At 74.0% G+C, this 113,814-nt stretch carries 105 protein-coding genes and 1 riboswitch (2 of these 106 only partly in view); of the genes, 84 read left to right on the forward strand and 21 right to left on the reverse strand.

The window, feature by feature from the left end:
* Both hisS and MicB006_RS26810 read left to right on the forward strand, forming a co-directional pair.
* Nucleotides 1–990 carry the 3' portion of a histidine--tRNA ligase gene (hisS, locus tag MicB006_RS26805; protein WP_116509863.1) on the forward strand. It extends 351 nt beyond the left edge of the window, so 990 of the gene's 1,341 nt are visible here — the last part of the coding sequence; its start codon lies off the left edge, out of view; the stop codon is at nucleotides 988–990.
* Nucleotides 991–1,041: 51 nt separating this feature from the next.
* A complete protein-coding gene (locus tag MicB006_RS26810) occupies nucleotides 1,042–1,986 on the forward strand; it encodes an acyl-ACP desaturase (protein ID WP_116509865.1) in 945 nt (314 codons plus the stop codon).
* A gap of 113 nt (nucleotides 1,987–2,099) precedes the next feature.
* Here the strand turns inward: MicB006_RS26810 and MicB006_RS26815 are convergent, their stop codons facing one another.
* Nucleotides 2,100–2,600, reverse strand: a complete 501-nt coding sequence (locus tag MicB006_RS26815) for a PaaI family thioesterase (RefSeq protein ID WP_116509866.1) — start codon at nucleotides 2,598–2,600, stop codon at nucleotides 2,100–2,102.
* 55 nt (nucleotides 2,601–2,655) lie between these two features.
* On the opposite strand from MicB006_RS26815, the gene MicB006_RS26820 reads away from it, so the two are divergent.
* Complete coding sequence (locus MicB006_RS26820) at nucleotides 2,656–3,129, forward strand: helix-turn-helix domain-containing protein (protein ID WP_116509867.1); 474 nt, start codon at nucleotides 2,656–2,658, stop codon at nucleotides 3,127–3,129.
* Between the two features lie 230 nt (nucleotides 3,130–3,359).
* Nucleotides 3,360–4,409 (forward strand): S1 family peptidase, encoded by a 1,050-nt coding sequence (locus tag MicB006_RS26825; protein WP_116509869.1) that lies wholly within the window; start codon nucleotides 3,360–3,362, stop codon nucleotides 4,407–4,409.
* A 58-nt stretch (nucleotides 4,410–4,467) separates the two neighbouring features.
* On the opposite strand, the gene MicB006_RS26830 is transcribed toward MicB006_RS26825, so the two are convergent.
* The gene (locus tag MicB006_RS26830; RefSeq protein WP_116509870.1) at nucleotides 4,468–5,157 is read right to left on the reverse strand and encodes a DUF998 domain-containing protein; all 690 of its coding nucleotides are present in this window, start codon (nucleotides 5,155–5,157) and stop codon (nucleotides 4,468–4,470) included.
* A gap of 150 nt (nucleotides 5,158–5,307) precedes the next feature.
* Here MicB006_RS26830 and aspS point away from each other — a divergent pair, with 150 nt between their 5' ends.
* From aspS to MicB006_RS26850, 4 genes are all read left to right on the forward strand, one after another.
* Entirely contained in the window at nucleotides 5,308–7,131 is a 1,824-nt protein-coding gene (aspS, locus tag MicB006_RS26835) for an aspartate--tRNA ligase (RefSeq protein WP_116509872.1), read from the forward strand.
* A gap of 63 nt (nucleotides 7,132–7,194) precedes the next feature.
* A complete protein-coding gene (locus tag MicB006_RS26840; protein ID WP_116509873.1) occupies nucleotides 7,195–8,004 on the forward strand; it encodes a sugar nucleotide-binding protein in 810 nt (269 codons plus the stop codon).
* Between the two features lie 61 nt (nucleotides 8,005–8,065).
* Nucleotides 8,066–8,680, forward strand: a complete 615-nt coding sequence (locus MicB006_RS26845) for a helix-turn-helix domain-containing protein (RefSeq protein ID WP_116509875.1) — start codon at nucleotides 8,066–8,068, stop codon at nucleotides 8,678–8,680.
* Nucleotides 8,677–10,089 (forward strand): MFS transporter, encoded by a 1,413-nt coding sequence (locus MicB006_RS26850; protein WP_225980518.1) that lies wholly within the window; start codon nucleotides 8,677–8,679, stop codon nucleotides 10,087–10,089. The genes MicB006_RS26845 and MicB006_RS26850 overlap by 4 nt, the downstream gene beginning before the upstream one ends.
* 595 nt (nucleotides 10,090–10,684) lie before the next feature.
* On the opposite strand, the gene MicB006_RS26855 is transcribed toward MicB006_RS26850, so the two are convergent.
* Nucleotides 10,685–11,425, reverse strand: a complete 741-nt coding sequence (locus tag MicB006_RS26855; RefSeq protein ID WP_116509877.1) for a GNAT family N-acetyltransferase — start codon at nucleotides 11,423–11,425, stop codon at nucleotides 10,685–10,687.
* 144 nt (nucleotides 11,426–11,569) lie between these two features.
* Between MicB006_RS26855 and MicB006_RS26860 the strand changes: the two genes are divergently transcribed.
* From MicB006_RS26860 to MicB006_RS26910, 11 genes are all read left to right on the forward strand, one after another.
* Complete coding sequence (locus MicB006_RS26860) at nucleotides 11,570–11,782, forward strand: hypothetical protein (protein WP_013285485.1); 213 nt, start codon at nucleotides 11,570–11,572, stop codon at nucleotides 11,780–11,782.
* A gap of 74 nt (nucleotides 11,783–11,856) precedes the next feature.
* Nucleotides 11,857–13,344: a replication-associated recombination protein A gene (locus MicB006_RS26865; RefSeq protein ID WP_073827669.1), complete on the forward strand. Its 1,488-nt coding sequence runs from the start codon at nucleotides 11,857–11,859 to the stop codon at nucleotides 13,342–13,344.
* 2,759 nt (nucleotides 13,345–16,103) lie between these two features.
* Nucleotides 16,104–16,721 (forward strand): hypothetical protein, encoded by a 618-nt coding sequence (locus MicB006_RS26870; RefSeq protein ID WP_116511854.1) that lies wholly within the window; start codon nucleotides 16,104–16,106, stop codon nucleotides 16,719–16,721.
* Nucleotides 16,722–16,867: 146 nt separating this feature from the next.
* Nucleotides 16,868–17,329: a DUF948 domain-containing protein gene (locus MicB006_RS26875; RefSeq protein WP_104115776.1), complete on the forward strand. Its 462-nt coding sequence runs from the start codon at nucleotides 16,868–16,870 to the stop codon at nucleotides 17,327–17,329.
* 31 nt (nucleotides 17,330–17,360) lie between these two features.
* Nucleotides 17,361–17,666 carry a hypothetical protein gene (locus MicB006_RS26880; protein WP_073827670.1) on the forward strand — a complete coding sequence of 102 codons (306 nt, stop codon included), beginning with the start codon at nucleotides 17,361–17,363 and terminating at the stop codon, nucleotides 17,664–17,666.
* Entirely contained in the window at nucleotides 17,663–20,344 is a 2,682-nt protein-coding gene (gene alaS / locus MicB006_RS26885) for an alanine--tRNA ligase (protein ID WP_116509879.1), read from the forward strand. Before MicB006_RS26880 ends, alaS begins: the two co-directional genes overlap by 4 nt.
* Before the next feature lie 127 nt (nucleotides 20,345–20,471).
* Nucleotides 20,472–20,933 carry a Holliday junction resolvase RuvX gene (gene ruvX, locus MicB006_RS26890; protein WP_073827672.1) on the forward strand — a complete coding sequence of 154 codons (462 nt, stop codon included), beginning with the start codon at nucleotides 20,472–20,474 and terminating at the stop codon, nucleotides 20,931–20,933.
* Nucleotides 20,930–22,129 (forward strand): endolytic transglycosylase MltG, encoded by a 1,200-nt coding sequence (gene mltG / locus MicB006_RS26895; protein ID WP_116509881.1) that lies wholly within the window; start codon nucleotides 20,930–20,932, stop codon nucleotides 22,127–22,129. The genes ruvX and mltG overlap by 4 nt, the downstream gene beginning before the upstream one ends.
* A complete protein-coding gene (locus MicB006_RS26900; protein WP_116509883.1) occupies nucleotides 22,129–22,941 on the forward strand; it encodes a shikimate dehydrogenase in 813 nt (270 codons plus the stop codon). Before mltG ends, MicB006_RS26900 begins: the two co-directional genes overlap by 1 nt.
* 157 nt (nucleotides 22,942–23,098) lie before the next feature.
* Entirely contained in the window at nucleotides 23,099–24,277 is a 1,179-nt protein-coding gene (aroC, locus tag MicB006_RS26905) for a chorismate synthase (protein ID WP_116511856.1), read from the forward strand.
* Nucleotides 24,274–24,783, forward strand: a complete 510-nt coding sequence (locus MicB006_RS26910; protein ID WP_116509885.1) for a shikimate kinase — start codon at nucleotides 24,274–24,276, stop codon at nucleotides 24,781–24,783. Before aroC ends, MicB006_RS26910 begins: the two co-directional genes overlap by 4 nt.
* Nucleotides 24,784–25,011: 228 nt before the next feature.
* Here MicB006_RS26910 and MicB006_RS26915 read toward each other — a convergent pair whose 3' ends face one another.
* Nucleotides 25,012–25,800, reverse strand: a complete 789-nt coding sequence (locus tag MicB006_RS26915; protein WP_116509887.1) for a cytochrome c oxidase assembly protein — start codon at nucleotides 25,798–25,800, stop codon at nucleotides 25,012–25,014.
* Nucleotides 25,797–26,339, reverse strand: a complete 543-nt coding sequence (locus MicB006_RS26920) for a DUF2243 domain-containing protein (RefSeq protein WP_116509889.1) — start codon at nucleotides 26,337–26,339, stop codon at nucleotides 25,797–25,799. Before MicB006_RS26920 ends, MicB006_RS26915 begins: the two co-directional genes overlap by 4 nt.
* Nucleotides 26,340–26,431: 92 nt before the next feature.
* On the opposite strand from MicB006_RS26920, the gene aroB reads away from it, so the two are divergent.
* From aroB to nusB, 4 genes are all read left to right on the forward strand, one after another.
* Nucleotides 26,432–27,508, forward strand: coding sequence for a 3-dehydroquinate synthase (gene aroB, locus MicB006_RS26925; RefSeq protein ID WP_116509891.1), 1,077 nt, complete (start codon nucleotides 26,432–26,434; stop codon nucleotides 27,506–27,508).
* Nucleotides 27,505–27,945 (forward strand): type II 3-dehydroquinate dehydratase, encoded by a 441-nt coding sequence (gene aroQ, locus MicB006_RS26930; RefSeq protein ID WP_030502505.1) that lies wholly within the window; start codon nucleotides 27,505–27,507, stop codon nucleotides 27,943–27,945. The genes aroB and aroQ overlap by 4 nt, the downstream gene beginning before the upstream one ends.
* Nucleotides 27,946–28,031: 86 nt before the next feature.
* Nucleotides 28,032–28,589: an elongation factor P gene (gene efp, locus MicB006_RS26935; protein ID WP_073827682.1), complete on the forward strand. Its 558-nt coding sequence runs from the start codon at nucleotides 28,032–28,034 to the stop codon at nucleotides 28,587–28,589.
* A gap of 23 nt (nucleotides 28,590–28,612) precedes the next feature.
* Nucleotides 28,613–29,023, forward strand: coding sequence for a transcription antitermination factor NusB (gene nusB, locus MicB006_RS26940; protein WP_174534511.1), 411 nt, complete (start codon nucleotides 28,613–28,615; stop codon nucleotides 29,021–29,023).
* A 70-nt stretch (nucleotides 29,024–29,093) separates the two neighbouring features.
* Here the strand turns inward: nusB and MicB006_RS26945 are convergent, their stop codons facing one another.
* Nucleotides 29,094–29,582: a transcriptional regulator gene (locus MicB006_RS26945; RefSeq protein WP_013285505.1), complete on the reverse strand. Its 489-nt coding sequence runs from the start codon at nucleotides 29,580–29,582 to the stop codon at nucleotides 29,094–29,096.
* Between the two features lie 287 nt (nucleotides 29,583–29,869).
* Here MicB006_RS26945 and pyrR point away from each other — a divergent pair, with 287 nt between their 5' ends.
* From pyrR to MicB006_RS27045, 20 genes are all read left to right on the forward strand, one after another.
* On the forward strand, nucleotides 29,870–30,454 hold the full coding sequence (gene pyrR, locus MicB006_RS26950; RefSeq protein ID WP_116509893.1) for a bifunctional pyr operon transcriptional regulator/uracil phosphoribosyltransferase PyrR: 585 nt from the start codon (nucleotides 29,870–29,872) through the stop codon (nucleotides 30,452–30,454).
* Nucleotides 30,451–31,377, forward strand: coding sequence for an aspartate carbamoyltransferase catalytic subunit (locus tag MicB006_RS26955; protein ID WP_073827684.1), 927 nt, complete (start codon nucleotides 30,451–30,453; stop codon nucleotides 31,375–31,377). Before pyrR ends, MicB006_RS26955 begins: the two co-directional genes overlap by 4 nt.
* On the forward strand, nucleotides 31,374–32,651 hold the full coding sequence (locus MicB006_RS26960; protein WP_116509895.1) for a dihydroorotase: 1,278 nt from the start codon (nucleotides 31,374–31,376) through the stop codon (nucleotides 32,649–32,651). Before MicB006_RS26955 ends, MicB006_RS26960 begins: the two co-directional genes overlap by 4 nt.
* Nucleotides 32,648–33,820 (forward strand): glutamine-hydrolyzing carbamoyl-phosphate synthase small subunit, encoded by a 1,173-nt coding sequence (gene carA, locus MicB006_RS26965; RefSeq protein ID WP_116509897.1) that lies wholly within the window; start codon nucleotides 32,648–32,650, stop codon nucleotides 33,818–33,820. The genes MicB006_RS26960 and carA overlap by 4 nt, the downstream gene beginning before the upstream one ends.
* Nucleotides 33,813–37,160 carry a carbamoyl-phosphate synthase large subunit gene (gene carB / locus MicB006_RS26970; protein ID WP_073827687.1) on the forward strand — a complete coding sequence of 1,116 codons (3,348 nt, stop codon included), beginning with the start codon at nucleotides 33,813–33,815 and terminating at the stop codon, nucleotides 37,158–37,160. Before carA ends, carB begins: the two co-directional genes overlap by 8 nt.
* 94 nt (nucleotides 37,161–37,254) lie before the next feature.
* On the forward strand, nucleotides 37,255–38,268 hold the full coding sequence (locus MicB006_RS26975) for a quinone-dependent dihydroorotate dehydrogenase (RefSeq protein ID WP_116509899.1): 1,014 nt from the start codon (nucleotides 37,255–37,257) through the stop codon (nucleotides 38,266–38,268).
* Between the two features lie 149 nt (nucleotides 38,269–38,417).
* The gene (locus MicB006_RS26980) at nucleotides 38,418–39,692 is read left to right on the forward strand and encodes an adenosylmethionine--8-amino-7-oxononanoate transaminase (protein ID WP_116509901.1); all 1,275 of its coding nucleotides are present in this window, start codon (nucleotides 38,418–38,420) and stop codon (nucleotides 39,690–39,692) included.
* Between the two features lie 87 nt (nucleotides 39,693–39,779).
* Nucleotides 39,780–40,619, forward strand: a complete 840-nt coding sequence (gene pyrF, locus MicB006_RS26985) for an orotidine-5'-phosphate decarboxylase (RefSeq protein ID WP_116509903.1) — start codon at nucleotides 39,780–39,782, stop codon at nucleotides 40,617–40,619.
* Nucleotides 40,620–40,794: 175 nt separating this feature from the next.
* The gene (gene mihF / locus MicB006_RS26990) at nucleotides 40,795–41,112 is read left to right on the forward strand and encodes an integration host factor, actinobacterial type (protein ID WP_013285515.1); all 318 of its coding nucleotides are present in this window, start codon (nucleotides 40,795–40,797) and stop codon (nucleotides 41,110–41,112) included.
* Nucleotides 41,113–41,137: 25 nt separating this feature from the next.
* Nucleotides 41,138–41,689: a guanylate kinase gene (locus MicB006_RS26995; RefSeq protein WP_116509904.1), complete on the forward strand. Its 552-nt coding sequence runs from the start codon at nucleotides 41,138–41,140 to the stop codon at nucleotides 41,687–41,689.
* A gap of 3 nt (nucleotides 41,690–41,692) precedes the next feature.
* Nucleotides 41,693–41,959 (forward strand): DNA-directed RNA polymerase subunit omega, encoded by a 267-nt coding sequence (rpoZ, locus tag MicB006_RS27000; RefSeq protein WP_025617742.1) that lies wholly within the window; start codon nucleotides 41,693–41,695, stop codon nucleotides 41,957–41,959.
* A 14-nt stretch (nucleotides 41,960–41,973) separates the two neighbouring features.
* Nucleotides 41,974–43,182 carry a bifunctional phosphopantothenoylcysteine decarboxylase/phosphopantothenate--cysteine ligase CoaBC gene (gene coaBC / locus MicB006_RS27005; protein WP_116509906.1) on the forward strand — a complete coding sequence of 403 codons (1,209 nt, stop codon included), beginning with the start codon at nucleotides 41,974–41,976 and terminating at the stop codon, nucleotides 43,180–43,182.
* Between the two features lie 82 nt (nucleotides 43,183–43,264).
* Nucleotides 43,265–44,470, forward strand: a complete 1,206-nt coding sequence (gene metK, locus MicB006_RS27010; RefSeq protein WP_116509908.1) for a methionine adenosyltransferase — start codon at nucleotides 43,265–43,267, stop codon at nucleotides 44,468–44,470.
* A 59-nt stretch (nucleotides 44,471–44,529) separates the two neighbouring features.
* Complete coding sequence (locus MicB006_RS27015; RefSeq protein ID WP_116509910.1) at nucleotides 44,530–46,518, forward strand: primosomal protein N'; 1,989 nt, start codon at nucleotides 44,530–44,532, stop codon at nucleotides 46,516–46,518.
* Between the two features lie 229 nt (nucleotides 46,519–46,747).
* Nucleotides 46,748–47,728 carry an AAA family ATPase gene (locus MicB006_RS27020; protein ID WP_116509911.1) on the forward strand — a complete coding sequence of 327 codons (981 nt, stop codon included), beginning with the start codon at nucleotides 46,748–46,750 and terminating at the stop codon, nucleotides 47,726–47,728.
* Between the two features lie 124 nt (nucleotides 47,729–47,852).
* Nucleotides 47,853–49,085 (forward strand): cytochrome P450, encoded by a 1,233-nt coding sequence (locus MicB006_RS27025; protein WP_370013510.1) that lies wholly within the window; start codon nucleotides 47,853–47,855, stop codon nucleotides 49,083–49,085.
* Between the two features lie 42 nt (nucleotides 49,086–49,127).
* Entirely contained in the window at nucleotides 49,128–49,688 is a 561-nt protein-coding gene (def, locus tag MicB006_RS27030; RefSeq protein ID WP_043324943.1) for a peptide deformylase, read from the forward strand.
* Nucleotides 49,689–49,693: 5 nt separating this feature from the next.
* On the forward strand, nucleotides 49,694–50,620 hold the full coding sequence (fmt, locus tag MicB006_RS27035) for a methionyl-tRNA formyltransferase (RefSeq protein WP_116511858.1): 927 nt from the start codon (nucleotides 49,694–49,696) through the stop codon (nucleotides 50,618–50,620).
* Nucleotides 50,617–52,152 carry an RsmB/NOP family class I SAM-dependent RNA methyltransferase gene (locus MicB006_RS27040; RefSeq protein WP_116509915.1) on the forward strand — a complete coding sequence of 512 codons (1,536 nt, stop codon included), beginning with the start codon at nucleotides 50,617–50,619 and terminating at the stop codon, nucleotides 52,150–52,152. The genes fmt and MicB006_RS27040 overlap by 4 nt, the downstream gene beginning before the upstream one ends.
* A 157-nt stretch (nucleotides 52,153–52,309) precedes the next feature.
* On the forward strand, nucleotides 52,310–54,058 hold the full coding sequence (locus MicB006_RS27045) for a M28 family metallopeptidase (protein WP_116509917.1): 1,749 nt from the start codon (nucleotides 52,310–52,312) through the stop codon (nucleotides 54,056–54,058).
* 42 nt (nucleotides 54,059–54,100) lie between these two features.
* Here MicB006_RS27045 and MicB006_RS27050 read toward each other — a convergent pair whose 3' ends face one another.
* Both MicB006_RS27050 and MicB006_RS27055 read right to left on the reverse strand, forming a co-directional pair.
* The gene (locus MicB006_RS27050) at nucleotides 54,101–54,991 is read right to left on the reverse strand and encodes a septum formation family protein (protein WP_116509919.1); all 891 of its coding nucleotides are present in this window, start codon (nucleotides 54,989–54,991) and stop codon (nucleotides 54,101–54,103) included.
* 69 nt (nucleotides 54,992–55,060) lie between these two features.
* The gene (locus MicB006_RS27055) at nucleotides 55,061–55,948 is read right to left on the reverse strand and encodes a septum formation family protein (protein ID WP_073827701.1); all 888 of its coding nucleotides are present in this window, start codon (nucleotides 55,946–55,948) and stop codon (nucleotides 55,061–55,063) included.
* A gap of 261 nt (nucleotides 55,949–56,209) precedes the next feature.
* On the opposite strand from MicB006_RS27055, the gene rpe reads away from it, so the two are divergent.
* The 17 genes from rpe (at nucleotide 56,210) to pheT (ending at nucleotide 71,353) form a co-directional block, all read left to right on the forward strand.
* Nucleotides 56,210–56,890, forward strand: a complete 681-nt coding sequence (gene rpe, locus MicB006_RS27060; RefSeq protein WP_116509921.1) for a ribulose-phosphate 3-epimerase — start codon at nucleotides 56,210–56,212, stop codon at nucleotides 56,888–56,890.
* Nucleotide 56,891: 1 nt separating this feature from the next.
* A complete protein-coding gene (locus tag MicB006_RS27065) occupies nucleotides 56,892–57,848 on the forward strand; it encodes a response regulator (RefSeq protein WP_073827702.1) in 957 nt (318 codons plus the stop codon).
* Nucleotides 57,849–57,921: 73 nt separating this feature from the next.
* A riboswitch (FMN riboswitch) is annotated at nucleotides 57,922–58,094 on the forward strand.
* Nucleotides 58,095–58,263: 169 nt separating this feature from the next.
* Nucleotides 58,264–59,325: a bifunctional diaminohydroxyphosphoribosylaminopyrimidine deaminase/5-amino-6-(5-phosphoribosylamino)uracil reductase RibD gene (ribD, locus tag MicB006_RS27070; RefSeq protein WP_116509923.1), complete on the forward strand. Its 1,062-nt coding sequence runs from the start codon at nucleotides 58,264–58,266 to the stop codon at nucleotides 59,323–59,325.
* A gap of 1 nt (nucleotide 59,326) precedes the next feature.
* Nucleotides 59,327–59,938, forward strand: a complete 612-nt coding sequence (locus MicB006_RS27075) for a riboflavin synthase (RefSeq protein WP_073827704.1) — start codon at nucleotides 59,327–59,329, stop codon at nucleotides 59,936–59,938.
* The gene (pnuC, locus tag MicB006_RS27080; RefSeq protein WP_073827705.1) at nucleotides 59,938–60,633 is read left to right on the forward strand and encodes a nicotinamide riboside transporter PnuC; all 696 of its coding nucleotides are present in this window, start codon (nucleotides 59,938–59,940) and stop codon (nucleotides 60,631–60,633) included. Before MicB006_RS27075 ends, pnuC begins: the two co-directional genes overlap by 1 nt.
* Nucleotides 60,630–61,895, forward strand: coding sequence for a bifunctional 3,4-dihydroxy-2-butanone-4-phosphate synthase/GTP cyclohydrolase II (locus MicB006_RS27085; RefSeq protein ID WP_073827706.1), 1,266 nt, complete (start codon nucleotides 60,630–60,632; stop codon nucleotides 61,893–61,895). Before pnuC ends, MicB006_RS27085 begins: the two co-directional genes overlap by 4 nt.
* A 4-nt stretch (nucleotides 61,896–61,899) precedes the next feature.
* A complete protein-coding gene (gene ribH, locus MicB006_RS27090) occupies nucleotides 61,900–62,397 on the forward strand; it encodes a 6,7-dimethyl-8-ribityllumazine synthase (protein WP_116509925.1) in 498 nt (165 codons plus the stop codon).
* Nucleotides 62,398–62,423: 26 nt separating this feature from the next.
* Entirely contained in the window at nucleotides 62,424–62,705 is a 282-nt protein-coding gene (locus MicB006_RS27095; RefSeq protein ID WP_198039659.1) for a phosphoribosyl-ATP diphosphatase, read from the forward strand.
* A 43-nt stretch (nucleotides 62,706–62,748) separates the two neighbouring features.
* Entirely contained in the window at nucleotides 62,749–63,594 is an 846-nt protein-coding gene (gene hisG, locus MicB006_RS27100; protein ID WP_073827708.1) for an ATP phosphoribosyltransferase, read from the forward strand.
* A complete protein-coding gene (locus MicB006_RS27105; RefSeq protein WP_116509926.1) occupies nucleotides 63,591–64,553 on the forward strand; it encodes a DMT family transporter in 963 nt (320 codons plus the stop codon). Before hisG ends, MicB006_RS27105 begins: the two co-directional genes overlap by 4 nt.
* Entirely contained in the window at nucleotides 64,550–65,023 is a 474-nt protein-coding gene (locus MicB006_RS27110; protein ID WP_192900142.1) for a PH domain-containing protein, read from the forward strand. Before MicB006_RS27105 ends, MicB006_RS27110 begins: the two co-directional genes overlap by 4 nt.
* A gap of 324 nt (nucleotides 65,024–65,347) precedes the next feature.
* Entirely contained in the window at nucleotides 65,348–65,995 is a 648-nt protein-coding gene (gene infC / locus MicB006_RS27115; RefSeq protein WP_073827710.1) for a translation initiation factor IF-3, read from the forward strand.
* A gap of 19 nt (nucleotides 65,996–66,014) precedes the next feature.
* Complete coding sequence (gene rpmI, locus MicB006_RS27120) at nucleotides 66,015–66,209, forward strand: 50S ribosomal protein L35 (protein ID WP_026267805.1); 195 nt, start codon at nucleotides 66,015–66,017, stop codon at nucleotides 66,207–66,209.
* Between the two features lie 32 nt (nucleotides 66,210–66,241).
* Nucleotides 66,242–66,634 (forward strand): 50S ribosomal protein L20, encoded by a 393-nt coding sequence (rplT, locus tag MicB006_RS27125; RefSeq protein WP_043324928.1) that lies wholly within the window; start codon nucleotides 66,242–66,244, stop codon nucleotides 66,632–66,634.
* Nucleotides 66,635–66,666: 32 nt separating this feature from the next.
* Entirely contained in the window at nucleotides 66,667–67,551 is an 885-nt protein-coding gene (locus MicB006_RS27130; RefSeq protein ID WP_116509927.1) for an RNA methyltransferase, read from the forward strand.
* Between the two features lie 167 nt (nucleotides 67,552–67,718).
* Entirely contained in the window at nucleotides 67,719–68,780 is a 1,062-nt protein-coding gene (gene pheS, locus MicB006_RS27135; protein WP_013474913.1) for a phenylalanine--tRNA ligase subunit alpha, read from the forward strand.
* 26 nt (nucleotides 68,781–68,806) lie between these two features.
* Nucleotides 68,807–71,353 (forward strand): phenylalanine--tRNA ligase subunit beta, encoded by a 2,547-nt coding sequence (gene pheT / locus MicB006_RS27140; RefSeq protein ID WP_116509929.1) that lies wholly within the window; start codon nucleotides 68,807–68,809, stop codon nucleotides 71,351–71,353.
* Between the two features lie 63 nt (nucleotides 71,354–71,416).
* Here the strand turns inward: pheT and MicB006_RS27145 are convergent, their stop codons facing one another.
* Nucleotides 71,417–72,334, reverse strand: coding sequence for a helix-turn-helix transcriptional regulator (locus MicB006_RS27145; RefSeq protein WP_116511862.1), 918 nt, complete (start codon nucleotides 72,332–72,334; stop codon nucleotides 71,417–71,419).
* 397 nt (nucleotides 72,335–72,731) lie between these two features.
* On the opposite strand from MicB006_RS27145, the gene MicB006_RS27150 reads away from it, so the two are divergent.
* Genes MicB006_RS27150 through MicB006_RS27200 form a run of 11 tightly spaced genes read left to right on the forward strand, consistent with a single transcriptional unit; the run spans nucleotide 72,732 to nucleotide 88,977 of the window.
* Nucleotides 72,732–72,992 carry a hypothetical protein gene (locus MicB006_RS27150; protein ID WP_073827715.1) on the forward strand — a complete coding sequence of 87 codons (261 nt, stop codon included), beginning with the start codon at nucleotides 72,732–72,734 and terminating at the stop codon, nucleotides 72,990–72,992.
* A 49-nt stretch (nucleotides 72,993–73,041) separates the two neighbouring features.
* The gene (locus MicB006_RS27155; protein ID WP_116509930.1) at nucleotides 73,042–74,793 is read left to right on the forward strand and encodes a BTAD domain-containing putative transcriptional regulator; all 1,752 of its coding nucleotides are present in this window, start codon (nucleotides 73,042–73,044) and stop codon (nucleotides 74,791–74,793) included.
* Nucleotides 74,790–76,949 (forward strand): TOMM precursor leader peptide-binding protein, encoded by a 2,160-nt coding sequence (locus MicB006_RS27160; RefSeq protein ID WP_116509931.1) that lies wholly within the window; start codon nucleotides 74,790–74,792, stop codon nucleotides 76,947–76,949. Before MicB006_RS27155 ends, MicB006_RS27160 begins: the two co-directional genes overlap by 4 nt.
* Nucleotides 76,946–78,820, forward strand: coding sequence for a TOMM precursor leader peptide-binding protein (locus MicB006_RS27165; protein WP_116509933.1), 1,875 nt, complete (start codon nucleotides 76,946–76,948; stop codon nucleotides 78,818–78,820). The genes MicB006_RS27160 and MicB006_RS27165 overlap by 4 nt, the downstream gene beginning before the upstream one ends.
* Nucleotides 78,821–78,828: 8 nt before the next feature.
* Nucleotides 78,829–80,424: a nitroreductase family protein gene (locus tag MicB006_RS27170; protein WP_116509934.1), complete on the forward strand. Its 1,596-nt coding sequence runs from the start codon at nucleotides 78,829–78,831 to the stop codon at nucleotides 80,422–80,424.
* The gene (locus MicB006_RS27175; protein ID WP_116509935.1) at nucleotides 80,421–83,153 is read left to right on the forward strand and encodes a lantibiotic dehydratase; all 2,733 of its coding nucleotides are present in this window, start codon (nucleotides 80,421–80,423) and stop codon (nucleotides 83,151–83,153) included. The genes MicB006_RS27170 and MicB006_RS27175 overlap by 4 nt, the downstream gene beginning before the upstream one ends.
* Nucleotides 83,150–84,202 carry a lantibiotic dehydratase C-terminal domain-containing protein gene (locus MicB006_RS27180; RefSeq protein WP_116509937.1) on the forward strand — a complete coding sequence of 351 codons (1,053 nt, stop codon included), beginning with the start codon at nucleotides 83,150–83,152 and terminating at the stop codon, nucleotides 84,200–84,202. The genes MicB006_RS27175 and MicB006_RS27180 overlap by 4 nt, the downstream gene beginning before the upstream one ends.
* Nucleotides 84,199–85,383, forward strand: a complete 1,185-nt coding sequence (locus MicB006_RS27185) for a peptidase M50 (RefSeq protein ID WP_116509939.1) — start codon at nucleotides 84,199–84,201, stop codon at nucleotides 85,381–85,383. Before MicB006_RS27180 ends, MicB006_RS27185 begins: the two co-directional genes overlap by 4 nt.
* Nucleotides 85,384–85,385: 2 nt before the next feature.
* Nucleotides 85,386–86,297: an ABC transporter ATP-binding protein gene (locus tag MicB006_RS27190; RefSeq protein WP_116509940.1), complete on the forward strand. Its 912-nt coding sequence runs from the start codon at nucleotides 85,386–85,388 to the stop codon at nucleotides 86,295–86,297.
* Nucleotides 86,294–87,049, forward strand: coding sequence for an ABC transporter permease (locus MicB006_RS27195; protein WP_116509942.1), 756 nt, complete (start codon nucleotides 86,294–86,296; stop codon nucleotides 87,047–87,049). The genes MicB006_RS27190 and MicB006_RS27195 overlap by 4 nt, the downstream gene beginning before the upstream one ends.
* Complete coding sequence (locus MicB006_RS27200) at nucleotides 87,046–88,977, forward strand: TOMM precursor leader peptide-binding protein (protein ID WP_116509944.1); 1,932 nt, start codon at nucleotides 87,046–87,048, stop codon at nucleotides 88,975–88,977. Before MicB006_RS27195 ends, MicB006_RS27200 begins: the two co-directional genes overlap by 4 nt.
* Before the next feature lie 83 nt (nucleotides 88,978–89,060).
* Here the strand turns inward: MicB006_RS27200 and MicB006_RS27205 are convergent, their stop codons facing one another.
* Nucleotides 89,061–89,237, reverse strand: coding sequence for a thiazolylpeptide-type bacteriocin (locus tag MicB006_RS27205; RefSeq protein WP_073827725.1), 177 nt, complete (start codon nucleotides 89,235–89,237; stop codon nucleotides 89,061–89,063).
* Nucleotides 89,238–89,385: 148 nt separating this feature from the next.
* On the opposite strand from MicB006_RS27205, the gene MicB006_RS27210 reads away from it, so the two are divergent.
* From MicB006_RS27210 to argH, 9 genes are all read left to right on the forward strand, one after another.
* Nucleotides 89,386–90,666: an amidohydrolase gene (locus MicB006_RS27210; protein ID WP_116509946.1), complete on the forward strand. Its 1,281-nt coding sequence runs from the start codon at nucleotides 89,386–89,388 to the stop codon at nucleotides 90,664–90,666.
* A 90-nt stretch (nucleotides 90,667–90,756) separates the two neighbouring features.
* Nucleotides 90,757–91,758 (forward strand): N-acetyl-gamma-glutamyl-phosphate reductase, encoded by a 1,002-nt coding sequence (gene argC / locus MicB006_RS27215; protein ID WP_116509948.1) that lies wholly within the window; start codon nucleotides 90,757–90,759, stop codon nucleotides 91,756–91,758.
* A complete protein-coding gene (gene argJ, locus MicB006_RS27220; protein ID WP_116509949.1) occupies nucleotides 91,755–92,927 on the forward strand; it encodes a bifunctional glutamate N-acetyltransferase/amino-acid acetyltransferase ArgJ in 1,173 nt (390 codons plus the stop codon). Before argC ends, argJ begins: the two co-directional genes overlap by 4 nt.
* 57 nt (nucleotides 92,928–92,984) lie before the next feature.
* Nucleotides 92,985–93,872 carry an acetylglutamate kinase gene (argB, locus tag MicB006_RS27225; protein ID WP_116509951.1) on the forward strand — a complete coding sequence of 296 codons (888 nt, stop codon included), beginning with the start codon at nucleotides 92,985–92,987 and terminating at the stop codon, nucleotides 93,870–93,872.
* On the forward strand, nucleotides 93,869–95,098 hold the full coding sequence (locus MicB006_RS27230; RefSeq protein ID WP_116509952.1) for an acetylornithine transaminase: 1,230 nt from the start codon (nucleotides 93,869–93,871) through the stop codon (nucleotides 95,096–95,098). Before argB ends, MicB006_RS27230 begins: the two co-directional genes overlap by 4 nt.
* Entirely contained in the window at nucleotides 95,095–96,021 is a 927-nt protein-coding gene (gene argF / locus MicB006_RS27235) for an ornithine carbamoyltransferase (protein WP_116509954.1), read from the forward strand. The genes MicB006_RS27230 and argF overlap by 4 nt, the downstream gene beginning before the upstream one ends.
* Nucleotides 96,018–96,530 carry an arginine repressor gene (locus MicB006_RS27240; protein ID WP_073827732.1) on the forward strand — a complete coding sequence of 171 codons (513 nt, stop codon included), beginning with the start codon at nucleotides 96,018–96,020 and terminating at the stop codon, nucleotides 96,528–96,530. Before argF ends, MicB006_RS27240 begins: the two co-directional genes overlap by 4 nt.
* Nucleotides 96,527–97,732 (forward strand): argininosuccinate synthase, encoded by a 1,206-nt coding sequence (locus MicB006_RS27245; protein ID WP_116509955.1) that lies wholly within the window; start codon nucleotides 96,527–96,529, stop codon nucleotides 97,730–97,732. Before MicB006_RS27240 ends, MicB006_RS27245 begins: the two co-directional genes overlap by 4 nt.
* Nucleotides 97,733–97,746: 14 nt before the next feature.
* Nucleotides 97,747–99,210, forward strand: a complete 1,464-nt coding sequence (gene argH, locus MicB006_RS27250; protein ID WP_073827734.1) for an argininosuccinate lyase — start codon at nucleotides 97,747–97,749, stop codon at nucleotides 99,208–99,210.
* 192 nt (nucleotides 99,211–99,402) lie between these two features.
* On the opposite strand, the gene MicB006_RS27255 is transcribed toward argH, so the two are convergent.
* The 3 genes from MicB006_RS27255 to MicB006_RS27265 form a co-directional block, all read right to left on the reverse strand.
* Nucleotides 99,403–99,756 (reverse strand): MmcQ/YjbR family DNA-binding protein, encoded by a 354-nt coding sequence (locus tag MicB006_RS27255; RefSeq protein WP_073827735.1) that lies wholly within the window; start codon nucleotides 99,754–99,756, stop codon nucleotides 99,403–99,405.
* A gap of 78 nt (nucleotides 99,757–99,834) precedes the next feature.
* Nucleotides 99,835–100,269: a DNA-binding protein gene (locus MicB006_RS27260; RefSeq protein ID WP_225980520.1), complete on the reverse strand. Its 435-nt coding sequence runs from the start codon at nucleotides 100,267–100,269 to the stop codon at nucleotides 99,835–99,837.
* A 147-nt stretch (nucleotides 100,270–100,416) separates the two neighbouring features.
* Nucleotides 100,417–101,055, reverse strand: a complete 639-nt coding sequence (locus MicB006_RS27265) for a DNA-3-methyladenine glycosylase (RefSeq protein ID WP_116509957.1) — start codon at nucleotides 101,053–101,055, stop codon at nucleotides 100,417–100,419.
* A gap of 139 nt (nucleotides 101,056–101,194) precedes the next feature.
* Between MicB006_RS27265 and MicB006_RS27270 the strand changes: the two genes are divergently transcribed.
* On the forward strand, nucleotides 101,195–102,295 hold the full coding sequence (locus MicB006_RS27270) for an LLM class flavin-dependent oxidoreductase (protein ID WP_116509958.1): 1,101 nt from the start codon (nucleotides 101,195–101,197) through the stop codon (nucleotides 102,293–102,295).
* Entirely contained in the window at nucleotides 102,292–102,918 is a 627-nt protein-coding gene (locus MicB006_RS27275) for a CE1759 family FMN reductase (protein WP_116509959.1), read from the forward strand. The genes MicB006_RS27270 and MicB006_RS27275 overlap by 4 nt, the downstream gene beginning before the upstream one ends.
* Nucleotides 102,919–102,993: 75 nt before the next feature.
* On the opposite strand, the gene MicB006_RS27280 is transcribed toward MicB006_RS27275, so the two are convergent.
* The gene (locus MicB006_RS27280) at nucleotides 102,994–103,878 is read right to left on the reverse strand and encodes a universal stress protein (protein ID WP_116509961.1); all 885 of its coding nucleotides are present in this window, start codon (nucleotides 103,876–103,878) and stop codon (nucleotides 102,994–102,996) included.
* A 70-nt stretch (nucleotides 103,879–103,948) separates the two neighbouring features.
* Nucleotides 103,949–104,857 (reverse strand): universal stress protein, encoded by a 909-nt coding sequence (locus MicB006_RS27285; protein WP_116509962.1) that lies wholly within the window; start codon nucleotides 104,855–104,857, stop codon nucleotides 103,949–103,951.
* Nucleotides 104,858–105,013: 156 nt separating this feature from the next.
* Between MicB006_RS27285 and MicB006_RS27290 the strand changes: the two genes are divergently transcribed.
* Nucleotides 105,014–105,484 carry a cyclic nucleotide-binding domain-containing protein gene (locus MicB006_RS27290; protein ID WP_116509964.1) on the forward strand — a complete coding sequence of 157 codons (471 nt, stop codon included), beginning with the start codon at nucleotides 105,014–105,016 and terminating at the stop codon, nucleotides 105,482–105,484.
* A gap of 3 nt (nucleotides 105,485–105,487) precedes the next feature.
* Here the strand turns inward: MicB006_RS27290 and MicB006_RS27295 are convergent, their stop codons facing one another.
* From MicB006_RS27295 to ppdK, 6 genes are all read right to left on the reverse strand, one after another.
* A complete protein-coding gene (locus MicB006_RS27295) occupies nucleotides 105,488–105,772 on the reverse strand; it encodes a hypothetical protein (protein ID WP_116509966.1) in 285 nt (94 codons plus the stop codon).
* A gap of 33 nt (nucleotides 105,773–105,805) precedes the next feature.
* A complete protein-coding gene (gene pflA, locus MicB006_RS27300; RefSeq protein WP_116509968.1) occupies nucleotides 105,806–106,588 on the reverse strand; it encodes a pyruvate formate-lyase-activating protein in 783 nt (260 codons plus the stop codon).
* The gene (gene pflB, locus MicB006_RS27305; RefSeq protein ID WP_116509970.1) at nucleotides 106,585–108,828 is read right to left on the reverse strand and encodes a formate C-acetyltransferase; all 2,244 of its coding nucleotides are present in this window, start codon (nucleotides 108,826–108,828) and stop codon (nucleotides 106,585–106,587) included. Before pflB ends, pflA begins: the two co-directional genes overlap by 4 nt.
* 63 nt (nucleotides 108,829–108,891) lie before the next feature.
* Nucleotides 108,892–109,902, reverse strand: a complete 1,011-nt coding sequence (gene adhP / locus MicB006_RS27310; RefSeq protein WP_116509972.1) for an alcohol dehydrogenase AdhP — start codon at nucleotides 109,900–109,902, stop codon at nucleotides 108,892–108,894.
* A gap of 171 nt (nucleotides 109,903–110,073) precedes the next feature.
* Entirely contained in the window at nucleotides 110,074–110,532 is a 459-nt protein-coding gene (locus MicB006_RS27315; RefSeq protein ID WP_116509974.1) for a hypothetical protein, read from the reverse strand.
* Between the two features lie 12 nt (nucleotides 110,533–110,544).
* On the reverse strand, nucleotides 110,545–113,205 hold the full coding sequence (ppdK, locus tag MicB006_RS27320) for a pyruvate, phosphate dikinase (RefSeq protein ID WP_116509976.1): 2,661 nt from the start codon (nucleotides 113,203–113,205) through the stop codon (nucleotides 110,545–110,547).
* A 121-nt stretch (nucleotides 113,206–113,326) separates the two neighbouring features.
* On the opposite strand from ppdK, the gene MicB006_RS27325 reads away from it, so the two are divergent.
* Nucleotides 113,327–113,814 carry the 5' portion of a GNAT family N-acetyltransferase gene (locus MicB006_RS27325; RefSeq protein ID WP_370013375.1) on the forward strand. The gene runs 28 nt beyond the window's last position, so the window shows 488 of its 516 coding nt (coding positions 1–488); the start codon lies at nucleotides 113,327–113,329; its stop codon lies beyond the right edge, outside the window.

Here is a 113,814-nt window from a genome sequence, read left to right on the forward strand (position 1 = left end):
CGCCCGCAGGAGGGCCGGTACCGGGAGTTCCTCCAGGCCGACATCGACATCGTCGACCGGGACACGCTGCCGGCGCACTACGAGGCGGAGATGCCGCTGGTCATCGGCGACGCGCTGCGGTCGCTGGCGATCCCGCCGGTGCGCATCCAGGTCAACAACCGCAAGATCTGCGAGGGCTTCTACCGGGGCATCGGGCTGACCGACACGGAGGCGGCGCTGCGCGCCGTCGACAAGCTCGACAAGATCGGCCCGGCGAAGGTGACGGAGCTGCTGGCCGAGACCGCCGGGGCGAGCGAGGCGCAGGCCAAGGCCGTGCTGTCGCTGGCCGAGATCTCCGCGCCGGACGCCTCCTTCGCCGACGCGGTGCGCGCGCTCGGGGTGAGCGACCCGCTGCTGGACGAGGGCGTCGCGGAGCTGACCGCCGTGGTGGAGACCGCGGCCGCGCACGCGCCCGGCCTCTGCGTGGCCGACCTGCGCATCGCGCGGGGCCTGGACTACTACACCGGTACGGTCTACGAGACGCAGATGATCGGCTACGAGCGGTTCGGCTCGATCTGCTCCGGCGGCCGGTACGACAACCTGGCCAGCTCCGGCAACGTCCGGTTCCCCGGGGTGGGCATCTCGATCGGGGTGACCCGGCTGCTCGGCCTGCTGTTCGGCGCCGAGGCGCTGTCGGTGTCCCGTTCGGTGCCGACCTGTGTGCTGGTGGCGGTCACCGCCGAGGAGGACCGGGCGGCCAGCGACGCGGTCGCGGCGGCGCTGCGCTCGCGGGGTGTGCCCACCGAGGTGTCCCCGTCGGCGGCCAAGTTCGGCAAGCAGATCCGGTACGCCGAGCGGCGCGGTATCCCGTACGTCTGGTTCCCCGGCGCGGACGGCGACGAGGTCAAGGACATCCGTTCCGGCGAGCAGGTGGCCGCCTCGGCGGGGGAGTGGAGGCCGCCCCGGGCGGACCTGAAGCCGCTGGTCGGCCCGGCCGGCACTGGCGCCTGAAGGCGTTTCGACCTACGGTGGCGTAAGTTACGCCACCGTAGGGAGAACGTCGTGACCGTGCTCAGCCAGACCGCTCTGCTCACCGAACTCGAGCCGGTGGTCGAGAAGAACCTCGACCGCCATCTGTCGCTGGCCAAGGAGTGGTTCCCGCACGAGTACGTGCCGTGGAGCGAGGGCCGCACCTTCGACGGCCCGCTGGGCGGCGAGGCCTGGTCGCCGGAGGACTCGACGCTGCCCGAGGTGGCCCGGACGGCGCTGATCGTCAACCTGCTCACCGAGGACAACCTGCCCTCGTACCACCACGAGATCGCCACCCTGTTCGGGCGCGACGGCGCGTGGGGCACCTGGGTGCATCGGTGGACCGCCGAGGAGGGGCGGCACGGCACGGCGATTCGCGACTACCTCACCGTGACCCGGGCGGTGGACCCGGTGGCGCTGGAGCGGGCCCGCATGGTGCACATGTCGGCGGGCTACCAGAACGTGCACGACCAGGAGATGCTGCACTCGCTGGCGTACGTGTCGTTCCAGGAGCTGGCCACCCGCATCTCGCACCGCAACACCGGCCGGGCCACCGGCGACCCGACGTGCGAGGCGCTGCTGGCCCGGGTCGCCGCGGACGAGAACCTGCACATGGTCTTCTACCGCAACCTGCTCGGCGCGGCGTTCGAGCTGGCGCCGTCGCAGGCCATGCGCGCGGTCGCCGACGTGCTGACCAACTTCCAAATGCCGGGCGTGGGCATCGACGGCTTCGCCCGCAAGTCGGTGGCGATCGCGCTTGCCGGCATCTACGACCTGCGCCAGCACCGCGACGACGTGGTGATGCCGGTGCTGCGCCAGTGGAACCTGTTCGAGGTGACCGGTCTGAACGCCGACGGCGAGGCCGCCCGCGACCAGATCGCCGCCCACATCGACACCCTGGAGACCCAGGCGTCCCGCTTCGAGGAGCGCCGAGCCGCCCGCGCCGCCCGAGTAGCCGCCACCACCCCCCAGCCCTGACCCCGCCCCTCTCCCGCGCGATCTTGCACTTACGGCCCCCACGGCGCCCGTTTCACGGCGTTTGCGGGGGCCGTAACTGCAAGATCGCCGAGGAGAGGGTGGGCAGGGGCGGGTCAGGGGAGGGGGAAGATCAGGCAAGTTGAGGTGGCGTGGGCTACCAGGCGGTTCGCCGGGTCGGTCAGGCGGGCCTCGGCCAGGGCGGTACGGCGGCCCCGCTGGAGCACGGTGCCCTCGCAGCGCAGCGTGCCGGTGTCGACGGTGACCGGGCGCAGGAGCTTCACGTTGAGGTCCAGCGACGTGTAGCCGACGCCGGCCGGCAGCGTGGTGTGCACGGCGCACGCCGCGGCGGTGTCCAGCAGCGTGGAGAGGACGCCGCCGTGCACGGTGCCGAGCGGGTTGTAGTGGAACTCCTGCGGCAGCAGTTCGACCGCGACGCGCCCCTCCTCGGCCTCCATCCGGGACATGTCGATGAGGTGCATGATCGGCGGCGCGGCCAGCTCGCCGGCGATCATCGCCCGCATCAGCTCCAGGCCGCTTCGCCGGCCCAGGTGAGCGGCCCCAGCGGCCGGGTCGGACCAGGTGAACGTGCGGGAGCGTTCCTGCGTCTGCGTCATGGACTCAGCCTCGCAGCGCGTTGCTGAGTCTGTCAATGAGACCTAGCCTGGTCGGATGAGACCCGCGGCACTGGACTGGTCGGTGGAGAACTGCACCATCGCGCGCGCCATGGAGATCCTCGGCGAGCGGTGGACCCTGGTCGTGCTGCGCGAGGTCTTCAACGGCGTACGCCGGTTCGACGACATGCGGGTGCGCACCGGCATCCCGCGCCAGGTGCTGACCAACCGGCTCGCCATGCTCGTCGAGCGGGGCGTGCTGCGCCGCGAGCCGTACCGGGAGCCGGGCAGCCGGCCGCGCCACGAGTACCGGCTCACCGAGATGGGCCTGGACCTGTGGCCGGTGCTCGTCGCCGTGCTCGGGTGGGGCGACCGCTACCTGGCCGATCCGCAGGGCTCGCCGCTGAGCGTGGCGCACCGCGACTGTGGCGCCGAGGTCCGGGTCGAGTTGCGCTGCGCCGAGGGGCACGAGATCACCGAGGCGCGCGACGTGCTGGCCCGTCCCGGCCCCGGCGCCCGCCGTCGCTTCTGACCGTTCGGCACGTCGACGCGGGTCGATCGCAGGCTCTGACACCTTGAGTCGATGTTGTTGCTCAGGCGTTACATCGGGCGCGGGTGCGAATTAGGGCAAAGCCATGTCTTGCTTACGATCTTAAATGTGTGAATACTTTGGGCACTCGGGCGGTTTCCCCAGGTCGCCCGGGTTGCCCTCGGGCGCGCCCCCATGACAGCGCCCGTTCACCCCCATTCGGAGGTTGTTACATGCGACCCACGAGGTCCACGCTCCGCCGCGCCGCCGCAGTCGCCGTCGCCGGCACCCTGGTCACCGGCTCGCTGCTCAGCGCCCCCGCGCAGGCCGCCCCCGCGGCCCTCTCGCCGGACGCCGCCGCCACCCTCGTCGAGAAGCTCGGCGCCCGCGCCGCCGGCACGTACGCCGACGCCAGCGGGAAGATGATCGTCACGGTGACCGACACCGCGACCGCCCGCCAGGTGCGCGCCGCCGGCGCCATCGCAAAGATCGTGACGCGCGGCGCGGACAAGCTCAACGCCGCCACCGGCGAGCTGGAGCGCTCCGCCAAGATCCCCGGCACCGCCTGGTGGACCGACCCGGCCACGAACCAGGTCGTCGTCTCCGTCGACAGCACCGTCACCGGCGCGAAGCTGGAGCGGGTCAAGGCCGCCGCCGCCCGTCACAACGGCGCGATCCGCATCGAGGCCGAGGCCGGCGTGCTGAGCACCCGGATCTCCGGCGGTCAGGCGATCTACGCCGGCGGCGGTGGCCGCTGCTCGCTCGGGTTCAACGTCCGCAGCGGCTCGACCTACTACTTCCTCACCGCGGGCCACTGCACCAACATCTCGTCGAGCTGGTACAGCAACTCCGGGCAGACCAGCCTGCTCGGCACCCGGACCGGCACCAGCTTCCCGGGCAACGACTACGGCATCGTCCGGCACAACAACTCGGCCAACGCGGCCGGCAACGTGTCGCTGTACAACGGCAGCTTCCAGGACATCACCTCGGCCGGCAACGCGTACGTCGGCCAGTCCGTCCGCCGTTCCGGCAGCACCACCGGCCTGCGCAGCGGCAGCGTCAGCGCGCTGAACGCGACCGTGAACTACGCCGAGGGCAGCGTCTCCGGCCTCATCCGCACCAACGTCTGCGCCGAGCCGGGCGACAGCGGCGGCTCGCTGTTCGCCGGCACCACCGCGCTGGGCCTCACCTCCGGTGGTAGCGGCAACTGCCGCACCGGTGGCACCACCTACTTCCAGCCGGTCACCGAGGCCCTCAGCCGCTACGGCGTGAGCGTCTTCTGATCCGCGCAACGCAGTGAACGGGCCGCCGGGTGACCGGTGGCCCGTTCCGCGTACCCGGTCAGGCGCCCGCCTCCCGGCGGCCCGGGCTGACCGGCGGCCCGTCCGGGCGCGGCGGCCGGGCCGTCCAGTGCCGGTGGGCCCGCCGCGCGGACAGCACCGCCGCCAGCGGCCAGAGCGTCACCGCGAGCGCTGCCACCCGCTCGGCCAGCCCGGTCCGGGAGCCGCCCGTCACCTCCACCACCGACCAGCCGAACAGCGCCAGCAGCACCGCTGTCGCGGCCAGCGCCACCGGCCGGCGGAACGCCCACGGCGGCCGGCCCGCCGGGGAAGCGGCCACCGCACGCGGCACTCTCCGGGGCAGGCGCAGCGCCGACCCGGCCGGCCAGAGCGACAACGCGAGCACCGCCACTGTGGCGGTCACGCCGTGCGCCGGGGAGCCACCCACCTGCGGGCGGGGGAACGCGATGAGCGCGACGGTGGCCAGCCCGCCGAGCGCGAGCAGGAAACGGCTCGACAGCCCGGCGGCGTGCAGCGCGGCGGCGGTGGCGGCGTAGCAGCAGCCGAGCAGCACCAGCGCGACGCCCATCAACCACGGATCGGTGGCGCCCTCGCCGGCCAGCTCGCTGATCGTGTCCCGCACCGGGTCGTACTCCGGCCCCTGGCGGGCGCCCGCGACCGTCCAGCCCGCCACCAGCAGCGCGGGCGCGGCGGCCGCGGTGGCCACGGCCCAGCTGGGTACGGCACGCACCCGGCCACGGTAAACCGCCGGACCGGGCCCTCGACCCGCTTTCGCCGCGTCCCCGGGACGGGCCGGGCTCGACGGGTGCCCGGGAGCGGGCCCGCCCGCCCTGACAGAATGCGGGAAGCAGTCGTGGACCAGATTGAGGAGACGCCAGCCGTGATCCGTACCCACAATGCCGGAAGCCTGCGCGCCGCGGACGCCGGCTCGACGGTGACGCTCGCCGGGTGGGTGGCCCGCCGGCGCGACCACGGCGGTGTCATCTTCGTCGACCTGCGCGACGCCTCCGGCGTCGTGCAGGTGGTCTTCCGCGAGGAGGACGCGCACGCGTTGCGCAACGAGTTCTGCGTCAAGGTCACCGGCGAGGTGACCCGCCGCCCCGAGGGCAACGAGAACCCGGACCTGCCGACCGGCGAGATCGAGGTGACCGCGTCCGCGCTGGAGGTGCTCTCCGAGGCCGCGCCGCTGCCGCTGCCGGTGGACGACCAGATCGAGGCCGGTGACGACATCCGGCTCAAGTACCGCTACCTGGACCTGCGCCGGGGCGGCCCGGCCAAGGCCATGCGGCTGCGCTCGCGGGCCAACCAGATCGCCCGCGGCGTGCTGCACGAGCGGGACTTCCTGGAGATCGAGACGCCGACGCTGACCCGCTCCACCCCGGAGGGCGCCCGCGACTTCCTGGTGCCGGTGCGCCTGCAGCCGGGCAGCTGGTACGCGCTGCCGCAGTCGCCGCAGCTGTTCAAGCAGCTGCTGATGGTCGGCGGCATGGAGCGGTACTACCAGATCGCCCGCTGCTACCGCGACGAGGACTTCCGCGCCGACCGGCAGCCGGAGTTCACCCAGCTCGACATCGAGATGTCGTTCGTCACCGAGGACGACGTGATCGACCTCGGCGAGGCGATCGTCTCGGCGCTGTGGAAGGACCTCGCCGGCTACGAGATCACCCGGCCGATCCCGCGCATCACCTGGCACGACGCGATGTCCCGGTACGGCTCGGACAAGCCGGACCTGCGCTACGGCGTGGAGCTGACCGAGCTGACCGACTACCTGCGCGGCACCGAGTTCCGGGTGTTCGCCGGCGCGATCGACGCGGGCGGCTACGTCGGCGCCGTGGTCATGCCCGGTGGCGCGGCGCAGACCCGCAAGGAACTGGACGGCTGGCAGGACTGGGCCAAGGCGCGCGGCGCGCGCGGCCTGGCGTACGTGGTGCTGGACGCCGAGACCGGCGAGCCGCGCGGCCCGGTGGCGAAGAACCTGTCCGAGGCGCACCTGTCCGGCCTGGCCGACGCGGTCGGCGCGAAGCCCGGCGACGCGATCTTCTTCGCCGCCAGCACCAACACCCGCGAGGCGCAGGAGCTGCTCGGCGCGGCCCGCATCGAGATCGCCAAGCGGTCGAACCTGGTCGACGAGAGCGCCTGGGCGTTCTGCTGGGTCGTGGACGCGCCGATGTTCGAGCCGACCTCCGACCAGGAGAACGGCGGAGCGGGCGGCTGGACCGCCGTGCACCACCCGTTCACCTCGCCGAACGCCGAGTGGGTGGACCGGTTCGAGTCCGCTCCGGACCGGGCGCTGGCGTACGCGTACGACATCGTCTGCAACGGCAACGAGATCGGCGGCGGCTCGATCCGTATCCACCGCGGCGACGTGCAGCAGCGGGTGTTCGACCTGCTCGGCATCACCGCCGACGAGGCGCAGGACAAGTTCGGCTTCCTGCTGGAGGCGTTCAAGTACGGCGCCCCGCCGCACGGCGGCATCGCGTTCGGCTGGGACCGGGTCTGCATGCTGCTGGCCGGCGCGGACTCGATCCGCGAGGTGATCGCGTTCCCGAAGACCCGGGGCGGCTTCGACCCGCTGACCGGCGCGCCCACCCCGATCACCGGGCAGCAGCGCGCCGAGGCCGGCATCGACGCCAAGCCGAAGGCCCCGGCCGGTCCGCACGCCGGCACCGCGGGCCCGGCCGCCCCGGTGGCCGACCCCACCTGATCCAGCCCTGTCGAAAGGCCCGCGTCATGATGACGCGGGCCTTTTCGATCTCCAGGGGGACAGATGCACCTGCTCGTGGTGGGAGCCAGCGGCTTCCTCGGCGCCGAGGTGTGCCGGCAGGCGGTCGCCGCCGGGCACCGGGTCGCCGGCACGTACCACTGCGCCGCCGTCACGGTGCCGGGCGTCGCGCCGCACCGGCTCGACGTGACCGACCGCGCCGCCGTGCGTGAGCTGCTGACCCGGGTACGCCCCGACGCGGTCGTCGCCACCCCCTACCGGTACGACGACTGGGCGGTCACGGCGGACGGGGCGGCCCACATCGCGGTAGCCGCCGCCGAGGTGGGCGCCCGGCTGGTGCACCTGTCCAGCGACGCGCTGCACGCCGGGCGGCCGAAGGCGTACGCGGACGAGGACGTGCCCACGCCGCTGCACCCGTACGGGGCGGCGAAGGCGGCGGCGGAGACTGCCGTGCGGGCGGTCGATCCGGGCGCGGCGCTGGTGCGCACGTCGCTGATCGTGGGGGAGGGCAGCAAGCAGATCCAGCTCTGCCGGGACGCGCTGGCCGGGCGGGCCGTGTTGTTCACCGACGAGCTGCGCTGCCCGGTGCACGTGGCCGACCTCGCCGCCGCGGCGCTGGAGCTGGTGCCGGGCGACTACGCCGGGCTGCTCAACGTGGCCGGGCCGGACGCGGTGAGCCGGGCCGAGCTGGGGCTGCTGGTGGCCCGGCACGACGGCGTGGACGCGGGCGGGCTGCGGACGACCACGATCGCCGCCGCCGGGCTGCACCGCCCGGGTGAGGTGGTGCTGGACTCCGCCCGCGCCGCCGGGCTGCTGCGGACCTGCCTGCGGGGGATCACCGAGCTGTACGGCTAGTTGCACAGATTCTTTGCAAGTAGCTTGTGCACAGGAAGTGTGCACAGATATTGTGCATCACATGGAAGGGAAGACGGAGCGCACCGTACACATCGACCACCGCCAGGTTCGCGCGCTGGCCCAGCCGCTGCGCATGCGGCTGGTCGGGGCGCTGCGCGTGGGCGGCCCGGCCACCGCCACCGCCCTCGCCGAGGCGCTCGGCACCAACAGCGGCGCGACCAGTTACCACCTGCGCCAACTCGCCGAGGTGGGCCTCGTGGTGGAGGACCCGAGCCTCGGCACCGGCCGCCAGCGCTACTGGCGGGCCGCGCACGACGTCACCAACTGGGAATCCAGCGACTTCGACGACGACCCCGACGCGCGGGCGGCCATCGAGTGGATCGAGGCGGACTACGTCCGCTTCTTCGCCCAGCACGCCGAACGCTGGTTCGCCCAGAGGCACCGGTGGTCGCCGGCCTGGCGCGACGCGTTCGGCATGGGCGACTTCTTCATGCGGATTCCGGTCGACCGCCTCAAGGCGATCCAGGAGGAGGTCTTCGCGGTCTTCGAGCGGCACCGTGACGCCACCGACCCCGACGACCCCGACGCCGAGACCGTCCAGCTCTACCTCGCCGCCCTCCCGATGGACGCGGCCTACCCGCGGTCCACCCCGCCACCCGCCGAGGAGAAGCCGTGACCGCGCTGTCCGTACGCCAGATCCGGATCCGCTACCTCACGCTGTACGGCCTGCGCTGGCTACCAAGCGGCCTGCTCATGCCGGTGATGATCCTGCTGATGCAGGAGCGCGGCCTCACGCTGTCCCAGATCGGCCTGGTCGCCACCGCGCAGGGCCTCGTCGTGCTGGCGCTGGAACTGCCCACCGGCGGCTTCGCCGACGCGCTCGGCCGCAAGCCGGTGCTTGTCGCCGCCTGGGCCATCGGCCTCGGCTCGCTGGCGCTCATGGCGGTGGCCGACTCGTTCTGGATGTTCTTCCTGGTCTGGGCGTTGCAGGGCATCTACCGGGCGCTCGACAGCGGCCCGATGGAATCCTGGTACGTCGACGCCACGCTCGCCGCCGACCCGAAGGCCGAGTACGAGCGCGGCCTCGGCTGGGCCGGCACCGTGATCGGCGTCGCCATCGGCGCCGGCGCCCTGCTCAGCGGCGGCCTCGTCGCGCTCGGCCCGGTCGGCCCGGTCAGCGCGCTGGCCCTGCCGGTGATCGTCGCCGCCGTGCTCCAGGCCGTCTCCATCGTGGCGCTGCTGGCGCTGATGGCCGAGCGGCGGCCCGCGTCCGGCCCGGCCGCGCTGCGCGCCTCGGTGGTCGACGCGCCCCGCATGGTCGGGCAGGCCGTCGGGCTGCTGCGCCGCAACCGGGTACTGCTGGCCCTGGTCGCCGTCGAACTGTTCTGGGGCTTCGGCATGGTCACCTTCGAGTCGTTGCTCCCGGTACGCCTCGCCGAGGTGCTCGACAACCCGGACCGCGCGGCGGCGCTGCTCGGCCCCGCCGGCACGGCGGCCTGGCTCGCCAACGCCGCCGGCGCCGCGCTCACCCCGTTCCTGCTGCGCCGCCTCGGCGCCGCCCCGGCCGCCGCGCTGATGCGGATCCTCCAGGGCGTGACGGTGGTCGGCATGGGCCTGCTGGCCGGTCCGGTCGGCATCCTCATCGCGTACCTGGCCTGCTACACCGTGCACGGCGCGTCGAACCCGCTGCACATGGGACTGCTGCACCGGCAGGTCGACGGCCCGTACCGCACCAGCGTGCTCTCGCTGAACTCGATGGCCGCCCAGCCGGCCGGCGCGCTCGGCGCGGTCACCCTCACCGCGCTGGCCGACGCCACGAGCGTCGGTGTCGCCATGATCGTCGGCGGAGTGGTGCTCGCCGTGGCCGCGCCGCTCTACCTGCCGGCCTGGCGCGCGGCCCGCCGTACCTCTGCCGAGGCCGAGGTGGCACCGGAGGTGACGGGCGGCGGACCCGGCCAGGCCGGCCTGGCGTCCGAGCCGCCCTTCGACCCGGCCGACCGTGGCGCCGTCGTCGGCGCGGACGGGGCTGCCGTCACGGGCGGGCCCGGGCCGGTGGTCGTGCCGGCGTCGCCTGGCCGCGACTGAGTTCTGCGGGCGTTGTCCGGCGGCGGTTGGGGCGTCCCGGCGTCCCCGGCGGCTGGCGGCGTCCGGCGGCGGCCGCGTGGTGCCGGCGTTGTCCGGCGGCTGGCGTCCGTCCGGCGGCGGCCGCGTGGTGCTGACGTTGTCCGGCGGCGGCGGCGGTGCTGGCGTCGCCCAGCCAACTGAGTGGTGCTCGCTCGCACCCTGCGGCGCGGTGCCGGGTGCGAGCCGCAGCTGCTTCGGCAGCAACTTCCCGGCATCGCCGTGCGGGTCACCGCCCGCCGTGGGCGGAACGTCATGGGTGTCTCGGCTCCCGTTTGACACCCATGACGTTCCACTCACCGGTTCGACGCGCCCGCTACGGCGGGCGCGTTCGTTTCTGGGAGGCGGCGTCCGCGACGTGGGACGCGGGGAGATCTTGGTGAGCGGGCGCCCCGGCAGAGGCCGTTTCGTACCAAGATCTCGTGCGGCGTGCGGCGTGCGGCGTGCGGCGTGCGGCGTGCGGCGGGCGTCGCGCGACAGGACGGCAGTCCGATACCCGGTCGGCAGCGTGGGCGAGTTCGGGCGGCGGCCGGTCGAGCCATGGCGGGTGCCGGCAGCGTCAGGCCAGCTTGATCGAGGTGCGGCGTTCGGTGGCGGTGAAGCCGAGCCGCCGGTAGAGCCGCAGCGCGCCCACGTTGTCCGGGTAGACGCCCAGCGCCACCGTGTCGTACCGGGCGAACAGGGCGCCCGTCATTCCGGCGGTCAGCACCGCGCCCAGCCCTCGGCCGCGAAGCCCAGGCGCGACTGTCAGCCCGGCCAGGAAGCCGATGTCGCCGCGGCTGCGATCCGCGCCGCAGGCGAGCAGACGGTCACCGTCGCGGATGCCGTACCAGTCGACGATGCCCGGCTCGCCCGGCCGGGAGGTGGTGCTCGGGAACGCCTCCTCGATCAGCGCGGCCAGCGCGGGATGGTCGGCCTCGGTGAGCCGCTCCACCCGCTCCTGTTCCGGCCGGCGCGGTACCGGGCCGGTGGTCCAGAGGAAGTCCCACTCGACCAGCCGGGCCACCGGCAGCCGCGCGGTCACCTCGGCCGGCTCGGCGCGGGACACGTTGATCGACTGGCCGGCCTGTAGCGTGCCGTCCGCCCGCTGGGCGGCGAAGACGTCGAGCGCCGGGCCGGGTACGCCGACCGCGCCGCCGGCCGACCACTCGCCCGGCGGGAGCAGCCACCCGACCGTGCCGTCGTGCCGCCATCCCCGTACGGCCTCGTCGCGCCGGAGCGCGTGCCGGGCGAACGGGTGGTGGCCGGCCGCGGCGAGCAGCGCCTCGCGCCCGGTCAGCGCCTCGTCGACAGTGATCACGCCGCCAGCCTACGAGCGCCGGCGCGCCCGATCCGCCCCGGTGTGGCCCGACTGCCGGCACGTGTTCCACGGTGGAGATTGACGAACAGACCGATTGGGTACATCCGTCGCCGACCTGCTGGGAACCCCCACCGGAGGAACGACATGCTCGCCATTCTCGCGGCCATCGTGTTCGGTTTCGCGCTGCTGCTCGACTTCATGAACACCGACCTCGGCGCGCCCGATCTGTTCAGCACCACGACGCTCATGCTCATCGGATTCCTGCTGCTCTCGCTCTACCTGGCCGGCGTCGGATCCGGCCCGCGCGGCGGCGGTGGCGGCCGGTGGTACCGGGGCCGGCGGCCGGGTCGCGGCTGACCGGAAAAGACCACCCGGGTCGGGTCGGCGGCGCGATTCCGGCGCCGTCGGCCCGGCCCGGTACTGTTCTCGTGATGGAATCGGACGCCCTCTTCACCCTCGGCGAGCCCGCCGGCGCACCCGCGGGCGCGGGCGGCGCCGACGGCTTCACCGACGCCCGGGCGGACTCGCCCCTGCCGGTGCGGATGCGGCCGGCCGGCATCGACGAGCTGGTCGGGCAGGAGCACCTGCTCGCGCCGGGCGCGCCGCTGCGTCAGCTGGTCGAGGGCGCGGCGCCGATGTCGGTGATCCTCTGGGGGCCGCCGGGCAGCGGCAAGACCACCATCGCCCACCTCGTGGCCCGGGCCACCGACCGGCGCTTCGTGGCGATGTCCGCGCTGACCGCCGGTGTGAAGGACGTGCGCGCGGTGATCGAGACCGCGCGGCGGCAGCGGCGTTCCGGCGGCCCGCCGACGGTGCTGTTCATCGACGAGGTGCACCGGTTCAGCAAGACCCAGCAGGACTCGCTTCTCGCCGCCGTCGAGGACCGTACTGTCACGCTGCTGGCGGCGACCACCGAGAACCCGTACTTCTCGGTCATCTCGCCCTTGCTGTCGCGCTGCGTGCTGCTCACCCTGCAGGCCCTCGACGACGACGACGTACGCGGGCTGCTGCGCCGCGCGGTCGCCGACGAGCGCGGCCTCGGCGGCGCGCTGGTGCTGGCGCAGGAGGCGGAGGACCACCTGGTCCGGCTCGCCGGGGGCGACGTGCGCAAGGCGCTCACCGCGCTGGAGGCGGCGGCGGCCACCGCGACCGCGATCGGCGCCGAACGGATCGACCTGGCCGTGGCCGAGCAGGCGGTCGACGTGGCGGCGGTGCGCTACGACCGCGACGGCGACGCCCACTACGACGTGACCAGCGCTTTCATCAAGAGCATGCGCGGCTCCGACGTGGACGCGGCACTGCACTGGCTGGCCCGGATGCTGGTGGCCGGGGAGGACGCCCGGTTCATCGCCCGCCGGCTGGTCATCTTCGCCAGCGAGGACGTCGGCATGGCCGATCCCACCGCGCTGACGGTGGCCACCGCCGCCGCCCACGCGGTGGAGTACGTGGGCCTGCCGGAGGCGCAGCTCAACCTGGCCCAGGCGGTCATCCACCTGGCCACCGCGCCGAAGTCGAACTCGGCCACCGCCGCCATCGGCGCCGCTGTCGCCGACGTACGCGCCGGTCGCGGTGGCCCGGTGCCGCGCGGACTGCGCGACGCCCACTACTCCGGCGCGCGCGGGCTCGGCCACGGGGCCGGCTACCGCTACCCGCACGACGACCACCGGGGGGTGGTCACCCAGCAGTACGCTCCGGACGACCTCGTCGGAACCGACTACTACCAGCCCAGCGGGCACGGCGCGGAGCGGGCGGTGGCCACCCGGCTGCCGCTGCTGCGCCGGATCGTCCGTGGGCTGCCGGCACCCACGACCCGGGAGGCCGGCGCCCCGGCCGCCGTGAACGGGGCCCGGGTGGGGGGCGGCGAGCAGGCCAGCGGGGCGAGTGAGGGCGGCAGCGACGCCGCCGAGGGGGGTCAGTAGTGATGGCGCGTGGTCCGGAGCGACCGGCGGACGGCCCCGACGAGCGGCGCGATCCGCGGGCAAAGGGCCGCCGGTGGGGACGCGGCCGGCCCGAGCCCGAGCTGGACCCGACGGTCGTCGGCGAGGAACTCGGCTGGATCGACGACCTGCGCACCGCCAAGCAGCAGGGCGGCGAACTCGGACCGGAGGGGGAGTCCGCCGCGCCCGCGCCGGGCCGGCCGGGCGCCGCAACCGGCCCGGCCCCCGGGCCGGGGGCGCCTTCTTCCGCCGCGCCGGGGATGCCGCCACCCGCCGCGCGGCCCGCCCCGCGTTCCCCGGCGCGGGGCCCGCAGCCACCCGTGTCCGGTCACCCGGGCCCGCAACCACCCACCTCCGGTCACCCGGGTCCGCAGCCACCTGTTTCGGGTCGTCCCAGCCCGGCGGCGCCGCCGTCGGCGGGCAGGCCCGGTGCGCCGTCTCCCGCTGCCGCGCCCCCGTCCCCCGGCCGGTCCCAACCCACCGGGCCCGCGCCGGACGGCCGCACCGACCCGACGCTCCCGCCCGTTTCCGGTCGTCCCGGCCCGGCGTCGCCTCCGGGCGTGGGCCGCGGGGGACCGGCCGCGCCCGGTCGCGGCCGGCCCGGCGTGGACGTACCCCCGGTCGCCGGACGTCCCGGTGGGGACGCGGGCGCCGCCCGGCGCGGCCCGGAGATGCCGCCCGGCGGCTCGGCTGACGCGCCGCACCCGATGCCCGGTGGCCGGCCCGGTCCGCGTCCTCCGGTGACCCGGCGCGGTCCCGACCAGCCCGGCCCGGCCGCGCCGCCGGTGCGCCCCGGCCCCGAGGCCGGCGCACCGCGGCCGCCTGCCGACGGCCCCTGGCCCGGCGTGCCCGAGGCCCGTCGTCCGGCGGGACCACCCGTCCGCCGGAGCCCGGACGGCCCCACGGGCCAGCAGCCGCCGGTCACCGGCGTCACGCCGCCGCCCGGTCCGCCCGCCGGGCCGCCTGCGCACGGCCGGGTACCTGCCGATCCGGGCCGGCCGCCCGTCGACGGCGAGCACCGGCCGCCGACACCTCGCGGCCGGCACGGCGTCGGCGCGCCTGAGGGTGCGCACCAGGCCGCCGTCGCCCCGCCTGTCACTCCGTCGCCCGGCGGTCGCCGGGCCCGGCCCGACGACACCGCCGGCGTCCAGCCGGTTTCCGGCGGGCCCCGCCGTGCGCGGCCGGACGACGTTCCGCCCGGCGTGCGGCCCGTGTCGGGCGCGGGCCGCCGTGCGCGGCCGGACGACGTCCCGCCCGGCACGCGTCCCGTCTCCGGCGCCGGCCGCCGCGCCGCCGCGGAGGGCGTCGTCCCCGGCGGGCCTGCCGGGCGGGCCGTCCCCGACGCCACCCCTGCCCCCGGTGAGGGGCGACGATCCCGGCACGAGGAGCCCACCGGCGGCCACCGCGCCGCCGTCCCCGGTGCGGCGTCCGCTGCGGTGTCCCCGCCGGGTGGCCGCCGGGCCGCCCCGGAGCCGGACCGCCCGCCGGTGGTGCCGCGGAGCGGAAACGCGCCGGACCTGCCCGGCGCGCCCGTGTCCGGCGCCCCGGCGAACGGCCCGCGCCGCGCCGCGCCGGACGGCCGCAGGGCCGTACCCGACGGCGCGGCCGACACCGGCCCCGGCGACGCGGCGCGGCCCGGGCGTCGCGCGGCCCCCGACGACACCGGCGATCCGCGCCCTCAGCGGCCCGCCGACTGGCTGCGGCAGGCGGGTCGCACGCCACACACCGACCCCGCCATGCCGGTGACCCGCCGCCCGGCCGACGAGCAGACCGGCCGGCCCGGCGCCCCCGGCGGCCGTACCGGCGCCGCCGTCCCACCGGTCCGTCCCGAACCGGCTGATCCGGGTGTGCCGTCCCGGCGGCCCGGGCAGGCCGGACCGGGCGTGCCCGGGCGTGGCGCGGCGGCCGGCCACCCGGCTCCGCCGGCCCGGCCCGACCAGTCCGGCCAGGTCATGCCTCCGGCGGGCCCTCCGATGCCCGCCCCGCCCGCGAAGCCCGGCCGCCCCGGCCCGGCCCGGGGGGCCGCCCGCCCCGGCGTACCGCCGGGACCCGGTGGCGGCCCGCCCGGCCCGCCCGGCGCCGGCCCGCAGGGCGACGTCGAGCGCACCGGTGGTGTGCCGATCGGCGGTGGCCGTCCCGGTGGTGGCCCGGCGCGTCCGGCAGGTCCGCCCGGTGCCGGCCAGCAGGGCGACGTCGAGCGCACCGGTGGTGTGCCGATCGGTGGCGGCCGTCCCGGCGGTCGCGCCGACGAGGCCGTCCGCGCTCCGGGCCGTCCGCCCAGCGGCGACGGCGGGCGTACCGGTCCCGGCCCGCATCCGCCCCGGCAGGTGCCCGGCGGTTCCGGCCCGGCCCGGCCCGGTGAGGCACCTCCGCCCGGTGGCGCACCCCGTCCGCCGATGGCGCCCGGCGTCCGGGGCGCGGCCGCCGGACCGGCGCCTGCCGCCCGCGCGGCGGCGGGTGTGGCGCGGCCGGTCGGACCGGACGAGCGGACCACCGGACGGGCGGCCGGCCCCGGACCGGAGCCGGACCGCAGTGGACCGGGCAACCCGGCCGGCATGGCGCCGCCTCCGGGCGCTCCGGCGGTGGCGCGGGCGGCTGCTGTCGTACCCCAGGGGGAGCCTTCGGGGCCACGGCCCGGCGCGGACGGCATGCCGGCGCCGCGACCGGCCGGTCCCGGGGTGGACGAGGCCGACGCGGAGGCCGGTGGCCTGCGCGGCGCCCGGTCCGAGCTGCGGCGGCAGATGCGCGAGCGGCGCCGCCTGCGGATGGGCGTGCTCGCGCTGGTGAGTCTCGTGCTGCTGGGCGCGGTGCCGCTCTACTTCGGCATGCGGACGCTCAGCCGCGATCCGGTCTTCGACACCCTCGACGCGCTCGACGTGCCCGCCTGGGCCGAGACCAAGACCGTCGACAACGTCAGCGGCAGCCGCTGGTGCCTGCAGGACTGCCGGCTGCGCGAACGCGCGGTCGAGTCGGAGCAGGGGTGGGAGCAGACGGTCGCCGTCTACGAGCAGGCGCTGGCCAAGGACGGCTGGCGGCGGTGGAGCGTCGAACGCTGCCCGGAGGAGAAGGTCGAGGGCAGCTACACCTGCTGGCGCCGCGACGAACTCACGCTGGACCTGTGGGTACGCGACCCGGCCTGCACGCCGCCGCCGATCGACGGCGCGCCCGCGCCGTCGGCCCCGCCCGCGCCCGCAGCGGCGGCGTGCACCGGCTCGTTGGTGTCGGTGAAGGTGCGCAACGCGATCGACGACGAGCGCACCGGGCCGACGCCGACCACCGATCCGTCACTCACCGGTGAGGACCCGTTCCCGACGCTGACCGACGACCCGCTGGGCGAGGCGACTCCCTCACCGTCGTGAGCCGACTTTCATCACGGACGGTAGGGTCTGGGGCTGGCACGCCCGTCCGCGCCCGGTGACCGGGTCGGCGTGGCGCGAAGTGGGTAGGTACGGTCGCGCGTTCCGGGGCGTCGGGTCCCGGGACACTGCTTGAGGAGGACATGCGCGTGAGTGGTGGAGAAATCGCTGCGCTGATCGCGGCCGGCGCGTTCCTGATGCTGGTGCTCGTGCTGGCGGTGCCGATCCTGCGGCTGCGGCACACCGTGGACGCGACGACCCGCATGATCACCGAGGTGAACGAGCGCACCGCGCCGCTGCTCGGTGACGTGAACACCACGGTGAAGAACGTCAACGTGGCGCTGGAGCAGGTGCAGACCTCGCTGGACGGGGTGAACCTGCAGCTCGCCAAGGTGGACACCATGACCAGCCACGCGCAGAACGTCACCGCGAACGTGGCGAACCTGGCCACCGTGGTCTCGGCCGCCGCCGCGAACCCGCTGGTCAAGGTGGCCGCGTTCGGGTACGGCGTGCGCCGGGCCGCGTCCGCGCGCCGGCACGCCGAGACCGAGCGCGAGGTGCGCGACACCATCAAGCAGCAGCGCCGGGCCGCCAAGCGCGGCAACCGCTGACCTCGACCGGCGTACGCGGGAGGATGAGAGCATGAGGCGGTTGTTCTGGCTGGGCATCGGGCTGGCCGTGGGCGTCCTGGTGGTGCGCAAGGCCACCCGGACGGCGCAGGCGTACACCCCGGCGGGCATCGCGAGCGGGCTGTCCGAGTCCGCCGGCGGCCTGGTCGAGTCGCTGCGGGCGTTCGTGGACGACGTCCGGGTCGGCATGGCCGAGCGTGAGCAGGAGATCCACGAGGCCTTCGCGCGCGGCGAGGCGTACGACGACCAGTTCGCCGAGCTGCGGGAGGACCCGCGGATCGGCGATCGAGAGATTTTCCCGGAGGACCACCAGCGATGAAGACGGCGGAGATCAAGCGGCGGTTCCTCGCCCACTTCGAGGCGAACGGGCACACCGTGGTGCCGTCCGCTCCGCTGCCCGCCATCAGCGACCCGAACCTGCTGTTCATCAACGCGGGCATGGTGCAGTTCGTGCCCTACTTCCTGGGCCAGCAGACCCCGCCGTACGCGCGGGCGACGAGCGTGCAGAAGTGCATCCGGACGCCGGACATCGACGAGGTCGGCAAGACCAGCCGGCACGGCACGTTCTTCCAGATGAACGGCAACTTCTCCTTCGGTGACTACTTCAAGTCCGGGGCGATCCCGCTCGCCTGGGACCTGGCCACGAAGTCGGTCGAGGCGGGCGGTTTCGGGCTGGACCCGGAGCGGATCTGGGCCACCGTCTACCTGGACGACGACGAGGCGTACGACATCTGGCGCGCCACCGGCGTGCCGGCCGACCGGATCGTGCGCCGCGGCAAGGCCGACAACTTCTGGTCGATGGGCATCCCCGGCCCGTGCGGTCCGTGCTCCGAGCTGTACTACGACCGCGGCCCGGCCTACGGCCGTGAGGGCGGCCCGGAGGTCGACGAGGACCGCTACCTGGAGTTCTGGAACCTCGTCTTCATGCAGTTCGAGCGCGGTCCGGGCGCCGGTAAGGAGGACTTCCCGATCCTCGGTGACCTGCCGGCGAAGAACATCGACACCGGCATGGGCCTGGAGCGGATGGCCTCGCTGCTGCAGGGCGTGGACAACCTCTACGAGATCGACGAGGTCCGGCCGATCCTGGACAGGGCCGCCGAGCTGACCGGCAAGCGCTACGGCGTGCACTCCGGCCACGCGGCGAACGAGTCGCACCCGGACGACGTGCGGCTGCGGGTGATCGCCGACCACGTCCGGACCTCGCTGATGCTGATCGGCGACGGCGTGACCCCGTCGAACGAGGGCCGGGGCTACGTGCTGCGCCGGATCATGCGCCGCGCGATCCGGGCGGTGCGGCTGCTCGGCTACCAGGACCGGGCCCTGCCGGAGCTGCTGCCGGTGGCCCGCGACTGCATGGCGCCGTCGTACCCGGAGCTGGCCGAGGACTTCGGCCGGATCTCCCAGTACGCGTACGCCGAGGAGGACGCGTTCCTGGCCACGCTGCGCGCCGGCACCACGATCCTGGACACCGCCATCGCGGAGACCAAGTCGGCCGGCAAGGCGGCGCTCTCCGGTGACAAGGCGTTCCAGCTGCACGACACGTACGGCTTCCCGATCGATCTGACCCTGGAGATCGCCGCCGAGCAGGGCTTGCAGGTCGACGCGGAGGGCTTCCGCCGGCTGATGGCCGACCAGCGCAGCCGGGCCAAGGCCGACGCGCAGGCGCGCAAGACCGGGCACACCGACGTGTCGGCGTACCGATCGGTGCTCGACGGCGGCGGTCCGGTGGAGTTCACCGGCTACACGGAGCTGAGCCGCGAGTCCCGGGTGCGCGCGTTGCTGTCCGGCGGCGCCGCGGTCTCCGCCGCGGTCGAGGGCGACACGATCGAGCTGGTGCTCGACACCACCCCGTTCTACGCCGAGGGCGGCGGGCAGCAGCCCGACCAGGGCCTCATCACCGTCGGCGGCGGCCAGGTCGAGGTCTTCGACGTGCAGCAGCCGGTGCCCGGCCTGATCGTGCACCGCGCCAAGGTGGTGCGCGGCGAGGTCCGTTCCGGGGAGACCGGGTACGCCGAGATCGACGTGTCCCGCCGCCGGGCGATCTCCCGCTCGCACACCGCGACGCACCTGGTGCACCAGACGATGCGCAACTTCCTCGGCGAGTCGGCCACCCAGGCGGGTTCGCTGAACGCGCCGGGCCGGCTGCGGTTCGACTTCAACACTCCGACGGGTGTGGCGCCGAGCGTGCTGCACGACGTGGAGCAGCAGGTGAACGAGGTGCTGCTGGCCGACCTGGAGGTGCACGCCTTCGTCACCAGCCAGGAGGAGGCGCGCCGGATCGGGGCGATGGCCCTGTTCGGCGAGAAGTACGGCGAGCGGGTCCGGGTCGTCGAGGTCGGCGACTACGCCCGGGAGCTGTGCGGCGGCACGCACGTGGCCCGCTCCGCCCAGCTCGGCCTGGTGAAGATCCTTTCCGAGGCGTCGGTGGGCTCCGGGGTACGCCGGATCGAGGCGCTCGTCGGCATGGACGCGTTCGGCTTCCTGGCCCGCGAGCACCTGCTGGTGTCTCGGCTGGCGGAGCTGTTCCGGGTGCCGGGGGAGCAGGTCGCCGACCGGGTGGAGCAGACCGTCACCCAGCTGCGCGACGCGGAGAAGGAGCTGGAGAAGCTGCGCGCCCAGCTCGTGCTCGGCGGGGCCGGCGCCCTGGCCGCGCAGGCGAAGGACGTGCGCGGCGTCGCCTACGTCGGCACCGAGGCGCCCGAGGGCGCGGCGGCGAACGACGTGCGGACGCTCGCCCAGGAGATTCGGGGCCGGATCGACCCGGCCCGTCCGGCGGTGGTCGCGGTGGCAGCCCGGGCCAACCGCAAGGCGTCCCTGGTGGTGGCCGTCAACCAGGCCGCCCGGGGCCGGGGCCTGAGCGCGAAGGACCTCGTGAAGGCGGCGTTCTCCGGCCGGGGCGGCGGCAGCGACGACCTCGCCCAGGGCGGCGGGCTGCCCGCGGCGGAGGCGCCGAAGCTGCTGGTCACCGTCGAGCAGGCGGTCGCCGGCACGGCATGAGCGAACGCACCGAGCGGAGCGAGGGCCGTGAGCGCATGCGCGGTCGGCACGGCATGAGCGCACCGATCGACGCCAGGGCGGACCACCAGGTCCGCCCTGGCCCGTACCGGCGGGGAGGTGCCCGATAGTGGCCGAGCTGTCCCGTGGCGTCCGGCTGGGCGTCGACGTGGGCCAGGTCCGGGTGGGGGTGGCCCGTTGTGATCCGCACGGCATCCTCGCCACGCCCCTGGTCACGCTGGCCCGTGACCTGACCGCCGAACCGGACGCGGTGCCCGCCGACATGGCCGAGCTGGTCCGGCTCGCCGCCGAGCACGAGGCGGTGGGGATCGTGGTCGGGTTGCCGATCAACCTCGCCGGAAAGCACGGGCCGGCGGCGGCGAACGTATCGGCATATGCCAGCCGATTGGCTGATGTAATGAGGCCGATTCCGGTGACGCTGACGGACGAGAGGATGTCTACCGTCGTCGCGAGTCGTAGGCTGGCCGAACGGGGCGTCCGGGGAAAGCGCCAACGGGCGGTGGTCGACCAGGCCGCCGCGGTGGAGATTCTGCAGAGCTGGCTGGACGCACAGCGGAGGCGGACGCGATGATCGACGACCTTGACCTGGGCTTCGACGAGCAGGACAGGGGGGAGAAGGGCCGGCACCGGCGCGGCGCGGTACGCCGACGGCAGGGCAAGTCCGGCGGCGGCCGGGGCAAGACCCTGCTCGCCCTGGCGCTCGCCCTGGTTCTGCTGGGCGGCATCGGCGGCGGCGCGTTCTACGGCTTCGACCGGGTCCAGAACTACTTCGTCACCCCCGACTACGACGGCTCCGGCACCGGCGAGGTGACCGTCGAGATCAAGCAGGGCGCGCTGCTCGCCGACATGGCCGACGCGCTGGTTGCCGCCGACGTGGTGAAGAGCACCAAGGCGTTCATCGAGGCCGCCGAGGAGAACTCGCGCAGCAAGAACATCCAGCCCGGCACGTACAAGCTGCGCAAGCAGATGAGCGGCGACGCGGCGATCGCGGCGATGCTGGACCTCAAGAACCGGATCGTGAACGGGATCACCATCCCCGAGGGGCTCACCGCGAAGACGGTCTACAAGCGGCTCTCCGAGAAGACCGACATCCCGGTCAAGGACTTCGAGGCGGCGGCGAAGGACCCGATCGCGCTCGGCGTACCGGACTGGTGGTTCAAGCGTTCCGACGGCAAAACGGTCAAGCCGTCGATCGAGGGCTTCCTGTTCCCCGACACGTACGAGATCCCGCCGAAGGCCACCGCCGAGACGGTGCTCAAGCTGATGGTGAACAACTTCCTCACCGTCACCTCGAACATGCAGTACGCCGAGAAGGTGCAGAAGGAACGCGGCGGCATCACCCCGTACGAGGCGCTGATCGTCGCCTCGCTGGCCCAAGCGGAGGCCGGAAACAAGGCCGACCTGGGCAAGGTCGCCCGGGTGGCCTACAACCGGGTCTACGGCGAGTTCCCCTGCAACTGCCTGGAGATGGACGTCACCGTCAACTACTACTTCGAGCTGACCGGGCAGAAGACCAAGGCGTCGAAGGACATGACGGCCGCCGAGCTGGACAACCCGAGGAACCCGTACAACCGCAAGCTGCGCGGGCTGGTCCCGTCGCCGATCAACAACCCGGGCAAGGAGGCGCTCGAGGGCGCGCTGGCCCCGCCGCCGGGCAAGTGGCTCTACTTCGTGGCGATCAGCAAGGACGGCCGCTCCGCGTTCGCCGAGACCTACGACGAGCAACTGCGCAACGAGCGGAAGGCCAAGGAGGCCGGGATCATCTGATGGCCGATCCCCGCCGCGCCGCGCTGGTCGGCAAGCCGATCGCCCACTCGCTCTCCCCGGTGATCCACACCGCCGGGTACGCGGCGGCCGGGCTGACCGGCTGGTCGTACACCCTGATCGAAGCCGGCGCCGACGAGCTGCCCGGCCTGGTCGCGGGCCTCGGCCCGGAGTGGGCCGGGCTGTCGGTGACCATGCCGGGCAAGGAGGCGGCGCTCGCGCTGGCCGACGAGGTCTCGCCGGTCGCCGCCGCCGTCGGCGCCGCCAACACGCTGGTACGCCGCCCCGACGGCACCTGGTACGCGGACAACACCGACGTCACCGGCATGGTCGAGGTGCTCACCGGCGCGGGCTGCGTGGCCGGGGCGGTGGTCACCGTGCTCGGCGCGGGCGGCACCGCCCGGGCGGCGATCGCGGCGGCGGCCCGGATCGGGGCGGCCGAGGTGACAGTGGTGGCCCGCCGCCCGGAGGCGGTCGACGAGCTGCGTCCGGTCGCGGCGGCGGCCGGCGTGCCGCTGGCCGGGGCCGAGTGGGACGGCGCGCCCGCGCACGCCCGCGCCGACCTGGTGATCTCCACGGTGCCGAAGGGCGTGGCCGACCCGCTCGCGGACAACTTCGACTGGCGGCCGGAGTCCGTGTTCTTCGACGTCGTCTACGACCCGTGGCCCACGCCGCTCGCGGCGGCGGCGCTGACTGCCGGGTGCCGGGTGGTCTCCGGGCTGGACCTGCTGCTGGCGCAGGCGTTCGGCCAGTTCGAGCAGTTCACCGGCGTTTCCGCCCCACGCGAGGCGATGCGAGCCGCCCTGCCGGTGTAAGGAAGGGCCCCTTCTTAACGCCTCCGGTAGAGGAAGGGCCCCCTGTTAACACCTCACCCGCCGGGGCGGCAGATCAGCGCGGAGGCGGCCTGTCCGGTGGGCGGGATGCGGCGGGCGGCGTACGCCGGTGACCACCGGGCGTGACACACTGACCGTCGTGTTGCGCTGGCTGACTGCAGGTGAATCGCACGGACCCGCCCTCGTCGCGATGCTGGAGGGCGTACCCGCCGGCATCGAGGTGACCACCGGGGAGATCTCCGGCGAACTGGCCCGGCGCCGGCTCGGCTACGGCCGGGGCGCCCGGATGGCGTTCGAGCAGGACGAGATCGAGATCATCGGCGGGCTCCGGCACGGGGTGACGCTCGGCAGCCCGGTGGCGATCCGGGTCGGGAACTCCGAGTGGCCCAAGTGGCGCACCGTGATGGCCGCCGACCCGGTCGACCCGGAGGAGCTGGCGAGCCAGGCCCGCAACGCGCCGCTGACCCGTCCCCGCCCGGGTCACGCCGACCTGGCCGGCATGCAGAAGTACGGCCACACCGACGCCCGGCCGATCCTGGAGCGCGCCAGCGCCCGGGAGACCGCCGCCCGGGTCGCGGTGGGCACCGTCGCCAAGGCGCTCGTGCGTCAGGCACTCGGCATCGAGATCGTCTCCCACGTGGTCGAGCTGGGCCCGGTGGCGGCCAAGCCGGGCCTGCGGCCCACGCCGGAGGACGCCGCGCGCATCGACGCCGACCCGCTGCGCTGCCTCGACGCCGAGGCCAGCGCCCGGATGGTCGCCGAGGTCGACGCCGCGAAGAAGGCCGCCGACACGCTCGGCGGCGTGGTCGAGGTGCTCGCGTACGGGGTGCCGCCGGGACTGGGCAGCCACGTGCAGTGGGACCGCAAGCTCGACGCCCGCCTCGCCACCGCGCTCATGTCGATCCAGGCGATCAAGGGCGTGGAGATCGGCGACGGCTGGCAGCAGGCCCGATCGCGCGGCTCGGAGGCGCACGACGAGATCGTGCCCACCGCCACCGGCGTGCGGCGGATCACCGACCGGGCCGGTGGCCTGGAGGGCGGCATCACCACGGGGGAGCCGCTGCGGGTGAAGGCGGCCATGAAGCCCATCTCCTCGCTGAACCGGGCCCTCGCGACGATCGACGTGACCACCGGCGAGCCGGCGACCGCGATCAACCAGCGCTCCGACGTGTGCGCGGTGCCGGCGGCGGCGGTGGTGGCCGAGGCGATGGTGGCGCTGGTGCTGGCCGAGGCGGCGGTGGAGAAGTTCGGCGGCGACTCGGTCGCCGAGATGCGCCGCAACCTGACCGGTTACCTCGACAGCCTGGTGATCAAGTGAGCACCCGGCCGGTCTGCGTGCTGGTCGGTGCGCCCGGCTCCGGCAAGACCACTGTCGGCACGGCGCTCGCCGAGGCGCTCGGCGTCGACTTCCGGGACACCGACGCCGACATCGAGAACCTCGCCGGCAAGCCCATCCCGGAGATCTTCGTGGACGAGGGGGAGGAGCACTTCCGTACCCTCGAACGGGCCGCCGTGGCGGCGGCGCTCGCGTCGCACGCGGGCGTGCTCGCGCTCGGCGGCGGCGCGGTCCTGGCCGAGGAGAACCGGGCCGCGCTGATCGGCCACACCGTGGTGCACCTGTCGGTGGAGCTGCCGGACGCGGTCAAGCGGATCGGTCTGGGCGCCGGGCGGCCGCTGCTCGCGCTGAACCCGCGCGCCACGCTCAAGCACCTGATGGACCAGCGCCGCCCGCTCTACGCCGAGGTGGCGACCGCGACCGTGGTGACGGACGGGCGTACCCCGGAAGAGCTGGCTGCGGAGATCGCCGCGCTGCTCAAGCCCTGACAACCGCCCGCCCCGCCGTGTCCGGCTCCCTCGGTGGAACGCCGTGGGTGTCTCCCGAGCGTTTTGGCACCCGTGGCGTTCCACTCGGCGTGCATGACGCCGGTGGGTGGAACGCCGTGGGTGTCTCCTCGGCGTTTTGGCACCCGTGGTGTTCCAGTCGGCGTGGATGACGTCGGTGGGTGGAACTTCATGGGCGGGTGAGAAGGCGTGCCGGCGCAAGGTGGACGGTCAGGCGTTGGCCGCAACGGCCCCGGCCGCCCGGCGTCGAGGGCTCCGCTCCGGTCGCCAGGTGGCGAGCAGCGCGAGCGCCAGCGCGATCTCGGCCAGGTCGCCGAGGTAGTACATGAGCGTGGCCCCGGCCCGCAGCTCGGCGGCGGTCGCCGGCACGTCCACGAACAGCCCGGCGTAGAGCAGTTGGGCGATGGTGGCGTGCGCGGCCACCCCGAACCCGATCACCACCAGCCGCACCGGTACGCGCGGACGGTGCGGGCCCGGGTCCGGTCCGGCGATCGACCAGGCGAACAGGCAGCCGCTGAGCAGGAAGTGCGCGTTCACCAGCGTGTGCAGGGCCGGGCTGTCCAGCGTGGCCCGGTACAGCGGGGTGAGGTAGAGCAGCCAGAGTCCGCCCGCGGTCAGCAGCAGGCCGGTCACCGGGTGGCCGAGCACCCGCGCGACGGGATGCCGCAGCAGGTGGACCAGGGCCCGGCCGGTACGCCGGTCCAGCGTGCGCAGCAGCAGCGTGACCGGCGCGCCGAGCACCAGCGCCAGCGGCGCCAGCATGCCGATCAGCAGGTGCTGCCACATGTGCCCGACGAAGTCGCCGGCGGGCCACAGCAGCCCCGCCGCCAGCAGCAGCGCGCCCAGCCCGAAGCTCGCCGTCCGGGCGTGCGGCCAGCCCGGCCCGCCCGGGTCACGCAGCCGCAGCGCGGCGGCCAGGTACGCCCAGAACAGTGCCGCCGGGACCAGCGCGGTCGCCGGGAAGCCACCGTCGACGTGCCCGGCGTGAGCCAGGCTCACCGGCGCTCCGGCGCGCAGAGGTCGACCGCCCGGGCCCGGCGCTGGATCGCCCAGCCCACAGCGATCAGCACCACGCCGAGGGCGAGGAACCCGAGGTCCCACCAGAGCTGGTTCGGGCCGCTGCGGACGTGGTGGATGCCGAGCAGGTGGTGGTCGATGACGCCCTCGACCAGGTTGAACAGGCCCCAGCCGATCAGCGCCCAGCCCCACAGCATCGGCGAGCGCCACAGCCGGCCCCGCGAGTGGGTCACCCGGGAGTAGAGCAGAGCCAGGCCGGTCAGCACCGCCACCCAGGTGACCACGTGGAACAGGCCGTCCCAGAGCGTGTTCATCTGCAACCCGGGCACGGTGTCCACCGGGTACTCGCGGATGCCGACCCGGTCGCTGCCGGTGCTGCTGAGCAGGTGGTGCCACTGGAGGACCTGGTGCAGGACGATGCCGTCGACGAAGCCGCCCAGCCCGACGCCGAGGATCGTGGCGGGCAGCCGGATGCTCGTCGCGGACTCCGGTCGGGTCGCGTGTGCCGTCGTCTCGCTCATTCCGGCCGCCCTACCCGGTGCGCGACCGGTCAAACACCCAGGGAGTGGACAGTGGCCCCGCGAGGGCGCCGTCCTGCACTAGGCTGCCCGCGATGGACGAGGTGACCCGGATCCCGGTCGGCGGCGAGCGGCCGTACGACGTGCTGGTGGGACGTGACCTGCTGGGCCCGCCGCCCCGGCTGCTGCCGGGCGCCGAGCGGGTGGCCTTCCTGCACGCGCCGCCACTCAAGGCGCTCGCCGACCGGCTCGCCGACGCGGTCCGCGAGGGCGGGGTGACGCCGCTGCTGATCGAGGTGCCGGACGCCGAGGCGGGCAAGCACGTCGACGTGGCGGCGGCCTGCTGGGACCGGCTCGGCGACGCCGGGTTCACCCGTACCGACGCGGTGGTCGGGGTGGGCGGCGGCGCGGTCACCGACCTGGCCGGTTTCGTCGCCGCTACCTGGCTGCGCGGCGTGCGCTGGGTGCCGGTCGCCACGTCGCTGCTCGGCATGGTCGACGCGGCGGTGGGCGGCAAGACCGGCATCAACACGGCCGCCGGCAAGAACCTGGTCGGCGCGTTCCACCCGCCGGCCGGCGTGCTGGCCGACCTGGCGACGCTGGACAGCCTGCCCGCGGCCGACCTGGCCGCCGGCATGGCCGAGGTGGTCAAGTGCGGGTTCATCGCCGACCCGGTGATCCTCGACCTGGTCGAGCGGGACCCGGCCGCCGCGCTGGACCCGGCCGGGCCGGTGCTGCGGGAACTGGTCGAGCGCGCGGTCCGCGTGAAGGCCGCCGTGGTCGCCGGGGACCTGCGCGAGTCCGGGGTACGCGAGGTGCTCAACTACGGGCACACGCTCGCGCACGCGATCGAGAAGGTGGAGGGCTACCGCTGGCGGCACGGCCACGCGGTGTCGGTGGGCCTGGTCTACGCGGCCACGCTGGCCCGGCTCGCCGGCCGCCTCGACGCGGCCGACGCCGAGCGGCACCGCCGCGTGCTGACCGCGCTCGACCTGCCCACCGGCTACCGGGCCGACGCCTGGCCGGAGCTGCTGGCGGCGATGCGGGTGGACAAGAAGGCCCGGGGTAGCCGGTTGCGCTTCGTGGTGCTCGACGGCCTCGCCCGCCCGGCGATCCTGGAGGCCCCGCCGGACGACCTGCTGGCCGCCGCGTACGAGGAGGTCAGCTCGTGAGGGTGTACGTGCTGAACGGGCCGAACCTGGGCCGGCTCGGCACCCGCCAGGTCGACGTGTACGGGGTGACCAGCTACGCGCAGCTGGTGGCCGACTGCGAGCGGCACGGCCGGGAGCTGGGGCTGGACGTGGTGGTCCGGCAGACCGACGCCGAGCACGAGATGCTGGCCTGGCTGCACGCGGCGGCCGACGAGGAAGCGGCTGTGGTGCTCAACCCGGCGGCCTGGACGCACTACTCGGTCGCGGTGCGGGACGCCTGCGCCATGCTGCGTGGTCCGCTGGTCGAGGTGCACATCTCCAACATCCACGCCCGGGAGGAGTTCCGGCGCCACTCGGTGATCTCGGCGGTGGCGACCGGGGTGATCTGCGGGCTGGGCGTGGACGGCTACCGGCTGGCCCTGCACCACCTGGCCGCCCGGCTCGCCGCGGGCGCCTGAGCCGGCCCGTTCCGCGGCGCGAGTCCGATTCGACAGGGCGAGTAGACTTGGACGGTCTGTCCGCCAATTGATGATCAAGGCAGGAAATGGCCACCACCAACGACCTGAAGAACGGCCTGGTACTCAACCTGGACGGCGAGCTGTGGGCCGTCGTCGAGTTCCAGCACGTCAAGCCCGGTAAGGGTGGTGCCTTCGTGCGCACCACGCTGAAGAACGTGCTGTCCGGCAAGGTGGTCGACAAGACCTTCAACGCGGGCACCAAGGTCGAGACCGCGACCGTGGACAAGCGCACCATGCAGTACCTGTACGCCGACGGCGAGGACTACGTCTTCATGGATCTGGAGACGTTCGACCAGATCACCGTCCCCGGCGCCACCGTCGGCGAGGCCGCCAACTACCTCCTCCCCGAGGCCGAGGCGACTGTCGCCACCCACGAGAGCGTGCCGCTGTACATCGAGCTGCCGACCTCGGTCGTGCTCGAGGTCACCTACACCGAGCCGGGCCTGCAGGGCGACCGGTCGACCGGCGGCAACAAGCCGGCCACCGTCGAGACCGGCGCCACAGTGCAGGTGCCGCTGTTCATCACCACCGGTGAGAAGATCAAGGTCGACACCCGCGACGGCCGTTACCTCGGCCGAGCCTGATGGCTGAGGGCCCCAAGCAGCAGATGCCGGCGCGTCGCAAGGCGCGCAAGCGGGCGCTGGACGTGCTCTTCGAGGCCGACCTGCGGGACCGCCCGCCGGTCGAGGTGCTCGCCGGCTACCTGGAGCGGATCGAGCAGCCGCGCCCTGACCACCTCGGCTACGCGGTCGGGCTGGTCGAGGGCGTGGCGGCGCACCTCGACCGGATCGACGAGACGATCGCCAGCTACGCCGAGGGGTGGACGCTGGACCGGATGCCGGTGGTCGACCGCAACCTGGCCCGCATCGCCGTGTACGAGTTGCTCTACGTCGACGAGATCGACGACGCGGTGGCGATCAGCGAGGCGGTGGAGCTGGCCCGGCAGATGTCGACGGACGACTCGCCCCGGTTCCTCAACGGCATCCTCGGCCGGATCGCCGAGTACGCCTCCCGCTGAGCCCCGCGCTCCGCGCCGCGACGACGAAAGGGCCCGTGCCGGACGGCACGGGCCCTTCTCGTACGGGATGTCAGGACGCGAAGAACGCCCGGGGGTCGGCAACCAGCACACCGTGCTCGGTCAGCCGCTCGATCAGCCCCGACGGTGAGGCGTCGTAGACGATCGCGAGGGCGCGCAGGTCGTCGGCGCGGATGGAGAGCACCCGGCCGTTGTAGTCGCCGCGCTGCTGCTGGATGGCGCGCGCGTAGCGGGCGACGTAGGCCAGGTCCTCGGAGGCCTCGTCGTAGAGCCGCTCCAGGTCCAGCACGATCTTGCTGGTGGGCTCGTGACGCACCCCGCTGCCGTCGGGCAGCAGCTCCGAGACGGGAACACGGTAGAAGTCGGCCAGTTCCGCCAGGCGGGACACGGTGACGGCGCGGTCGCCGCGCTCGTACGAGCCGACCACCACGGCCTTCCACCGCCCGTTCGACTTCTCCTCCACCCCCTGCAGGGACAGACCCTGCTGCTGGCGGATGGAGCGCAGGCGGGCGCCCAGCGACTTGGCGTATTCAGAGGGCATTCGGACACTCCCAGTGCTGCTCGGGGTTCTCCCAGCTATCGCTACGGAGCGTGACGGTACGGGGATTGCGACACGTGGTCAAGTGGTGGTGTCCACCGGGTCCGGGGCGCTCGTGTGGCTTGTCCGCATTTCTCCGGGCTGACCAGCAGGTCAGGACCGGCGGCGGGCGGCCCGGTGACCGCTGGTAACGTGGCGTGAAGCCCCGGTCCGGGCCCCGCGCGGGCCCCCGGAGCCGACCCAGACGTCCTTTAACGACCCGTCCCGTGAGGCGGGGAAGGAGGTCCGCCGTGGCCTACCCACCGGCTGCCCATTCGTCACCGCCGCGACAACCCTCGGTGAAGGTGATCCTCGCCGCTGCCGACGTCTCGCGGGTGGTCGACCGCATCGCCCACCAGATCCTGGAGAAGACCCAGGGCGCCGCCGACACCGTGCTGCTCGGCATCCCCACCCGGGGTGTGCCGCTGTCCCGGCGCCTCGCGGACCGGATCAGCACCTTCGAGGACGTGACCGTCCCGGTCGGCGTGCTCGACATCACGCTCTACCGCGACGACCTGCGCCGGCACGCCACCCGCGCGGTCGGGCCGACCGACCTGCCGTCCGGCGGGATCGACGGCAAGCGGGTGATCCTCGTCGACGACGTGCTGTTCTCCGGCCGCACCGTACGGGCCGCGCTCGACGCGCTCAGCGACGTCGGCCGCCCGGCCTCGGTGCAACTCGCCGTCCTGGTCGACCGCGGTCACCGTCAGCTCCCGATCCGCGCCGACTACGTCGGCAAGAACATCCCCACCGCGCTGGCCGAGAACGTGAAGGTCACCCTCGCCGAGACCGACGGCACGGACGAGGTACGGCTGTACGGAGGCTCTCCCGCATGATCCGGCACCTGCTCTCCGGCGCCGACCTGGACGCCGCCACCGCCACCCTGGTCCTGGACACCGCCGCGGAGATGGCGACGGTGGCCGGGCGTGAGGTCAAGAAGCTGCCCGCGCTGCGCGGGCGCACCGTGGTCAACCTCTTCTACGAGGACTCCACCCGGACCCGGATCTCGTTCGAGGCGGCCGCGAAGCGGCTCAGCGCCGACGTGATCAACTTCTCTGCCAAGGGCTCCAGCGTGACCAAGGGGGAGAGCCTGAAGGACACCGCGCTGACGCTCCAGGCGATGGGCGCGGACGCGGTGGTCGTCCGGCACCCCGCCTCCGGCGCGCCGCACCGGCTCGCCGAGTGGGTGGACGGGTCGGTCGTCAACGCCGGTGACGGCACCCACGAGCACCCCACCCAGGCGCTGCTCGACGCGTACACGATGCGGTCCCGGCTGGGCCGGCTCGACGGCCTGCACGTGGCGATCGTCGGCGACGTGCTGCACTCCCGGGTGGCCCGCTCCAACGTGCTGCTGCTGTCCACGCTCGGCGCGAAGGTCACCCTGATCGGCCCGCCCACGCTCATCCCGGTCGACATCGCCGCCGCCCTGGCCCCCGGCACCGACGTCTGTTACGACCTCGACGCCGTTCTCCCAGATGTGGACGTGGTGATGATGCTGCGGGTGCAGCGGGAACGAATGGGTGACTCCTACTTCCCGTCGGCCCGCGAGTACGCCCGCCGCTACGGGCTCGACGGGCCGCGCATGCGCCGGCTGCCCGAGCACGCGATCGTCATGCACCCCGGGCCGATGAACCGGGGGATGGAGATCACGCCCGAGGTGGCCGACTCGCCCCGCTCCACCATCGTCGAACAGGTCGCCAACGGGGTCTCCGTGCGGATGGCCGTGCTCTACCTGCTGCTCGGAGGGAACAACCGGTGACCGCGTACCTCATCACCAACGTCAGTGTGGTCGGCGGCGAGCCGACCGACCTGCTCATCCGCGACGGCGTGGTGGCCGCCGTCGGCGGTGGCCTCGCCGCCGACGACGCCACAGTCATCGACGCGACCGGCCTGGTCGCGCTGCCGGGCCTGGTCGACCTGCACACCCACCTGCGCGAGCCCGGCCGGGAGGACGCCGAGACCGTCGAGTCCGGCTCCCGGGCCGCGGCGCTCGGCGGCTACACAGCTGTGTGCGCGATGGCGAACACCTCGCCGGTCGCCGACACCGCGGGCGTGGTCGAGCAGGTGTGGCGGCTCGGCCGGGAGGCCGGCCTGGTCGACGTGCAGCCGATCGGCGCGGTCACCATCGGGCTGGCCGGCGAGCGCCTGGCCGAGCTGGGCGCGATGGCCGACTCGGCCGCCGGGGTGCGGATCTTCTCCGACGACGGGCACTGCGTGGCCGACCCGCGGCTCATGCGCCGGGCGCTGGAGTACGTCAAGGCGTTCGACGGCGTGATCGCCCAGCACGCCGAGGAGCCACGGCTCACCGAGGGCGCGCAGATGCACGAGGGCGAGGTGTCCACCCGCCTCGGCCTGACCGGCTGGCCGGCCGTCGCCGAGGAGGCGATCATCGCCCGGGACGTGCTGCTGGCCGAGCACGTCGGCAGCCGCCTGCACGTCTGCCACGTCTCCACCGCCGGCAGCGTCGAGGTGCTGCGCCAGGCCAAGGCGCGCGGGGTACGGGTCACCGCCGAGGTGACCCCGCACCACCTGCTGCTGACCGACGCCAAGGCGGAGAGCTACGACCCGGTCTTCAAGGTCAACCCGCCGCTGCGCACCGCCGCCGACATCGCCGCGCTGCGGGAGGCGCTGGCCGAGGGCGTGATCGACATCATCGCCACCGACCACGCGCCGCACGCTGTGGAGGACAAGGAGTGCGAGTGGGCGTACGCCCGGCCGGGCATGCTCGGTCTGGAGACGGCGCTGTCCATCGCGCTCGACGTGTTCGGCCCCCGCTGGGACCTGATCGCCGAGCGGATGTCCCGCACGCCGGCCCGCATCGCCGGGCTGGCCGGGCACGGCCTCGACCCGGCGCCCGGCGTGCCGGCCAACCTGACCCTGGTCGACCCGGCCGCCCGCCGCCTCATCGAGCCGGCGGAGATGGCCAGCCGCAGTCGCAACACCCCGTACGCCCGCATGACGCTGCCGGGTCGCATCGTGGCGACCTTCCTGCGCGGCGAGCCGACGGTTCTGGACGGAAAGGCTGTCAAGTGAAGAGACGTCCTGCGATTCTCGTCCTGGAGGACGGGCGCACGTTCCACGGCGAGGCGTACGGCAGCGTCGGGGAGACCTTCGGCGAGGCGGTCTTCAACACCGGCATGACCGGCTACCAGGAGACGCTCACCGACCCCTCCTACCACCGGCAGGTGGTGGTGCAGACCGCGCCGCACATCGGCAACACCGGCGTCAACGGCGAGGACGACGAGTCCGACCGGATCTGGGTGGCCGGGTACGTGGTGCGCGACCCGGCCCGGATCAGCTCCAACTGGCGGGCCGACGGCGGGCTGGAGGACCGGCTCGCCGCCGAGGGCGTGGTCGGCATCAGCGGCGTGGACACCCGGGCGCTGACCCGGCACCTGCGCGAGCGCGGCGCGATGCGGGTCGGCATCTCCAGCGTCGAGGACGACCCGGCCGCCCTGCTGGAGCGGGTGCGCCGCTCGCCGCAGATGGTCGGCGCGAACCTGTCCGACGAGGTGACCACCGCCAAGCCGTACGTCGTCGAGGCGCAGGGCGAGCACCGGTTCACGGTGGCCGCCGTGGACCTGGGCATCAAGCGCAACGTGCCGCGCCGGCTCGCCGCCCGCGGCGTCACCACCCACGTGCTTCCCGCCGGGTCGACGATCGAGGACCTGCTCGCCACCGGCGCGGACGCGGTCTTCTTCTCGCCCGGCCCGGGCGACCCTTCGACCGCCGACGGCCCGGTGGCGCTGGCCCGGGAGGTGCTGGCCCGGCGGATCCCGCTGTTCGGCATCTGCTTCGGCAGCCAGATCCTCGGCCGGGCGCTCGGCTTCGGCACCTACAAGCTCGGGTACGGCCACCGCGGCATCAACCAGCCGGTGCTCGACCGGGCCACCGGCAAGGTCGAGGTGACCAGCCACAACCACGGTTTCGCGGTGCAGGTGCCGGGCACCGGGGACGGCGCCGTGGTGCCGGATCAGGTGATCCAGACCGAGTTCGGCGGTGTCCAGGTGTCACACGTCTGCCTCAATGACAACGTGGTCGAGGGGCTGCGGGCTATTGACGTCCCCGCTTTCACCGTCCAGTACCACCCGGAGGCGGCGGCCGGCCCGCACGACGCGGACTACCTCTTCGACCGTTTCGCCGAGTTGATCGAAGGCCGTGGCTTCGACCGGCAGCAGAGTGAAGGCGGCAGGAATGCCTAAGCGGACCGACCTCAAGCACGTCATGGTGATCGGCTCCGGGCCGATCGTGATCGGACAGGCCTGCGAGTTCGACTACTCCGGCACCCAGGCCTGCCGGGTGCTGCGCAGCGAGGGGATCCGGGTCAGCCTGGTCAACTCCAACCCGGCGACGATCATGACGGACCCGGAGTTCGCCGACGCCACGTACGTCGAGCCGATCACCCCGGAGTTCGTCGAGCTGGTCATCGCCAAGGAGCGTCCCGACGCGCTGCTGCCGACGCTCGGCGGGCAGACCGCGCTGAACACCGCTGTCGCGCTGCACGAGGCGGGTGTGCTGGAGAAGTACGGCGTCGAGCTGATCGGCGCGAACATCGAGGCGATCAACCGGGGCGAGGACCGGCAGCTGTTCAAGGAGATCGTCGCGAAGGCCGGCGTACGGCTGGGCCTGGCGGATCCCTCCGCGCTGGTGCCGCGTTCGCGGGTCTGCCACTCGATGGACGAGGTCCGCGAGACGGTCGCCGACCTGGGCCTGCCGGTGGTCATCCGGCCGTCGTTCACCATGGGCGGCCTCGGTTCCGGCATGGCGCACACCGACGAGGACCTGGAGCGCATCGCCGGTTCGGGCCTGGCGGCCAGCCCGGTGCACGAGGTGCTCATCGAGGAGAGCGTGCTCGGCTGGAAGGAGTACGAGCTCGAACTGATGCGCGACCGCCACGACAACGTGGTGGTGGTCTGCTCGATCGAGAACGTCGACCCGATGGGCGTGCACACCGGCGACAGCGTCACCGTCGCGCCGTCGATGACGCTCACCGACCGGGAGTACCAGCGGCTGCGTGACCTCGGCATCGCGGTGCTGCGCGAGGTCGGGGTGGACACCGGCGGCTGCAACATCCAGTTCGCGGTCAACCCGGCCGACGGCCGGATCGTCGTGATCGAGATGAATCCCCGGGTGTCGCGTTCCTCGGCGCTGGCGTCGAAGGCGACCGGTTTCCCGATCGCGAAGATCGCCGCGAAGCTCGCCATCGGCTACACGCTGGACGAGATCCCGAACGACATCACGCTCAAGACGCCGGCCGCGTTCGAGCCGACGCTCGACTACGTGGTGGTGAAGATCCCCCGGTTCGCGTTCGAGAAGTTCCCCGGCGCCGACCCGGAGCTGACCACCACCATGAAGTCGGTGGGCGAGGCGATGAGCCTGGGCCGCAACTTCACCGAGGCGCTGAACAAGGCGATGCGCTCGATGGAGACCAAGGCATCCGGTTTCTGGACCACTCCGGACCCCGACGGCGCCACGAAGGAGAACACCCTCGCGGCGCTGCGGACGCCGCACGACGGCCGGCTCTACACCGTCGAGCGGGCGCTGCGCCTGGGCGCGTCGATCGCCGAGGTGTCCGAGGCGTCCGGCGGCATGGACCCGTGGTTCCTGGACCAGATCGCCTCGCTGGTCGAGCTGCGCGCCGAGATCGTCGACGCGCCGGTGCTCGACGCCGGCCTGCTGCGCCGGGCCAAGCGCGCCGGCCTGTCCGACCGGCAGCTCGCCGCGCTGCGTCCCGAGCTGGCCGCCGAGGACGGCGTACGCACGCTGCGCCACCGGCTCGGCGTCCGGCCGGTCTACAAGACTGTGGACACCTGCGCGGCCGAGTTCGAGGCGACCACGCCGTACCACTACTCGACCTACGACTCGGAGACCGAGGTGGCGCCCTCGGCGCGGCCGAAGGTGCTCATCCTGGGCTCCGGGCCGAACCGGATCGGTCAGGGCATCGAGTTCGACTACTCGTGCGTGCACGCGGTCCAGGCGCTCCGGGCCGTCGACTACGAGACCGTCATGGTCAATTGCAACCCGGAGACCGTCTCCACCGACTACGACACCGCCGACCGGCTCTACTTCGAGCCGCTGACGTTCGAGGACGTGCTGGAGGTCTGGCACGCCGAGGACTCCTCCGGCAAGGCCGCCGGCGGGCCCGGCGTCATCGGGGTGATCGTCCAGCTCGGCGGGCAGACGCCGCTCGGCCTGGCCCAGCGGCTCAAGAACGCCGGGGTGCCGATCGTCGGGACCTCCCCGGAGTCGATCCACCTGGCCGAGGAGCGCGGCGCGTTCGGCGCGGTGCTGTCCCGGGCCGGGCTGCGCGCGCCGGCGCACGGCATGGCCACGTCGTACGACGAGGCGAAGGCGATCGCCGACGAGATCGGGTACCCGGTCCTGGTCCGCCCCTCGTACGTGCTCGGCGGGCGGGGCATGGAGATCGTGTACGACGACGCCACGCTGCGCGACTACATCGGCCGGGCCACCGCCATCTCGCCGGACCGCCCGGTGCTGGTGGACCGGTTCCTGGACGACGCCATCGAGATCGACGTGGACGCGCTGGTGGACGCCGAGGGCGACGTCTACCTGGGCGGTGTGATGGAGCACATCGAGGAGGCCGGCATCCACTCCGGCGACTCGTCGTGCGCGCTGCCGCCGATCACCCTGGCCGGCTCCCACCTGGCCCAGGTGCGCCGCTACACCGAGGAGATCGCCCGCGGCGTCGGGGTGCGCGGCCTGCTCAACGTCCAGTACGCGCTGCAGGGCGACATGCTCTACGTGCTGGAGGCCAACCCGCGTGCCTCCCGTACCGTGCCGTTCGTCTCCAAGGCCACGGCGGTGCCGCTGGCCAAGGCGGCGGCCCGGATCGCGCTCGGCGCCACCATCGCGCAGCTACGTGCCGAGGGGATGCTTCCGCCCACCGGTGACGGCGGCACCATGCCGGCCGACGCGCCGATCGCGGTCAAGGAGGCGGTGCTGCCGTTCAAGCGGTTCCGCACCCCCTCCGGCAAGGGCATCGACGTGCTGCTCGGCCCGGAGATGAAGTCCACCGGCGAGGTGATGGGCATCGACACCGGCTTCGGGCAGGCGTTCGCCAAGTCCCAGGCCGCCGCGTACGGGTCGCTGCCCACCGCCGGGAAGATCTTCGTCTCGGTCGCCAACCGGGACAAGCGCGGCATGATCTTCCCGATCAAGCGCCTGGCCGACCTGGGCTTCGAGATCGTGGCCACCACCGGCACGGCCGAGGTGCTGCGCCGGCACGGCATCGCCTGCGAGCAGATCCGCAAGCACTACGAGTCGGGTGAGGGCGCGGACGCGGTCTCGCTGATCCTCGGCGGGGACGTGGCGCTGGTGGTGAACACGCCGCAGGGCTCCGGCGCGAGCGCCCGCTCGGACGGGTACGAGATCCGCAGCGCGGCGGTGAGCGTGGACATCCCGTGCGTGACCACTGTGCCCGGCGCGGCCGCCGCGGTCATGGGCATCGAGGCCCGCATCCGGGGCGACCTGAAGGTCCGCCCGCTGCAGGACCTGCACGCCGCCCTCCGGGCGGGCGAGTGACAGCGCGCCTCCACGCGCCGATCATGAGGTTGGCGGCGGAATCGGAGATCCACTTCGCCGCCAACCTCATGATCACCGGGCCGGGGGTCGGGGCGTGATCTTCGAGAAGGTGGTGCGGCCCCGGCTGTTCTCGCTCGCGGGCGGGGACGCCGAGGGGGCGCACGAGTGGACACTGGCGCGGCTCGCGGCGGTGTCGCGGCGGCCCGCGCTCTTGGCGGCGCTGCGGGCGGCGTACTTCCGGTCGGACCCGCGCACCGTGTTCGGGGTGCGGTTCCCCAACCCGGTCGGGCTGGCCGCCGGGATGGACAAGAACGGACTCGCGTTGCCCGCGTGGCCGGCGCTGGGCTTCGGCTTCGTCGAGGTCGGCACCGTGACCGCGCACGCCCAGCCGGGCAACCCCCGGCCCCGGCTGTTCCGGCTGCGCGACAGCGAAGCGGTGGTCAACCGGATGGGCTTCAACAACGCGGGCGCGGCGGCGCTCGCCGACCGGCTGGCGGCGCTGCCACGCCCGCTCGGCGTGCCGCTGGGCATCTCGCTCGGCAAGTCCAAGGTGACCCCGTTGGATCAGGCCGTCGAGGACTACCTCGACTCCTACCGGGCGCTCAAGGGACACGGCGACTACTTCGCCGTGAACGTGTCCTCACCGAACACCCCCGGGCTGCGGTCGCTTCAGGACCGGTCCCATCTGGACGCGCTGCTCGCCGCGCTGGTGGGGGAGAAGCCGGTGCTGGTGAAGATCGCCCCGGACCTCACCGAGCCGGCCGTGGCCGAGCTGCTGGAGGTCTGCCTCGACCGCGGCGCCGCAGGGGTCATCGCCACCAACACCACGCTCGCCCGTGACGGGCTGGCCCCGGCCGACCGGGCGCGGGGCGCGGAGGCGGGCGGCCTGTCCGGCCGGCCGCTCACCGTACGGGCCCGGGAGATGGTCGCCTTCGTGCACCGGGAGACCGGCGGTCGGCTGCCGGTGATCGGCGTCGGCGGCATCCTCGACCCGGACGACGCCACCCGCATGTTCGACGCCGGCGCCTCCCTGGTCCAGCTCTACACCGGCTTCATCTACCGCGGCCCCGCCCTCACGAGAGCCATAACCCGAACCACCCACCCCTGACCCACCCCGCCACCTCCTCTCCCGCGCGATCTTGCACTTTCCGCCCCGGCATACCACCCGTTCCAGGCGCGGCAGGGGCAGCAACCGCAAGATCGCGGGGGAGAGAGGGGGAGGGGCGGCGGGGGTGGGGTGGGGACGGAGGAGGAGTCATGACGCCTGAGGAGATCCTGGAAGCCGATCGGCGGCACGTGTGGCATCCGTACGCCGCGATGCCGCCCGCGAGCTCGCCGTACGTGGTGGACAGCGCGGAAGGGGTACGGCTGCGGCTCGCGGACGGGCGGGAGCTGGTCGACGGCATGTCGTCGTGGTGGGCGGCGATCCACGGCTACCGGCACCCGGTGCTCGACGCCGCGGTGACCGACCAGCTCGGGCGGATGAGCCACGTGATGTTCGGCGGCCTCACCCACGAGCCCGCGGTACGCCTGGCGCGCACCCTCGTCGAGCTGACCCCGGACGGCCTGGAACACGTCTTCCTGGCCGACTCCGGCTCGGTGAGCGTCGAGGTCGCGGTGAAGATGTGCCTGCAGTACCAGCGGGCGCTGGGACGCCCGCAGCGCCGCCGGCTGGGCACCTGGCGGGGCGGCTACCACGGCGACACGTTCCACCCGATGAGCGTCTGCGACCCGGAGGGCGGCATGCACCACCTCTGGGGCGACGTGCTGCCCCGGCAGGTCTTCGCGCCGGCGCCGCCGCCCGGCTTCGACGCGCCGCCGAACCCGGCGTACGAGGCGGCGCTGGTGGACGCGGTGGAGCGGCACGCCGACGAGCTGGCCGCGGTGATCGTCGAGCCCGTGGTCCAGGGCGCCGGGGGCATGCGGTTCCATCACCCGCACTATCTGCGGGTGCTGCGCGAGGTGACCCGCAGGCACGGCATCCTGCTGGTCTTCGACGAGATCGCCACCGGCTTCGGCCGGACCGGGAAGATGTTCGCCGCCGAGCACGCCGGGGTCGCCCCGGACGTGCTCTGCGTGGGCAAGGCGCTCACCGGCGGCTACCTGACGCTGGCCGCTGCGCTGTGCACGCCCGAGGTGGCGCGGGCGATCTCCGCCGACGGGGTGCTGGCGCACGGACCGACGTTCATGGGCAACCCGCTCGCCTGCGCGGTCGCCAACGCCTCCCTGGACCTGCTGCGGGCCGGGGACTGGGCCGGCCGGGTGGCGGGGATCGCCGAGGGCCTGCGGGCCGGCCTGGCGCCGTTGCGTGGCGCGCCCGGCGTGGCCGACGTACGCGTGCTCGGCGCGATCGGGGTGGTGCAGCTCGACCACGACGTGGACCTGCCGCGCGCCACTGCCGCAGCGGCGGCGCAGGGGGTGTGGCTGCGGCCGTTCCGGGATCTCGTCTACACCATGCCGCCGTACGTCTGCGACGCCGCGGACGTGGCCCGGATCGCGGCCGGGGTCGCCGCGGCGGTGAAGGCCGGCTGAGCCCGGCCGAGTTCGACAGGGCGCGACGGGAAGGCCGTCGCCGGACACGCCCAGGCGGCCCGGGGCCGCGGGGAGAGGAGAGACGCGATGGAGACGTTCGGCGCCCGACTGCACCGGGCCGTGGCGGACCGGGGACCGCTCTGCGTGGGTATCGACCCGCACCCCGGGCTGCTGGCCGACTGGGGGCTGCCCGACGACGTCGACGGACTCGACCGGTTCTGCCGCACGGTGGTGGAGGCGATCGGGGACCGGGTGGCGGTGGTCAAGCCGCAGTCGGCGTTCTTCGAGCGCTTCGGCTCGCGAGGGGTCGGGGTGCTTGAGTCAACTATCCGACAGTTGCGAGATTTGGGAGCGCTCGTTCTGCTTGACGTCAAGCGCGGCGACATCGGATCGACGGTTGCCGCGTACGCCTCGGCGTACCTCGATCCATCCAGCCCGATGTATGTCGATGCGGTGACCGCGAGCCCCTACCTGGGAGTAGGTTCACTCGCGCCGATGTTCTCCACCGCCGCCGAGCACGGTGGCGGGGTCTTCGTCCTGGCCCTCACCTCGAACCCGGAGGGTGCCTCCGTGCAGCGGGCCGTCGGGGCCGACGGGCGCACCGTCGCGCAGACCGTGATCGACGAGATTTCCCAGCTCAACCGGGGTGCCGAGCCGCTCGGCAGCTTCGGTCTGGTGGTCGGCGCGACGGTCGGTGAGACCGGTCACGACCTCGGCTCGGTGAACGGTCCGCTGCTCGCGCCGGGCCTGCGCGCGCAGGGTGGCACGCCCGCCGGGTTGCGTACCGTCTTCGGCGCCGCGCTGCCGTCGGTGCTTCCGTCGTACTCCCGGGAGGTGCTCGGCGCGGGACCGGACCCGGCCGGTCTGCGCGCCGCCGCCGAGCGGGCGCTGGCGGAGTGCCGGACCGCCCTGAACGCCGTAGGCTGACTGACGGCTCGGTCACTTTCCGTTGATCATCGCGCGCCCACGTTGCCGAAATCTCCGTTGACCGCTAGTTTTCCCCGCGCTGGGAACCACGGACCCCTTTGGTTGCCAGCGACACCACGTTTCACAGATGCGGTGGGGCACTCCGCCCGCCGTACTAGGGACCTGAGGAGAACTGGTGCCGCTCCCGTCACTGACCCCCGAACAGCGCGCTGCCGCGCTGGAGAAGGCCGCGGAGATCCGCAAGGCCCGCGCTGAGCTGAAGGAGCAGCTCAAGCAGGGCAAGACCACCCTCGCCACCGTCCTCGAGCGGGCCGAGTCCGACGACGTCGTGGGCAAGCTGAAGGTTTCGGCCGTGCTCCAGGCGATGCCGGGCATCGGCAAGATCCGGGCCACCCAGATCATGGAGAAGCTCAAGATCGCGGACAGCCGTCGCCTGCGCGGCCTCGGCGAGCAGCAGCGCAAGGCTCTGCTCGGAGAGTTCGCCGCGAACTGAACGGCCCGCCGTGTAGAAACAAGCGGTGAGCACGGATGACGAGGCGCGCTCGGCGGCTCGGCTCACTGTCCTGTCCGGTCCCTCCGGGGCCGGCCGGAGCAGTGTGGTCGAGGCGGTCCGGGCGCGCCTTGCGTCTGTCTGGGTGCCGGTGGTCGCCACCACCCGGCCGCCGCGCCCGGACGAGCGGGACGGCGTGGACCGCGTCTTCCTCGACCCGGGCGGCTTCGACCGCCTGATCGCCGCGGGCGAGCTGCTGGAGTGGTGCCGCATCGGCCCGTACCGCCGGGGGGTGCCCCGCGCGCCGGTGCGGGCCCGGCTCGCCGGCGGATCTCCGGTGCTGCTGCCGCTGGACCTGGCCGGCGCGCTGACGGTCCGGGCGGCGGCGCCGGACGCCCGGCTGGTGCTGCTCGCGCCGCCGGCGTACCGGGCCGACCCGGACGTCGCGGCGGCCTTCGCCCACGCCGTGGCGCACGACCGCACCGAGCGCGCCGCGGCGGAACTGGTAGGATTGCTCGGTTCGTCCTTCCTGGCTCCGGCCCGACCGCCCGCGGGCGGCGCACGAGACGCAGAGGTTTAATTCGTGGGATCCATCGCCACCAACCCCGAGGGCATCACCAACCCGCCGATCGACGAGCTGCTCGAGAAGACCACCTCGAAGTACGCGCTGGTCATCTTCGCCGCCAAGCGCGCCCGTCAGGTCAACGCCTACTACAGCCAGCTCGGTGAGGGCCTGCTGGAGTACGTCGGCCCGCTGGTGGAGACCACCCCCCAGGAGAAGCCGCTCTCCATCGCCATGCGTGAGATCAACTCGGGCCTGCTCACCGCTGAGCCCACCGACCAGCCGTAACCGCGCCCGCGCCGATGCCCGCCGAGATCGTCCTCGGGGTCGGCGGCGGCATCGCCGCCTACAAGGCGTGTGAGCTGCTCCGGCTCTTCACCGAGTCGGGTCACCGGGTCCGGGTGGTGCCGACCGCCTCGGCGCTCCGCTTCGTCGGGGCGCCGACCTGGGCGGCCCTGTCCGGCCAGCCGGTGGCCGACGACGTCTGGTCCGATGTGCACGAGGTCCCGCACGTGCGGCTCGGGCAGCACGCCGACCTGGTCGTGGTCGCCCCGGCCACCGCCGACCTGATCGCCAAGGCCGCCCACGGCCTCGCCGACGACCTGCTCACGAACACGCTGCTGACCGCGCGCTGCCCGGTGCTGCTGGCGCCGGCCATGCACACCGAGATGTGGGAGCACCCGGCGACCGTGGCCAACGTGGCCACGCTGCGCTCGCGCGGCGTCCGGGTGATCGAGCCGGCCGTGGGCCGGCTCACCGGGCGGGACACCGGCAAGGGCCGGCTGCCCGACCCGGCGGAGATCTTCGCGGTCGCCCGCCGGGCCCTGGCGCGCGGCGCCGGCGCCGAGGCCGACCTGGCGGGCCGGCACGTCGTGGTCACCGCCGGCGGCACCCGGGAGCCGCTGGACCCGGTCCGTTTCCTGGGCAACCGGTCGTCCGGCAAGCAGGGGTACGCGTTCGCCCGCGCCGCCGTGGCCCGGGGCGCCCGGGTCACGCTTGTCGCGGCGAACGTGGCGCTGCCCGACCCGGCCGGGGTGGACCTGGTCCGGGTGGGCACCACCGAGGAGCTGCGCACGGCGACGCTGGCGGCCGCCGCCGACGCGGACGCCGTGGTGATGGCCGCCGCGCCCGCCGACTTCCGGCCGGCCAGCTACGCCACCGGGAAGATCAAGAAGTCCGACGACGGTGTCGCGCCGACCATCGAGCTGGTCACCAACCCGGACATCGCCGCCGAGTTGGGGCGCGTCCGCCGCCCCGGGCAGGTGCTGGTGATCTTCGCCGCGGAGACCGACGACGCGGAGGCCAACGGCCGGGCCAAGCTGGCCCGCAAGCGGGCTGACATGATCGTCGTCAACGAGGTCGGCGTGGACAAGGTCTTCGGCGCCGACACCAACGCGGCCACCGTGATCGCCGCCGACGGCGCCGTTCACCGGCTGGCCGAGCAGCCCAAGGAGGCCCTGGCCGACGCCGTCTGGGACCTCGTCTGTCCGCGGCTGCCGTCACGTTCCTGACGGTTGGTCGGCCCGCGATCAGGGGGTCACGGCGGAACGGGGATGGCTAAACTGCCGCCGAGCGACCTTTAAAAGTCTTCACATGCTTAGGAGTGCCGTGACACGTCTCTTCACGTCCGAATCGGTCACGGAGGGCCACCCGGACAAGATCGCCGACCAGATCAGTGACGGCATTCTCGACGCGCTGCTCGCCCAGGACCCGCACAGCCGGGTCGCGGTGGAGACGTTGATCACCACCGGCCAGGTGCACGTGGCCGGCGAGGTGACCACGAAGGCGTACGCCGACATCCCGACCATCGTCCGGGAGACCATCCTCGGCATCGGGTACGACTCGTCGAAGAAGGGCTTCGACGGCGCGTCCTGCGGCGTCAGCGTGTCCATCGGCGCCCAGTCGCCGGACATCGCCCAGGGCGTCGACAACGCCTTCGAACTGCGTACCGGCGGGTCGGAGAGCGCGCTGGACGCGCAGGGCGCCGGTGACCAGGGCATGATGTTCGGCTTCGCCTGCTCCGAGACGCCGGAGCTGATGCCGCTGCCGATCGCGTTGGCGCACCGGCTGGCGCGCCGGCTCGCCACGGTCCGCAAGGACGGCACCATCCCCTACCTGCGGCCGGACGGCAAGACCCAGGTCACCATCGAGTACGACGGGCTGCGCCCGGTCCGGCTCGACACCGTTGTCGTGTCCAGCCAGCACGCGGCCGACATCTCGCTGGAGTCGCTGCTCACCCCGGACATCCGGGACCACGTCATCAACCCGGAGCTGGAGGGCCTCGGCCTGGAGACCGAGGGCTACCGGCTGCTGGTCAACCCGACCGGGCGCTTCGAGATCGGCGGCCCGATGGGTGACGCCGGCCTGACCGGCCGGAAGATCATCGTGGACACCTACGGCGGGTACGCGCGCCACGGCGGCGGCGCGTTCTCCGGCAAGGACCCGTCGAAGGTGGACCGCTCGGCCGCGTACGCGATGCGCTGGGTGGCCAAGAACGTGGTCGCCGCCGGGCTGGCCGAGCGGTGCGAGGCCCAGGTCGCGTACGCGATCGGCAAGGCCCACCCGGTGAGCCTGTTCATCGAGACGTTCGGCACCGAGACCGTGTCGGTGGCCTCGATCGAGAAGGCCGTCGCCGAGGTGTTCGACCTGCGCCCGGCCGCCATCATCCGGGACCTGCACCTGCTCCGCCCGATCTACCAGCAGACCGCCGCGTACGGCCACTTCGGCCGGGAGCTGCCGGACCTGACCTGGGAGGGCACCGACCGGGCCGCCGACCTCAAGTCGGCCGCGGGAGCCTGACCGCCGCCACGCGCCGCGACCGGCGACCCGCGCAGGGGTCGCCGGTCGCGCGCGTCTGCGTGGACGTGCCCCTGCCGCACCTGGACCGCCCGTTCGACTACCTGGTGCCGGAGGCGCTCGACGCCGAGGCGCAGCCCGGGGTACGGGTGAAGGTGCGCTTCGCCGGGCAGCTCGTCGACGGCTGGCTGCTGGAGCGCGCCGAGTCCTCCGAGCACCCGAAGCTGGCGTACCTGGAGAAGGTCGTCTCGCCGGTGCCGGTGCTCTCCCCGGAGGTGGCCCGGCTGGCCCGCGCGGTCGCCGACCGGTACGCGGGCAGCCTCGCCGACGTGCTCCGGCTGGCCGTGCCGCCCCGGCACGCCCGCGCCGAGAAGGCCGTCACCGCCGAGGCGCCGTCCGCCGACGCGACCACCGACGCCCCCGCACCTGACGGCAGCTCCGCCCCCGCGCCGTCCGCCGAGGGCCCCGCGTCCGCCGACGCGGACGCCCGGGCGGAGGTGGATCCGCGTGGCTGGCGGGACTATCCGGCCGGACCGGCGCTGCTGCGGGCCCTCACCGACGGCCGGCCCGCGCGCGCGGTGTGGTCGGCGCTGCCGGGGGAGGACTGGGCCGACCGGTACGCCGACGCGGTGGCCGCCACGGTGGCCGGCGGCCGGGGCGCCGTGGTCGTGGTGGCCGACGCACGTGACCTGGACCGGCTCGACGCCGCCCTGACCGCGGTGCTCGGCGCGGGGCGGCACGTGCGTCTCACCGCCGCCGACGGCCCGGCCCGCCGCTACCGGGCCTTCCTGGCCGCCCGGCGCGGCGGCGTGGCAGTGGTGATCGGCACCCGCGCGGCCATGTTCGCCCCGGTGGACCGGCTCGGCCTGGTGGCGATCTGGGACGACGGCGACGATCTGCACGCCGAGCCCCGCGCGCCCTACCCGCACGCCCGGGACGTGCTGCTCACCCGGGCGCACCTCGGCGACGCCGCCGCCCTGGTCGGCGGGTACGCCCGCAGCGCCGAGGCGCAACTGCTGGTGGAGACGTCCTGGGCCCGGGAGGTGGTGGCCGACCGGGCGGTGGTGCGCGCGCGTACCCCGGCCATGGCGCCCACCGGCGACGACCCGCAGCTCGCCCGCGATCCCGGCGCGGCCTCGGCGCGGCTGCCGAGCCTGGCCTGGACCAGCGCCCGGGACGCGCTGCGCGCGGACCTGCCGGTGCTGGTGCAGGTGCCGCGCCGGGGTTACGTGCCGTCGGTGGCCTGCGCGGACTGCCGGGCCCCGGCCCGCTGCCCGCACTGCGCCGGGCCGCTGGCGCTGCCCTCGGCGCAGGGCACGCCCGCCTGCCGCTGGTGCGGCCGGGTGACCGCCGCGTACGCCTGCCCGGAGTGCGGCGGGCGGCGGCTGCGTGCCTCGGTCACCGGCGCCCGGCGCACGGCCGAGGAGCTGGGCCGGGCGTTCCCGGGCGTGCCGGTGCGCACCTCGGGGCGGGAGGAGGTGCTCGCCACGGTGCCGGGCGGGGCCGGGCTGGTGATCGCCACGCCGGGCGCCGAGCCGGTGGCCGACGGCGGCTACGGCGCGGTGCTGCTGCTCGACTCGTGGGCGCTGCTGACCCGGGCCGACCTGCGGGCCGGTGAGGAGGCGCTGCGGCGGTGGATGGCCGCCGCGGCGCTGGCCCGGCCGGGTACGGCCGGTGGCCGGGTGGTGGTGGTCGCCGACGGCGCGCTCGCGCCGGTGCAGGCGCTGCTGCGCTGGGACTCGGCCTGGTTCGCCGCGCGCGAACTGGCCGAGCGGCGCGAGCTGGGCTTCCCCCCGGCGGTCCGGATGGCGAGCGTCACCGGCGTCGCCGAGGCGGTGGCCGACCTGCTCGCCGGCGCCCGGCTGCCGGGTGACGCCGAGGTGCTCGGTCCGGTGCCGGCCGACGAGGGCCGGGAGCGGATGCTCGTGCGGGTGCCGCGGTCCCGGGCCGCCGCGCTGGCCGAGGCGCTGCACGCCGCCGCCGGGCAGCGCAGCGCCCGCAAGGCCGCCGATCCGGTACGCCTGCAGGTCGATCCGCTCGTCCTGTTCTGACCGCCGGCAGCCGCGTGACACTGCGCACGCGGCCCCTCGCGCACGGTCGTGAGCTGGGGTTTGCCGCACACCTGGTCCGGCAATTGGGTAGCGGGCGGTGATAGCATCGCCCGTCATGCCAGGCGCGCGGTTTTCCCCGTGCGGGACGCGGCGCGGCGGGTGCCAGAGCACGTCGGGCCGACACGGATTCGATGTCGTCAGTCAGCCGGTGAGCAGGGGTGGACCAGTCGTGACCGTTCGTCAGTCGATCGTCTTCAACGGTGACCTCGGCAGTGGCAAGAGCACCGTCTCGGTCGAGATCGCCAAGCGGCTGGGGCTGCGCCGGGTCAGCGTCGGCGACCTCTACCGCCAGATGGCCCAGGAGCGGCAGATGACCGCCCTGCAGCTCAACCTGCACGCCGAGCTGGACCAGGCCGTCGACGGCTACGTCGACCAGCTTCAGCGCGACATCGCCGCCTCCGGTGAGTCGCTGGTCATGGACTCCCGCCTGGCCTGGCACTTCTTCACCGACGCGCTCAAGGTGCACATGATCACCGAGCCGACCGAGGCGGCCCGGCGGGTGCTGGCCCGCCCGTCCGGCCCGGCTGAGAGCTACACCTCGCTGGAGGAGGCGCGGGCCAAGCTGCGTGAGCGCAGCGAGAGCGAGCGTGGCCGGTTCATCGTCCGCTACGGCGTCGACAAGGCCCGCCTGCGCAACTACGACCTGATCTGCGACACCACCCGGGCCAACCCGGAGCAGGTCATCCAGCACGTGATCGACGTCTACGAGGGCCGGCTCGGCGCGGACGTGCTGCGCGCCGGTCAGCCGTTGCTGCTGCTCGACCCGAACCGGGTCTACCCGACCGAGGACGTGTCGGCGCTGCGGGGCCTCTGGGACGCCGACCTCGCCGCCGAGCTGGCCGAGAGCGGTGAGGAGCCGGAGCCGTTGAGCATCGGCTACACCGGCGAGTACTTCTTCGTGGTCGACGGGCACCGGCGGCTCAGCGCGGCGGTGCGCGCCGGCCTGCCGATGGTCACCGCCCGGCTGGTCGCCGAGGTGGACGAGCCGGTGGTCGGCGGGATGAGCGCTGTCGACTTCTTCACCGCCCAGACCCGGCCGGGGCTGATCCGCGACTGGGAGGACGCCCACGGAATCGCGCTGCCGCTGCCCGAGCACGCGCTGCTCGACGGCGGTCCGGTGCTGGCCGGGGAGCCGGGCGCGGGCGCCTGAGCGCCGGGGGCACCGCCACCTCGCCGTGACGGGTTGACCACGGTCGGGCGGCACGGAGCATGATGAGGGTCTCCGATGCCTGGGGAGGCGGATCGTGGACCCTGCCGACGCGCTCGCACTGCTGATGTCCCCCGAGGGTCGCGTAGACCCCTATCCGACGTACGAGCGGCTGCGCGCCCACGGCCCGGTGGTCCAGGCCGGCCCGGTCTTCTTCGTGGTCACCGGGTACGCCGAGGCCGACGCGATCCTGCGCGACGCCCGGTTCGGGGTGATGGACGACGCCCTGCGCGACCAGTTCATGCCCGGCTGGCGGGAGAGCCCGGCGATTCTGTCGATCTCCCGGTCGATGCTGCGCACCAACCCGCCCGACCACAGCCGGATGCGCCGGCTGGCGGCGGGCGCGTTCACCCCGCGCCGGATCGCCGCCATGCGCGACGTGGTGCAGGCGCAGGCCGACGAGCTGATCGACGCGATGCTCGCCGCCGAAGGGCCGGTCGACTTCATGGCCGCGTTCGCGTACCCCCTGCCGGTCGGGGTGATCTGCGCGCTGCTCGGCGTGCCGGCGGCGGACCGGCCGCTGTTCCGCCGCTGGGCCACCGACCTGACCGGCGTGCTCGAACCGGAGATCACCGAAGAGGAGCTGGCGGTGGCCGACCGGGGCGCGGCGGAGCTGCGCGCCTACTTCACCGAGCTGGTGGCGACCCGACGCCGGGCACCGGCCGACGACCTGACCACCGCGCTGGTGCAGGCGCACGACGGCGGTGACCGGCTCTCCGGCGACGAGTTGCTGGCCAACCTCATCGTGCTGCTGGTGGCCGGTTTCGAGACCACCACCAATCTGCTCGGCAACGGCCTGGTGGCGCTGCTGGAGCATCCGCGCGCCGCGGCGGCGCTGGCCGAGCACCCGGAGTTCGCCCCCGGCTACGTCGACGAGCTGCTGCGCTACGACTCGCCGGTGCAGCTCACCTCCCGGATGAGCACCGCGCCGGCCCGGTACGGCGACGTCGACCTGCCGCCGGAGAGCTGGGTGATCGTGATGCTCGGCGCGGCGAACCGTGATCCGCGCCGCTATCCGGACCCGGCCCGCTTCGACCCGTGGCGTCCGCAGGTGCACCCGCTGTCCTTCGGCGCGGGGCCGCACTACTGCCTCGGCGCGGCGCTGGCCCGGCTGGAGGCGCAGGTGGCGTTTCCGCTGCTGCTGCGCCGGCTGCCCGGGCTCGCCGTGGCCGGCCGGCCCGAGCGGCGGGTGCGGCTCACGCTGCGTGGTCACGCCACGCTGCCGGTGCGCGTGGGCCGGGAGGCGTCCCCGGTCACCGTTCCCGGTACGCCACCCGGGGCGGCCGGGCCGACTCCGTAGACTGGACGCGCATCGTTCGACCCAGACAAGGAGCCACGCCGAGTGACCGTCCAGCCCATCCGTCTGTTCGGCGATCCGGTGCTGCGCACGCCGGCCGACCCGGTCGTCGACTTCGACGCCGAGCTGCGCAAGCTGATCGCCGACCTGACCGACACGATGCGCGAGCAGAGCGGCGCCGGCCTCGCCGCGCCGCAGCTCGGGGTGGGCCTGCGGGTGTTCACCTTCGACGTCGACGACGTCCTCGGCCACCTGGTCAACCCGGTGCTGGAGTTCCCGGACGAGGAGGAACAGGACGGCCCGGAGGGCTGCCTGTCCATCCCCGGGCTCTACTTCGACACCAAGCGCCGGCAGAACGTGATCGCCAAGGGCTTCAACGGCTACGGCGACCCGTTGCAGATCGTCGGCACCGGCCTGATGGCCCGCTGCGTGCAGCACGAGACCGACCACCTCGACGGCGTGCTCTTCGTCGACCGGCTCGACCCGGCCGGCCGCAAGGAGGCCATGAAGGCGATCCGCCAGGCCGAGTGGTACGACCAGGCCGCCCCGCCCACTGTCAAGCTCAGCCCGCACGCCGCCGGCAACCCGTTCGGCCTGGGGCGGTGACCCGGATGCGCCTGGTCTTCGCCGGCACGCCGGCGGTCGCCGTACCGGCCCTGGACGCGATCGCCGCCTCCGGCCACGAGCTGCTCGCCGTGGTCACCCGTCCCGACGCCCCGGCCGGTCGTGGCCGGGGACTGGTCCGCTCGCCGGTCGGCGCGTGGGCCGACGCGCACGGCGTCGAGGTGCTCACCCCGGCCCGCCCGCGCGAGCCGGAGTTCCTCGACCGGCTGCGCGAGCTGGCGCCGGACTGCGTACCGGTGGTCGCCTACGGCGCGCTGGTGCCGCCGGTGGCGCTGGAGATCCCCGCGCACGGCTGGATCAACCTGCACTTCTCGCTGCTGCCCGCCTGGCGGGGCGCCGCGCCCGTGCAGCACGCGGTGCTGCACGGCGACGAGCTGACCGGGGCCAGTGTCTTCGAGCTGGAGGAAGGGCTGGACACCGGCCCGGTCTACGGCACGGTCACCGACGAGATCCGCCCGGCCGACACCTCCGGCGACCTGCTGGAGCGGCTCGCGCACTCCGGTGCCGGGCTGCTGGTGGCGGTGCTCGACGCGATCGGTGCCGGCACCGCCCGCGCCGTGCCGCAGCCCGCCGACGGCGTCTCGCTCGCGCCGAAGCTGACGGTGGAGGACGCCCGGGTCCGCTGGGGCGACCCCGCGTTCTCGGTGGACCGGCGCATCCGCGCCTGCACGCCCGCGCCCGGCCCGTGGACCACGTTCCGCGACGACCGGGTCAAGCTCGGCCCGGTCACTCCGGTGGCAGACGGCCCGGAGCTGAAGCCCGGGGAGCTGCACGTGGCGAAGTCCGGTGTGCTCGTCGGCACCGCCACCACGCCGGTGCGCCTCGGCGAGGTGCGCGCCGCCGGTAAGAAGGCCATGCCCGCCGGCGACTGGGCGCGCGGCGCCCGGGTCACCGCCGGCGAGGTGTTCGCGTGACGGGGCCGTCGCGCCCGGACCGGCCCGCCGAGGGGGAGCGCCCTCGCGGGTACGCGCGTGAGCACGGCGATCGTGAGCGCGGTGACCGCCAGCGCGGCGACCGGCCCGGTGCGGACCGGCGTGGCGGTGACCGGTTCGGCGGCGACCGGCGGGGTCCGCGTCGTCCGGCCCGTCCGGCCGTGGACCTGCCCCGGCAGGTCGCGTACGAGGCGATCGCCGCTGTGCACCGCGACGACGCGTACGCCAACCTGGTGCTCCCGGCGATGCTGCGCGAGGCCGGGCTGAGCGGCCGGGACGCCGCGTTCGCCACCGAGCTGACCTACGGCACGCTGCGGCACACCGGCACGCTCGACGCGATCGTCACCGACGCGGCCGGGCGGGACGTGCAGCGCATCGACCCGCCGGTGCGTGACGCGCTGCGGCTCGGGGCGTACCAGATCCTGCACACCCGGGTGCCCGCGCACGCCGCGGTGTCGTCCACTGTCGACCTGGTCCGGTCCGTCGGGCCGGGCGCCACCGGGTTCGCCAACGCGGTGCTGCGGGAGATCACCAGCCGGGACGCCGACGCCTGGGTGGCGAAGCTCGCCCCGGCGCAGGAGACCGACCCGGTCGGGCACCTCGCGCTGGCGTACAGCCATCCGCAGTGGATCGTGCGGTCGTTCGCCGAGGCGCTCGGCGGCGACATGGGGGAGACGGCCCGGCTGCTCATCGAGGACAACGAGCGCCCGCCGGTGCACCTGTGCGCCCGGCCGGGCCTGGCCGATCCGGTGGCGCTGGCCGACGAGGTGGGCGGCGCGCCCGGCGCGTTCTCGCCGTACGCGGTCTACCTGCCCGGCGGCGCGCCGGGTGACCTGCGGGCGGTGGCCGACGGCCGCGCGCACGTGCAGGACGAGGGTTCCCAGCTGGTGGCGGACGCGCTCGCGGCGGCTCCGCTGGACGGCCCGGACGGCCGCTGGCTGGATCTGTGCGCCGGTCCGGGCGGCAAGTCCGGCCTGCTCGGCGCGCTGGCCGCGACCCGGGGGGCGCGGCTCACCGCGGTCGAGGTGGCCGAGCACCGGGCGCGGCTGGTGGAGCAGGCCACTCGCGGGCTGCCGGTGACGGTGCTGCACGCCGACGGGCGTGACGTGGGCAGCGACCCGAAGCTGCCGGAGGGGCACTTCGACCGGGTCCTGGTCGACGCGCCGTGCACCGGGCTGGGCGCGCTGCGCCGCCGGCCGGAGGCGCGCTGGCGCCGCCAGCCGTCGGACCTGCCGCCGCTGACCCGGTTGCAGCGTGAGCTGCTCACCGCCGCGTTGCGGGCGGCCCGGCCCGGTGGCCTGGTCGCGTACGTGACGTGCTCGCCGCACGTGGTGGAGACCCACGTGACGGTGACCGAGGCGGCGCGGCGCTGCGGCTTCGCCGTCGACTTCGTCGACGCGCGGCCGATGCTGCCGGCCGGCATGCCGGGTCTGGGTGACGGGCCCACGGTGCAGCTCTGGCCGCACCGCCACGGCACCGACGCCATGTTCCTGGCGCTCCTGCGCAGGAACTGACCCGGCGCCGAGGCAAGGGGAGGGGCGCGGGCGGCATCCCTGTGGGGGGAGGGGGTCGGTGGGATGTGACAGCCCGTTGACTGTGCGATCGATACATGTAACTGTTCCGATCACCGGTCCCGGCACCCCGCCCGCCGAACCCCCACGAGGAGTCTCCATGAGACGCAGAACGCCGACCACGAGCCTCGCGCTCGCCCTCGTCGCCACCCTGACGACGGCGAGCCTGGCCGGCACCGCCTCCGCCGCTCCCGCGCCGGCCGCCGCCCCCGCCCCGGCCGTCGCCGCGCTCGCCGCCCCCGACGTCTCCCTGAGCAACATCCAGGCCCACCTCAGCCAGTTCAACTCCATCGCCACCAGCAACGGGGGCAACCGGCGCTCCGGCTCGGCCGGCTACACGGCGTCGGTCAACTACGTGAAGGGCAAGCTCCAGGCCGCCGGCTACACGGTCACCGAGCAGAACTGCTCCACCTGCACCTACCCGGGCAACAACCTGATCGCCGAGTGGCCGCAGGGCCCGTCGGACCAGGTCGTCATGTTCGGCGCCCACCTGGACGGCGTGGCCGCCGGGCCGGGCATCAACGACAACGCCTCCGGCTCGTCGGCGCTGCTGGAGAACGCGCTGGTGCTGGCCGCGCAGAACCCGACCATGACCAAGCGGGTCCGGTTCGCCTGGTGGAACGGCGAGGAGCAGGGCCTGCAGGGCTCCAAGCACTACGTCAACCAGCTCAGCTCCACCCAGCGGGGCTACATCAAGGGCTACTACAACTTCGACATGGTCGGCTCGCCCAACGGCGGCTACTTCATCAACCGGATCACCTCGGCCACCGCCGCGCCGCTGAAGGCGTACTGGGACTCGTTCGGCATCTCGCCGGAGGAGAACACCGAGGGCCAGGGCCGCTCCGACGACTACTCGTTCGCCAACGCCGGCATCCAGACCTCCGGCTACGCGGCGGGCGCCAGCTACACCAAGACCTCGGCGCAGGCCAGCAAGTGGGGCGGCACCGCGGGCGCGGCGTACGACGGCTGCTACCACCGTTCCTGCGACAACACCAGCAACATCAACACGACGATCCTCAACCGGGCCGCGGACGGCGTGGCGTACACGATCTGGGCGCTCGCGGTCGGCGGCGGCACCCCGGCCAACGACTTCTCCGTCTCGGTGAGCCCCACCTCCGGCAGCGTCGCCCGGGGCGGCTCCACCACCGCCACCGTCAGCACCGCCACCACCTCCGGAAGCGCGCAGACCGTGGCGTTGTCCGCCAGCGGCGCCCCGAGCGGCGTGTCGGTGAGCTTCAGCCCGTCGTCGGTCACCTCGGGCGGCTCGTCCACGATGACGGTCAGCGCCTCGTCGTCGGCCACCACCGGCACGTTCACGCTCACCGTGACCGGCACCGGCTCGGCCACCCGCACCGCCAGCTACACGATCACCGTGAGCGGCGGCAGCGGCGGCTGCACCGGCGGGCAGCTCATCGGCAACAGCAGCTTCGAGTCCGGCACCACGCCGTGGACGGCCAGCTCCGGCGTGATCACCAACAGCTCCAGCCAGGCGGCCCGCACCGGGTCGTACAAGGCGTGGATGAACGGGTACGGCTCCTCGCGTACCGACACGCTGTCGCAGTCGGTCACGCTGCCGGCCGGGTGCAGCAGCTACACGTTCTCGTTCTGGCTGCACATCGACACGGCCGAGACCACCAGCTCGACCGCTTACGACAAGCTGACCGTGCAGGTCGGCTCGACCACGCTGGCCACGTACTCCAACCTGAACAAGGCCACCGGCTACACCCAGCGCACCTTCAACCTGGCCGCGTACGCGGGGCAGACGGTCACGCTGAAGTGGACCGGGGTCGAGGACTCCTCGTTGCAGACCAGCTTCGTCGTGGACGACGTGACGCTGCAGGTCGGCTGAGCGGACACGGGCGGGGTCGGCGAACGCCGCCCCGCCCGTGGCTCAGGTGATCGGCAGCGACTTGGCGCCCGCGCCCTTCACCGAGCGGGTCAGCGCCCGCTCGGAGACCCAGAGGAAGCACTGCACGCCCCGGTCGCCGTCGCGCCACTGCTCCTCGTACGGGTGGTAGATGATGGTGCCGGCCCGGTACTGCATGTTGCCGTCGTTGGGCAGCTTCGCGTACTTGGCGATGAGCCCGCGGCACGCCTTGTGCGTGCGCAGCGGCGTGCGCTCGAACTCGGCGTAGCTGATGTCCGGCGCCTGGTAGACGCCGACGAACTCGGCGTGGTGCTTCGCGGTGCAGGACACCGGCCGCATCGCCTGCACGTCGTTCTTGCTCATCTTCGGGTTGAAGCAGCCCAGCGCCAGCTTCGAGCCGGGCTTCAGCGAGCCCCGCAGGCTGCCGGTGCGCTCGGCGACGTCGCCCTGGTCCAGGTCGGTCACCTCGGCGACGTCGCAGCGATACCAGCGGGCCCCGCCGGACCAGGCCAGCGCGGAGGGGAAGACCACGGACAGCCGCAGCCGCCCGGAGCGCCAGTCCCCGCCGAGGGCCCGGGTGACCTGCCGGGCGCAGTCGCCGTGCGCGACGCGCATCCCGGCCGAGCCGGCCGGCGGCGGAGCGGAACGTTCCGCCTCCGGGCCGCTCATCGTGCCGACGTGCAGCGTCTCGGCGCGGTGCGTGGCGGCACAGTCGACCGGCTGGTAGCCGCTGAGGTAGCCGACGTCGGCGACGGTGGGGTGACAGGCGCCGCTCTGCGGCACGAAGCCGACCGGTGCGGCGAACGCGGGCCAGTCGTCGGTCAGGTCGCGGTCCACCCCGGCCGGCGCGGCGCACCCGCCGAGCGCCAGCGCCGCCACCGTTGACACGGTGACCGCCACCCACCAACGCCGCATCGCGACCGACCTCCCCCGCGCGTCCGGAGCCGACCGGTACGCCTCGGCGGTGCAGCATACGGCAGTCGATCAGGTCACCGGGAGTCCCTCGGGACCGGCGCCGCGTACCGAGCGGTTGAGCTTGCGGTCGTCGCTCCACAGGAAACAGCGCACGCCCCGGTCGCCCTCCTCCCACTCCCGTTGCGAGGGCGGGTAGAAGATGGACCCGGCCCGGTACGGAAGCTCCGCGTTGTCCGGCACGTCGGCGAACGCGGCGATCAGTGTCATGCAGCGCCGGTGCGTGGAGGGCGCGCCCTTGGTGAACTCCGCCCAGCTCATGTCCTGTTCCTCGTACACGCCGACGAACTCCGCGCGGTGCGGTTCGGTGCAGAGCACCGGGGCCATGTAGTTGAGGTTCTGGCCGATCAGCTTCGGGTCGAAGCACCTGTGCACGAGCGGGTTGTCGCCGACCAGCGCGCCGCGCAGGCTGCCCACCCGGTTGACCGGGCGGGTGTTGTCGATGCTGTCGGTCTCGGCCAGGTCGCAGCGGAACCAGCGCGCGCCGGCGCCCCAGGCGGCGACGGTCGGCAGTGCGATGTTCAGCGTGAGCCGGGCGGCGTGCCAGTCCCCGCCGATCATCTCGCGGGCCCGCTGGTCGCACTCGGCGCGCGCGGTCCGCAGCGCCGGGGTGCCTGGCTCCGGGCGGGCGCCGAGCGCGGCCGGCCCGGTGAACGTGCCGACGTGCACCGTCTCGGCCAGGTGGCTGCCCGCGCAGTCGACAGTCTCGTACGTGGCGGCGGCCACCACTGTGGTGAGGCGGGGCAGGCACGCGTCGGTGGCCGGGACGAACAGTCGTGGCGCCGGCAGCGCCGCCCAGTCGTCGATCAGATCCCCGTCGGCCCGGTGCGCCTGCACACAGCCGGCGAGCACCGCCGTCGCGGCGCCGGCCAGCGCGAGCACGTGGAGCCACCGTCGCATCGTCCGCCCCTTCCGGGAGAGATGACAGCCGGTCGCCACAGGCCCGACCGGTGTCCCCCGCGCCCGGGCGTGCAGCATACGTGACCGTCCCTGTAGGAGTTTCGTCATCTTTCAATCGATCGGCCAGTCACCGGCGACTATTCGTGCCGATTTTTGCTCCGGACGGCCGGATGGTGCACCGGGGGTGACGGAAGGATCACCGCTTGTCGTTCCGGGAGCCGTGCCGCGACCTCCGGATCACCGCGTTCGTACACTGGCCCGGTGACCGTACCGCCGCCCATCGTCGCGCCGAGCATCCTGGCCGCCGATTTCGCCCGCCTCGCCGACGAGGTCCGTGCCGTGGAGTCCGCCGCCGACTGGCTGCACGTCGACGTCATGGACAACCACTTCGTGCCCAACCTGACCATCGGGCTGCCGGTGGTGCAGAGCCTGCGCGCCGTGACCGAGATCCCGTTCGACGTGCACCTCATGATCACCGATCCGCGTCGCTGGGCGCCCGGGTACGCCGACGCCGGGGCGTACAACGTCACGTTCCACGCCGAGGCGTGCGACGACCCGGTGGCGCTCGCGAAGGATCTGCGCTCGGCCGGTGCGAAGGCGGGCCTGGCGATCGACCGGGACACCGCGATCGAGCCGTACCTGGAGCTGCTGCCGAGCTTCGACACGCTGCTGATCATGACGATCAAGGCCGGTTTCGGCGGCCAGCGTTTCCTGCCGCAGCTGCTGGACAAGGTGCGCGCCGCCCGCCGGCACGTCGACAGCGGCCACCTGGAGCTGCGCATCGAGGTCGACGGCGGCATCGCCGCGGACACCATCGAGCAGGCCGCCGCGGCCGGCGCCGACGCGTTCGTCGCCGGCACCGCCGTCTACGGCGCCGACGATCCCGCGGAGGCGGTACGCCGCCTGCGTGGCCTGGCGGAACGTGCGATGACCGGGGCCTGAGGTGGACGCGGCCGACGAGCGACCCGACGTCATCCTGGTCGTCGACGACGACGAGGACATCGCCCGCTTCGTCGAGTTCAACCTGCGCCTGCACGGTTTCGAGGTGCTGCACGCCAGCGACGGCCAGGAGGCGCTGGAGATCATCGAGCGGCAGCGGCCCGACCTCGCGGTGGTGGACCTGATGATGCCGCGCGTCGACGGCCTGGAGCTGACCCGGCGGCTGCGCGCCGACCCGATGACCTCCGCGCTGCCGGTGATCATGCTGACCGCCAAGGGGATGACCCAGGACAAGGTCAACGGGCTGAGCGTCGGCGCCGACGACTACCTGGTCAAGCCGTTCGACACGCTGGAGCTGGTGGCCCGGGTCAACTCCACGCTGCGGCGCAACAAGGAGTTCCGGGAGGTCTCGCCGCTGACCGGCCTGCCCGGCAACAGCCGCATCCGGCGGGAGATCAGCGACCGGGTCCGCAACGGCGTCGACTACGCCGTCGGTTACATCGACATCGACCGGTTCAAGAGCGTCAACGACCGGTACGGCTTCGTGCGCGGCGACGAGTTCATCTCGGCGCTGGCCCGCAGCCTGCACCGGGCGGTGGTGTCGATCGGGCTGCCGCCGGCCTTTCTGGGGCACGTCGGCGGCGACGACTTCGTCATCGTCTGCACCCCCAGCCAGGTGCGGCCACTGACCAGCCGGGCCGTCGTCGACTTCGAGAAGGCCGCGGACGCCCTCTACGACGCCACCGACCGGGAACGTGGCTTCGTCGAGCTGAAGGACCGGCGCGGCAACATCCGCCGCGCCGCGCTGGTGACGCTCTCCATCGGCGTGTCGTTGTCGGATTCCGGCAAGCGCTTCACCGACCCGCTGGAGGCCATCGCGGTGGCCTCGGAGATGAAGACGGTGGCCAAGAGCCAGCCCGGGTCGTACGTGGCGGTGGACCGCCGCCGCGGCGTCACCTGAGCGCGCCTGTGAGGTAGCTCGCCTCTGTGGCGCGCACCCGGGCGGAACGTGTAAGACTTCCCGTGTACCCACCACGCGCTGGCGGGGCTCGGTGAAATTCCGAACCGGCGGTGATCCACGGTCCGACCGTGGTAAGCCCGCGACCCGGACGGCTTCGGCCGGACGGTGGACCTGGTGAGAATCCGGGGCCGACGGTTGGGGTGCGGCTCGTCCGCCCCCAGACAGTCCGGATGGGAGACAGCGCGCGGAACGGGGGAGGCCCCTGCCGGCCGCTGAGCACCCTCAGCCGCCGCGTGGGCTCCCCGGGGTCGGCGTCGCCGTCCCCGGGTTCTCCGCCGCCGCGTGTCCGCGGCTTTCGTGGCCGTTCCTCCCGAACCCGCCCGCGCGCGACCGGCGAGCGGGAGGACAGGCGGCCATGGCGAGCGTCTCCGTCGACGAGGCGATGCGTCGTGCCATCGAACTGGCCGCGCGCGGCCTCGGTGCCACCAGCCCCAACCCGGTCGTCGGCTGCGTGCTGCTCGACGCCGACGGCGAGGTCGTCGGCGAGGGCTTCCACGCGTACGCCGGCGGCCCGCACGCCGAGATCGTCGCGCTGGCCCAGGCCGGCACCCGCGCCCGCGGCGGCACCGCAGTCGTCACGCTCGAACCCTGCGACCACACCGGCCGCACCGGCCCCTGCAGCCACGCGCTCATCGCCGCCGGGGTGGCCCGCGTCGTGGTCGCCGTGCCCGACCCCAATCCGGTCGCCTCCGGCGGCGCCGCCACGCTGCGCGCCGCCGGGGTCCAGGTGACCCTCGGGGTACGCACCCAGGAGGCCGAGGCCGGCAACGTCGCCTGGCTCACCTCGATGCGCCGCGGCTGGCCGTACCTGATCTGGAAGTACGCGGCGACGCTCGACGGGCGCTCCGCCGCCGCCGACGGGACCAGCATGTGGATCACCTCCGAGGCGGCCCGGATGGACGTGCACGCCCTGCGCGGCACCGTCGACGCGGTGCTCGCCGGGGTGGGCACCGTGCTCGCCGACGATCCCCGTCTCACCGCCCGCAACCTGCGCGACGGCACCATGGCCATCCGGCAGCCGCTGCGGGTGGTGGTGGACAGCTCGGGGCGTACCCCGGCCGACGCCCGGGTCCGCGACGGCGCCGCACGCACGTGGGTGGCCACGGCCGCGGAGGTCGGCGCCGGGCCGGACGGCCGGGTCGACCTGGCGGCGCTGCTCGCGGAGCTGCACCACCGGGGCGTGCGGGCCGCGCTGCTGGAGGGCGGCCCCACGCTGGCCGGCGCGTTCCTCGCCGCCGGCCTGGTCGACCGGATCGTCGGGTACGTCGCGCCGAAGCTGCTCGGCGCCGGTCCCACCGCGCTGCTCGACGCCGGCGTGAGCACCATCGCCGACGCCATCGACCTGGAGATCACCGACGTTACGCGGGTCGGTCCCGACCTGCGGATCACCGCGCTGCCCCGGAAGAGGGAGGCCTGACATGTTCACCGGCATCGTCGAGGAGCTGGGCGAGATCGTCCGGAGCACCGAGACCGGCGACGACTCCGCGCTGGTCGCGATCCGCGGCCCGCTCGTCACCTCGGACGCCCGGCACGGCGACTCCATCGCGGTGAACGGCGTCTGCCTCACCGTTGTCGACGTCGACGGCGGGGTGTTCACCGCCGACGTGATGGGCGAGACGCTGCGCCGCACCGCGCTCGGGGCGCTGCGCCCCGGCGACCCGGTCAACCTGGAACGCGCCGCCGCGCTCAACAGCCGCCTCGGCGGGCACCTGGTGCAGGGCCACGTCGACGGCGTCGGCGAGGTCGTCGCCCGGGAACCGGCCGCGCAGTGGGAGACCGTCCGGTTCCGCCTGCCCGCCGGCCTGGCCCGGTACGTGGTGGAGAAGGGCTCGATCACCGTCGACGGCGTGTCGCTGACCGTGGCGGAGGCCGGCGACGACTGGTTCTCCGTCGGGCTGATCCCCACCACGCTGAAGCTCACCGTGCTCGGCACGAAGCAGGTCGGCGACCCGGTCAACCTGGAGGTCGACGTGCTGGCCAAGTACGTCGAACGGCTGCTCGGCGACCGCGGCGCGGGGAGTGTGCGGTGATGGGCCCGCTCGGCTGGCTGCTCGACGCCCAGGTGCACGTGGCCGGTTCGCCGGTGCTGGTCCGGGAGATCGTCGGCAACGGCTTCGGGCTCGCCTCGGCGCTGCTCGGGCTGCGCCGCGTGGTCTGGGCCTGGCCGGTCGGCATGATCGGCAACGCGCTGCTGCTCACCGTGTTCCTCGGCGGCGTCTTCGTCACCCCGCAGGCGCACGACCTCTACGGCCAGGCCGGCCGGCAGGTCTTCTTCTTCGCCGTCAGCGTGTACGGCTGGTGGCGCTGGTCGCGCAACCGGCGCGCGGGCGGCGGGGACGAGCCGGCCGTGGTGCCGCGCTGGGCCACCTGGCGGGAGCGGCTCGGACTGCTCGTCGCGGCCGTCGTCGGCACCGCCGCCGCGTACCCGGTGCTGGCCGCGCTGGGCTCGTGGGGGCCGCTGCCGGACGCCTGGATCCTGGTCGGCAGCCTGCTCGCCACCTACGGCATGGCCCGCGGGTGGGTCGAGTTCTGGCTGATCTGGATCGCCGTCGACGCGGTCGGCGTGCCGCTGCTGCTGCGCGGCGGCTTCTACCCGTCGGCCGCCATGTACCTGGTCTACGGCGCGTTCTGCGCCGCCGGCCTGTACAGCTGGTGGCGCACCTCCCGGGCCGTCGCGACCGCGCCCGCCCCGATCCCGGCGACGTACTCGGAGGCAGTGGCATGACCACTTTCGGTTCGATCGAGCAGGCGGTGGCGGACATCGCCGCCGGGCGCCCCGTGGTCGTGGTCGACGACGAGGACCGCGAGAACGAGGGCGACCTGATCTTCGCGGCCGAGCTGGCCACGCCGGAGCTGGTCGCGTTCATGGTCCGCTACACCTCCGGCTACATCTGCGTGCCGCTGACCGAGGACGAGTGCGACCGGCTGGACCTGCCGCCGATGCACCACACCAACCAGGACCGGCGCGGCACCGCGTACACGGTGACGGTGGACGCCCGGGAGGGCGTCAGCACCGGCATCTCGGCCGCCGACCGGTCGCACACCATCCGGCTGCTCGCCGACGCCGCCACCGGCCCGACCGACCTGGCCCGGCCCGGTCACGTGGTGCCGCTGCGCGCCCGCGCCGGCGGGGTGCTGCGCCGCCCCGGGCACACCGAGGCGGCGGTGGACCTGACCCGGCTGGCCGGGCTGCGCCCGGCCGGGGTGCTCTGCGAGCTGGTCAACGACGACGGCACCATGATGCGCCTGCCGGACCTGGAGAAGTTCTGCGCCGAGCACGGCCTGACGCTGGTCACCATCGCGGACCTGATCGCCTACCGGCGGCGTACCGAGAAGCAGGTCGAGCTGGCCGCCGAGGCCCGGATGCCCACCCCGTACGGCGTGTTCCGGGCGCTGGGCTACCGCGCCGAGCACGACCCGGCCGAGCACGTCGCGCTGGTCATGGGCGACCTCGGCGACGGGCGGGACGTGCTGGTGCGGGTGCACTCGGAGTGCCTCACCGGCGACGTGTTCGGCTCGCTGCGCTGCGACTGCGGGCCGCAGTTGCAGGCCGCGCTGGCCCGGGTCGCCGCGGAGGGCCGCGGCGTGGTCCTCTACGTGCGCGGTCACGAGGGCCGGGGCATCGGCCTGCTGCACAAGCTGCAGGCGTACCAGCTCCAGGACCAGGGCCGCGACACCGTGGACGCGAACCTCGACCTGGGCCTGCCGGCCGACGCGCGCGACTACGGCACCGGCGCGCAGATCCTCTACGACCTGGGCGTCCGCTCGATGCGGCTGCTGACCAACAACCCGGCCAAGCGGGCCGGGCTGGAGGGGTACGGGCTCACCGTGACCGGGCGGGAGGGGCTGCCCGTGCGGTCCAACCCGGAGAACGTGCGGTACCTGCGCACTAAGCGGGACCGGATGGGGCACCTGCTGGACGGACTGGACGAGGTGACCGAGGCGCCGATGGGCCGCCCGGTCGCCGGTGACGAGATCGGAGCGTAGGGCGATGGCGGGTTTCGGTGAGCCGGGCGTGACCGCGGTGGACGCGGCCGGGATGACTGTCGGCGTGGTGGCCGCCCGGTGGCACGGCGAGCTGACCGACCACATGACCGAGCGTGCGGTGGCCGCCGCGCAGGCGTGCGGGGCGCGGGCCGTGGTGGCCCGGGTGGCCGGTTCGGTGGAGCTGCCGGTGGTGGCCCAGGCGATGGCGCGCCGCTTCGACGTGGTCGTCGCGCTCGGCGTGGTGGTACGCGGCGCGACAGCGCACTTCGACTACGTCTGCCAGTCGGTCACCGAGGGGCTGACCCGGGTGGCGCTGGACGAGGGCAAGCCGGTGGCGCACGGGGTGCTCACTGTCGACACCATCGAGCAGGCCCGGGACCGGGCCGGGCTGCCCGGCTCGGCCGAGGACAAGGGCTGGTCGGCGACGGTGGCCGCGCTGGACGCCGCGCTGGCCGTCCGCGCCCTGGACGCCCAGTCCGCCCACCGGGTCGGCTTCGCCTGACCCACCCGGCCCGTCACCGGGGGCGGCTGGAAGAATCGCCTTCCGTGAAGACGTTCGAGGAGTTGTTCGCCGAGCTGCAGGCCAAGGCCGCTGCCGGCACCCCGGGCTCGGGCACCGTCGAGGCGCTCGCCAAGGGCGTGCACTTCATCGGCAAGAAGGTCGTCGAGGAGGCGGCCGAGTCGTGGATGGCCGCCGAGCACGAGGGCCCGGAGCGGGCCGCCGAGGAGATCTCCCAGCTGCTCTACCAGGCGCAGGTGCTGATGCTCGCCACCGGCCTGGAACTGAAGGACGTCTACCGACATCTGTGAGTGCCCGTCCGCTGATCACCCGATCGAACGAAGGAGCACTCCCATGCTGCGTGTCGCAGTACCCAACAAGGGCGCCCTGGCCGAGTCGGCCGCCGGGATGCTGCGCGAGGCGGGCTACCGCCAGCGCACCGACCCGAAGGACCTGGTCTGCCGGGACGAGCAGAACGACATCGAGTTCTTCTACCTGCGCCCCAAGGACATCGCCACCTACGTCGGCTCCGGTGACCTGGACGTCGGCATCACCGGCCGCGACCTGCTGATCGACTCCGGCGCGCCGGCCGAGGAGATCGTCGACCTCAACTTCGGGCGGGCCACGTTCCGGTTCGCCGCCCGGCCCGACGACGTCGCCTCGGTCCAGCAGCTCGGCGGGCACCGCATCGCCACCGCGTACCCCGGCCTGGTCGAGCGGCACCTGGCCGAGCTGGGCGTCAAGGCCGACGTGATCCGCCTCGACGGCGCGGTGGAGAACGCCATCCGCCTCGGCGTGGCCGACGTGGTCGCCGACGTGGTGGAGACCGGCGCGACGCTGCGCCAGGCCGGCCTGGTGGTCTTCGGCGAGCCGCTGCTGCGCTCCTCGGCGGTGCTGGTCCGCCGCGCCGGCGCGCCCGCCGGCGCCCAGCAGGAGCAGCTGCAGCGCCGGCTGCACGGCGTCCTGGTGGCCCGGCGCTACGTGATGCTCGCCTACGACGTGCCGGCCGGACTGCTCGACCGGGCCAGCTCGCTGACCCCGGGCATCGAGTCGCCCACCGTCTCGCCGCTGCACCGGGAGGGCTGGGTCGCGGTGCAGGCGATGGTGCTCCGCGACGACGTGCACCGGATCATGGACGAGCTGTACGAGCTGGGTGCCCGCGCGATCCTGGTCACCAACATCCACGCCTGCCGGCTGTGAGGCCGCTGCCGCTCCCGGCCGCGCTGGGCGTTGTCGTCCTGGGTGGCATGGCCTCGGCCGCCCAGGGCGTGGTCAACGCCGAGCTGGGGGAGCGGACCGGCGATCCGGTCCTCGGCGCGGTGGTCAACAACCTCGGCGGCTGCCTGCTGGTGCTGGCCGGGATCGTGGCGCTGCCCTCGATGCGCGCCGGGCTGGCCGCGTTGCGCCGCTCCGGGCTGCCCTGGTGGACCTACCTGGGCGGCGTGGGCGGCGCGGTGATCGTGCTGGTCGCGCCGGTGGTGGTGCCGGTGCTCGGGGTGGCGGTGTTCACGATCGCCCAGGTGGCCGGCGGCAGTCTCGGTGGCCTGGCGGTGGACCGGGCCGGGCTGGCCGCCACCGGCCGGATGCCGCTCACAGTGCCCCGCGTCGGCGGGGCGCTGCTCGGCGTCGGCGCGGTGGCCCTCGCCCAGCTCGGCCGCCCGGTCGGTGACCTGGCGATCGGGCTGGTGCTGCTCTGCGTCCTGGGCGGGCTGGCGGTGGCGACGCAGTCCGCGCTCAACGGCCGGGTCGCCGCCTCGGTCGGCCCGGCCGCCGGCCTCGCCGTCAACTTCGCGGTCAGCACCGTGGTGATCGGCGCGGTCGCGGCGCTGACCGGCGCGCTCGTCACCGCGCCCCGCTGGCCCGGCCAGTGGTGGCTCTACGTCGGCGGCCTGCTCGGCGTCGGCATCGTGCTCTCGCTGCTGGTCGGGGTACGCGCCGCCGGGGTGCTGCGCACCGGCCTGGCGCTGGTGGCCGGGCAGCTCGGCGGCGCGCTGCTGCTGGACCTGGTTCTGCCCGGCGGCCCCGGCGTCCGGCTGCCGGTGCTGGCCGGCGCCCTGCTCACGCTGCTCGCCGTGGTGGTCACCGGGCTGCGCCGGCGCGGCCCGGACCGTGTGGCGGCCGAAGGCGCGCGCCAACCGGATGGCAGACTGGTCGGGTGAGCGATTCCGTGGTGACCGTGCGACCCCGCCGCGTCCGGGTCGTCTGCTGGGTGTCGGCCGTCACGTTGTTCGTCGTGTTCAGCCTCGTCGCGACGTCGCTGACCGGCGCCACCGGCAACGGCTACGGCACGTTCCAGCGCGGCGACCAGTTCGCCATGATCGGCCTGGGCGTCTTCGGCGCGCTCGGCTTCCTGCTGTTCACCCGCCCCCGCGTGACCGCCGACGCCAAGGGCGTTCGGGTCCGCAACGTGATCAGCTCGTACGACCTGCCCTGGGAGGTAATCCGCGGGGTCCGGTTCGACAGGGGCGCCCCGTGGGCCAGCCTGGAGCTGCACGACGACGACCTGCTGCCGATGGTCGCGTTGCAGGCCGCCGACAAGGAGAGCGCGGTCGAGGCGGTCCGCGCGCTGCGCCGCCTGCACCAGGCGCACCTGGCGGCGCTGTCCGCCGGCCAGTCGACACCCCGCTGACCAGGGAGCCCGGTTTGGGCGGGCCTGGGCCGAGGGTGTAGTGTTGCGGAGTCGACCAGACTGCCCCCGTCCCTGACGCGTGGGCGGTCTTGAAGCGGAGCGCCCGCTCCCACCCGAGTCGCCGCCACGGTGGCCGGGTCCGGTCCCCGGTTTCGGGCACGTCCCGACGCCGGATGCGCGATCCTGTGATCGTGCCGACCGGTCGAGTGGGCCCTGGCATATGCCGGGGCCTTCTGCTTTCCGGGTCGGCTCCCGCCCGGGAGCCCGCGGAGTCGGCACGGAGAAGACTCGACTCGAGGAGGCCCCATCAGCGTCGAACCACGCGTGAACGAGCAGATCCGGGCACGTGAGGTCCGACTGGTCGGTCCTGAGGGTGAGCAGGTGGGCATCGTCCCGCTGGAGCGCGCCCTGCAGCTGGCCGCGGACGTCGACCTGGACCTGGTCGAGGTTGCGCCGATGGCGCGCCCGCCGGTGTGCAAGCTCATGGACTTCGGCAAGTTCAAGTACGAGAGCGCACTCAAGGCGCGCGAAGCGCGGCGTAACCAGCAGCAGACCGTCATCAAGGAGATGAAGCTCCGGCCGAAGATCGACCCGCACGACTACGAGACCAAGAAGGGTCACGTGGTGCGGTTCCTCAAGGCGGGCGACAAGGTCAAGGTGACGATCATGTTCCGCGGCCGGGAGCAGAGCCGCCCGGAGCTGGGTTACCGGCTCCTGCGCCGGCTCGAGTCCGAGATCACGGAACTGGGATACGTCGAGGCCGCGCCGAAGCAGGACGGCCGAAACATGATCATGGTTCTCGCTCCGCACCGGGCCGTGAAGGCCTCCGCGGTCGCCGCCACGGCGTCCCGCGGTGGACCGCGCGACCGGGCTGCGGAGGAATCGGGCGCTCCGGCGACCGGCGAGACCCCGGCGGGCGAGACCGCAGCAGCCGGCGAGACCGGCACGACCGCTGAGACCAGCGGCCAGTAACAGGGGAGAAGACGTTCCAATGCCGAAGATGAAGAGCCACACGGGTATGGGCAAGCGGGTCAAGGTGACCGGCAAGGGCAAGATCGTTGCCCAGCAGGCCGGCCTTCGCCACAACCTGGAGAAGAAGCCCAGCACCCAGACCCGTCGGCTGACCGGCACCGTCGAGCTGGCCAAGGCCGACGTCAAGCGCATCAAGAAGCTGCTCGGCCGCTGACGCGAGCCACCTGAACCGAAGAAGGAGTTGAGATGGCACGCGTCAAGCGGGCTGTGAACGCCCAGAAGAAGCGTCGTACCCTGCTGGAGACCGCGAGCGGTTACCGCGGTCAGCGCTCCCGGCTCTACCGCAAGGCCAAGGAGCAGGTGCTGCACTCGATGCAGTACTCCTACCGGGACCGTCGCGACCGCAAGGGCGACTTCCGGCAGCTCTGGATCCAGCGGATCAACGCCGGCGCCCGGGCCAACGGCCTGACCTACAACCGGCTGATCCAGGGCCTGCGCCTGGCCGGCATCGAGGTCGACCGGAAGATCCTGGCCGACATGGCCGTCAACGACGCCGCCTCGTTCGCGGCGATCGTCGAGCTGGCCCGCGCCGCCGTGGCGGCCGAGGGCACCGGTGGCGCCGCGGCTCAGGCCGCCTGACCCACCTCGTACGGCAGATCGAGGCGTCTCCCATGCAGTCACAGTCGCAGGGGAGGCGCCTCGACGCCGTTCCCGGCCCGTTCACCACGCGTACCCCCAGGGTCGCGGCGGCCCGCCGGCTGCACCGCCGACGCGACCGCGAGCAGGCCGGCCGGTTCCTGGCCGAAGGGCCGCAGGCGGTCCGGGAGGCGCTCGCCCGCGCCGGCACCGTGGTCGAGCTGTTCGGCACCCCGGCGGCGCTCGACAGGTACGCCGACCTCGCCGCCACCGCCGCCCGGGCCGACGTGCCGGTCTCCGAGGTGACCGACGACGCGCTGGCCGCGCTCGCCGAGACCGTCGCGCCGCAGGGCCTGGTGGCGCTCTGCCGGCACCTCGACGTACCCCTGGACGAGGCCGTGGCGCGCGGGCCGCGCCTGGTCGCGGTGCTCGCCGGTATCCGCGACCCGGGCAACGCCGGCACCGTGCTGCGCACCGCCGACGCGGCGGGCGCGGGCGCGGTGATCTTCGCGGGCGAGGCAGTCGACCCCTACAACGGCAAGTGCGTGCGGGCCTCCGCCGGCAGCCTCTTCCACGTCGACGTGGTGCGCGCCGCCGACCCGCTCGCGGCCGTCGAGGCGCTGCGGGCCGCCGGCCTGGAGATCTTCGCCACCACCGGGTACGGCGACAGCGACCTGGACGACCTCGCCGACGCAGGAAGGCTGTCCGCCCCGACCGCCTGGCTGTTCGGCTCCGAGGCGCACGGCCTGCCCGACGAGCTGACCGCCGCCGCCGACGCCCGCGTCCGGGTGCCGCTGCACGGGCGGGCGGAGAGCCTGAACCTGGCTGCGGCGGCGGCCGTGTGCCTGTATTCTTCCGCCAGAGCACTGCGTGTCCCCCGGGGCACGCGAGACACAGCAGGGGAGTCCGCCTCGTCATGAACGCGCCACGGCGTTCGTTTAGCCAGCCCGCCGGTGTCGGCGGGCGGCGGGCCTGACCTTCCCCCTGCACGACTCCCCACCGGCGGGCTGCGGCGAAGCCGCGCGTCCGTAGACTCGCCTAGCCACCCGTGAGGGTCGGCGCCGCCGTGAGGGAGTGCCCGTTCACCATGAGCTACCGCAACGATCCGTACGACCCGAAGCAGGTCGCCCTGCTCGACCCGGACGCCCTGGCCGGAGCAGTGGCCGACGCCGAGAAGGCGTTCGCCGAGGCCGCCGACCCGGACGCGCTCACCGCGCTGCGCCCCGCGCACCTCGGTGACCGGTCCCCGGTGTCGCTGGCCCGCCGGGAGATCGGCGCGCTGCCGCCGGCCGCGAAGGCCGACGCCGGCAAGCGGGTCAACGAGGCCCGCCGGGCGATCGAGTCCGCGTACGCCGCCCGGCAGGAGATCCTGGACCGGGAACGGGCCGCGCGGGTGCTGGTCGAGGAACGCGTCGACGTGACCCTGCCCTACGACCGCCGGCCGCGTGGCGCCCGCCACCCGTTGAGCGTGCTGATGGAGCAGATCAGCGATCTGTTCATCGGCATGGGCTACGAGGTGGCCGAGGGCCCCGAGGTCGAGCTGGAGTGGACCAACTTCGACGCGCTCAACATCCCGGCCGACCACCCGGCGCGCGGTCTGATGGACACGTTCCACATCGCACCCGAGGGAAGTGGCCTGGTGCTGCGCACCCACACGTCGCCGGTGCAGGCGCGCACCATGCTCAGCCGCAAGCCGCCGATCTACGTGGTGGTGCCCGGCCGGGTCTACCGCACCGACGAGCTGGACGCCACCCACGCGCCGGTGTTCCACCAGGTCGAGGGCCTGGTGGTGGACAAGGGCATCACCATGGCGCACCTGCGCGGCACGCTCGACCACTTCGCCCGGGCCATGTTCGGCGAGGGGGCGAAGACGCGCTGGCGGCCGCACTACTTCCCGTTCACCGAGCCGTCGGCGGAGTTCGACGTCTGGTTCCCGGAGCACCGGGACGGTCCGCAGTGGGTCGAGTGGGGCGGCTGCGGCATGGTCAACCCGCGGGTGCTGCGCGCCTGCGGCATCGACCCGGAGGTCTACTCCGGATTCGCGTTCGGCATGGGCATCGACCGGACCGTGATGGTCCGGCACGGCGTCAGCGACATGCGGGACATGGCCGAGGGCGACGTGCGGTTCACCCGCGCGTTCGGCGCCTGAGCTACGGGAACGGTGGTTTAACAGTCATGCGAGTTTCTGTCAGTTGGCTGCGGGAGTACGTGGACCTGCCGGCCGACCTGCCCACCGGCGACCTGGAGCAGGCGCTGGTCGACCTCGGCATCGAGGTCGAGTCCGTGGTGGACCTGCGCGAGTCGGTCACCGGCCCGCTGGTGGTGGGTGAGGTCCTGGAGATCGAGGAGCTGACCGGCTTCAAGAAGCCGATCCGTTTCTGCCGGGTGGACGTCGGCGCCGCGAACGGCACCGGTGAGCCGCAGGAGATCGTCTGCGGGGCGCGCAACTTCGCCCAGGGCGACAAGGTCGTGGTGATCCTCCCCGGTGGGGTGCTGCCGGGCGGGTTCGCGATCGGCGCGCGCAAGACGTACGGGCGCAACTCCCACGGCATGATCTGCTCGGCGCAGGAGCTGGGGCTCGGCGACGACCACTCCGGCATCGTCGTGCTGCCCGAGGACGTCAAGGCCCAGCCCGGCGACGACGCGCGGCCCGTCGTCGGCCTGGACGACGTCGTGGTCGAGATGGAGATCACCCCGGACCGCGGGTACGCGCTGAGCGTGCGCGGCATCGCCCGGGAGCTGTCGCACGCGCTCGGCGTGCCGTTCCGCGACCCGGCCGACGCGCCCGCGCCCGGCGCGACCGCCGAGCCGGCGTACCCGGTGGAGGTCCGTGACCCGGTCGGCTGCGACCGGTTCGCGGCGCGGATGGTGCGCGGCGTCGACCCGACCGTCGAGACGCCGGGCTGGATGCGGCAGCGGCTCACCGCGGCCGGGGTGCGCAGCATCTCGCTGGCGGTCGACATCACCAACTACCTGATGCTCGAACTCGGCCAGCCGATGCACGCCTTCGACGCGGACCGGATCGCCGGGCCGCTCGTGGTGCGCCGCGCCGAGGCGGGGGAGAAGCTGACCACGCTGGACGGCGTGAGCCGCACCCTGTCCGCGGAGGACCTGGTCATCTGCGACGACACGGGTCCGATCTCGCTGGCGGCGGTGATGGGCGGCGAGACCAGCGAGGTGCTCGCCTCCACCACGAACGTGCTGTTCGAGGCGGCGCACTGGGACCCGGCCACGGTCGGGCGTACCGCGCGGCGGCACAAGCTGTTCAGCGAGGCGGCGAAGCGGTGGGAGCGGGGCGTGGACCCGGCGCTGCCGCTGGTCGCGCTGGACAAGGCGGTCCGGCTGCTCACCGACCTGGCCGGTGGCACGGCCGGCGCGGAGGTGCTCGACATCGACCACGTCGCGCCGCGTACGCCGGTGACGCTGCCGGTGGACCTGCCGTCGCGGCGCGTCGGCGTGGCCTACTCGCCGGACCGGGTGGTCGAGCTGCTGGAGCAGGTCGGTTGCACGGTCACCCGCGGCGCGGACCGGCTCGCCGAGGACCCGGGCACTGTCGGCGCGGCCGCCGGAGGCGGTGCGGTGCTGACCGTGACGCCGCCGAGCTGGCGGCCCGACCTGACCGACCCGGCCGACCTGGTGGAGGAGGTGGTACGCCTCGACGGCTACGACCGCGTGCCGTCGGTGCTGCCCACCGCGCCGCCCGGCCGGGGCCTGACCTGGCAGCAGCAGCGCCGCCGCGCCGTCGCCCGCTCCCTCGCGGAGCGCGGCTACGTCGAGGTGCTGGCGCAGCCGTTCGTCGCGCCGGAACTGGTCGACCAGCTCGGCCTGCCCGCCGACGACCCGCGCCGCCCGGCGGTACGGCTGGCGAACCCGCTGTCGGAGGAGGAGCCGCTGCTGCGCACCACGCTGCTCGGCCCGCTGCTCGGCATCGTCAAGCGCAACGTCGGCCGCGGTCAGCGGGACGTGGCGATCTACGAGATCGGCACCGTCTTCCACCCGCGTCCCGGCGCGGGCGCCCCGCCCGCCATGGGCGTGGACCGGCGGCCCACCGACGAGGAGTTCGCCGCCGCCGACGCGGTGGTGCCCGCCCAGCCGCGGCACGTCGCGGTCGCGCTCACCGGCGAGATCGAGTCGGCCGGCTGGTGGGGCGCGGGCCGCACGGCCGGCTGGGCGGACGCGATCGAGGCGGGCCGGGCCGTGCTCGACGCCGCCGGGATCCCCGCCGACCGGGTGACGGTACGGTCCGGCGAGCGGGCGCCCTGGCATCCGGGCCGCTGCGCCGAGCTGGTGGTGGACGACGTGGTCGTCGGCCACGCCGGTGAGCTGCACCCGGCCGTGCTGGCCGCGCTGGAGCTGCCCCGGCGGACCAGCGCCATGGAGCTGGACCTGGACGCGCTGCCCGCCGCGCCGCTGGCCGCCGGGCCGACCATCTCCACGTTCCCACCGGCCCTGATCGACGTGGCGCTTGTGGTGGACGACTCGGTGCCGGCCGCCGAGGTGCGGGCGGCACTGGTCGAGGGCGCGGGCCCGCTGCTGGAGGACGTCCGGCTGTTCGACGTCTACACCTCCCAGCAGCTCGGCGAGGGGCGTAAGTCGTTGGCGTACAAGCTGACGTTCCGGGCCCCGGACCGGACCCTCGCGGGCGAGGAGGCGGTGGCCGCGCGGGACGCGGCGGTAGCTGTCGCCGCCGAGCGCTTCGGCGCCACCCTGCGCGGGGCCTGACCGGCCCGCCGCCCGCAGGTCGCGGGCAACCGGCTTCCCGGAGCTGGTTGCCCGCCGGCGCGGTCAGATCCAGCCGCGTAGAGCCGCTTCCACACCGGCCTGGAAGCGGCTCTCGGCGTCGAGGCGCTTCATGATGTCGGCGACCGTACGGCGCACGGTGCGCTCGGACAGGCCGAGCTGGCGGCCGATCGCCTCGTCGGTACGCCCGCAGCGCAGCAGCCGCAGGATGGCGCTCGCCTGCTTGGTCAGCCCGTCCATGCTGCTGCCGGCCCACCGGGAGAACGGGACGCCCTTCTCCCACAACAGGTCGAACAACAGGCAGAGCGCGGAAACCAGGCGCACGCTGCGGATTTCCACCGCACCCCGGCCGAGGTGCGATTCAATCGGCAGGAGAGCGATTCTGCGATCCACGAGCGTCATCCGCACCGGGGACCCCGGCAGGACCCGGCTGTCCTCCCCGCATTTGGCCATCTCCTCGGCATAGGCGCAGGAGGCCGGGTCCTGAAGAACGGTCTCCTGGTAGATGTGCCGGATGGTGATGCCGCGATCCAGTGCCATCCGGCTCAGCGCCCCGCCACTTTCCCTGATCTGCGGCGGAATTGCCGGGCCACCGGTCAGCATCATGACGCTCCCGGTGGCGGTGCGGGCGTGCTCGGACAGCCGGTCCCGCAGCTCGTCGACCCCCTTCAGGCGGACGATCTCCTCCCGTTCGTTGTCGTCCCGGCTGGCCGCGCGGGCCAGCACCGAAGCGCGGGTCGCCTGGATCCTGGCCTGCTCAGCGACCGTCCGCCGCTCCGCCTGGTCGAGCAGGACGAGCAGGCCGAGCTGCGGGCTCACCGCGCGCAGGCTGCCCGGCCGGTTCGACGAGGGCAGGATCATCGCGTGGTCGGCAAGCGCGGCGAGGGCGTCGTGGACCGCGGTCTCCGGCATGTCCAGGCCGGTGACGAGGTCCTCGACATCCCATGCCGGATTGTCAACCATCGCCCAGTAGACGGCCTCGTCGGTGGCCGACAGCCCCAATCTCTCGATCACGTTCCCTCCCCCCGGAGTCGATGGTCACACTAATGGAGGCCGAGCCTCGGGATAGATAACAGATTGATGTACGTGACATTAACTCCAGTGACGGTCGCCATTAGACAGGGGCATCTACAAGGCCGGACAGAAAATGCCGGATTTATGCGGCTGACTGCGCGGCGGAACCGGCCACGGCCGGTTCCGCCGGTACGCGGGGACGTGACGCGCCGGTTGCCAGGTACCACTCTCGATGCAACACCCGCCGGCCGGCGGGGCGATGCGGAAGGGGCGGCGATGCGGACATGCCGACGATGGGCGACGTCGAGGCGCGAACCCGGGCGGTCCGGCTCACCGGAGGCTTGCCGTGCTGCTCACCCGGCTCGCGCTGCGGCCGCCGGATGACGACCGCGGCCTCTCCGCCGGCGAGCTGACGGACTTGTTGTGGCTCAACGCCACGGTGGCCGACGGCATCCGCCACATCCACGCCCGTGAGATCGCCGGACGGCTCGCCGTAGCGGTCTTCACCGTCGCCTCCGAACAGGCGATCTCCGACTACATCGTGCAGCGCGTCTGTGAGCGCGCGATCCGGAGCGTACCCGCGTTACGCGGGTGGACGGTCACCTGATCGGTGCTCCTCGGATGAACCCGAAGGGAGGATCACGGTGGAAGCGCAAGTGGTGAGTCCGCCCCGGTGTGATCCGGAGCCGGCGGCGTCCACGCCGGCCGTCGCCTTCCGCGTCCTCGGCCCGCTGACCCTGACCACGGACGCCGACGCGCTGGTGCTGCCGCCGTCGAAGGTGGCCTGTCTGCTGGCGGCGCTGCTGTTGCACCCCGACGAGGTGGTGTCCGTGGCCATGCTGCAGCAGGCGATCTGGGGCGACGACCCGCCGGTCTCGGCCCGGGCCGCGTTGCAGACCTGCGCGTTGCGGTTGCGTCAACTGTTCCAGCGGCACGGGCTGACGGCGAACGCGATCAGGACGGTGCCCGGCGGCTACCGGATCACCGCCGGTCCGCAGAGCGTCGACCTGATGCGGTTCCGTGAGCTGACCGGCCGGACCCGCGCCGAGACGGATCCGGAGACGGAACTGGCGACGCTGGAGGAGGCGCTCGCCCTGTGGAGCGAGCCGATGCTGGCGAACGTGCCGTCGGAGGCGCTGCACCGCGACGTCGTACCCCGGCTGAACGAGGAACGCGTGCGGGTCATCGAACGACTCTGCGACCTCAAGATCGGGCTGGGTCGTGACCGGTCGGTGCTGGTGGACCTGTGGACCGCGACCCGCCTCTATCCGGCGAACGAGCGCTTCTCCGCGAGGCTCGTCGAGGTGCTGTACCGCACCGGCCGGCAGGCCGACGCGCTCGCCGAGGTGCGCCGGATCAAGGCGCACCTCGACCACGAACTGGGCGTCGGCCCGGGCGCGGGGCTGCGGCGGCTGGAGCTGACCATCCTGCGCGGAGAGGCGCCGGCGCCGGTGGTCACGGTGACGCCCCGGCCCATGCCGGCGGTATCCGTTCGTCCGCCCGCCTCCGTCGCGGGTTTCGTCGGCCGGGCGGCGCTGTGCGGCACCCTCGCCGACCGGCTGCGCGGGGGAACCCGCATCGTGGTGCTCAGTGGGCTGCCGGGCGTCGGCAAGACCGCCCTCGCCCAGCACGTCGCCGGCCTCGTCGCCGAGGACTTCCCCGGCGGCGTGCGGCAGGTGGAGCCGAGCGACCCGGACGCCGCCGCTCCCGCGGTCTCCTCCACCGGCCGCCGGCTGCTGCTGGCCGACGACGTCGCCGACGCGACGCTGGCCCGGCGGTTGCCGGAGGCGCTGGGGCCGGACGACGTGCTGCTGGTGACCAGCCGGCCCAGCCTGTCCGCCCTGGTCGCCCGGCTCGGCGGCTGGCTGCACCGGGTCGAGCCGCTCGACCGGCCGGAGGCACTGGACCTGCTCGGGGTCGTGCTGGGAGCGGAACGGGTGCAGGCCGAGTCATCGGCCGCGGCCGAGCTCGCGGCGCTCTGCGAACACCTGCCGCTGGCGCTGCGGATCGCCGCCACCCGCGTCCTGCTGCGTGCCCGGATGAGCCTCGACGAGGCCGTCGGGTGGCTGAGCGCCGATCCGATCGGACGGCTGAGCCTGCCCGGCGACCCGGAGATGTCCCTGGCCGGCCGCCTCGACGAGGCGCTGACCCGGGCCGGCGACGTGCTCGCCGACGTCTTCCTCCGGCTGGCCGAAGCGCCGGGGACGATCACCGTCCCGGCCGCCGCCGGGCTGCTCGACGTCGACCAGGTCCGCGCCGGTGAGCTGCTCGACGACCTCGTCGACCAGAGCCTGATGGAAGAGGCCGCGGACCAGTACCGGATCCGTGGCCTGCTGCGGCGGCACGCGCTCGGCGTGGCCGGCCGGAGAACGACCCCCGATCGAGTGAAGAAGGGAACCCACGGATGAGCACTGCCTACGAGACGGTGGCTCAGACCCGGCCGCGGATGCGACACGACGTGCTGTTCACCCGCACCGAGGACGGAGTGCTGTTCCACAACGCCAGCAGCGGCTTCCGGCTGTCCTCCGGCACCGCCTACCGGTTGGCGGCGCTGCTCGTGCCGCACCTCAACGGGCGCAACCGGGTCGCCGACATCTGCCGACCGCTGCCGCCCGCGCAACGCGACATGATCGGCGAGCTGGTCGACGCGCTCTACGGGCGCGGCTTCGCCCGGGACGTACCGGTCGAGGAGGATCCGGAGACGGTTCTCGACCCGGCAGTGGCCGCGGCGTTCGCCGCCCAGGTCGCCTACGTCGACCACTACGTCGACCGGCCCGCGCACCGCTTCGCCGCCTTCCGCGACACCCGGGTGGCGGTGCTCGGCGACGGTCCCGTCGCCCGGTCCTGCGCCACCGCCCTGCTGCGCAACGGCGCCGCCGGGGTGACAGTGCGGACCACTGTCGCGCCCGGCCTCGCCGACGAGCTGGCCGCGCTGACCGAGGCGGGATGTCCGGCCACCGTCGACGAACTGCCCGACGGCGACGTCGGCTGGGCCGACCTCGACGCCGACCTCGTGGTGGTGGCAGCCGGTGACGGGGCGCCCCGCGACACGCTGCGGCTGCTCGCGGCGGGGATCCCGGCCGGTCGGCTGCTCCTGCCGGCCTGGGTCTGCGGGGAACGGATGCTCGTCGGCCCGGTGCAGGGCGCAGGACACCCGGGGTGCTGGTGCTGCGCGATGAACCGGCTCACCGACAACGACGACACCGGCGCGGCGGCTGCGGTGTGGCGGGCCGCCGCCCTGCCCGCCGGGTCCGCGCCGGTGGCCGCCGAGCCGGACGGGCCGCTGGCCGCGATGGTCGGCAACCTGCTCGCGTACGAGGTCTTCCGGCTCACCACCGGCGCGCTGCCCGGGGAGACCGACGGCGCGGTGATCGTGCAGCACCTGGCCTCGCTCGACGTGCTGACCGAGCCGCTGCTCACCCACCCGCGCTGCGCCTTCTGCCGGCCGGAGTCGCCGGAGCCGTCCACTGTAGATCTCGTGCTGGACGAGCCGGCCGCCGACGCCGCCGACGAGTCGGCGCGGGCCGAGGCGGCAGTGGCGCGGCTCGCCGCCCACCAGCCGCTGCTCCAGCCGCACGTGGGCGTGTTCCGTCGCTACGACGACGAACGCTGGGACCAGACCCCGCTCAAGATCGGCGCGGTCGACCTCACCGATCCGGGCGGTCGCCGCCGTACCGTCCACGCGTTCGACGTGCACCACGTCGCCGCGGCCCGGCTGCGGGCGCTGCGGGCCGCCGCGGTGACTGTCACCGGGCAGGCGGCCGTCCTCCGGCCGCCCGCCGCCGACGCGCCGCGCCTGGACGCCGCCCGGCTCGGCCTCGACTCCGGCTGGGCCGAGCCGGACGGGGGCGGCTGGGCGGCGGCCCGCTCACTGCTGACCGGCGCGGCGGCGGCGGTGCCGGCCGCGGTGCTGGAGCCGTTCGGCGCGGCCAACCGTGCCCGCGGCGCGGAGCCGACCCGTGCCGGCGGCGGCGCCGGCGGTGACCTCGCCGAGGCGGTGCGGTGCGGTCTGGCCTCGGCGCTGGCGTACCGCGCGTTGCGTGCGGTCGTCGAGGGCCGGTCCGCCGCGCGGCAGGTACGCCTGGACACCCGTGGAGCCGACCCGGAACTGGTCTTCCTGAGCAAGTCGGCGGCGAACCTGGGGATCGCCGTGGAACTGCTCGACCTCTCCGGCGCGGCGGAGGGCGGGCTGAGTGTGCTCCTGGCCCGCTACCCCGACCAGACCGACGGCCGCTGGCGGTACGCCGTGGCGGGTGACCCGGTCCACGCGGTCGCGGCCGGAGCGGCGCTGCGGGACGTGCTGGGCCAGGCGGCGCTGCGCGCACAGGATCCGGCGATCACCCCGGACACCGGTGACGCGCTGCTGGACGAGTTCGACGCGGGCACCCTCGCGGTGGGAGACCCGGCGCCGGCCGACGGCGCCGCGCTGAGCTGGTCACAGGTGCGCCAGGGGTTGCGCGAGCGGGGACACGACGTGCTGGTGGCGTCGGTGGGCGGCGCGGACCTGGCCGCCGGCGGGCTGGTCGCGGTCAAGGTGCTGCTGACCGCCCAGGAGGGCCGGTGAGCCACACCGCCGAGACCGACGAGCTGGTCTGCGCCGGGCTGGCGCGGCTGCTGGCCGAGCGCGGCTGCCCCGCCGAGGTGGTCGCGCTGGGCGTACGGGACGAGCTGGCCGCGCCGGCGGGCTCTGCCGGTGGGCCCCGCCTGCTGGTCTACGGGCATGTGGTCCTGCTCGGCCCGGCGGCGTCCTCGGGCGCCTGCGCGACCTGCCTGGCGCGGCGCTGGCAGGCGGTGCGGCACAGTGACCTGCGGGACGCTGTCGAGTTGGGCGGTGACACCCGGGCGGCCGGTCCGTGGCCGTACGCGATCGCGCTCGTCGCGGACCTCCTGGCCGCCCTGGTCGCGGCCCACCACGGCGGCGCCCCGGCGGCGGGCGACCCGGCCGTGGTGTTCCAGGTCGACCTGCAGACCCTGCGGGTGCGCCGGGTTCCGTTGGTCGCGGACCCGCAGTGCCCGGCCTGCGGCGGCGCCGTCCCGGACACCCGCGATCTCGCCCCGATCGAGCTGGCGTCCACCGCCAAGAGCGACCCGGCCGGTTTCCGGGGCCGGAACCTCGACGACTACCCGCTGGACGTGGAGGCCTTCGCCAACCCGGTGTGCGGGGCGCTCGGCTCGACGCTGTGGCAGGACCTGACCTCGCTGTCCACCGCGCCGGCGATCGGCTCGTTCACCCTGCGCAGCGGCCGGTACCTGCGTGAGACGCTCTACGGTGGACACACCGACGGCTTCCGTCGCAGCGCCCGCGTCGCCGTGCTGGAGGGACTGGAACGCGCCGCCGGGCTGCGCCCGCGACGTAAGCGCACGGTGGTCACCGCGACCCTGCGGGAGCTGGGCGACGACGCCCTCGACCCGCGCGAGTGCGGCGTCTACGCCGACGACTTCTACCGGGCCAACCCGTACGTGCACCGCTTCGACCCGGACCGGCCGATCAGCTGGGTCTGGGGTTGGTCGCTGCGCGACCAGCGGGCCGTGCTGGTGCCCGAGGTCCTGGTCTACTACCACGCCGCCAGCGTCGAGGAACGCTTCGTCCAGGAGACCTCGAACGGGTGCGCGTCGGGCGGCTCTCTGGTGGAGGCCGTCTACCACGGCCTGATGGAGGCGATCGAACGCGACGCGTTCCTGCTGGCCTGGTACGGCGGGCGGGCCCTGCCGGAGATCGACACGGCCACCATCGACCGGCGGCAGACCCGGCTGATGATCGACCGGCTGGCCATGTACGGCTACCGGGCCCGGTTCTTCGACGCCCGGATGACCTTCGACATCCCGGTGGTGACAGCGGTCGCCGTGCGGGAGGACCGCGGCCTCGGCGCGCTCGCCTTCGGCGGCGGCGCGAGCCTCGACCCGCAGGCCGCCGTCACCGCGGCGCTGTGCGAGATCGCCACCGACTCGGTGATGGTGCGGCTGCGCGCGGGCGCCGACGAACCGCGGCTGCGGACCATGGTGGACGACTTCTCCCAGGTGCGCGGCCTGCACGACCATCCGCTGCTGTACGGGCTGCCGGAGATGCGACGGCACGCCGGGTTCCTGCTGGACAACGGCCGCCCGCCGGTCGCGATGACAGAACTGTACGGGCCGGACCGTCCCGCCCCGCCGGTCTCCGCCGACCTGCGCGACGACCTGGAGTACTGCCTCGAGGCGGTCACCGGGCACGGGTTCGACGTGATCGCCGTCGACCAGACCACACCCGAGCAGCACGACCTGGGGCTGGCCACGGCGAGCGTGCTGGTGCCGGGCCTGCTGCCCATCGACTTCGGCTGGATGCGCCAGCGCGCGCCCCACGCGCCCCGGCTGCGTACCGCCTTCCGCGCCGCCGGACTCCTCGACCGCGACCTGCGCGACGACGAGATCCACTCCGTTCCCCACCCGTTCCCGTGAGGTGCGCCATGACGTCCGAACCCGCCGGCTACGCCCACGCGTACGCGACGGCGATCCTGCGCCGCGGCCGGGAGCCGATGCCCCCGGCCGACTTCACCCCCGACTGGGCGGACGCGCCCCGCCGCGGCAAGTACTACCCGGACGCGGCAGCCTTTCCGTTGCCGGAACCGGCGTCGGCGGACGCCCCGCTGGATGCGGCGCTGCGGCCGGACGGCGACGCCGACGAGCCGTTCACCACGCGCCTGCTCGCCGGCATGCTGCGTGACTCCTACGGGCTGCTCGGCCGGCGGCTGGGCGTGCAGGCCAACACCGACCTGGCCGGGCTTCCCTCGTACGCGCACGCCAACTGGCACCGGGGCACCGCCTCGGGCGGCGGTCTCTACCCGTGCAGTGTCTACTGGATCGCCGGGCCGGGGGCGGGTGTCGTCCCCGGCGTCTACTACTACGCGCACGCCCGGCAGGCCATGCAACGGCTGCTGGCCGGGGACGTCACCGATCGGCTCAACGCGGCGGTCGGCCGGCCGGAGCCGGCCACCCAGTTCCTGGTGATCGGCGTCAAGTTCTGGCAGAACGCGTTCAAGTACAACAACTTCTCGTACCACGCCGTGTCGATGGACGTGGGCACCGTGTTGCAGACCTGGCGGTTGTGGGCCGGGGGCCAGGGCCGGCGGATCCGGCCGGTCCTCTGGTTCGACCAGGCCGCCGTCGCCGACCTGCTCGGCCTGGACCCCGACGCCGAGGCGCTGTTCGCCGTCGTGCCGCTCACCTGGGCGGATCACGACCGTGCCGACCGGGTCGAGGGGGCGCCACCGGGCCCGGTCCGGGTCCGGCACACCGACCGGGAACGCTCGCGTACCCGGCTCGACTTCGACATCCTGCGACGGATCAACCGCAGCACCGCCGCCGCGGCGGTGCGGCGACCGCCGGCGGGCGCGCTCGCCGACGCCGCCGCGCATCCGGCGCCCACCCGCGCCGGACGTCTCGCGCTGCCGCCCGCGGCGCCCATGGATATGCCGGTCGGCGCGGCCCTGGCCCGTCGGCGCAGCAGCTTCGGCCGGTTCCTGGCCGGCCGGCGGATCTCCGCCGGACAGCTCGCCGCGCTTCTGAGCGCGACCGCCGCCACCACGGTGCCCAGTGAGATCGACGGCCCGGCGGACCGGCCGCTGGCGAAGCTCTACGCGTTCGTCAACCACGTCGACGGCGTGCCCGCCGGTGGCTACGAGTACGACCCGGGCAGCCACGCCCTGCTCCCGGTCACCGAGGGGCCACCCGGCCGGTTCCTGCAGCGCAACTACTTCCTGGCCAACTACAACCTGGAGCAGGCCGCTGTCGTCCTGGTGCCCACCGTCCGCACCCACGCGGTGCTGGACGCCACCGGCGACCGTGGCTACAACCTCGTCAACGCCACCGTCGGGGCGATCTCGCAGACCTTCTACACGACGGCCGCCGCGCTGCACCTCGGCGCCGGGGTGGCGCTGGGCTTCGACAGCGTCTCCTACGTGGAGGAACTGGCGCTCGAGGACACCGGTGAGTTCCCGCTGCTGATCATGTTGGCCGGGCACGACCGGCCGGGGCTCGGCGACTACCGTTACGAGCTGTCATGACGGCGTCCGTGCCCGCGCCGAGCGCGCGGACGTCCGCCGCGACCAGTGACTGGCGCACCGGCGACTGGTTCATCGCCCGGATCGCCGGGTTGCCGCTGTCCACAGTCGAGGGCCTGCGGTGCCCCCGCGCGGCCGACTGGGCCGAGGAGGTCCTCGCGCTGCGGGACCGGCTCGCCGCCGACGGCGCCCGGGTCGGCGACCTGCTGCACGACCTGATCAAGGGCAACGACGACGAGGAGGCCCGCCGCCGGCTGCTGGGCCTGCGCCGGCAGGTGCACAACAACGTGCTGCCCGCCGACCCCGGGCCGGCCCTCGCCGTGGTCGAGCGCCTCCGCCCCGGGTCGGCGTCGGACCTGCGGCGGTGGCTGGCCGGCCGGCAGCGGCTGGCCCGGCTGGAACACGACGGCACCGCCGTGTTCGCCGCCGACGTCGCCCGGTCCCGCCGGCGACTGTGGGAGCTGGCCGACGAGCCCCGGCTGCGCGGAGGGCTCCAGCTCGCCTCACCCACCCTGGACCAGCAGCTCGCCACGGGGGTCCCGCCGGATCCGGCCCGCCCGGCGAACAAGCGCGCCCGCCGCGTCGAGCGCTCACTGCTGTCCTACCTCTATCGCACCGCCTGCAAGACCAGCCCGTTCAGCACCTTCACCGCTGTCGCGCTCGGCCGGTTCGACGACGACGCCGAGGGTCTCGGGCTGACGGTGGGGGAGCGGTGGCAGCGGCACGTGCGGCTCAACGTCGTGCTGGTCGGCCGGATCGCCGAGCTGATCAGCGTCGACCCGGGGCGGCGCGGCGACCTGCCGGTGGCGCTGAGCCCGGGCTGGCGGCGTGACGCCGAGCGGATCCGCTACGTGCGGCACTGGGTGACCGCCGGCGACGACAGCGTGGCGGTCAGCTTCGACTCGGTCCGGGACGGGTTGTTCTTCCTGCGGCGCAGCGGGGTCCTCGACGAGCTGACCGCGCTGTTGCAGCGACGGGGCACGATTCGCGGGGGCGAACTGGTCGACCGGCTGTGCGAGCTGACCGGTGCGGACCGGGCCGACGGGCAGGCGTACCTGTCCACCCTGCTGCGCCTGGGCATGCTGCGCCTGGTCGGCCTGGACGTCGACGTGCACCGCGCCGACCCGGTCCGGGCGCTGGCCGGCGTGCTGTCCGGCCTGGACCGTCAGTGGGCGGCCCGGACCGCCGCCCGTCTCACCGCGATCGGCGATCTGGTGGACGCCTACCGGGACGGGGACCTGGCCCGGCGCCGGCAGGTGACGCACGAGCTGCGCTCGGCGGTGCGGGCTATCATGGTGGACCTCGGCGAACCGGACCCGCAGCTGCCGCAGACCCTGCTCTACGAGGACAGCCGGATCGGCGGCGCGCCGCTGCCGGTGAGCACGTCCGCCTGGCGGCGGCTGGTCGGCGACGGGCTGGCCGCGGTGGAGCGGGTGCTGCCCGCCTTCGACCAGAACCTGCCGCACCGGATCATGTTCCACGGCTTCTTCCTGGCCCGGTTCGGCGTCGGCGGCCGGTGCGACGACCTGCTGCGTCTGGTGGAGGACTTCCACGACGACCTCTACGACCAGTACTCCTCCTACGTCTCCGGCCGCCGGTCGTTCGCCGAGGACGGCAGCTACACGCCGGAGGAGAACTGGCTGGGCCGGCCCGAGATGACCGTGCTGGACGCGGCCCGGCAGGCGTTCGCCGACCGGCTGCGCCGGCTGGTCGCGGCGGAACCGGGACGGACCGAGCTGCCGCTGCCGGACGCGCTGCTCGACGAGGTGGGTGAACTGCTCGGTGGCGCCGCCGGCGGTTTCCGCCCGCAGGGGCACTTCGTGCAGGTGGCGGCGCGCGGATCGGAGCCGCTGCTGGTGCTCAACCAGTCCTTCGGCGGGCTGTCCTTCCCGTTCAGCCGGTTCACCCACTGTTTCGCCGGGGACGCGCCGAGTCTCGCCGAGCGGCTGCGCGCGCAGGCCCGGTCCGTCGCACCGCCGGGCGCGGTCTTCGCCGAGCTGACCGGCGGGGCGGCCACCACCAACCTCAACCTGCACGACCGGCTCACCGACCACGTCATCGTCTGCCCGGGGGAGACCAGCGACGTCGAGCCGGACCGGCAGCTCACCCTCGACGACCTGCACCTGGTGCACGACCCCGACACGGACCGGGTGGTGCTGCGCTCCACCCGCCTCGACCGCGAGGTGATCCCGGTCTATCTCGGCTATCTGGTGCCGATGGCGCTGCCGCAGATCCCGCGTACCCTGCTGCTGCTCTCGCCGGCGTCGATGGTGCGGCTGGACCCGTGGCGGGGCGTGCCCGCCGGACCCGCCCGCGACGGCGTGACGACCCGGCCCCGGCTGCGCGCAGGCAACGTGGTGCTCAGCCGCCGCAGCTGGTCGGCGCGCTCCGGCGACCTGCCGCAGACCGACGACCCGGGCGCCGACGCCGAGGCGTTCCTGCGCTGGCGGCGGTGGCGGGCCGAGCACGACGTGCCGGCCCGGGTCTTCGCCACCGTCCACCCGGCCGGCGCGGCCCGCGCCGGGACCAACCCGAAACCGCAGTACGTGGACTTCGACAGCCCGCTGTCGCTGCAGGCGCTGCGGGCCTCGCTCGACGCCCCCGACGACCGGGTGGTGCTGCGCGAGATGCTGCCGGCCGCCGACGAGTTGACGGCCCGCGGCGAGCACGGCGGCCACGTCTGTGAGCTGGCCGTGGAGACCTTCCGCACCGACCCTGGGAGGATCCGATGACCGTGTCGGCCGCCGCGCCCACCGACCCCCGCGGGGACTGGCTGGCGCTGCACGTGTTCTACGCCGCCAACCCGCAGCCGCTGCTCGTGGAGTGCGTGGCGCCACTGATCCGCGAGCTCACCGACCGGAACCTGCTCGCCGGGCACTTCTTCATCAACTACTGGCTGGAGGGGCCGCACGTGCGGCTGCGCCTGCGGCCCCGTACCCCGTCGGACGAGCCGGCGGTGCGGGCGCTGGCCGAGGCGGCGATCCACCGGTTCCTCAGCACCCGCCCCGCCCTGTACGCCATGGGCACCGGCTATCTGCGCGAGCTCTACGACATCCTGTTCGCCCTGGAGTTCCCGGGCGGACGGCCGGCGGAACTGGTCGACGACAACGGCCAGATGCTGCTGCAACCCAACAACTCGGTCAGCTACCGGTCCTACGAGCCGGAGTACGGAAAGTACGGCGGGCCGGACGGCATCGAGGTCGCCGAGTGGCACTTCCGGCACTCCAGCGACGTCGTGCTGCGAGCCCTCGCGACGATGAACCTGCACCTGCGACCGGTGCTGCTGGGTACTGCCGCCCAGTTGATGACGGTGCTGGCCGGCACGTTCCTGCCGGACCGGGCGGAGCTGGTCGACTTCCTCGACCGCTACCACCACTTCTGGCACCGGGCCTTCGCCGGCACCGAGCTGATCGGGGCCGAGGAGTATCGCCGGATGTACGACGGGGTCGCGCCGGAGCTGGGACCGCGGGTCGAACGCATCCTCGACCTCGTGGCGCGGGGGGATGTCGCGCACCTGCCCGACTTCCTGCGCGGCTGGGCCGAGCACGCCGGGGAGCTTCGGAAGCGGGTGCTGGCGCTGGCCGCGTCCGGCCGGCTGACGCTCCGGTCATGGGACGGCAGCGGGGAGCGGGTGGTCACCGACCCGGCCGAGGCGCTGGCCGCGCTGCTCTCGCCGTACCTGCACATGACGAACAACCGGCTGCACGCCACCATCCGCGACGAGGCGTACCTGTCCTACCTGCTTGCCCGGGTGCTGCGGGAGCCGGCGGTGGCGGCGTGACCAGCCCGGCGCTGCTCGGCAAGCGTCCCCGCCTCCGCGACGACCTGCTCTTCTCCCGACCCTTGAACCGGGGCCCGGCCACCGTCCACCTGGTCAAGGACCGTCGCAACGGCCGGGCGTTCGAGCTGTCGGACAAGGAACGGTTCCTGGTGCGCCGGCTGGACGGGGTCCGTTCCCTGGGGGAGGTGGGCGACGAGTACGCGGCCGCGTACGGCCGCCGGCTCGGCGACGACCACTGGGTGCGGCTGTTGTGGCTGCTGCACCACGGGGGCCTGCTCGTCGGCGGACCCGGTGAGCCGGAGGCGGCGCCGGTGGCGCGTCACGACCGGCTCGACAGGTCGGCCCGGCTGCTGGGCCGGCTGCTGAGCCCCGCGTCGGTCGCCGGGTGGGGCCTGCTGGTGGCGGCGCTGCTGGTGGCCGTCGCCTGGTATGCCGGCCCGCTGTGGCAGGCGGCCCGCCCGGCGTTCACGGACCCGCTCAGCCTGCTCCTGCTCGGGCTGCTCGCCTGGGCGGGCGCGGCCGTCCACGAGTTCGCGCACGCGCTGACCGCGGTCCGTCTCGGCGCCACCGTCAAGCGGATCAACCTGGTCACGCTCACCTGCCAGATCGAGGACTACGCCTTCCTGCCGAGGCGGCGGGACCAGGCGGTGATCGCCGCCGCCGGCGGGGTGGCGAACGGGATGGTGCTGCTGCTCGCCGGCGCGCTCCTCGCCGCCCTGCCGGGCGCTTTCGCCGACCGGCTGTTCAGCGCGTACGTGCTGGTCGCCGCCGTGCAGACCGTGGTCAACTTCGTTCCGCTCCCGCCGTTGGACGGCTACAAGATGGCCAGCCACCTCCTGGACACGCTGGACCTGGCGCCGGAGAGCCGCCGCTACCTGTACACCGCCCTCGGCCGGTTGCCCCGCCGCGGCCGTGTCCGCTACCCGAGGCGGGCCGCCGTACGCCTCGGTCTGTACGGCCTGTGGTGGCTGTTCGCCGCCGCGTCGGTGGCCGCCTGTGTGGTCGCCTTCGCCGGCGCGCTCCTGGAGTCCACACTGGGCGTGTTCGGACATGTCCTGCCCGCCGCGGTCGTCGCGCTGACGCTCGCCGGCTGGCTGGCGCGGCCCCGGCGTGCCGGCCCCGCGGGTCGCTCCTCCCCGTCACAGCAGCAGAACATCGAAGCCCACAAGCGAAAGGCGTGACCATGCCAGCCACCGACGATCCGGCCATCGTGCTGGACTCCGTGAGCAAGTCGTACGGCGAGGTGAGAGCGGTGGACGACGTCACCGTCTCGATCGGCCGCGGCGAGTTCTTCGGCATGCTCGGGCCCAACGGCGCGGGCAAGACGACTCTCATCGAGATGATCGAAGGTCTGCGGACCCCGGACAGCGGCACCGTGCGGGTGCTCGGCATGTCGCCGACGCCGCGCAACCTCGACCTGCTGCCGAAGATCGGCGTGCAGACCCAGCGGTCGGCGTTCTTCACCCGGCTGACCGCCCGGGAGCACCTGGTGACCGTCGCCGCGCTCTACGGCCTGCCCCCCTCCGCCGCGGACCGGGCGCTGAAGCTGGTCGGGCTGACCGACTCGGCCGACATCCGGGTCACGAACGTCTCCGGTGGACAGCGCCAGCGCCTCGCCATCGCCTCGGCGATCGTGCACGACCCCCAGGTGATCTTCCTGGACGAGCCGACCGCCGCCCTCGACCCGCAGGCCCGACGTGATCTCGGGCAGTTGCTGCGGGAGCTGAAGGCGGGCGGCAAGACCATCGTCTACACCACCCATCACCTGGACGAGGCGCAGGCGCTGTGCGACCGGGTCGCCATCCTCGCCACCGGGCGCGTGCTGGCCCTGGACAGCCCACGGGAGCTGATCGCGCGATCCGGCGTCGGCACCCGTCTCGTCGTACCCGCCAGCCGGCTCAGCGCGGAGCAGGCCGGCCGGATCGACGGCGTCGACGGGATCGACTTCGAGGACGGCGCTGTCGTCCTGCGTACCACCCAGACGGCCCGGGTGCTGGCCGCCCTCGGCGCCGAGGGCGGCCTCGACGAGGTGGAGACCCGCCCGGCCACCCTGGAAGACGTCTACCTGCAACTGATGGGAGCGCCGCAGGCATGAGCGCATACACCGCACTGGCCCGGGCCAGCTACAAGGCGAGCGTCCGGGACGCCACGACGCTGTTCTTCACGTTCGCGTTCCCGCTGGTCTTCCTGGTCATCTTCGGACTGATCTTCCGCAACCAGGAGGTCGCCGAGACCGGCCACGGATACATCGACTTCATCGCGCCGGGCGTGCTGTCGTGGGGCCTGGCCAGCGCCGCGCTGTTCGGCGTCTCGTTCACGCTGATGCAGTGGCGCAACGACGACCTGCTGCGCATCATCCGGCTGTCGCCGACGAGCATCTGGTCCGTGGTCGGCTCCCGCTACGCGGTCGCGCTCGGCATCGGCGTCGCGCAGAGCCTGCTCTTCGTCGGCGTGGCCATGCTGCCCTTCCTGGGCATGCGTCCGGACGGGAAGTGGCCGCTGGCCCTGCCGATGATGCTGCTGGCGGTGACCACGTTCCTGGCGCTGGGCCTGATCGTCGGCTCGCGTGCGGACACCGCCGAGGCGGTGGCCGCGATCGCCAACTGCATCGTGGTGCCGATGGCCTTCCTGTCGGGGTCGTTCTATCCCCTGGAGCTGATGCCCGGGTGGTTGCAGGGCATCTCCCGGGCGCTGCCGCTGCGCTACGTCAACGACGGCATGGCGTACGCCTTCACCGGGTTCGGCTCCATGACCGACTATCTGGTGGCGTGCGGCGCGCTGGTCGGCTTCGCTGTCGTGTTCGCGGTCATCGGCGTGCGTACCTTCCGGTGGAGCCACAGCTCGTGACCGCACCCGCGGCGTCGGCGCCCCCGGTCCCGCTGTCCGCCGCCGCGGCCCGGCTCGACGCGCACCTGCGCCGGCGGTGGACGGCGCGGCCGGTGGGCCCGGCGCCCCGGGTGGTCACACTGGGCGCCGGCGACGCGCTGGCCGGTGCGGCGCCGCACCGGCGGCACGCCACTGTGCACCTGAGCGCGGACGCGGTGCTGGTCGGCCCGGTCGCCGGCGCCCCCGCGGGGGCCGCCTGCGGGCACTGCCTGGCCATCCGATGGCAGCGGCTGCGCGGCCGCAGCGAACGCGACGCGCTGGAGACCGGCGGCGTTCCGACAGCTGTCGGGCCGTGGCCCAGGCTCACCGCCTACCAGCTCGACGCGGTGTGGGACCTGTACCGCGCGGTGCACGCCACGCCGGCCCGGCCCGCGCCGCCGACGTGGGACGACCCGGACCGCCGGCTGGCCCGGGTCAGCCGGCTGGAGCTGAACACGCTGCGGGTACGCACCCACCCGGTGCTGGCGGAGGCGCGCTGCCCGACGTGCTCGACGGCGCGTCCCGACTCGCCGGCCGAGGTGCCGGAGCTCGACCGGCCGGCGCCGAAACCGGCCGCCGACGCCTACCGGCTGCGCGCCCCCGGGGACTACCCGCTGCCCCGCGCCGCCCTGGTCAACCCGGTCTGCGGGGCGCTCGGCGCGGGCACCCAGCTCACCATCACCTCACCCACCACCGCCCCGGTCACCGGCAGCGTCTTCATCCGGGGCTACGGCGGGCTGCTCGACGTCTCCTTCAGCGGCCAGTCCACCGGCTACGACGCCAGCCACGCGCTGGCGTACCTGGAAGGGCTGGAGCGGCACGCGGGCACTCACCGGCGGCGCAACCTCGCCCCCGTCGTCGCCGCGTACGCGGACGTCGCCGAGCACGCCCTGCACCCGGACGAGTGCGGCAGCTATCCGGACGAGGTGTACGCCCACGACCCGATCCTGCGCCGCTTCGATGCGGACCGGTCGATCCCCTGGGTGTGGGGGCGGGACCTGCGCACCGGCCGGCCGGTGCTGGTGCCTCGGCGGCTCTGCTTCTACAGCTCCCCGGCGGCCGGGGACACGTTCGTGCTCTCGTCCTCCAGCGGCTGCGCCACCGGCAGCTGCCTGGCCGAGGCGGCCCTGTTCGGCTTGCTGGAGCTGATCGAGCGGGACGCCTTCCTGCTCGGCTGGTACGGCAACCTGACGCTGCCGAGGATCGACCTGGCGAGCTGTTCGCCGGCGGTACGGGCGATGGCCGACCGTGCCGAGTTGCAGGGCTACGCGCTGCACGCCTTCGACAACCGCATCGACCTGGACGTGCCGGTGGTGACCAGCCTGGCGGTCCGCCACGACGGCGGGCCCGGACTGCTCTCGTTCGCGGCAGCCGCACACGTCGACCCGGAGCAGGCGGTGGCTGGCGCGGTCGCCGAGGCGCTCACCTACATTCCGCACCAGCCGGCCACGGTGCGCCGGCGACGGGGCGAGCTGGAGCGGATGGCCGACGACTACGGCCTGGTCCGCCGGCTGCCGGACCACTCCGCCCTGTTCGGCCTGCCCCGGATGGCCCGGCACGCCGCGACGTACCTGCGCGACGCGGTGGCGCGGGACGTCGCGAGCGTCTTCGCCGGTCACCGGGAGGCCGGCGCCCGGGACCTCCTCGACGACCTGGGCCGGGTCCTGGACACCCTGCACCGGCGCGGTCACCGGGCGATCCTGGTCGACCAGACGAGCCCGGAGCAGGAGGCGGCCGGGCTGCGGTCGGTGTGCGTGGTGGTGCCCGGCCTGCTGCCGATCGACTTCGGCTGGTTGCGTCAGCGGGCGCTGCACCTGCCGCGCCTGCGCACCGCTCCGTACGCGGCGGGGCTGGCCGGGGCGGTGCTCACCGACGACGACCTGCGCCGCGTTCCCCACCCGTTCCCCTGAGCCGACCGCCGCGCCGGCGGCCGCACACGCGCACGTAGGGTCGCCCCGGTAGGTGGGGCGGCCCTACGTCGTGACCGGTCCGCTCAGGCGCTGCAGCTGGTGGTCGAGGTGGTGCTGCTGCAGGTCGAGGTGGTGCCCGACGAGGAGCAGGAGGCCAGGATCGCCTCGGAGGCGTCGGCGTAGTCGGAGATCGCGAAGGTCTCGGACTCCAGCTCGAGGATTTCCTCGGCGAGGGCGTTGAGGTCGGTTTCGGGCGCCATGGTGACTCCAAGGGGTTCGGGTCCGGCCGGTTCCTCCGGCCTGGGACAAGCAGACCGCACGGCGCTCACCGATCGCCGTCGTCCGGACCCCGGATCGCTGTCACCGGCGGTGAGCGGTGTGACAGCGGCTTGCGGTTGGCTCAGCGGCATGGTGTCACCCGGCCCGCTCGCGACCGCCCGCGCTCCGGGCCCGGCCCTCGACGCGGGTGTCCTGGCCCGGGCCGGCTCGCTCTACCGCGACCTGCACGCCCACCCGGAGCTGTCGGGGCGGGAGGAGCGCACCGCGGCCCGGTTCGCGGCCGCGCTGCGCGAGGCCGGCTGCGCGGTCACCACCGGCATCGGCGGGCACGGCGTCGTCGGTGTCCTGGCCAACGGCGCCGGTCCGGCGGTGATGCTCCGCGCCGAACTCGACGCGCTGCCGGTCGCGGAGCGGACCGGGTTGCCGTACGCGAGCACGGCCGGCGCCCTCGACGGCGAGGGGCGCCGGGTGCCGGTGATGCACGCCTGCGGGCACGATCTGCACCTGGCCGCGGCGGTGGGCGCCGCGGCTCACCTGGACCGCGTCCGGGACCGCTGGCGGGGGACGCTGCTCGTGCTCGGGCAGCCGGCCGAGGAGACGCTGACCGGCGCGGCGGCGCTGATCGCGGACGGGCTGTACGAGCGGTTCGGCCGGCCGGACCTCCTGCTGGCGCAGCACGCGGCGCCGCTGCCCGCGGGCATGGTCGCGCACGGGTCCGGTCCGATGACGGCGGGCTGCCTCACCCTGGAGGTGACAGTGACCGGCCGCGGTGGGCACGCCGCCACCCCGCACCTGTGTGTCGACCCGGTGGTGCTCGCCGCCACCGTCGTCGTCCAGTTGCAGACCGTCGTGGCCCGGCAGGTGGGGCCGGCCGAGCAGGTGACCCTGACGGTGGGTTCGCTGCGGGCGGGCCACCATCCGGGGGTGATCCCGGAGGAGGCCACGCTGGGCGTCACGATCCGGGCGTTGTCCGACCGGGTGCTGGACGACGTGCGGGACCGGGTGGTCCGGACGGTGCGGGGCTGTTGCGAGGCCGCGGGGAGCCCGGTGGAGCCGGTGCTGCGGGTGGTGTCGCGGACCCCGGCCTACCGGGGCGATCCGGAGGTGGCCGCGCGGTTGCGCGCGGCCCACGAGCGGACGTTCGGCGCCGACCGGGTGGCCTGGTGGCCGTCGTCGCTGGCGGCCGAGGACTTCCCGCTGCTGGCCGACGGGATCCCCAGCGGGTACTGGATGCTCGGTGTCGTCGGCCCGCGCCAGTGGCGGGCGGCGCCCGGTGGCAGCGCCGCCGAGAAGCTCGCCGCCCTGCCGGGCAACCACAGCCCGTCCTTCGCGCCGTACGCGGGGCTGGCGCTGCCCGCCGGGGTCGAGGCGCTCGCGTCCGGCGCGCTCACCGCGCTGGCGCCGGAGTGACCGGCCGAAGCATCATGCAACGGACCGTATGAACTTGCATCCGGTCCGCGTTCGCTGGTAATCTCTCCGCATATTCATGCGGAGGTTAGTATGGGCATTCGAACTGCGGTGGCCGGGGCGAGCGGGTACGCCGGAGGCGAACTGCTGCGCCTGCTCGCCGGCCACCCCGAGTTCGAGCTGATCACCGCCACCGCGCACAGCCAGGCCGGTCAACCGGTCACCGCCGTACACCCGCAGCTCGCCGGCCTGGACCTGGTGTTCGCCGCGACCGACCCGGCGACCCTGGCCGACGCGGACCTGGTCTTCCTGGCCCTGCCGCACGGGCAGTCCGCGGCGCTCGCCGCGGCGCTGCCCGAAACGGTCAAGGTGGTCGACCTGGGCGCGGACCACCGGCTGCGTGACGCCGACGCCTGGTCCCGCTACTACGGCGGCGAGCACGCCGGCGCCTGGACCTACGGGCTGCCCGAGCTGCCCGGCCGGCGGGCCGGGATCGCCGCCGCGACGCGGGTCGCCAGCACCGGCTGCTACGCGGTGGCGACCACGCTGGCGCTGGCGCCGCTGATCGCGGCCGGCGCGGTACGCCCCGACGACGTGGTGGTGGTCGCCGCCTCCGGCACCTCCGGCGCGGGCCGGGCCGCCAAGGCCCACCTGCTCGGCAGCGAGGTGATGGGTGACCTGTCGCCCTACAAGGTGGGCGCGCACCAGCACGTGCCGGAGATCAAGCAGGCCACCGGCGCGACCGGCCTGTCCTTCACGCCGGTGCTCGCGCCGATGCCCCGGGGCATCCTGGCCACCGTCACCGCCGTGCCCACCGGCGACGCCGATCCGCGCGCGGTGCTGGCCGCCGCGTACGCCGACGAGCTGTTCGTGCACGTGCTGCCCGAGGGGGCGTGGCCGCACACCGCAGCCACCGCCGCCTCGAACTCCTGTCACCTGCAGGCGACTGTGGACGTCGACTCGGGGCGGGTGATCGTGGTCAGCGCGATCGACAACCTGGGCAAGGGCGCGGCCGGCCAGGCCGTGCAGAACGCCAACCTGATGGTGGGTCTCCCGGAGACCACCGGTCTGTCCGTGTTTGGAGTGGCCCCATGAGCGTCACCGTCCCCCGTGGCTTCCGCGCCGCAGGCGTCGCCGCCGGACTGAAGTCCTCCGGCGCCGCCGACGTCGCCCTCGTGCTCAACGACGGCCCGGACGCCGGTGTCGCCGGTGTCTTCACCGCCAACCGGGTAAAGGCCGCGCCGGTGCTGTGGAGCCAGCAGGTCGTGCACGGCGGCGTCGTGCGCGCCGTGGTGCTCAACTCCGGCGGCGCGAACGCCTGCACCGGCCCGGCCGGCTTCCAGGACACCCACGCCACCGCCGAGCACACCGCCGCCGCGCTCACCGCGGCCAACGCCCGGCTCATCATCGGCGCCGGCGAGGTCGCGGTGTGCTCGACCGGCCTGATCGGCGAGCGGCTGCCGATGGACAAGCTGCTTCCCGGCGTACGCGAGGCCGTGCGCGGCCTGTCCCGCGACGGCGGCCCGGCGGCCGCCGAGGCCATCATGACCACCGACACCCGGCCCAAGACGACTGTGGCGCGGGGTACGGGCTGGACCGTCGGCGGCATGGCCAAGGGCGCGGGCATGCTCGCCCCGGCCATGGCCACCATGCTCTGCGTGCTCACCACCGACGCGGTGGCCGGGCCGGACGCCCTGGACGCCGCGCTGCGCGCCGCGACCCGGATCACGTTCGACCGGATCGACTCCGACGGCTGCATGTCCACGAACGACACAGTGCTGCTGCTGGCCAGCGGCGCGTCCGGCATCGAGCCGACCGCCGAGGAGCTGACCGCCGCGGTCACCGCCGCCTGCCACGACCTGGCCCAGCAGCTCCTGGCCGACGCGGAGGGCGCGACCAAGGAGGTCGCGATCGAGGTGGTCGGCGCGGCCAGCGAGGACGACGCGGTCGAGGTGGGCCGCGTGGTGGCCCGCAACAACCTGGTGAAGACCGCCCTGTTCGGCAACGACCCGAACTGGGGTCGCATCCTCGCCGCCGTGGGCACCACCGCCGCCGTGTTCGAGCCGGACGGCGTCGACGTCGCGGTGAACGGTATCTGGGTGTGCCGGGGTGGGGCCGCCGCCGAGGACCGCGCCAAGGTGGACCTCACCGGCCGCGGCGTCACCGTCCGGATCGACCTGCACGCCGGCGCCGACGCCGCGACCATCTGGACGAACGACCTGTCCCACGCGTACGTACACGAGAATTCGGCCTACTCGACGTGAGCGCGAGGAACGCAGCGAAGCGGAGTCCCGCAGTCGCGAACGAAAGGCGGGCTCGGCATGAACCTCTCCGCTGACCTCACCCGGGCCCAGACCAAGGCCGCCACGCTGATCGAGGCGCTGCCCTGGCTGGCCCGTTTCTCCGGCGCGACGGTCGTGGTCAAGTACGGCGGCAACGCGATGGTCGAACCGGAACTGCAGCGGGCGTTCGCCGCCGACATGGTGTTCCTGCGCTACGCCGGCCTGAAGCCGGTGGTGGTGCACGGCGGCGGCCCGCAGATCTCGGCGATGCTCGGCCGGCTCGGCATCACCAGCGAGTTCCGGGGCGGCCTGCGGGTCACCACGCCGGAGGCGATGGACGTGGTCCGGATGGTCCTGGTCGGCCAGGTCGGCCGGGAACTGGTCGGGCTGATCAACACGCACGGACCGTTCGCGGTCGGCCTCTCCGGCGAGGACGGCGGGCTGTTCACGGCGGTGCGCCGCCCCGCGTACGTGGACGGGGAAGCCGTCGACGTGGGCCAGGTGGGTGACGTGGAGTCGGTGAACGTCTCGGCGGTCACCGACCTGATCGCGGCGGGCCGGATCCCGGTCATCTCGACAGTCGCGCCGGACGCCGACGGGGTGCTGCACAACCTCAACGCGGACACCGCCGCCGCCGCGCTCGCGGTGGCGCTGGACGCCCGCAAGCTGGTCGTGCTGACCGACGTGCCGGGCCTGTACGCCGACTGGCCGGACACGTCCAGCCTGGTCAGCGAGATCACCGCGGACGACCTGGCGAAGCTGCTGCCGTCCCTGGAGTCGGGCATGGTCCCGAAGATGGAGGCCTGCCTGCGGGCGGTGCGCGGGGGAGTACCCGCCGCGCACGTCGTCGACGGCCGGGTCGCCCACTCCACGCTGCTGGAAGTGTTCACGTCGGAGGGCTTCGGAACCATGGTGATCGACTCATGAGCACGCTGGTGCAGCGGTGGCACGCCACCATGATGGACAACTACGGCACGCCGCCGCTGGCGCTCGTCTCCGGCTCCGGCGCCGTCGTGGTCGACGAGACCGGCCGGGAGTACGTCGACCTGCTCGGCGGCATCGCCGTCAACGCGCTCGGCCACGCCCACCCGGCAGTGGTGGCCGCCGTCAGCAAGCAGGTCGCGACGCTCGGGCACGTGTCCAACCTGTTCGTCGCCGAGCCGCCGGTGGCGCTGGCCGCGCTGCTGCTGGCGCTGGCCGGCCGGCCCGGCCGGGTGTTCTTCGCCAACTCCGGCGCGGAGGCCAACGAGGCCGCGTTCAAGCTCTCCCGGCTCACCGGCCGCCGGCACGTGGTCGCCACCCACGGCGGCTTCCACGGCCGGACCATGGGCGCGCTCGCGCTGACCGGACAGCCGGCGAAGGCCGACCCGTTCCGTCCGCTGCCCGGCGACGTGACCCACGTGCCGTTCGGCGACGCGGACGCGCTGGCCGAGGCGGTCACCGACGACACCGCCATGCTGATCATCGAGCCGATCCAGGGCGAGAACGGCGTGGTCGTCCCGCCGCCCGGCTACCTGGCCGCGGCCCGGCGGATCACCGCCGCGCACGGCGCGCTGCTGGTGCTGGACGAGGTGCAGACCGGCATCGGGCGTACCGGCCACTGGTTCGCCCACCAGGCCGAGGGCGTCGAGCCGGACGTGATCACGCTCGCCAAGGGCCTCGGCGGCGGGCTGCCGCTGGGCGCCTGCCTGGCCTTCGGCCGGGCCGCCGACCTGCTCACCCCCGGCTCGCACGGCACCACGTTCGGCGGGAACCCGATCAGCTGCGCCGCCGCGCTCGCCGTCGTCTCCACGATCGCGCACGAGGGTCTGCTCGACCACGTCAAGCGGGTCGGCGAGCGGCTGCGGCGCGGCGTCGAGGCGCTCGGTCACCCGCTGGTACGCGAGGTACGCGGCGCCGGCCTGCTGCTCGGCATCGTGCTCGACCAGCCGGTGTCCGCCCCGGTCACGGCCGCGCTGCGGGAGGCGGGTTTCCTGGTGAACCCGGTGCAGCCGGACGTGGTCCGGCTCGCCCCGCCGCTGATCCTCACCGTGGCGCAGGCTGACGCCTTCGTCGCCGCCCTGCCCGCCGCGCTGTCCGCCGCCGCACCCGCCGCCACCCCTGCCGACGCTGTCGCGCCCGCCGCCACCACTCCGACGGAGGCTCCCGCATGATCCGCCACTTCCTGCGTGACGACGACCTGACGCCCGCCGAGCAGGCCGCCGTGCTCGACCTCGCCGCCCGGATGAAGTCCGACCGGTACGGCCACCAGCCGCTGGCCGGGCCGAAGTCGGTGGCGGTGCTGTTCGACAAGCAGAGCCTGCGGACCCGGATCTCGTTCGACGTCGGCATCGCCGAGCTGGGCGGGCACCCGCTGGTGGTGGACACCCAGGTCACCCACTTCGGGCGGGGCGAGACGCTCGCCGACGCCGGCCGGGTGCTGTCCCGCTACGTCGCCGCGATCGTGCTGCGCACCCACGGCGACGACCGGATCGCCGAGGTCGCCGCGCACGCCACGGTGCCGGTGGTGAACGCGCTCACCGACACGTACCACCCCTGCCAGCTGCTGGCCGACCTGCTCACCGTGCGCGAGCGCTTCGGCGGCACCGCCGGGCGGACCCTCGCGTACGTGGGCGACGCGGCGAACAACATGGCCCACTCGTACCTGCTGGCCGGCACGACCGCCGGGATGCACGTGCGGACCGCCGGCCCGGCCGGGTTCCAGCCGGACCCGGAGATCGTGGCCCGCGCCGAGAAGATCGCCGCCACCACCGGCGGCTCGGTCAAGCTGCTCACCGACCCGGCCGAGGCGGTACGCGGCGCGCACGTCATCGCCACCGACACCTGGACGTCGATGGGGCAGGAGTCCGACGGGCTGGACCGGATCACGCCGTTCCTGCCGTACCAGGTCAACGCCGAGCTGCTCGGCCACGCCGACACCGACGTGATCGTGCTGCACTGCCTGCCCGCCCACCGGGGCGAGGAGATCACCGACGAGGCGCTCGACGGCCCGCACAGCGCGGTGTTCGACCAGGCGGAGAATCGGCTGCACGCCCAGAAGGCGCTGCTGACGTTTCTCCTGGAGGAATCCGCATGACCGCTCCGCTGACCCGCGCCGCGCGGCACGCCCGCATCGTCGAGCTGATCCGCGACACCCCGATCCACTCGCAGACCGAGCTGGCCGACCTGCTCTCCGGGGACGGCATCCAGGTCACCCAGGCCACGCTGTCGCGGGACCTGAAGGAACTGGGGGCGGTGACCGCGCGCGGCGGTGACGGGCGGGGCGTCTACCTGATCCCGGAGGACGGGCACCGGCCGCTGCGCGACGCCGAGGGCGCGCCGGCCCGGCTGGTCCGGCTGCTGCGCGAGCTGCTCAACGGCGTCGACTCCAGCGGCAACATCGCGGTGCTGCGCACCCCGCCGGGCGCGGCCCAGTACCTCGCCAGCGCGCTGGACCGGGCCGGACTGACCGAGATCGTCGGCACCATCGCCGGCGACGACACCATCCTCGTCGTGGCCCGCGAGGCCGACGGCGGGGCGGCGCTGGGTGAGCGGCTCGCCGCCTGGGCCCGCCGGGACGACAACGCAGAAGGGAGCACCACGTGACCGAGCGGGTCGTGCTGGCGTACTCGGGGGGCCTGGACACCTCGGTCGCCATTCCGTACCTGGCCGAGCAGACCGGCGCGGAGGTGATCGCGGTCGCTGTCGACGTCGGCCAGGGCGGCGAGGACATGGCCGTGATCCGGCAGCGCGCGCTCGACTGCGGCGCCGTCGAGTCCGAGGTGGTCGACGCGCGCGACGAGTTCGCCGCCGACTACTGCCTGCCGGCCATCCGGGCCAACGCCCTCTACATGGACCGCTACCCGCTGGTCTCGGCGCTGTCCCGGCCGCTGATCGTCAAGCACCTGGTGGCCGCGGCCCGCGCCCACGGCGGCACGATCGTGTCGCACGGCTGCACCGGCAAGGGCAACGACCAGGTCCGCTTCGAGGTCGGCCTGGGCGCGCTCGCGCCCGACCTGAAGGTGATCGCCCCGGCCCGGGACTTCGCCTGGACCCGGGACAAGGCGATCGCCTTCGCCGAGGAGAAGGGACTGCCGATCGACGTGTCGGCGAAGTCGCCGTACTCGATCGACCAGAACCTGTGGGGCCGCGCGGTGGAGACCGGGTTCCTGGAGGACATCTGGAACGCCCCGGTCGAGGACCTCTACTCGTACACCGTCGACCCGGCGTCGGAGCGCGACCCGGACGACGTGGTGATCACGTTCGACGCCGGCGTCCCGGTCGCGATCGACGGCGAGACGGTCACCCCGTACGAGGCGATCCGGGAACTGAACCGGCGCGCCGGGGCGCACGGCGTGGGCCGGCTCGACATGGTCGAGGACCGGCTGGTCGGCATCAAGAGCCGCGAGGTGTACGAGGCGCCCGGCGCGGTCGCCCTGATCACCGCCCACCAGGAGCTGGAGGCGGTGACAGTCGAGCGGGACCTGGCCCGGTTCAAGCGCGGCGTCGACCAGCGCTGGGGTGAGCTGGTCTACGACGGGCTCTGGTTCTCGCCGCTGAAGCGGTCGCTGGACGCGTTCATCGACGACGCCCAGCGCCACGTCTGCGGCGAGGTGCGGCTGCGGCTGCACGGCGGCCGGGCCGTGGTGACCGGCCGGCGCTCGGAGGCGAGCCTCTACGACTTCGGCCTCGCCACGTACGACACCGGCGACACGTTCGACCAGTCGCTGGCGAAGGGTTTCGTGCAGTTGTGGGGCCTGCCCAGCCGGATGGCCGCGGCGCGGGACGCCCGGATGGGAGGAGCCTGATGGGGGGCACCACAATGGGTGGGGTGGACGACAAGAGCCTGACCGAGAACAGCGCCCCCGCCAACCGGACGAGCCTCTGGGGCGGCCGATTCGCCGGCGGCCCCGCGGAGGCGCTCGCGCGGCTGTCGGTGAGCGTCCAGTTCGACTGGCGCCTCGCCCCGTACGACATCGCCGGTTCCCGCGCGCACGCCCGGGTCCTCGCCGGCGCCGGCCTGCTCGACCCGGACGAACTGGGCCGGATGCTGGCCGCGCTGGACGACCTGGAGGCCGCGTGCGCCTCCGGCGCGTTCCGCCCGACCGTGGACGACGAGGACGTGCACACCGCGCTGGAGCGCGGCCTGCTGGAGCGCCTCGGCAGCCTCGGCGGCAAGCTGCGCGCCGGCCGCTCCCGCAACGACCAGGTCGCCACCGACCTGCGGCTCTACCTGCGCGACCACGCCCGCGGCGTGGCGGCCCGGCTGGTCGAGCTGGCCGATGCCCTCGTCGAGCAGGCGGAGCGGCACGTGGACACCGCCGCGCCGGGCATGACGCACCTGCAGCACGCCCAGCCGGTGACCTTCGGGCACTGGCTGCTGGCCCACGTGCAGCCGCTGCTGCGCGACCTGGAGCGGATGCGCGACTGGGACGAGCGGACCGCGATCAGCCCGCTCGGCGCGGGCGCGCTGGCCGGCTCGGGCCTGCCGCTGGACCCGGTGGCGGTCGCCAAGGAGCTGGGTTTCCGCACCTCGTTCGCCAACTCGATGGACGCGGTCGCGGACCGCGACTTCGTCGCCGAGTTCCTGTTCGTCACCGCCATGATCGGCGTGCACCTGTCCCGCCTCGGCGAGGAGGTGGTGCTCTGGACGTCGCAGGAGTTCGGCTGGGTCGAGCTGGACGACGCCTTCGCCACCGGCTCGTCGATCATGCCGCAGAAGAAGAACGCGGACATCGCCGAGCTGGCCCGGGGCAAGTCCGGCCGCCTGGTCGGCGGCCTGATGAGCGTGCTCACCATGCTCAAGGGCCTGCCCATGACGTACGACCGGGACATGCAGGAGGACAAGGAGCCGGCGTTCGACGCGGTCGACACGCTGGAGCTGCTGCTGCCCGCGCTGGCCGGGATGATCTCCACGATGACCGTCCGGGTGGACCGCCTGGTCGCCAGCGCGCCGTCGGGCTTCTCGCTGGCCACCGAGGTCGCCGACTGGCTGGTCCGGCGCAACGTGCCGTTCCGCGACGCGCACGAGATCACCGGCAAGCTGGTGGCGCTCTGCGCGGTCCGTGACTGCGCGCTGGACGAGGTGTCCGACGACGACCTGGCCGCGGTGAGCGAGCACCTGGACCCGTCGGTGCGCGACGTGCTGTCGGTGCGTTCGGCGCTGGCCGCGCGCATCACTCCCGGCTCCACCGGCCCGGGACCGGTCGCCGACCAGCTCGCCGCCGCGGCGGACAAGCTGACCGGCTGGCGGGAGTGGGCCGCCGAGCGGGTCGTCCCCCGCTGAGCTTCACGGCTGGCCCGGGGCGGGCGTTCGCCCGCCCCGGACCGCGCCGAGATCTTGGTACGAAATGGCCCTCATAGGGGCGCTAAGCCTCCAAGATCTACAAGAGTCCTGCTTTGTGGAACGCGGATCCCGCCATTGCTCGGATCTGCCGCACGATCGGCGGCGCCAGTCGGTCTGCGCGAGTTCGCTCGGTCAGCCTGTGGGGCGCTCGCGTTTCGGCAGCTTCGCCACGACCGCGTCGTACGACCCGTCGACCGCCTCGATCAGTTCGTCGTCGGGGATGCCGCCCGCGAGCCTCAGCGTGTTCCAACCTGACCGGCCGATGTAGGGGGAGGGGCGCGCGTCGGCCGGGAACCGGTGCAGCCACTCGTCGGCCACCTCCCGGGACGCCCCGCACTTCACCCCGACCCGCGCCTCACCCTCGGGCGAGCCGAGGAACGCGAAGATCCGGCTGCCCACCTTCACCACCTCGTCGCCCTCCCATGGCCGGTCGAGCCAGGCTCCCGGCTTGGCCAGGCAGTAGGCGAGCATCTCCTCGCGCGTCATCGCGTCCTCCCGTGCCGTTGTCCGGCACAGTCTCGCCCGCCGCTGTGACAATCCGCGGGCCCGGCGCCGACGCGCCTCTCAGTCGCCGGTGCCGGTGCGGACGGTGAGCCGCTCGTAGCGCTGCCGGGCCGCCTGTGCGCTGCCCAGCCCCAGCCCGAAGGCGATCGCCTGCCAGGTCATGCCCCGCCCGCGGGCCACCTGCAACAGGCCGGCCTCCAGCGCGTCCACCTCGGCCCGCACGTGCGGGATGAGCGTCAGCGCCGCCATCAGGTCGGCCTGGTCGACCGGCTCCTCACCCTCGTCCAGCTCGGCGCCACCGGCGAGCGCCATCACCAGCGTGGCCGCCTCGTAGGCGTCGGGCACGTCGGGGTGGGCGTAGCGCCGGCGGCGGGAGCTGCTGCCGGCGTGCCGCTCGGCGATCCGCAGCAGGGCCGCGTAGTTGCGGTGCGCCCGGGCCTGAGCAGCATCCGGAGCGGTGAACGGGTCGTTGTCCACGGTGACCATGTCGTCCATCCCACACCCAAGAATGGCTTGTTGTCAACACCCTGTTGAAAGTCATTCGTGCAAGACGCCATGGCCTCGGCACGTGGTGAGAAGACGACGCGCGTCATGCACCGCAGACGCCCGACGGGGTGGTCCGGGTTGCCCGGACCGGCCGATTCAGGCCGGTGAATTGCGCACGGGGGTGGCCGGAGCGGGCCGGCGACGCGGGGTGTGCCGCCGGTAGACGCTCACGCTCGGCTCGTCCGCCAGCCAGAACCGCCACGGCAGGTCGTGCGCGGCGGCGACCCCGACACGGGGCCCGGCGACGATGCGCGCGGGGTCGACCGGGCTTGCCGGTGGCGTCAGCAGCAGCGGGCCGCTGCCGTCGATCGCCGAGGTGCCGTTGGCCTCGCGCTCGATCCCGAGCGCGGTGACCAGCCGGGCCGGCCCGCGGGCCAGATCCCGGTCGGGGGCGCGCGGCCGGCGCTCGCGGGCGGTCTCGACGCCGTCGACCACCTCGCCCGCGCGCAGCAGCACCGCCGCCGCCTCGCCGTCGCGTCCGCAGACGATGTTCGCGCACCAGTGCATGCCGAACACGAAGTACACGTACACGTGCCCGGCGGGCCCGAACATGACCTGGTTGCGCGGCGTGGGACCGCGGTGGGCGTGCGACGCCGGGTCCTCGCCGGTGCCCGCGTACGCTTCGACCTCGGTGAGGCGGACGGCGACGCCGTTTGCCGACACGGTCCAGCCGAGCAGCGTCCGTGCGGTGTTCGCGATCTGCGCGGCGGGCGCCTGGAGCCAGGGGTACGTCATCGCGGCAAGGGTAGTCGGTGGGTGGCGCGTGATCCGGGCCACGCCGGGGCGGGTGAGCACCGGAATAGTTGACTCGTCAAATATGTTGTGAGGAGCGATCCCGGGCCGACCGGTCCGGACCCCACGCGAGGAGCTGGTCATGCAGTTCGGAGTCTTCACCGTCGGTGACGTCACCCTCGACCCGACAAACGGGCGACTGCCGTCCGAGCATGAGCGGATCAAGGCCATGACCGCCATCGCGCTCAAGGCCGAGGAGGTCGGCCTGGACGTCTTCGCCACCGGCGAGCACCACAACCCGCCGTTCGTGCCGTCGTCGCCGACCACCATGCTCGGCTGGATCGCCGCGCGCACCGAACGGCTGCTGCTGTCGACCTCGACCACGCTGATCACCACCAACGACCCGGTGAAGATCGCCGAGGACTACGCGATGCTCCAGCACCTGGCCGACGGCCGGGTGGACCTGATGATGGGGCGTGGCAACACCGGGCCCGTCTACCCGTGGTTCGGCCAGGACATCCGCAACGGCATCCCGCTGGCCATCGAGAACTACGACCTGCTGCGCCGGCTCTGGCGCGAGGACGTCGTCGACTGGAAGGGCCGCTTCCGTACGCCGTTGCAGGCGTTCACGTCGACCCCGCGCCCGCTCGACGGCGTGCCGCCGTTCGTCTGGCACGGCTCGATCCGCAGCCCGGAGATCGCCGAACAGGCCGCGTACTACGGCGACGGCTTCTTCGCCAACCACATCTTCTGGCCCAAGGAGCACACCCAGCGGATGGTCGGCCTCTACCGGGAGCGTTTCGCGCACTACGGCCACGGCTCGCCCGACCAGGCCATCGTCGGCCTCGGCGGGCAGGTCTTCATGCGCCGCAACTCCCAGGACGCGGTACGCGAGTTCCGCCCCTACTTCGACAACGCCCCCGTCTACGGGCACGGCCCGTCGATGGAGGAGTTCACCCGCGAGACGCCGCTGACGGTGGGCAGCCCGCAGCAGGTCATCGACCGCACGCTGGGCTTCCGCGACTACGTCGGCGACTACCAGCGGCAGCTCTTCCTGATCGACCACGCCGGCCTGCCGCTGAAGACGGTGCTGGAGCAGCTCGACCTGCTGGGCGAGGAGGTGGTCCCGGTGCTGCGCAAGGAGTTCGACTCGATGCGTCCCGCGCACGTGCCCGAGGCGCCCACCCACGCCGGCCTGCTGGCCGCCCGCGACGCCGCGCCGGCCGACGGGGAGCAGCGATGACCAGCCGTACCCTGGCGGTCGTCTCGGCCGGGCTCGCCCAGCCGTCGTCCACCCGCCTGCTCGCCGACCAGCTCGCCGCGGCCGCCCGCGACGAGCTGGCCGGCCGCGGCGCGACAGTCGAGCTGCGCGCCGTGGAGCTGCGCGAGCACGCCCACGACGTGGTGAACCACCTGCTCACCGGCTTCGCGCCGGCCGCGCTGCGGCGCACGCTCGACGCCGTGGCGGCCGCCGACGCGCTGATCGCGGTGACGCCGATCTTCAACGCGTCCTACAACGGGCTGTTCAAGTCGTTCTTCGACGTCATCGACCGGGACACGCTCGCGGGCAAGCCGGTGCTGATCGGGGCGACCGGCGGCACCGCCCGGCACTCCCTCGCGCTGGAGCACGCGGTCCGGCCGATGTTCACGTACCTGCGGGCGGCGACACTGCCCACGGCGGTGTTCGCCGCGCCCGAGGACTGGGCCGGCGACGACGGCGACAGCGCGCTGCGGTCCCGGATCCGCCGGGCCGCCGCCGAGCTGGCCGAGCAGGTGGACCGCCGGCCGCCCGCGACCGGCCCGGCCGACCCGTTCGCGCTCACCACCGACTTCGCCGACCTGCTCGCCGGCCGCGACCCGGCCTGACCCCGGGGCGGTTCGGAGCGGAGCCGACCGCTACCCGGCGGCCCGGCGGCCAGGGCCGGCGCGGGTCGAGGCGGCTCAGTCGTCGGCCGGCTCGGGCCGGTGGGCGACGAGCACCGGGCAGTGGGAGTGCTGCACCATGGCCTGACTGACCGAGCCGAGCAGCAGCCCGGCGAAGCCGCCCCGGCCCCGGGAGCCGACCACCACGAGTGACGCCTCGCCGCTGGCCTCCCGCAGCGCGGTCTCCGGCGAGGGGGAGGTGACGGACCGCTCCGTCACCCGCAGGCCCGGGTGCGCCGCCCGGACCCGGTCCGCGGCCTCGGCCAGCAGCCCGGCGGCCTCGGCCCGCTCGGCGGTGGACGCCTCCGCCGCGACCTCGGGCGCCACCGCGCCGCGTTCCGGCGACCGGACGTGCATCAGCACCAGCTCCGCGTCGCGCCGCTCGGCCTCGGCGGCGGCCAGCTCGATGGCGTACGCGGCCGAGTCGGAGCCGTCCACGCCGACCAGGACCGGCCCGTCCACCGGGATCGGCTGTTCCTCCGGGCGGACGATCAGCACCGGACAGTGCCCGTGCTGCGCGAGCTGCCCGCCGACCGAGCCGAGCAGCAGGCCGGCGAAGCCGCCCACGCCCCGGCTGCCCACCACCACCAGCTCGGCGCGGCGGGACTCCTCGACCATCGTCGCGCCCGGACCGCCGGCCACCTGGCGCACCTGCACGCGCAGGCCCGGGTGCCGCTCGGCCAGGTCGGCGGCGACCGACTCCAGCATCTTCTCCGACTCCGCGGTGGGCGCCGGCACCCCCAGGTCGTACGGATTGAGGGGCACGCCGTAGCCGAGCGGGTGCAGGTAGCCGTGCACCAGCACCAGCGGCCGGGAACGCGCCACGGCGGTCGCGGCGGCCAGGTCGGCGGCGGCCAGGCTGGACGGCGATCCGTCCACTCCCACCACGACGGGTCGGTTCATCAGGTCTGTTCCCTCCGGTCGGCTCAGGCCATTGTGGCGGTCCCGGCCGCGCCGGGACCGCCGAACCGGGTCAGCGGTCCCGGCCCCCGCGGTGCCGGACGATGGCCAGCGGGCTGTGGCAGTGGTGCAGCACGGCGTGGCTGACCGAGCCGAGCAGCAGCGAGCCGAGGCTACCCCGCCCGTGCGCGCCGACCACCGTCAGCTGCGCCCCGACGGACTCCTCGACCAGCACCCGGGCGGGCGTGGCGGCGGCGACCAGCTTCGGCCGCACCGTGACCTCCGGGTAGCGCTCGGTCCAGCCGGCGACCGCCTCGGCCAGCACCCGCTGCTCGTCGGCGCGCAACTGCTCCGGCTCGTACGCCAGCGGCAGGACGTCGCCGAACGCCTCGCGGTAGCTCACCGGCTGGGGGTAGAGCCAGGTGTGCACCACCACCAGTTCGGCGCCGCGCGCCGCGGCCTCGGCGAACGCGAACCCGACCGCCTCGTCGGACAGCGCCGAGCCGTCCACGCCGACCACCACCGGGCCGTCGGCGCGGGCCTCGCCCCGGGCGACGAGCACCGGGCAGTCCGCGCGGGCGGAGAGCTGCACCGCCGCCGAGCCGACCAGGAGTTCGGTGAAGCCACCCAGGCCACGGTGGCCCAGCACGAGCAGCGCGGCGTCGTGGCTCTCCCGCAGCAGCACCGCCACCGGCCCGCCGTCGACCACCGCGCCGGTCACCGCCAGCTCCGCGTCGACCTTGCGGGCCTCGTCCACCGCCTCCTCGACCAGCTTCTCGGCCTCCTGGCGCAGCTCGATGTCGGGCAGCACCGGGGCGACCATGCCCAGCGGCGTGCCGACCAGCGGCCACAGGAAGGCGTTCACCACCCGCAGCGGCCGGTGCCGCAGCACCGCCTCGCGTGCGGCCAGCCGTACCGCGTCCAGCGCGGACGGGGAACCGTCCACGCCCACCACGACGGGGGCACCGGTCCTGTCGGTCATCACGTCCTCCTTGGGTCCCCCTCAGCCTGCGCCGACCGCTCCCACCTGGGCAGAGGCGATCCGCCCGCCCTGACCGGGACCATCGGCCCCTACCGGCCGGGCCGATCGCGAGGTGGAATGGAACGACTGCTCCCTCCTGCCGATCCTGGAGGCGCGATGACCCCGCTGGAGATGCTCCGCGTCCATCCGTTCCTGGCCGGGCTGCCCGACGAGTGGCTGCCCCGGCTCACCGGCTACGCGCGCCCGGTGGTCTGGCACCCCGGGCACCGGCTGTTCCGCTCCGGCCAGCCGGCCGACCGCTTCTGGCTGGTCCGCGGCGGCCAGGTGGCGCTGGACTTCCCGGTGCCGGGCCGCGGTGACGTGGGCATCGAGACGATCGGCCCGGGCGGGGTGCTCGGCTGGTCCTGGCTGTTCCCGCCGTACCGCTGGCAGTTCGGCGCGGTCGCCACCCAGCGCAGCACCGCCGTGGAACTCGACGCGGACGGGGTACGCCGGCTGATGGAGTCCGACGACACGCTGGGCCGCCAGCTCACCACCCGGTTCATGAGCGTGGTGGTGGACCGCCTCCAGGCGTCCCGGGTCCGGCTGCTCGACCTGTACGGCTATCCGACGGCGGCGGCGAGCTAGGGCTCAGCGGTCGCGGACGACCAGCTCGTCCACCTCGAGCCGGCCGATGCGCAGCTCGCGGATCACCGCGCGGCGCACTGCGAGCCGGCCGATCACGAGCGAGCCCACCGCCACCGCGCCGAGCGCGAACGCGCCGAAGGCGATCGCGCCGACGGCCGTGGCGCCCAGCGCCCGCGCGCCGGTCGCGCCCGCGCCGGTGGCCTGCGCGCCGACGGCCCGCGCTCCGGTCGCCTGTGCGCCGGTCGCGACCAGGGCGCGGAAACGGGAAGGCGGGCGAAGACGAGACATGCGCCGATCGTAGTGCGCCGTGGGGCGCGCCGCTCAGGTGACGGTGAGGCCGCGCGCGGTGAACTGGCCGCGTACCCGGGCCAGCAGGCCGGCGTCCGGCGGCTCGGTGTCCGCCAGCGGGAAGGTCAGCCCCAGCTCGGCGTACTTGTGCGCGCCGAGCCGGTGGAACGGCAGCACCTCCACGCGCTGCACGGTGGCCAGCCCGGCCGCGATGTCGGCCACCCGCTCCACCTCGTCGACCGCGTCGGTCAGACCGGGCACCAGCACGTATCGGATCCACATCGGCTTACCCCTCTCGGCCAGACGCTGCGCGAACCGCAGCGTCGGCGCGAGCCGGCCGGTGCCGGTGACCCGGCGGTACGTCTGCGGGTTGCCCGCCTTGACGTCGAGCAGCACCAGATCGGTGGCGTCCAGCAACGCGTCGTCGGCGCGCACGCCGAGGAAGCCGGAGGTGTCCAGCGCGGTGTGCAGGCCGAGGTCGTGGCAGCGGCGCAGCAGCTCGCCGGTGACCGCCGGTTGCAGCAGCGGCTCCCCGCCGCTCACAGTCACGCCGCCACCCGCGACCTGGATGAACCGGCGGTACCGGGTGGCGAGCGTGACCATCTCGTCCACCGTGCGGCGCCGGCCGCTGCGGCCGTACCAGGTGTCCGGGCTGTGGCAGTAGCGGCAGCGCAGCGGGCAGCCGGCCAGGAAGACCACGAACCGGGTGCCCGGCCCGTCCACCCCGACCGACGTGTCCCAGGAGTGCACCGCGCCGGTGACGCACCCCGGCGCCGCCGGAGCAACCTCCGGCGGCGCGGGCGGGCGGCCGTTCACAGCGACCCGTGGAAGGTCCGCGACACCACGTCGCGCTGCTGCTCCGCGGTGAGCCGGACGAAGTTCACCGCGTACCCGGAGACCCGGACGGTGAGCTGCGGGTACCGCTCCGGGTGCGCCATCGCGTCCAGCAGCGTGGCCCGGTCCAGCACGTTGACGTTGAGGTGGAACCCGCCGGCGTCGGTGTAGCCGTCGAGCACCCCGGCCAGGTTGGCGATCCGCTCGTCGCGGGTGTGGCCCAGGCCGTCCGGCGTGACGGTGCCGGTCAGCGAGATGCCGTCGCGGGCCGCGTCGTACGGCAGCTTCGCCACCGACAGCGCGGACGCGACCAGGCCGTGCGTGTCCCGGCCGTTCATCGGGTTCGCCCCGGGCGCGAACGGCTCACCGGCGCGCCGGCCGTCCGGCGTGTTGCCGGTGTGCTTGCCGTACACCACGTTCGAGGTGATGGTGAGCACCGACATGGTCAGCTCCGCGTCGCGGTACGTGCGCTGGCGGCGCAGCTTCTCCGCGAACGTCTCGACCAGCCACACCGCGATCTCGTCGGCCCGGTCGTCGTCGTTGCCGTACGTCGGGAACTCGCCCTCGACCGCGTAGTCGACGGCCAGCCCGGTCTCGTCGCGCAGCACCTTGACCCGGCCGTACCGGATGGCCGACAGGCTGTCCACGGCTACCGACAGGCCGGCGATGCCGGTGGCCATGAACCGGCGCACCGGGTGGTCGTGCAGCGCCATCTCCAGCCGCTCGTACGCGTACCTGTCGTGCTGGTGGTGGATCACGTTCAGCGCGTCCACGTACGTCTGCGCGAGCCAGTCCAGCGTCCGGTCGTACGCGGCCAGCACCTCGTCGTAGTCGAGCGTCTCGCTCCCGACCGGCGCGGCCGGCGGGGCGACCTGCGCGCCGGACAGCTCGTCCCGGCCGCCGTTGATCGCGTACAGCAGCGCCTTCGCCAGGTTCGCCCGGGCGCCGAAGAACTGCATGTCCCGGCCGACCCGCATGGCCGACACGCAGCAGGCGATGGCGGTGTCGTCGTCGTACGCCGGGCGGATCAGCTCGTCGTTCTCGTACTGGATGGCGCTGGTGTCCAGCGACACCTGGGCGCAGAACCGCTTGAACCCCTCGGGCAGCCGCGGCGACCAGAGCACCGTCAGGTTCGGCTCCGGGGCCGGGCCGAGGTTGTAGAGCGTCTGCAGGTAGCGGAACGTGGTGCGGGTGACCAGCGGCCGGCCGTCCGCGCCCATTCCGCCGAGCGACTCGGTGACCCAGGTGGGGTCGCCGGAGAACAACTGGTCGTACTCGGGGGTGCGCAGGAAGCGGATGATCCGCAGCTTGATCACGAAGTCGTCGATCAGCTCCTGCGCGCCGCTCTCGTCCAGCCGTCCCTCGGCGATGTCCCGCCGCAGGTAGGCGTCGACGAACCCGGCGGTGCGGCCGAGCGACATCGCCGCGCCGTTCTGCTCCTTCGTGGCGGCCAGGTAGGCGAAGTAGAGCCACTGGATCGCCTGCGCGCCGGTGACGGCCGGTCGGGAGATGTCGAAGCCGTACCCGGCGGCCATCTCCTTCAGCTCGCCGAGCGCGCGGATCTGCTCGGCCAGTTCCTCCCGGTCGCGGATCACGTCGTCGGTGCTGCGCCGGCCGTCCAGCGCCGCCTTGAGCGTCCGGCGCTCCTCGATCAGCCGGTCCACGCCGTACAGCGCGACCCGGCGGTAGTCGCCGATGATCCGCCCGCGCCCGTACGCGTCGGGCAGCCCGGTGATGACGTGCGAGCGCCGCGCGGCCAGCACGTCCTCCGGGTACGCGTCGAAGACCGCGTCGTTGTGCGTGCGGCGGTACCGGGTGAAGATCTCGTGCACGCGCGGGTCCGGTTCGCGCCCGTACGCGCGCAGCGCGGTCTCCACCATCCGCAGCCCGCCGGCCGGCATGATCGCCCGCCGCAGCGGCGCGTCGGTCTGCAACCCGACGATCAGCTCCCGCTCCCGGTCGATGTAGCCGGGCGCGTGCGAGGTGATAGTGGACGGGGTGGCCGCGTCGACGTCGTACACGCCGCGGCGCCGCTCCTCCGGGAACATTTCCCGCAGCCGGTCCCACACCGCGAGGGTGCGCGGCGTCGGCCCGGCGAGGAACGACGCGTCCCCGGTGTACGGCTCGTGGTTGTGGCGGACGAAGTCGGCCACGTCGACTGTCTCCTGCCACGCGCCGGCGTGGAATCCGCGCCAGGGGGCCAGGGCTTCGGTGACGGTCATGTCGGTCCCTCTCCGGGCGTCGGCGGGCCCGGTCCCCGCGGGGGCGGGGACCGGGGGCGGGGGTCAGGGCTGGAGCACGAGCCGGGCGGCGACCCGGCCGGCGAGGACGTCGTCCACCGCGTCGTTGATGTCGTCCAGCTTGCGGGTCTCGTAGACGACCCGGGTGCGGCCGGCGGCGTGCAGCGCGAAGACCTCGGCCAGGTCGGCGCGGGTGCCGACGATCGAGCCGAGCACCGTGATGCCCTTGAGCACCGTCTCGAAGACGGGCAGGGTGACCGCGTTGTCGGCTGGTAGCGACACGAGCACCAGCCGGCCGCCGCGGCGCAGCGAGCGGTGGGCCTGCTCGATCACCCGGGGGCTGGCGGCCAGCACGATCGCCACGTCCACGCCGCCCAGCGCGGTGATCCGCTCGACCGGGTCGGTGGAGGCGGCGTCGACCGTGTGCGCCGCGCCCAGCGACGTGGCCAGGGCCAGCTTCTCGGCCGTCACGTCGACCGCGACCGTCTCGGCGCCGAAGATCTGCGCGTACTGCTGGGCGAGGTGGCCGAGGCCGCCGATGCCGAAGATCGCGACCCGCTCGCCCGGCCGTACGCCGGCGACCTTGACCGCCTTGTACGTGGTGACGCCGGCGCAGGTCAGCGGCGCGGCCTCGAACGGGTCCACGCCGTCGGGCACGCGGACCGCGTAGCGGGCCGACGCCACGGCGTACTCGGCGTGCGCGCCGTCGATGCTGTAACCGGTGTTGCGCTGCGACTCGCACAGCGTCTCCCAGCCGGTCACGCAGTACGAGCAGGTGCCGCAGGCCCAGCCGAGCCAGGGCAGCGCGACCCGGTCGCCGACGGCGTGCTCGGTGACGCCGGGACCGACCTGCTCGACCAGGCCGACGCCCTCGTGACCGGGTACGAACGGCGGGGTGGGCTTCACCGGCCACTCGCCGCGGGCGGCGTGGATGTCGGTGTGGCAGAGTCCGCTGGCCTCGATGCGGACCAGGATCTCGCCCGGGCCGGCCTCCGGCACGGGACGCTCGGTGATCTCCATCGGACGGTCGAACGCGGTGACGACACTGGCGCGCATCGGGGGCCTCCCTCGGTCTCGTTCTCACCTTCAGCGTCGTCCGTCCGGGCGCTGCCGGGCAGGGGCGCAGGACCGCCGTGACCCGGGACCAACGGCCCCTCTGCCACGGGCCGACGGGAGAACGGCGGTACGGCCGCCGGTGACGTGCCGGCGGCCGTACCCCGGGGGTGGTCAGCGGTCGACGACCAGGCGGCGGGCCCGCAGCAGGCGCGCCCACCAGGGCCTGTGGTCCGGGCGCAGCCGGGGCGCCGGCACGCCGCGCAGGCTGACCCAGCCGCCCGGCCCCATGGTGACGGTGCCGACCGACGGCGGGCGGCGCCGCGACCACAGCGCCACGGCGGCGGTGAGCGCGGCGACCGCGAACGCGCCGGTGGCCGCCGCGACGATCTGGTCGGGTTCGACCACGCGCCGGTAGCGGACCCGGCCACCGGCCGCGACGAACACGCCGACCGGGCGGCCGTCGCGGTTCACCGGCACCAGCGCGGCGTCCCCGGGCAGCTCCAGCACCGGGCCGACCGCCCCGGCCGGGGTGAGGGTGGGCGTCACGGCCGGTGGCGGGGCGGACTGCGGCGGCGCCGGGCGGGGGATCGGCGCGACAGCCGGTCCGGTCGGGTTGAAGATGGCGGTCATGACACTGCCCTCCTAGCGGGAGTCGGACTTCTCGGTGCGGGCCTCGACGGCGGCCCGGCCGGCGGCCAGCCGCGCCACCGGCACCCGGTACGGCGAGCAGGAGACGTAGTCGAGCCCGGCCGCGGCGAAGAACCCGATCGAGTCCGGGTCGCCGCCGTGCTCGCCGCACACCCCGACGGTCAGGTCCGGCCGGGCCGCCCGCCCCTCGGCGACGGCGAGGCGGACCAGCCGGCCCACCCCGGTGGCGTCGATGCTCTCGAACGGCGACACCGGGAAGATCCCCCGTTCCAGGTACGTGGAGAAGAACGCCCCCTCCACGTCGTCGCGGGAGAACGCCCAGGTCATCTGCGTCAGGTCGTTGGTGCCGAAGGAGAAGAAGCGCGCCTCGGCGGCGATGTCCCCGGCGGTCAGCGCCGCCCGGGGCGTCTCGATCATGGTGCCGATCGGGATCTCCGGCGCGCCCGGCACCCCGGCCAGCACCCGCCGCGCCTCGTCCGCCACCGCGGCGAGTTCCCGCACGTCACCGACCAGCGGCACCATGATCTCCGGGCGCGGGTCACCGCCGGCCCGGACCCGCTGCGCGGCCGCCTCGGCCAGCGCCCGCACCTGCATCGCGAACAGGCCCGGCACCACCAGCCCGAGCCGTACGCCGCGCAGCCCCAGCATCGGGTTGGTCTCGTGCATCCGGCGCACCGCCGCGAGCAGCACGCCGTCGTGGCCCGGCTCCTCGCCGCGCGCCTGCGCGCCCGCCACCCGGGCGGTCAGCTCGGCCAGGGGAGGCAGGAACTCGTGCAGCGGCGGGTCGAGCAGCCGGACGGTGACCGGTAGCCCGTCCATCGCGGTGAGCAGCCCGAGGAAGTCGGCCCGCTGCAACGGCAGCAGCGCGTCCAGCGCCGCGCCGACCTCGGCCGGGCCGTCGGCCAGGATCAGCCGCTCGACCAGTTCCCGGCGCTCGCCGAGGAACATGTGCTCGGTGCGGCACAGCCCGATCCCGGCGGCGCCCAGCGCGCGGGCCCGCCGCGCGTCGTCCGGCGTGTCGGCGTTGGCGTGGACGCCGAGCGTGCGCACCGCGTCGGCGTGCCCGAGCAGCCGGTGCACGGCGGCGACCAGCGGGTCGGCCTCCGGCCGCAGCTCACCGGTCAGGTACCGGGCCACCGGGGACGGCTGCACCGGCACCTCGCCGAGCCAGATCCGGCCGCTGGTGCCGTCGATGGAGATCACCTCGCCGGCGCGCACCACGTGCTCGCCCACCGTGAACTCGCCGCGCTCCACGTCGATGGTCAGCGCCTCGGCACCGCACACGCAGGTCCGGCCCATGCCCCGGGCCACCACGGCGGCGTGCGACGTCTTCCCGCCGCGCGAGGTGAGCACCCCGGCCGCGGCGATCATGCCGGGCAGGTCGTCCGGGTTGGTCTCCGGCCGGACCAGGATCACCGGGCCGGTGGACGCCGCCGCGGCGGCCGAGTCGAAGACCACCCGCCCGACCGCGGCGCCGGGGGAGGCGCCGACGCCGACGGCGAGCGGCTCGGGCGCGCCGGCGGCGTCGAAGGCCGGGAACATCAGCTGGGCGAGCTGCGCCCCGGTGACCCGGGTGAGCGCCTCGTCGGCAGTGATCAGCCCCTCCTCGGCCAGCTGCGCGGCGATCACGAACGCCGCGGCCGCGGTGCGCTTGCCGACCCGGGTCTGCAGCATCCACAGCTTCCCGCGCTCGATGGTGAACTCGACGTCGCACAGGTCGCGGTAGTGCCGCTCCAGCGTCGCCATGATCTCCCGCAGCCGGTGGAAGCTCTCCGGGTCCAGCCGGGCCAGCTCGGTCAGCGGCACGGTGTTGCGGATGCCCGCCACCACGTCCTCGCCCTGCGCGTCGCTCAGGTAGTCGCCGTACACGCCGGGGGCGCCGGTGGCCGGGTCACGGGTGAACGCCACCCCGGTGCCGGAGTCCGGGCCGAGGTTGCCGAACACCATCGCCATCACGTTGACAGCGGTGCCCAGGTTGTCCGGGATGCGCTCCTGCCGCCGGTAGATCCGGGCCCGCTCCGAGTGCCAGGACTCGAACACCGCGCGCACGGCCAGGAACAGCTGCTCGTGCGGAGCCTGCGGGAAGTCGTGCCCGACGTGCCGGGCGAAGATCTTCTTGTACGTGTCGACCAGGTCGCGCAACTGCCCGGCGCTCGGCCCGTCCGGTCCGGCGGTGGCCCGCAGCGCGGCCAGCTCGTGCTCGAACTCGTCGGCCGGGATGCCGTGCACGGTGCGGCCGAACATCTGGATCAGCCGCCGGTACGAGTCCCACGCGAACCGCTCGTCGCCGGTGCGGGCGACCAGCCCCGCCACAGTGGTGTCGTTGAGCCCGATGTCGAGGATCGTCTCCATCATCCCCGGCATCGAGTACCGCCCGCCGGAACGGACCGCCAGCAGCAGCGGGTCCCGCGGGTCGCCCAGCCACCGGTCCAGCCGCGCCTCCACCTCCCGCAGATGGGCGTTGATCTCCTCGTACAGGCCGTCCGGCGGCGCCCCGGTGGCCAGGTACGCCCGGCACGCGTCGGTGGTGACGGTGAACCCGGGCGGCACCGGCAACCCGAGCCGGGTCATCTCGGCGAGGTTGGCGCCCTTGCCGCCGAGCAGGTCGGCCTGGCTGCGGTCACCCTCGATGAAGTCGTAGACGTACTTCGACATGGTCCGGCCTCCTCGACTGCGTCGTTCCACCTCCTTGGTAGCCGGGCCGGCCGGCGGCGCGGCAGGGCCGGACGGGACACACACCGGGCCGGAGGTCCCGAGGGTGTCGGTGGGGCCACGTATGGTTCCGGCCGTGACAAACGAGGTGCTGCTCCGTCCGGTGCGCGACGACGACCTGCCCGCCTTCTTCGCCCACGAGCAGGACCCGCAGGCCAACTGGATGGCCGCGTTCGGCCCGAAGGACCCGTCCGACCGGGCCGCGTTCGACGCGCACTGGGCGCGGATCCGCGCCGACGAGCGCATCGTCAACCGCACGGTCACCGCCGACGGCGAGGTGGTCGGGCATGTGGCGGCGTTCCCGGTCGACGACCGGACCGAGGTGAGCTACTGGATCGACCCGGGGCGCTGGGGGCGCGGCTACGCCACCGCAGGGCTCGCCGCGCTGTTGCGGGAGCTGCCGCAGCGGCCGGTGCGCGCCCGCGCCGCGAAGGACAACGCCGCGTCCCTGGCGGTGCTGCGCAAGTGCGGCTTCGTCGTGGTCGGCGAGGACTCCGGGTACTCCCCGAGCCGCGGCACCGAGGTCGAGGAGTACGTGCTGGAGCTGCCCGC

This window comes from Micromonospora sp. B006 (assembly GCF_003408515.1).
Classification (GTDB): domain Bacteria; phylum Actinomycetota; class Actinomycetes; order Mycobacteriales; family Micromonosporaceae; genus Micromonospora; species Micromonospora echinospora_A.

Bases quoted from the DNA above. Each gene is read 5' to 3' on its own strand.
- MicB006_RS26900 (WP_116509883.1), top strand. From the start codon at position 22,129: ATGGCCGATCCCCGCCGCGCCGCGCTGGTCGGCAAGCCGATCGCCCAC.
- mltG (WP_116509881.1), top strand. From the start codon at position 20,930: ATGATCGACGACCTTGACCTGGGCTTCGACGAGCAGGACAGGGGGGAG.
- MicB006_RS27130 (WP_116509927.1), top strand. From the start codon at position 66,667: ATGCAGTCACAGTCGCAGGGGAGGCGCCTCGACGCCGTTCCCGGCCCG.
- MicB006_RS26820 (WP_116509867.1), top strand. From the start codon at position 2,656: ATGAGACCCGCGGCACTGGACTGGTCGGTGGAGAACTGCACCATCGCG.
- MicB006_RS26920 (WP_116509889.1), bottom strand. From the start codon at position 26,339: ATGAGCGAGACGACGGCACACGCGACCCGACCGGAGTCCGCGACGAGC.
- argC (WP_116509948.1), top strand. From the start codon at position 90,757: ATGGGCATTCGAACTGCGGTGGCCGGGGCGAGCGGGTACGCCGGAGGC.
- MicB006_RS27050 (WP_116509919.1), bottom strand. From the start codon at position 54,991: ATGCGGCGTTGGTGGGTGGCGGTCACCGTGTCAACGGTGGCGGCGCTG.
- carB (WP_073827687.1), top strand. From the start codon at position 33,813: ATGCCTAAGCGGACCGACCTCAAGCACGTCATGGTGATCGGCTCCGGG.
- argF (WP_116509954.1), top strand. From the start codon at position 95,095: ATGATCCGCCACTTCCTGCGTGACGACGACCTGACGCCCGCCGAGCAG.
- coaBC (WP_116509906.1), top strand. From the start codon at position 41,974: ATGCCCGCCGAGATCGTCCTCGGGGTCGGCGGCGGCATCGCCGCCTAC.
- MicB006_RS27210 (WP_116509946.1), top strand. From the start codon at position 89,386: ATGGTGTCACCCGGCCCGCTCGCGACCGCCCGCGCTCCGGGCCCGGCC.
- MicB006_RS27290 (WP_116509964.1), top strand. From the start codon at position 105,014: ATGACCCCGCTGGAGATGCTCCGCGTCCATCCGTTCCTGGCCGGGCTG.
- ppdK (WP_116509976.1), bottom strand. From the start codon at position 113,205: ATGTCGAAGTACGTCTACGACTTCATCGAGGGTGACCGCAGCCAGGCC.
- pheT (WP_116509929.1), top strand. From the start codon at position 68,807: ATGCGAGTTTCTGTCAGTTGGCTGCGGGAGTACGTGGACCTGCCGGCC.
- MicB006_RS26880 (WP_073827670.1), top strand. From the start codon at position 17,361: ATGAGGCGGTTGTTCTGGCTGGGCATCGGGCTGGCCGTGGGCGTCCTG.
- rpmI (WP_026267805.1), top strand. From the start codon at position 66,015: ATGCCGAAGATGAAGAGCCACACGGGTATGGGCAAGCGGGTCAAGGTG.
- metK (WP_116509908.1), top strand. From the start codon at position 43,265: ATGCTTAGGAGTGCCGTGACACGTCTCTTCACGTCCGAATCGGTCACG.
- MicB006_RS26865 (WP_073827669.1), top strand. From the start codon at position 11,857: ATGGAATCGGACGCCCTCTTCACCCTCGGCGAGCCCGCCGGCGCACCC.
- MicB006_RS27025 (WP_370013510.1), top strand. From the start codon at position 47,853: ATGTCCCCCGAGGGTCGCGTAGACCCCTATCCGACGTACGAGCGGCTG.
- pflB (WP_116509970.1), bottom strand. From the start codon at position 108,828: ATGACCGTCACCGAAGCCCTGGCCCCCTGGCGCGGATTCCACGCCGGC.
- MicB006_RS27295 (WP_116509966.1), bottom strand. From the start codon at position 105,772: ATGTCTCGTCTTCGCCCGCCTTCCCGTTTCCGCGCCCTGGTCGCGACC.
- MicB006_RS27075 (WP_073827704.1), top strand. From the start codon at position 59,327: ATGTTCACCGGCATCGTCGAGGAGCTGGGCGAGATCGTCCGGAGCACC.
- MicB006_RS26955 (WP_073827684.1), top strand. From the start codon at position 30,451: ATGATCCGGCACCTGCTCTCCGGCGCCGACCTGGACGCCGCCACCGCC.
- ribD (WP_116509923.1), top strand. From the start codon at position 58,264: ATGGCGAGCGTCTCCGTCGACGAGGCGATGCGTCGTGCCATCGAACTG.
- MicB006_RS27175 (WP_116509935.1), top strand. From the start codon at position 80,421: ATGACGGCGTCCGTGCCCGCGCCGAGCGCGCGGACGTCCGCCGCGACC.
- alaS (WP_116509879.1), top strand. From the start codon at position 17,663: ATGAAGACGGCGGAGATCAAGCGGCGGTTCCTCGCCCACTTCGAGGCG.
- ribH (WP_116509925.1), top strand. From the start codon at position 61,900: ATGGCGGGTTTCGGTGAGCCGGGCGTGACCGCGGTGGACGCGGCCGGG.
- MicB006_RS27055 (WP_073827701.1), bottom strand. From the start codon at position 55,948: ATGCGACGGTGGCTCCACGTGCTCGCGCTGGCCGGCGCCGCGACGGCG.
- MicB006_RS27230 (WP_116509952.1), top strand. From the start codon at position 93,869: ATGAGCACGCTGGTGCAGCGGTGGCACGCCACCATGATGGACAACTAC.
- argJ (WP_116509949.1), top strand. From the start codon at position 91,755: ATGAGCGTCACCGTCCCCCGTGGCTTCCGCGCCGCAGGCGTCGCCGCC.
- argH (WP_073827734.1), top strand. From the start codon at position 97,747: ATGGGTGGGGTGGACGACAAGAGCCTGACCGAGAACAGCGCCCCCGCC.
- MicB006_RS27255 (WP_073827735.1), bottom strand. From the start codon at position 99,756: ATGACGCGCGAGGAGATGCTCGCCTACTGCCTGGCCAAGCCGGGAGCC.
- pnuC (WP_073827705.1), top strand. From the start codon at position 59,938: ATGGGCCCGCTCGGCTGGCTGCTCGACGCCCAGGTGCACGTGGCCGGT.
- MicB006_RS27170 (WP_116509934.1), top strand. From the start codon at position 78,829: ATGACGTCCGAACCCGCCGGCTACGCCCACGCGTACGCGACGGCGATC.
- MicB006_RS27270 (WP_116509958.1), top strand. From the start codon at position 101,195: ATGCAGTTCGGAGTCTTCACCGTCGGTGACGTCACCCTCGACCCGACA.
- MicB006_RS27280 (WP_116509961.1), bottom strand. From the start codon at position 103,878: ATGAACCGACCCGTCGTGGTGGGAGTGGACGGATCGCCGTCCAGCCTG.
- argB (WP_116509951.1), top strand. From the start codon at position 92,985: ATGAACCTCTCCGCTGACCTCACCCGGGCCCAGACCAAGGCCGCCACG.
- MicB006_RS27190 (WP_116509940.1), top strand. From the start codon at position 85,386: ATGCCAGCCACCGACGATCCGGCCATCGTGCTGGACTCCGTGAGCAAG.
- MicB006_RS27275 (WP_116509959.1), top strand. From the start codon at position 102,292: ATGACCAGCCGTACCCTGGCGGTCGTCTCGGCCGGGCTCGCCCAGCCG.
- MicB006_RS27205 (WP_073827725.1), bottom strand. From the start codon at position 89,237: ATGGCGCCCGAAACCGACCTCAACGCCCTCGCCGAGGAAATCCTCGAG.
- MicB006_RS27265 (WP_116509957.1), bottom strand. From the start codon at position 101,055: ATGACGTACCCCTGGCTCCAGGCGCCCGCCGCGCAGATCGCGAACACC.
- MicB006_RS26845 (WP_116509875.1), top strand. From the start codon at position 8,066: ATGGAAGGGAAGACGGAGCGCACCGTACACATCGACCACCGCCAGGTT.
- aroB (WP_116509891.1), top strand. From the start codon at position 26,432: ATGGACGAGGTGACCCGGATCCCGGTCGGCGGCGAGCGGCCGTACGAC.
- MicB006_RS26870 (WP_116511854.1), top strand. From the start codon at position 16,104: ATGCGCGAGCGGCGCCGCCTGCGGATGGGCGTGCTCGCGCTGGTGAGT.
- MicB006_RS27315 (WP_116509974.1), bottom strand. From the start codon at position 110,532: ATGACCGCCATCTTCAACCCGACCGGACCGGCTGTCGCGCCGATCCCC.
- rplT (WP_043324928.1), top strand. From the start codon at position 66,242: ATGGCACGCGTCAAGCGGGCTGTGAACGCCCAGAAGAAGCGTCGTACC.
- MicB006_RS27260 (WP_225980520.1), bottom strand. From the start codon at position 100,269: ATGGACGACATGGTCACCGTGGACAACGACCCGTTCACCGCTCCGGAT.
- MicB006_RS26980 (WP_116509901.1), top strand. From the start codon at position 38,418: ATGACGCCTGAGGAGATCCTGGAAGCCGATCGGCGGCACGTGTGGCAT.
- MicB006_RS26945 (WP_013285505.1), bottom strand. From the start codon at position 29,582: ATGCCCTCTGAATACGCCAAGTCGCTGGGCGCCCGCCTGCGCTCCATC.
- pheS (WP_013474913.1), top strand. From the start codon at position 67,719: ATGAGCTACCGCAACGATCCGTACGACCCGAAGCAGGTCGCCCTGCTC.
- MicB006_RS27240 (WP_073827732.1), top strand. From the start codon at position 96,018: ATGACCGCTCCGCTGACCCGCGCCGCGCGGCACGCCCGCATCGTCGAG.
- MicB006_RS27180 (WP_116509937.1), top strand. From the start codon at position 83,150: ATGACCGTGTCGGCCGCCGCGCCCACCGACCCCCGCGGGGACTGGCTG.
- MicB006_RS26840 (WP_116509873.1), top strand. From the start codon at position 7,195: ATGCACCTGCTCGTGGTGGGAGCCAGCGGCTTCCTCGGCGCCGAGGTG.
- MicB006_RS27160 (WP_116509931.1), top strand. From the start codon at position 74,790: ATGAGCACTGCCTACGAGACGGTGGCTCAGACCCGGCCGCGGATGCGA.
- MicB006_RS26815 (WP_116509866.1), bottom strand. From the start codon at position 2,600: ATGACGCAGACGCAGGAACGCTCCCGCACGTTCACCTGGTCCGACCCG.
- nusB (WP_174534511.1), top strand. From the start codon at position 28,613: ATGCCGGCGCGTCGCAAGGCGCGCAAGCGGGCGCTGGACGTGCTCTTC.
- MicB006_RS27285 (WP_116509962.1), bottom strand. From the start codon at position 104,857: ATGACCGACAGGACCGGTGCCCCCGTCGTGGTGGGCGTGGACGGTTCC.
- MicB006_RS27195 (WP_116509942.1), top strand. From the start codon at position 86,294: ATGAGCGCATACACCGCACTGGCCCGGGCCAGCTACAAGGCGAGCGTC.
- MicB006_RS26825 (WP_116509869.1), top strand. From the start codon at position 3,360: ATGCGACCCACGAGGTCCACGCTCCGCCGCGCCGCCGCAGTCGCCGTC.
- MicB006_RS26860 (WP_013285485.1), top strand. From the start codon at position 11,570: ATGCTCGCCATTCTCGCGGCCATCGTGTTCGGTTTCGCGCTGCTGCTC.
- MicB006_RS27045 (WP_116509917.1), top strand. From the start codon at position 52,310: ATGAGACGCAGAACGCCGACCACGAGCCTCGCGCTCGCCCTCGTCGCC.
- hisG (WP_073827708.1), top strand. From the start codon at position 62,749: ATGCTGCGTGTCGCAGTACCCAACAAGGGCGCCCTGGCCGAGTCGGCC.
- pyrF (WP_116509903.1), top strand. From the start codon at position 39,780: ATGGAGACGTTCGGCGCCCGACTGCACCGGGCCGTGGCGGACCGGGGA.
- MicB006_RS27145 (WP_116511862.1), bottom strand. From the start codon at position 72,334: ATGGTTGACAATCCGGCATGGGATGTCGAGGACCTCGTCACCGGCCTG.
- MicB006_RS27085 (WP_073827706.1), top strand. From the start codon at position 60,630: ATGACCACTTTCGGTTCGATCGAGCAGGCGGTGGCGGACATCGCCGCC.
- fmt (WP_116511858.1), top strand. From the start codon at position 49,694: ATGCGCCTGGTCTTCGCCGGCACGCCGGCGGTCGCCGTACCGGCCCTG.
- adhP (WP_116509972.1), bottom strand. From the start codon at position 109,902: ATGCGCGCCAGTGTCGTCACCGCGTTCGACCGTCCGATGGAGATCACC.
- efp (WP_073827682.1), top strand. From the start codon at position 28,032: ATGGCCACCACCAACGACCTGAAGAACGGCCTGGTACTCAACCTGGAC.